The organism is Streptomyces sp. NBC_00250, from assembly GCF_036192275.1.
Taxonomy (GTDB): Bacteria; Actinomycetota; Actinomycetes; order Streptomycetales; family Streptomycetaceae; genus Streptomyces.
This window is the reverse complement of the sequence record NZ_CP108088.1, coordinates 859,088-974,430: the sequence shown is the minus strand read 5'-3', so window position 1 is coordinate 974,430 and position 115,343 is coordinate 859,088. Positions and strand designations below refer to the sequence as shown.

103 protein-coding genes and 12 pseudogenes (2 of these 115 running past the window's edge) are annotated in these 115,343 nt (G+C 70.1%); 46 read left to right on the top strand and 69 right to left on the bottom strand.

The features are described 5' to 3' along the window. Positions 1–15, top strand: partial view of an IS701 family transposase gene (locus tag OG259_RS04215; protein ID WP_328940944.1) — the 3' portion only. 1,242 nt of this gene lie to the left of the window's left edge; the window shows 15 of its 1,257 coding nt (coding positions 1,243–1,257); the start codon falls outside the window, past its left edge; the stop codon is at positions 13–15. Between the two features lie 24 nt (positions 16–39). Here OG259_RS04215 and OG259_RS04210 read toward each other — a convergent pair whose 3' ends face one another. Then, positions 40–1,086, bottom strand: a complete 1,047-nt coding sequence (locus tag OG259_RS04210) for a phosphotransferase (protein WP_328940943.1) — start codon at positions 1,084–1,086, stop codon at positions 40–42. 81 nt (positions 1,087–1,167) lie between these two features. Next, positions 1,168–1,611, bottom strand: coding sequence for a PPOX class F420-dependent oxidoreductase (locus OG259_RS04205; RefSeq protein WP_328940942.1), 444 nt, complete (start codon positions 1,609–1,611; stop codon positions 1,168–1,170). Between the two features lie 486 nt (positions 1,612–2,097). On the opposite strand from OG259_RS04205, the gene OG259_RS04200 reads away from it, so the two are divergent. The 3 genes from OG259_RS04200 to OG259_RS04190 are packed head-to-tail and all read left to right on the top strand — an operon-like array spanning position 2,098 to position 5,055. Then, positions 2,098–2,733, top strand: a complete 636-nt coding sequence (locus OG259_RS04200) for a hypothetical protein (protein WP_328940941.1) — start codon at positions 2,098–2,100, stop codon at positions 2,731–2,733. Positions 2,734–2,735: 2 nt separating this feature from the next. Further along, positions 2,736–3,857, top strand: a complete 1,122-nt coding sequence (locus OG259_RS04195; protein WP_328940940.1) for an MAB_1171c family putative transporter — start codon at positions 2,736–2,738, stop codon at positions 3,855–3,857. Positions 3,858–3,876: 19 nt separating this feature from the next. Continuing rightward, positions 3,877–5,055, top strand: a complete 1,179-nt coding sequence (locus OG259_RS04190) for an amidohydrolase family protein (protein WP_328940939.1) — start codon at positions 3,877–3,879, stop codon at positions 5,053–5,055. A gap of 44 nt (positions 5,056–5,099) precedes the next feature. Here OG259_RS04190 and OG259_RS04185 read toward each other — a convergent pair whose 3' ends face one another. Then, positions 5,100–5,987, bottom strand: a complete 888-nt coding sequence (locus OG259_RS04185) for a helix-turn-helix transcriptional regulator (RefSeq protein WP_328940938.1) — start codon at positions 5,985–5,987, stop codon at positions 5,100–5,102. 330 nt (positions 5,988–6,317) lie between these two features. Between OG259_RS04185 and OG259_RS04180 the strand changes: the two genes are divergently transcribed. The 9 genes from OG259_RS04180 (at position 6,318) to OG259_RS04140 (ending at position 13,339) form a co-directional block, all read left to right on the top strand. After that, on the top strand, positions 6,318–6,644 hold the full coding sequence (locus OG259_RS04180) for a transcriptional regulator (protein WP_328940937.1): 327 nt from the start codon (positions 6,318–6,320) through the stop codon (positions 6,642–6,644). A 1-nt stretch (position 6,645) separates the two neighbouring features. Further along, on the top strand, positions 6,646–7,665 hold the full coding sequence (locus OG259_RS04175) for a hypothetical protein (protein ID WP_328940936.1): 1,020 nt from the start codon (positions 6,646–6,648) through the stop codon (positions 7,663–7,665). Then, positions 7,665–8,369, top strand: coding sequence for an ATP-binding protein (locus tag OG259_RS04170; protein WP_328940935.1), 705 nt, complete (start codon positions 7,665–7,667; stop codon positions 8,367–8,369). Before OG259_RS04175 ends, OG259_RS04170 begins: the two co-directional genes overlap by 1 nt. A gap of 117 nt (positions 8,370–8,486) precedes the next feature. Beyond that, positions 8,487–9,053, top strand: a complete 567-nt coding sequence (locus tag OG259_RS04165; protein WP_328940934.1) for a WhiB family transcriptional regulator — start codon at positions 8,487–8,489, stop codon at positions 9,051–9,053. Beyond that, the gene (locus tag OG259_RS04160) at positions 9,050–10,084 is read left to right on the top strand and encodes a DUF2637 domain-containing protein (protein WP_328940933.1); all 1,035 of its coding nucleotides are present in this window, start codon (positions 9,050–9,052) and stop codon (positions 10,082–10,084) included. Before OG259_RS04165 ends, OG259_RS04160 begins: the two co-directional genes overlap by 4 nt. Positions 10,085–10,185: 101 nt before the next feature. Further along, on the top strand, positions 10,186–10,410 hold the full coding sequence (locus OG259_RS04155) for a hypothetical protein (RefSeq protein WP_328940932.1): 225 nt from the start codon (positions 10,186–10,188) through the stop codon (positions 10,408–10,410). Continuing rightward, entirely contained in the window at positions 10,407–11,072 is a 666-nt protein-coding gene (locus OG259_RS04150) for a plasmid mobilization protein (RefSeq protein WP_328940931.1), read from the top strand. The genes OG259_RS04155 and OG259_RS04150 overlap by 4 nt, the downstream gene beginning before the upstream one ends. Next, positions 11,072–12,829 (top strand): relaxase/mobilization nuclease domain-containing protein, encoded by a 1,758-nt coding sequence (locus tag OG259_RS04145; RefSeq protein ID WP_328940930.1) that lies wholly within the window; start codon positions 11,072–11,074, stop codon positions 12,827–12,829. The genes OG259_RS04150 and OG259_RS04145 overlap by 1 nt, the downstream gene beginning before the upstream one ends. Before the next feature lie 108 nt (positions 12,830–12,937). Then, on the top strand, positions 12,938–13,339 hold the full coding sequence (locus OG259_RS04140; protein WP_328940929.1) for a hypothetical protein: 402 nt from the start codon (positions 12,938–12,940) through the stop codon (positions 13,337–13,339). Between the two features lie 501 nt (positions 13,340–13,840). Here the strand turns inward: OG259_RS04140 and OG259_RS04135 are convergent. From OG259_RS04135 to OG259_RS04115, 5 genes are all read right to left on the bottom strand, one after another. Continuing rightward, positions 13,841–18,019 (bottom strand): caspase family protein, encoded by a 4,179-nt coding sequence (locus OG259_RS04135; protein ID WP_328940928.1) that lies wholly within the window; start codon positions 18,017–18,019, stop codon positions 13,841–13,843. After that, entirely contained in the window at positions 18,016–18,939 is a 924-nt protein-coding gene (locus OG259_RS04130; RefSeq protein WP_266971844.1) for a hypothetical protein, read from the bottom strand. Before OG259_RS04130 ends, OG259_RS04135 begins: the two co-directional genes overlap by 4 nt. Positions 18,940–19,567: 628 nt before the next feature. Continuing rightward, positions 19,568–19,780 carry a hypothetical protein gene (locus OG259_RS04125; protein WP_266971845.1) on the bottom strand — a complete coding sequence of 71 codons (213 nt, stop codon included), beginning with the start codon at positions 19,778–19,780 and terminating at the stop codon, positions 19,568–19,570. 41 nt (positions 19,781–19,821) lie between these two features. Continuing rightward, on the bottom strand, positions 19,822–20,082 hold the full coding sequence (locus OG259_RS04120; RefSeq protein WP_266971846.1) for a hypothetical protein: 261 nt from the start codon (positions 20,080–20,082) through the stop codon (positions 19,822–19,824). Between the two features lie 356 nt (positions 20,083–20,438). After that, positions 20,439–20,786: a DUF317 domain-containing protein gene (locus OG259_RS04115; protein WP_328940927.1), complete on the bottom strand. Its 348-nt coding sequence runs from the start codon at positions 20,784–20,786 to the stop codon at positions 20,439–20,441. Between the two features lie 224 nt (positions 20,787–21,010). On the opposite strand from OG259_RS04115, the gene OG259_RS04110 reads away from it, so the two are divergent. Further along, the gene (locus tag OG259_RS04110; RefSeq protein ID WP_328940926.1) at positions 21,011–21,277 is read left to right on the top strand and encodes a hypothetical protein; all 267 of its coding nucleotides are present in this window, start codon (positions 21,011–21,013) and stop codon (positions 21,275–21,277) included. A gap of 4 nt (positions 21,278–21,281) precedes the next feature. On the opposite strand, the gene OG259_RS04105 is transcribed toward OG259_RS04110, so the two are convergent. The 25 genes and pseudogenes from OG259_RS04105 to OG259_RS03985 all read right to left on the bottom strand — a co-directional run bounded on the left by OG259_RS04105 (position 21,282) and on the right by OG259_RS03985 (position 44,347). Beyond that, positions 21,282–21,767 carry a hypothetical protein gene (locus OG259_RS04105; protein WP_328940925.1) on the bottom strand — a complete coding sequence of 162 codons (486 nt, stop codon included), beginning with the start codon at positions 21,765–21,767 and terminating at the stop codon, positions 21,282–21,284. A 59-nt stretch (positions 21,768–21,826) separates the two neighbouring features. Beyond that, on the bottom strand, positions 21,827–22,765 hold the full coding sequence (locus tag OG259_RS04100) for a DUF317 domain-containing protein (protein WP_328940924.1): 939 nt from the start codon (positions 22,763–22,765) through the stop codon (positions 21,827–21,829). A 96-nt stretch (positions 22,766–22,861) separates the two neighbouring features. Next, positions 22,862–23,713 (bottom strand): winged helix-turn-helix transcriptional regulator, encoded by an 852-nt coding sequence (locus OG259_RS04095; protein WP_328940923.1) that lies wholly within the window; start codon positions 23,711–23,713, stop codon positions 22,862–22,864. Beyond that, positions 23,710–24,375: a hypothetical protein gene (locus tag OG259_RS04090; RefSeq protein WP_328940922.1), complete on the bottom strand. Its 666-nt coding sequence runs from the start codon at positions 24,373–24,375 to the stop codon at positions 23,710–23,712. Before OG259_RS04090 ends, OG259_RS04095 begins: the two co-directional genes overlap by 4 nt. Then, on the bottom strand, positions 24,372–24,848 hold the full coding sequence (locus tag OG259_RS04085; protein ID WP_328940921.1) for a hypothetical protein: 477 nt from the start codon (positions 24,846–24,848) through the stop codon (positions 24,372–24,374). Before OG259_RS04085 ends, OG259_RS04090 begins: the two co-directional genes overlap by 4 nt. Further along, complete coding sequence (locus OG259_RS04080) at positions 24,845–25,621, bottom strand: glycosyl hydrolase (protein ID WP_328940920.1); 777 nt, start codon at positions 25,619–25,621, stop codon at positions 24,845–24,847. The genes OG259_RS04085 and OG259_RS04080 overlap by 4 nt, the downstream gene beginning before the upstream one ends. Continuing rightward, positions 25,618–26,223: a DUF4913 domain-containing protein gene (locus tag OG259_RS04075; protein WP_328940919.1), complete on the bottom strand. Its 606-nt coding sequence runs from the start codon at positions 26,221–26,223 to the stop codon at positions 25,618–25,620. The genes OG259_RS04080 and OG259_RS04075 overlap by 4 nt, the downstream gene beginning before the upstream one ends. Before the next feature lie 93 nt (positions 26,224–26,316). Next, the gene (locus tag OG259_RS04070) at positions 26,317–26,625 is read right to left on the bottom strand and encodes a hypothetical protein (RefSeq protein WP_328940918.1); all 309 of its coding nucleotides are present in this window, start codon (positions 26,623–26,625) and stop codon (positions 26,317–26,319) included. A gap of 475 nt (positions 26,626–27,100) precedes the next feature. After that, positions 27,101–27,274 (bottom strand): annotated as a pseudogene (locus OG259_RS41720) (DNA cytosine methyltransferase); the annotation flags it as partial. Position 27,275: 1 nt separating this feature from the next. Further along, positions 27,276–27,866: a hypothetical protein gene (locus OG259_RS04060; protein WP_328940916.1), complete on the bottom strand. Its 591-nt coding sequence runs from the start codon at positions 27,864–27,866 to the stop codon at positions 27,276–27,278. Positions 27,867–27,907: 41 nt separating this feature from the next. Next, complete coding sequence (locus OG259_RS04055) at positions 27,908–29,080, bottom strand: DnaB-like helicase N-terminal domain-containing protein (protein WP_328940915.1); 1,173 nt, start codon at positions 29,078–29,080, stop codon at positions 27,908–27,910. Beyond that, the gene (locus tag OG259_RS04050; RefSeq protein WP_328940914.1) at positions 29,077–29,307 is read right to left on the bottom strand and encodes a hypothetical protein; all 231 of its coding nucleotides are present in this window, start codon (positions 29,305–29,307) and stop codon (positions 29,077–29,079) included. The genes OG259_RS04055 and OG259_RS04050 overlap by 4 nt, the downstream gene beginning before the upstream one ends. Continuing rightward, a complete protein-coding gene (locus OG259_RS04045) occupies positions 29,304–31,091 on the bottom strand; it encodes a type IV secretory system conjugative DNA transfer family protein (protein WP_328940913.1) in 1,788 nt (595 codons plus the stop codon). Before OG259_RS04045 ends, OG259_RS04050 begins: the two co-directional genes overlap by 4 nt. A 95-nt stretch (positions 31,092–31,186) precedes the next feature. Next, entirely contained in the window at positions 31,187–32,257 is a 1,071-nt protein-coding gene (locus OG259_RS04040) for a hypothetical protein (protein WP_328940912.1), read from the bottom strand. Positions 32,258–32,452: 195 nt separating this feature from the next. Beyond that, the gene (locus OG259_RS04035) at positions 32,453–33,730 is read right to left on the bottom strand and encodes a hypothetical protein (RefSeq protein WP_328940911.1); all 1,278 of its coding nucleotides are present in this window, start codon (positions 33,728–33,730) and stop codon (positions 32,453–32,455) included. Between the two features lie 180 nt (positions 33,731–33,910). Further along, entirely contained in the window at positions 33,911–34,408 is a 498-nt protein-coding gene (locus OG259_RS04030) for a hypothetical protein (RefSeq protein WP_328940910.1), read from the bottom strand. A 26-nt stretch (positions 34,409–34,434) separates the two neighbouring features. Continuing rightward, positions 34,435–35,208, bottom strand: a complete 774-nt coding sequence (locus tag OG259_RS04025) for a hypothetical protein (RefSeq protein WP_328940909.1) — start codon at positions 35,206–35,208, stop codon at positions 34,435–34,437. Between the two features lie 1,114 nt (positions 35,209–36,322). Beyond that, positions 36,323–36,961, bottom strand: a complete 639-nt coding sequence (locus tag OG259_RS04020; protein WP_328946986.1) for a hypothetical protein — start codon at positions 36,959–36,961, stop codon at positions 36,323–36,325. A gap of 80 nt (positions 36,962–37,041) precedes the next feature. Beyond that, positions 37,042–38,547, bottom strand: coding sequence for an ATP-binding protein (locus tag OG259_RS04015; protein ID WP_328940908.1), 1,506 nt, complete (start codon positions 38,545–38,547; stop codon positions 37,042–37,044). A 24-nt stretch (positions 38,548–38,571) separates the two neighbouring features. Then, positions 38,572–39,024 (bottom strand): DUF6238 family protein, encoded by a 453-nt coding sequence (locus OG259_RS04010; RefSeq protein ID WP_328940907.1) that lies wholly within the window; start codon positions 39,022–39,024, stop codon positions 38,572–38,574. A 32-nt stretch (positions 39,025–39,056) separates the two neighbouring features. Beyond that, the gene (locus OG259_RS04005; RefSeq protein WP_328940906.1) at positions 39,057–40,526 is read right to left on the bottom strand and encodes an SCO6880 family protein; all 1,470 of its coding nucleotides are present in this window, start codon (positions 40,524–40,526) and stop codon (positions 39,057–39,059) included. 136 nt (positions 40,527–40,662) lie between these two features. Beyond that, the gene (locus OG259_RS04000) at positions 40,663–42,093 is read right to left on the bottom strand and encodes an SCO6881 family protein (protein WP_328940905.1); all 1,431 of its coding nucleotides are present in this window, start codon (positions 42,091–42,093) and stop codon (positions 40,663–40,665) included. Positions 42,094–42,120: 27 nt separating this feature from the next. After that, a complete protein-coding gene (locus tag OG259_RS03995) occupies positions 42,121–42,810 on the bottom strand; it encodes a hypothetical protein (RefSeq protein ID WP_328940904.1) in 690 nt (229 codons plus the stop codon). Next, complete coding sequence (locus OG259_RS03990; protein WP_328940903.1) at positions 42,810–43,118, bottom strand: DUF6112 family protein; 309 nt, start codon at positions 43,116–43,118, stop codon at positions 42,810–42,812. The genes OG259_RS03995 and OG259_RS03990 overlap by 1 nt, the downstream gene beginning before the upstream one ends. An 86-nt stretch (positions 43,119–43,204) precedes the next feature. Further along, entirely contained in the window at positions 43,205–44,347 is a 1,143-nt protein-coding gene (locus OG259_RS03985) for a C40 family peptidase (protein ID WP_328940902.1), read from the bottom strand. A 566-nt stretch (positions 44,348–44,913) separates the two neighbouring features. Here OG259_RS03985 and OG259_RS03980 point away from each other — a divergent pair. Further along, on the top strand, positions 44,914–45,660 hold the full coding sequence (locus OG259_RS03980; RefSeq protein ID WP_328940901.1) for a DNA-methyltransferase: 747 nt from the start codon (positions 44,914–44,916) through the stop codon (positions 45,658–45,660). A 96-nt stretch (positions 45,661–45,756) separates the two neighbouring features. On the opposite strand, the gene OG259_RS03975 is transcribed toward OG259_RS03980, so the two are convergent. From OG259_RS03975 to OG259_RS03955, 5 genes and pseudogenes are all read right to left on the bottom strand, one after another. Beyond that, a complete protein-coding gene (locus OG259_RS03975; RefSeq protein WP_328940900.1) occupies positions 45,757–46,689 on the bottom strand; it encodes a DUF5655 domain-containing protein in 933 nt (310 codons plus the stop codon). A gap of 142 nt (positions 46,690–46,831) precedes the next feature. After that, positions 46,832–47,017, bottom strand: a pseudogene (locus OG259_RS03970) (ISAzo13-like element transposase-related protein); the annotation flags it as partial. Between the two features lie 80 nt (positions 47,018–47,097). Then, on the bottom strand, positions 47,098–47,724 hold the full coding sequence (locus OG259_RS03965; protein WP_328940899.1) for a hypothetical protein: 627 nt from the start codon (positions 47,722–47,724) through the stop codon (positions 47,098–47,100). Next, entirely contained in the window at positions 47,721–48,704 is a 984-nt protein-coding gene (locus OG259_RS03960; protein ID WP_328940898.1) for a hypothetical protein, read from the bottom strand. The genes OG259_RS03965 and OG259_RS03960 overlap by 4 nt, the downstream gene beginning before the upstream one ends. Positions 48,705–48,750: 46 nt before the next feature. Continuing rightward, a complete protein-coding gene (locus tag OG259_RS03955) occupies positions 48,751–49,845 on the bottom strand; it encodes a nucleoid-associated protein (protein ID WP_328940897.1) in 1,095 nt (364 codons plus the stop codon). An 850-nt stretch (positions 49,846–50,695) separates the two neighbouring features. On the opposite strand from OG259_RS03955, the gene OG259_RS03950 reads away from it, so the two are divergent. After that, entirely contained in the window at positions 50,696–50,887 is a 192-nt protein-coding gene (locus OG259_RS03950; RefSeq protein ID WP_328940896.1) for a helix-turn-helix domain-containing protein, read from the top strand. Between the two features lie 60 nt (positions 50,888–50,947). Here OG259_RS03950 and OG259_RS03945 read toward each other — a convergent pair whose 3' ends face one another. Next, positions 50,948–52,102 (bottom strand): tyrosine-type recombinase/integrase, encoded by a 1,155-nt coding sequence (locus tag OG259_RS03945; protein ID WP_328940895.1) that lies wholly within the window; start codon positions 52,100–52,102, stop codon positions 50,948–50,950. Between the two features lie 92 nt (positions 52,103–52,194). Between OG259_RS03945 and OG259_RS41715 the strand changes: the two are divergent. The 8 genes and pseudogenes from OG259_RS41715 to OG259_RS03910 all read left to right on the top strand — a co-directional run. Continuing rightward, positions 52,195–52,360, top strand: a pseudogene (locus tag OG259_RS41715) (pirin family protein); the annotation flags it as partial. A 780-nt stretch (positions 52,361–53,140) separates the two neighbouring features. Further along, entirely contained in the window at positions 53,141–54,394 is a 1,254-nt protein-coding gene (locus OG259_RS03940) for an IS256 family transposase (RefSeq protein WP_128978161.1), read from the top strand. Positions 54,395–54,528: 134 nt separating this feature from the next. Then, positions 54,529–55,554 (top strand): hypothetical protein, encoded by a 1,026-nt coding sequence (locus OG259_RS03935; protein ID WP_055646586.1) that lies wholly within the window; start codon positions 54,529–54,531, stop codon positions 55,552–55,554. A gap of 630 nt (positions 55,555–56,184) precedes the next feature. After that, positions 56,185–57,765 carry a sigma-70 family RNA polymerase sigma factor gene (locus tag OG259_RS03930; RefSeq protein ID WP_328940894.1) on the top strand — a complete coding sequence of 527 codons (1,581 nt, stop codon included), beginning with the start codon at positions 56,185–56,187 and terminating at the stop codon, positions 57,763–57,765. Positions 57,766–58,170: 405 nt separating this feature from the next. After that, positions 58,171–60,540, top strand: a complete 2,370-nt coding sequence (locus tag OG259_RS03925; protein ID WP_328940893.1) for a non-reducing end alpha-L-arabinofuranosidase family hydrolase — start codon at positions 58,171–58,173, stop codon at positions 60,538–60,540. A gap of 39 nt (positions 60,541–60,579) precedes the next feature. Then, complete coding sequence (locus OG259_RS03920; protein ID WP_328940892.1) at positions 60,580–63,204, top strand: RICIN domain-containing protein; 2,625 nt, start codon at positions 60,580–60,582, stop codon at positions 63,202–63,204. Positions 63,205–63,618: 414 nt separating this feature from the next. Next, the gene (locus OG259_RS03915; protein ID WP_328940891.1) at positions 63,619–65,406 is read left to right on the top strand and encodes an ABC transporter ATP-binding protein; all 1,788 of its coding nucleotides are present in this window, start codon (positions 63,619–63,621) and stop codon (positions 65,404–65,406) included. 180 nt (positions 65,407–65,586) lie between these two features. Continuing rightward, complete coding sequence (locus tag OG259_RS03910) at positions 65,587–66,156, top strand: TerD family protein (RefSeq protein ID WP_141297583.1); 570 nt, start codon at positions 65,587–65,589, stop codon at positions 66,154–66,156. Between the two features lie 301 nt (positions 66,157–66,457). Here OG259_RS03910 and OG259_RS03905 read toward each other — a convergent pair whose 3' ends face one another. Continuing rightward, a complete protein-coding gene (locus OG259_RS03905) occupies positions 66,458–67,714 on the bottom strand; it encodes a DUF418 domain-containing protein (RefSeq protein ID WP_328940890.1) in 1,257 nt (418 codons plus the stop codon). 181 nt (positions 67,715–67,895) lie between these two features. On the opposite strand from OG259_RS03905, the pseudogene OG259_RS03900 reads away from it, so the two are divergent. After that, positions 67,896–68,511 (top strand): annotated as a pseudogene (locus OG259_RS03900) (phosphatidylglycerol lysyltransferase domain-containing protein); the annotation flags it as partial. 57 nt (positions 68,512–68,568) lie between these two features. Next, a pseudogene (locus OG259_RS03895) lies at positions 68,569–69,510 on the top strand (alpha/beta hydrolase); the annotation flags it as partial. 22 nt (positions 69,511–69,532) lie between these two features. Here OG259_RS03895 and OG259_RS41710 read toward each other — a convergent pair. Beyond that, positions 69,533–69,673 carry a hypothetical protein gene (locus tag OG259_RS41710; protein WP_443051911.1) on the bottom strand — a complete coding sequence of 47 codons (141 nt, stop codon included), beginning with the start codon at positions 69,671–69,673 and terminating at the stop codon, positions 69,533–69,535. 600 nt (positions 69,674–70,273) lie between these two features. On the opposite strand from OG259_RS41710, the gene OG259_RS03885 reads away from it, so the two are divergent. Continuing rightward, complete coding sequence (locus OG259_RS03885; protein ID WP_141297581.1) at positions 70,274–70,954, top strand: response regulator; 681 nt, start codon at positions 70,274–70,276, stop codon at positions 70,952–70,954. After that, positions 70,951–72,072 (top strand): sensor histidine kinase, encoded by a 1,122-nt coding sequence (locus OG259_RS03880; protein WP_328940889.1) that lies wholly within the window; start codon positions 70,951–70,953, stop codon positions 72,070–72,072. Before OG259_RS03885 ends, OG259_RS03880 begins: the two co-directional genes overlap by 4 nt. Before the next feature lie 359 nt (positions 72,073–72,431). Here the strand turns inward: OG259_RS03880 and OG259_RS03875 are convergent, their stop codons facing one another. The 4 genes from OG259_RS03875 to OG259_RS03860 form a co-directional block, all read right to left on the bottom strand. After that, the gene (locus OG259_RS03875) at positions 72,432–73,880 is read right to left on the bottom strand and encodes a cellulose binding domain-containing protein (RefSeq protein ID WP_328940888.1); all 1,449 of its coding nucleotides are present in this window, start codon (positions 73,878–73,880) and stop codon (positions 72,432–72,434) included. A gap of 272 nt (positions 73,881–74,152) precedes the next feature. Further along, positions 74,153–75,052 carry an alpha/beta hydrolase gene (locus tag OG259_RS03870; RefSeq protein ID WP_328940887.1) on the bottom strand — a complete coding sequence of 300 codons (900 nt, stop codon included), beginning with the start codon at positions 75,050–75,052 and terminating at the stop codon, positions 74,153–74,155. 47 nt (positions 75,053–75,099) lie between these two features. Next, positions 75,100–76,443, bottom strand: coding sequence for an MFS transporter (locus OG259_RS03865; RefSeq protein WP_328940886.1), 1,344 nt, complete (start codon positions 76,441–76,443; stop codon positions 75,100–75,102). 170 nt (positions 76,444–76,613) lie between these two features. Continuing rightward, a complete protein-coding gene (locus OG259_RS03860) occupies positions 76,614–77,828 on the bottom strand; it encodes a M20 metallopeptidase family protein (RefSeq protein WP_328940885.1) in 1,215 nt (404 codons plus the stop codon). A 101-nt stretch (positions 77,829–77,929) separates the two neighbouring features. Between OG259_RS03860 and OG259_RS03855 the strand changes: the two genes are divergently transcribed. Continuing rightward, positions 77,930–78,970, top strand: a complete 1,041-nt coding sequence (locus tag OG259_RS03855) for an Lrp/AsnC family transcriptional regulator (RefSeq protein ID WP_328940884.1) — start codon at positions 77,930–77,932, stop codon at positions 78,968–78,970. A gap of 48 nt (positions 78,971–79,018) precedes the next feature. Here the strand turns inward: OG259_RS03855 and OG259_RS03850 are convergent, their stop codons facing one another. The 3 genes from OG259_RS03850 to OG259_RS03840 all read right to left on the bottom strand — a co-directional run bounded on the left by OG259_RS03850 (position 79,019) and on the right by OG259_RS03840 (position 83,839). Next, entirely contained in the window at positions 79,019–80,365 is a 1,347-nt protein-coding gene (locus OG259_RS03850) for an MFS transporter (protein WP_328940883.1), read from the bottom strand. Between the two features lie 115 nt (positions 80,366–80,480). After that, complete coding sequence (locus OG259_RS03845; RefSeq protein ID WP_328940882.1) at positions 80,481–82,247, bottom strand: sulfatase; 1,767 nt, start codon at positions 82,245–82,247, stop codon at positions 80,481–80,483. After that, complete coding sequence (locus OG259_RS03840; protein WP_328940881.1) at positions 82,244–83,839, bottom strand: sulfatase family protein; 1,596 nt, start codon at positions 83,837–83,839, stop codon at positions 82,244–82,246. Before OG259_RS03840 ends, OG259_RS03845 begins: the two co-directional genes overlap by 4 nt. 284 nt (positions 83,840–84,123) lie before the next feature. Between OG259_RS03840 and OG259_RS03835 the strand changes: the two genes are divergently transcribed. Next, positions 84,124–85,134, top strand: a complete 1,011-nt coding sequence (locus OG259_RS03835) for a formylglycine-generating enzyme family protein (protein ID WP_328940880.1) — start codon at positions 84,124–84,126, stop codon at positions 85,132–85,134. 61 nt (positions 85,135–85,195) lie between these two features. Further along, positions 85,196–85,819, top strand: a complete 624-nt coding sequence (locus OG259_RS03830) for a PadR family transcriptional regulator (protein WP_328940879.1) — start codon at positions 85,196–85,198, stop codon at positions 85,817–85,819. On the opposite strand, the gene OG259_RS03825 is transcribed toward OG259_RS03830, so the two are convergent. The 4 genes from OG259_RS03825 to OG259_RS03810 all read right to left on the bottom strand — a co-directional run bounded on the left by OG259_RS03825 (position 85,820) and on the right by OG259_RS03810 (position 88,055). After that, a complete protein-coding gene (locus OG259_RS03825) occupies positions 85,820–85,942 on the bottom strand; it encodes a hypothetical protein (RefSeq protein WP_328940878.1) in 123 nt (40 codons plus the stop codon). Between the two features lie 8 nt (positions 85,943–85,950). After that, on the bottom strand, positions 85,951–86,955 hold the full coding sequence (locus OG259_RS03820; RefSeq protein ID WP_328940877.1) for an NADP-dependent oxidoreductase: 1,005 nt from the start codon (positions 86,953–86,955) through the stop codon (positions 85,951–85,953). 122 nt (positions 86,956–87,077) lie between these two features. Further along, the gene (locus OG259_RS03815; RefSeq protein WP_328940876.1) at positions 87,078–87,332 is read right to left on the bottom strand and encodes a hypothetical protein; all 255 of its coding nucleotides are present in this window, start codon (positions 87,330–87,332) and stop codon (positions 87,078–87,080) included. A gap of 36 nt (positions 87,333–87,368) precedes the next feature. Continuing rightward, positions 87,369–88,055, bottom strand: a complete 687-nt coding sequence (locus OG259_RS03810; RefSeq protein ID WP_328940875.1) for an SDR family oxidoreductase — start codon at positions 88,053–88,055, stop codon at positions 87,369–87,371. 112 nt (positions 88,056–88,167) lie between these two features. Here OG259_RS03810 and OG259_RS03805 point away from each other — a divergent pair, with 112 nt between their 5' ends. From OG259_RS03805 to OG259_RS03790, 4 genes are all read left to right on the top strand, one after another. Then, positions 88,168–88,731: a TetR/AcrR family transcriptional regulator gene (locus tag OG259_RS03805; protein ID WP_328940874.1), complete on the top strand. Its 564-nt coding sequence runs from the start codon at positions 88,168–88,170 to the stop codon at positions 88,729–88,731. A gap of 204 nt (positions 88,732–88,935) precedes the next feature. After that, positions 88,936–89,292 (top strand): PRC-barrel domain-containing protein, encoded by a 357-nt coding sequence (locus OG259_RS03800; protein ID WP_328940873.1) that lies wholly within the window; start codon positions 88,936–88,938, stop codon positions 89,290–89,292. 31 nt (positions 89,293–89,323) lie between these two features. Next, complete coding sequence (locus OG259_RS03795) at positions 89,324–89,491, top strand: hypothetical protein (RefSeq protein ID WP_328940872.1); 168 nt, start codon at positions 89,324–89,326, stop codon at positions 89,489–89,491. Positions 89,492–89,788: 297 nt separating this feature from the next. Further along, positions 89,789–90,721, top strand: a complete 933-nt coding sequence (locus tag OG259_RS03790; RefSeq protein WP_328940871.1) for a DUF1206 domain-containing protein — start codon at positions 89,789–89,791, stop codon at positions 90,719–90,721. 452 nt (positions 90,722–91,173) lie between these two features. On the opposite strand, the gene OG259_RS03785 is transcribed toward OG259_RS03790, so the two are convergent. The 4 genes from OG259_RS03785 to OG259_RS03770 form a co-directional block, all read right to left on the bottom strand. Continuing rightward, positions 91,174–92,004: an SGNH/GDSL hydrolase family protein gene (locus tag OG259_RS03785; RefSeq protein ID WP_328940870.1), complete on the bottom strand. Its 831-nt coding sequence runs from the start codon at positions 92,002–92,004 to the stop codon at positions 91,174–91,176. Positions 92,005–92,041: 37 nt separating this feature from the next. Continuing rightward, positions 92,042–92,518: an SUMF1/EgtB/PvdO family nonheme iron enzyme gene (locus tag OG259_RS41705; protein ID WP_443051910.1), complete on the bottom strand. Its 477-nt coding sequence runs from the start codon at positions 92,516–92,518 to the stop codon at positions 92,042–92,044. Further along, positions 92,515–93,855 carry an MFS transporter gene (locus tag OG259_RS03775; RefSeq protein ID WP_328940869.1) on the bottom strand — a complete coding sequence of 447 codons (1,341 nt, stop codon included), beginning with the start codon at positions 93,853–93,855 and terminating at the stop codon, positions 92,515–92,517. The genes OG259_RS41705 and OG259_RS03775 overlap by 4 nt, the downstream gene beginning before the upstream one ends. 737 nt (positions 93,856–94,592) lie before the next feature. Then, positions 94,593–95,267, bottom strand: coding sequence for a PadR family transcriptional regulator (locus OG259_RS03770; protein ID WP_328940868.1), 675 nt, complete (start codon positions 95,265–95,267; stop codon positions 94,593–94,595). Between the two features lie 170 nt (positions 95,268–95,437). Between OG259_RS03770 and OG259_RS41700 the strand changes: the two genes are divergently transcribed. Both OG259_RS41700 and OG259_RS03765 read left to right on the top strand, forming a co-directional pair. Then, positions 95,438–95,536, top strand: coding sequence for a putative leader peptide (locus OG259_RS41700; RefSeq protein WP_398436726.1), 99 nt, complete (start codon positions 95,438–95,440; stop codon positions 95,534–95,536). A gap of 85 nt (positions 95,537–95,621) precedes the next feature. After that, a pseudogene (locus tag OG259_RS03765) lies at positions 95,622–96,821 on the top strand (sulfatase-like hydrolase/transferase). A 3-nt stretch (positions 96,822–96,824) separates the two neighbouring features. Here the strand turns inward: OG259_RS03765 and OG259_RS03760 are convergent. Next, a pseudogene (locus OG259_RS03760) lies at positions 96,825–96,988 on the bottom strand (IS481 family transposase); the annotation flags it as partial. A gap of 279 nt (positions 96,989–97,267) precedes the next feature. Here OG259_RS03760 and OG259_RS03755 point away from each other — a divergent pair. Continuing rightward, entirely contained in the window at positions 97,268–98,695 is a 1,428-nt protein-coding gene (locus tag OG259_RS03755; RefSeq protein WP_328940867.1) for a hypothetical protein, read from the top strand. A 367-nt stretch (positions 98,696–99,062) separates the two neighbouring features. Here the strand turns inward: OG259_RS03755 and OG259_RS03750 are convergent. The 5 genes and pseudogenes from OG259_RS03750 to OG259_RS03730 form a co-directional block, all read right to left on the bottom strand. After that, positions 99,063–99,297: pseudogene (locus OG259_RS03750) on the bottom strand (glycosyl transferase); the annotation flags it as partial. A 639-nt stretch (positions 99,298–99,936) separates the two neighbouring features. Beyond that, positions 99,937–100,423, bottom strand: a pseudogene (locus OG259_RS03745) (alpha/beta hydrolase); the annotation flags it as partial. Next, positions 100,414–100,624, bottom strand: a pseudogene (locus OG259_RS03740) (transposase); the annotation flags it as partial. The pseudogenes OG259_RS03745 and OG259_RS03740, both read right to left, overlap by 10 nt. Before the next feature lie 141 nt (positions 100,625–100,765). After that, entirely contained in the window at positions 100,766–101,095 is a 330-nt protein-coding gene (locus OG259_RS03735) for a hypothetical protein (protein WP_328940866.1), read from the bottom strand. Between the two features lie 41 nt (positions 101,096–101,136). Beyond that, positions 101,137–101,658: a hypothetical protein gene (locus OG259_RS03730; protein WP_328940865.1), complete on the bottom strand. Its 522-nt coding sequence runs from the start codon at positions 101,656–101,658 to the stop codon at positions 101,137–101,139. A gap of 806 nt (positions 101,659–102,464) precedes the next feature. On the opposite strand from OG259_RS03730, the gene OG259_RS03725 reads away from it, so the two are divergent. Together OG259_RS03725 and OG259_RS03720 are read left to right on the top strand one after the other, a co-directional pair. Then, on the top strand, positions 102,465–103,241 hold the full coding sequence (locus OG259_RS03725; protein ID WP_328940864.1) for a glycine-rich domain-containing protein: 777 nt from the start codon (positions 102,465–102,467) through the stop codon (positions 103,239–103,241). Between the two features lie 267 nt (positions 103,242–103,508). After that, complete coding sequence (locus tag OG259_RS03720; protein ID WP_328940863.1) at positions 103,509–103,769, top strand: hypothetical protein; 261 nt, start codon at positions 103,509–103,511, stop codon at positions 103,767–103,769. 710 nt (positions 103,770–104,479) lie between these two features. Here the strand turns inward: OG259_RS03720 and OG259_RS03715 are convergent. After that, positions 104,480–104,932 carry an EF-hand domain-containing protein gene (locus tag OG259_RS03715; RefSeq protein WP_328940862.1) on the bottom strand — a complete coding sequence of 151 codons (453 nt, stop codon included), beginning with the start codon at positions 104,930–104,932 and terminating at the stop codon, positions 104,480–104,482. A 155-nt stretch (positions 104,933–105,087) separates the two neighbouring features. Between OG259_RS03715 and OG259_RS03710 the strand changes: the two are divergent. Next, positions 105,088–105,590, top strand: a pseudogene (locus tag OG259_RS03710) (MFS transporter); the annotation flags it as partial. On the opposite strand, the pseudogene OG259_RS03705 reads toward OG259_RS03710, so the two are convergent. After that, positions 105,559–105,717: pseudogene (locus tag OG259_RS03705) on the bottom strand (transposase); the annotation flags it as partial. The pseudogenes OG259_RS03710 and OG259_RS03705 overlap by 32 nt on opposite strands. Positions 105,718–105,805: 88 nt before the next feature. Here OG259_RS03705 and OG259_RS03700 point away from each other — a divergent pair. Continuing rightward, positions 105,806–106,609 (top strand): tyrosine-type recombinase/integrase, encoded by an 804-nt coding sequence (locus tag OG259_RS03700; RefSeq protein ID WP_328940861.1) that lies wholly within the window; start codon positions 105,806–105,808, stop codon positions 106,607–106,609. 408 nt (positions 106,610–107,017) lie between these two features. Continuing rightward, on the top strand, positions 107,018–108,607 hold the full coding sequence (locus tag OG259_RS03695; RefSeq protein WP_328940860.1) for a hypothetical protein: 1,590 nt from the start codon (positions 107,018–107,020) through the stop codon (positions 108,605–108,607). A 60-nt stretch (positions 108,608–108,667) separates the two neighbouring features. On the opposite strand, the gene OG259_RS03690 is transcribed toward OG259_RS03695, so the two are convergent. After that, on the bottom strand, positions 108,668–109,468 hold the full coding sequence (locus OG259_RS03690; protein WP_328940859.1) for a VOC family protein: 801 nt from the start codon (positions 109,466–109,468) through the stop codon (positions 108,668–108,670). A 118-nt stretch (positions 109,469–109,586) separates the two neighbouring features. On the opposite strand from OG259_RS03690, the gene OG259_RS03685 reads away from it, so the two are divergent. Beyond that, positions 109,587–110,255: a formylglycine-generating enzyme family protein gene (locus OG259_RS03685; RefSeq protein ID WP_328940858.1), complete on the top strand. Its 669-nt coding sequence runs from the start codon at positions 109,587–109,589 to the stop codon at positions 110,253–110,255. Positions 110,256–110,268: 13 nt separating this feature from the next. On the opposite strand, the gene OG259_RS03680 is transcribed toward OG259_RS03685, so the two are convergent. The 3 genes from OG259_RS03680 to OG259_RS03670 form a co-directional block, all read right to left on the bottom strand. Continuing rightward, positions 110,269–110,769 carry a nucleotide triphosphate diphosphatase NUDT15 gene (locus OG259_RS03680; RefSeq protein ID WP_328940857.1) on the bottom strand — a complete coding sequence of 167 codons (501 nt, stop codon included), beginning with the start codon at positions 110,767–110,769 and terminating at the stop codon, positions 110,269–110,271. A gap of 300 nt (positions 110,770–111,069) precedes the next feature. Beyond that, entirely contained in the window at positions 111,070–112,011 is a 942-nt protein-coding gene (locus OG259_RS03675; RefSeq protein WP_328940856.1) for a universal stress protein, read from the bottom strand. Positions 112,012–112,179: 168 nt separating this feature from the next. After that, positions 112,180–112,581 carry a DUF5997 family protein gene (locus OG259_RS03670; protein ID WP_328940855.1) on the bottom strand — a complete coding sequence of 134 codons (402 nt, stop codon included), beginning with the start codon at positions 112,579–112,581 and terminating at the stop codon, positions 112,180–112,182. Between the two features lie 64 nt (positions 112,582–112,645). On the opposite strand from OG259_RS03670, the gene OG259_RS03665 reads away from it, so the two are divergent. After that, positions 112,646–113,464 carry a LysR family substrate-binding domain-containing protein gene (locus OG259_RS03665; protein WP_328940854.1) on the top strand — a complete coding sequence of 273 codons (819 nt, stop codon included), beginning with the start codon at positions 112,646–112,648 and terminating at the stop codon, positions 113,462–113,464. A gap of 117 nt (positions 113,465–113,581) precedes the next feature. After that, positions 113,582–114,160, top strand: a complete 579-nt coding sequence (locus tag OG259_RS03660) for a Type-2Aa cytolytic delta-endotoxin (RefSeq protein WP_328940853.1) — start codon at positions 113,582–113,584, stop codon at positions 114,158–114,160. Positions 114,161–114,259: 99 nt separating this feature from the next. Here OG259_RS03660 and OG259_RS03655 read toward each other — a convergent pair whose 3' ends face one another. Next, a protein-coding gene (locus tag OG259_RS03655) for an FAD-dependent oxidoreductase (RefSeq protein WP_328940852.1) crosses the window boundary here: on the bottom strand, positions 114,260–115,343 show its 3' portion. 575 nt of this gene lie beyond the right edge of the window; only the last 1,084 of its 1,659 coding nucleotides appear in the window; the start codon falls outside the window, past its right edge — the gene reads right to left on this strand; it ends in the stop codon at positions 114,260–114,262.

Genomic DNA, 115,343 nt, shown 5'->3' with positions numbered 1-115,343 from the left:
GCCGCCCAGCCATGAAGATCACGATCTACGGCTGGAGTACTAGGAAGCCCCGACGAACGCGCGCTCCACCTCGTCGAGCCGCTCCGTCCACCAGTGAAGGAGCGCCTCGTCGGCGATGAACAACTCGTCGCAGGAGTGGTCCTGCCGGTCGTAGTGGAATTCGAGCTGCCAGAAGTCCGTCATCCGCTTCCACCACAGCCGGCGGGCGGCATCGAGCAGCTCGGCCGGCTCCAGCGGGACCACCGACCGATAGCCGCTTACGAAGGCCACCACCCGCTCCAGGTCGAAGACGCCCTCCACCCCGAACTGCACCTGCGCCGTACGGACGACTTCCTCCGCGTACGGGCGGACGCCCAGCCGGTCCCAGTCGAGCACCGCGGCCAGCTCGCCACCGGACCACAGGAGGTTCCGGTACTGGAAATCGCCATGCGTCCAGCCGTGCGGCCCCGCAGGGACGTTACCCTCGGGGCGCAGAGGCGCGTACTTGGTGAGCAGCACCCGACGCGTCGCGAGGGCATCGAGCGCGACCATGTCGAAGGATTCGCCCGCACCGCGGTTCCGCGCAGCGGAAGCGAGTCGGTCGGCCTTCTCTGCAGCCTCTTCGAGCGTGACGACCTCGGCGGTCACGGTGTCTGGGACAGCGGGCAGGACTTCCGTGCCGGCGGCGGCCCCGAGCGCCAGGTGGAGCTTGGCCAGCTCTGCGCCAAGCCGCCTCACCTGAGCACGGGGGAGGCCCACGCCACGAACGTGCGCTCCCGGAGCCCAGGGGAACAAGCAGTACCCGCTTCCGCCCACCTCGACGACGACGCTGCCCGAGGGGGTCTCCAAAGGGGCAACCACGGGAACGCCGGCCTCAGCAAGGGTGGGCAGTACAGCAAGGTTGCGTCGCAACCGGTCGAGCGGCACGTCCGTGACCCGCTTGAGCGCGAAGGCTCCCGCGAGGGTGTCCAGCCGCCAGTTCACGTTCATCAGGCCCTCGGCCAGATGGCGCCACTCCGTGACCTCACCGAGGCCGAAGTCCTTGATCAGTTCGGCAAGATCGTCGGTGGAGACCCGGAGCCTGCTCTCCACATGTGCGTCGGTCACCCGGGCGACGATACGTGAGCCGAGCGCTCGGGCGCACAAGGATCACCGGCATGGAGCCAGGGCTGCGCAGCCTTGCCGAACTTAGCCCGCGGTACGTGCCCCAGCCGGGGTTTGGGGCAGCTTGGCCTGTCCCATGGCCCGATCGATTCTGATCTCGATCACGACACGTTCGGGATCGAAGGTCGGAGTGCGTCCATATCGGTCCGCGTAGCGCGTAACGGCATCGCCCACGACGTCCGGGTGGATGCGGATCTCGGCAACCCCCTCCAGCGTCGCCCAGCGACCCCCATCGACTTGACACACGGCCACCCGAGCTTCGCCGGTGGGTGAGGAGAGCACGTTCGCGACCTTCTTGCTTGATTTGCGGGTGATAACCCGCGCCACCCCAAGCTCGGCATCCAAGGTCACTCCGACGGGAACCACGTGCGGTCGCCCGTCGGTGCGGAGAGTGGTCAGTGTGCAGAGGTGGCGCTCGGCCCAGAACGCCAGGGAATCGGCGTCTATCGCCACGGTCTCGGTACGCATGGGAGGAAGCATAACGGGCTGAGCGGTCTGTTCTTGGTCGAGCGAGAGCGGTCGCAAGGGTGTCGAGCGGACTCACAGTCCAGCGTTATTTGTTCGATTTAAGGCATTTGCCCGATGCTTTGCCGGGGTCGAGGTATCGAATTCATAACGGGGACAACCGCCTGGTAGGTATGAATTTCGAGAGGTTCCGCGAGGGCGGAAGGCCCGGGGATTACCGGCCGAAAGAAATATTCGATCTTGCCCCGAGCGAAGATCGTCTGCTCCGATCGATGGCTCTCGGCCGCGACGCCCACCAGGGGTGGCTGCACTCTTCACGTAATGTCCGTGTGGCGTTTTCGATGCCCGCATCCAGACTGCGAATTTGCTCACGCGATCTTCGTCGGTGGTGCTGTGCTCGGGGGGCGGAGTGCGCCGGCGGCATCAACGCCAGGGCGTGGCTGTCGCCCAGCTCGGGGGTCACCAACCAGCCCGTCAGAAGGGGAAGACATGTTCTCGGGCAAGGGTGCGCGCACGGCGCCCGTACCTCACATCTCGCAGCGGGACGGCGGGGAACGCCGCCAATGGCGCCGTACCGCGTCTCGAACGGTGGAGTCGGACCTGCAGCGTCGGCTTCGGCGCGAACTGCAGGCGTTGGGGGTCCGTCCGCCGTTGGATGTCGAGGCCCTGTGCCTGGCGCTGGCCGAGAAGCGCCGCCGCCCCATCGTGCTCAAGCCCGCACGACTGGAGAAACCCGGCCCGTCCGGTCTTTGGGTTGACACGCCCGGCATGGACGTCATCCTCTACCAGCAGGAAACGACCAGATTCCACCAGGACCTGATCATCCTGCACGAGGTGGGGCACATCATCGTTGCTGATGATGAAGCCGCCGGCGTTGATGGCGCGCTTGAGGACCCGGATGACTATGTGGAGGGCTGGGCAACGCTGATTCCGGTGCTCGACCGGAAGTTGATCCAGCGGGTGTCCCGCCGTTGCTCGTACGACTCCGAGGAGGAGTGCTCCGTAGAGCTCGCCGCCACCATCATCATGGAATGGGCCTCGAAGCTGAGAGACGTTCCCCTCTCTGAGGACCCTGCGGTCAGCCGCATCGAGAAGGCCCTCGGTGACCGGACGGGTTGGTTGTAGGCATGACCGAGATCATTCTGTTCGGCCTTGTTGCCGCGGTGGCCTGGAAGCTCTACCAACTTTCCAAGGCCCCTGACGACTTGCCACTGCGGTCGGTGACGCTGTGCCTGGTGTGCGCAGCGCTCTCATACCCCGTCGCCATGCCCGGCGGCGCCTCTGGTGTGGACACGGTCGCGGGCCACGGAGCGGCGAAGCTCATTCAGAACTTGCTGCTGCTGGCGACCGTGTACCACCTGCTCTGCTTCTACCTTTACTCCGCCGAGGGCGGCGCTGGACGGCGGCGCGCGCGTCTTGAGGCGGTCCTCGCGTTTACGGTCGGCGTGGCCATCTCGGTCGCTGCCCTCACCGTGCCGTCCTCCGTATTCGAGGGTTCCTTCAGCACTGCGGATATGACCGTGCCGCAGATCGCCTTCTTCTATGGCGGCGCAGGCATCTACCTGATGTATGCCCTGACCGTCACAGCTCGCTGGACGTATCGGTTCGCGCGGTTGTCTCGGAGGCCACACGCCACAGGTCTGTGGATGGCCGCTCTCGGTCTGGCGACCATGGCCGGCGCCTGCGGTGTCCGGGCCGTCTTCGTCGCCGTCCGATGGAGCGGAGGGACGGTGACACACGCGTTGATGTCGACGGTGGCTCTGCTGCTCGTGGTGTCGATCCTGCTTTTCGTCGCGGGCATCACCTACCCGGGCGTCCGGACTCGTATCGCATCGATCCGGCTCTGGGCCCGGCACCGCCGTGACTACCGACGGCTGGAGCCGCTGTGGCAGCTACTGACCGAGGCGTACCCGTCGAACGTGCTCGGTGCCGCCTCGCCGGCCATGGGGGACCGGTGGCGGGCGCGCAGAGTTCATCGTCGCTATCACCGGCGAATCGTGGAGTGTCGGGATGGTCTCCTCGACATCAGCCCCTACCTTTCTGTCGGGGGCGATGAGAGCGATGGGGCCGCTCTGAGCCGGGACCCTGCTGAGCTGGCGGCTCGGCTCCGCCAGGCGGCGGCGCGGATCGGAGACGGTGCGACCGTTCCACGCCAGGCCGTGCCGCTGGCCATGGCCCTCGGAACCGACCGGGAGGCGGATGTTCAGCAGCTGGTCGCCGTATCCGACGCCCTGCGCCGTGCCGCGTGACCGAAGGAGACGAGACGAGATGCTGATCGTTGCGAAGCGGGTCCTCGTGGGATCCGGGCGTTACTTGGAAGACGGAGCCGTTCTCATCGAGGGCGACATCATCCGTGCGGTCGGGCCCGAGGAAACGGTCATCGCAGAGGCGAGGCCCGACATCGAACGCGTCGCCTTCGGCGGGACCCTGATGCCAGGGCTGATCGATGCCCACGTGCACCTTGCCTTCGACGGCGGGGCCGACCCCGCTGCCACGCTCGCCCAGTCGAGCGACGAGACCCTCCTGGCCGACATGCGGAGCCGGGCGGAGATGCTCCTCCGAAGCGGGGTGACAACAGCTCGTGACCTCGGAGATCGGAATGGCCTCGCGCTCCGGCTGGCCTCCGAGATCGAGGAGGGAACGACTGTCGGGCCTCGCATCGTCTCCGCCGGCACGCCGCTGACACCACCCGGCGGCCACTGTCACTTCCTGGGTGGAGAGGTCGCCGGCGAGGACGACATCCGCGCGCTGGTTCGGAAGAACGCATCCGCAGGAGCGGGCGTGATCAAGGCCATGGTTACGGGCGGGGGTCTGACCAAGGACGGCCCCAAGAGTTGGGAGTCGCAGTTCTCGCCCGCCGAACTCGCCGTTCTGGTGGAGGAAGCCCATGCGGCCGGCTTGCCCGTGGCGGCGCATGCCCACGGGACACCGGGTATCACGGCCGCTGTCGCGGCAGGTGTGGACACGATCGAGCACTGCACATGGATGACGGGCGACGGGCTCGACTTCCGGGACGACGTCGTCGCCCGGATCGTGGAGCAGGAGATCGCGGTCTGTCCCGCGGTCAGCCCGCACTGGCAGATGCTGCCCCGGTTCTTCGGTGAGGAGAAGGCCCGCGCGATGTTCGACCTCGTCCGCAGGATGGCGGACGCCGGGGTGACGCTTGTGGCCGGAACGGACGCAGGAGTGCAACGAGCATCGTTCGACGGCCTCGCGCAGGCGCTGTCGTTCTACGCCCACTTGGGACTGTCCAACGGCAGGATCCTCGACATGGCCACGTCGGTTGCTGCTGACGCGCTCGGCCTCGGCAGCACGACCGGAAGGATCGCGGTCGGCTACAAGGCCGACGTTGTGTTGGTCGACGGGGATCCGCTCGCGAACCTGAACGACCTCTCGACCATCAGGGCAGTGATGTCGGCCGGGCACGCGCTGGAAATTCGGTCGTAGCCGAACGGCGGTGGCGGGGGCCCGGCAAATGACGCCGGTCCCCGCTACTCCCGCTCGCTGGCCTTTTGCTGCATCTCGTCGACGAGTTCACTGACGAGCGCCAACAGGTTCGGCGGGAGGCCCTGTGCGCCGGCGCCGCGGGCACGCACCCGCCCCACCTTGCCTTCCCGGTGAGCGGCGAGGAGCTGGAGGCCCTCGTACACCTGCGCAGCCACCTCGTCGTCGGGCTGGAAGTACAGGGGGGTGACTCCCAGGAGGCCGGCGAGCCCCTCCAGGACGAGCGGCGTGGTCGTCTCCGATACCCCAGTCCGGAGATCACGGACTTCCTCGGCGCTGATGACGCTTCCGCCCGCGTGCGCATTGATCGACGCCGCGATCTCTGCGTCCCCAGGGGCCCCATCGGGGCCAGGGAAGGACTTCTCCAGAAGAAAGGTGATCTTCTCCGCTAGCGTCCGCGGCAGCCTCTCACTCTCCGTGGCATCGGTGGTCTTGCCATCCACCTGTTCGCCGCTGGCTTTCGCCATCGACCGATCCTGCGCTCGCTTCACCTCGTCCACGGTGACGTGATACGCCTCCGCCAAGTAGGGGAGGTACCTGTCCTTGAGGCGCCGCACCCCCTGCTCTGCACCTGCCACAGGGCCGTCGCTCTTGGTTCCGATGATCGCTGCCGTCTCGTACCGGTAGAGGCCGGCGTCGCACCGTAGGTCGGTGAGGTCGGGCAACCCGTCGCGAGGAAACAGGACATCAAGCGGCCGGTTGAGAACCTGGGCGAGGGCGGCCAGTTTCTCCAAATCCGGCACGGATGATCCGAGCTCCCACCCGGCCACTGTCGAATCTGCAGTCCCAAGGGCGTTTGCCACATCAGACTGCGAGATCTCGGCGGCTCTGCGCACCGAGCGCACGAGAGCCCTATCGAAGTGGCGAGCTGGCATCAGACCTCGTTTTTCGGGTGAACCGAAGAAGTTTCGGTCCGTTGACCTTTCATGTGAATCAAGATAGCTTCAGGCTACCGAAAAACGCCGGGATCCGCACCCCTGCCCTCGATGCATAGGTGCGCGCCTGTGCAGAAGCAGAGGAGGGAGGTGGCGATGCAACCGAACGGTCCGTGACGCGACGCGGAGACGAAAAAACCGGCGCCCGGGAGCTACCAACTCCCAAGCGCCGGGCCGGCACCCCGAGGGGTGCCCATACACATCACGCGGGCGGCGGGGCTTTTGCACGAGAACCACCGCACCGCGCTCCTACGAAAAAGGGAGTATCGCATGCTCGCCATGCCGAGCGGAACCTTGGCCTGCCCGGACACCGACCGTCAGCACCGCCTCGCGGCCCAGCTCTCCGACATGATCCCGGGCGCGGCCACCATTCGGGTCGGCCTCGACGACCCGAAGCAGGTGTGGCCCCACCTGCACGCCATCGTCAAGGACGAGGCCGGGAAGGCCGTGGCGTCGAGCCGCACGATCGTCCGGGTCGCGGCCCGCTGGATCCTGCGGGTCTGGCCGGAGGCGGACTGGAAGCAACCGCACACCTTTCACCTTGCCGACGCCACCCTCGCCTGCGGCGACCCGATCCCCGCCGGTCTGGACCGCTGACATGGCGCGGATACGAACCATCAAGCCGGAAGCATTCGTCTCCGAGTCGCTCGCCGAGGTGAGCGTCGAGGCCGAGCGGACCTTCTTCGGGCTCCTCACGCAATCCGACGACCACGGCCGCCACCGCGACAATGCCGCGATCATCGCCGGGCTCCTCTGGCCGCTCCGCGCCGAGCACACGTCGGTCCACGTCGAGGACGATCTCCACCAGCTCGCGACCGCCGGCCTGGTCTGCCGGTACACCGGCTGTGACGGCCGCCGCTACCTCCACATCGTGACCTGGTCCGAGCACCAGAAGATCGACAAGCCGAGCCAGTCGCGCCTGCCCTCTTGCCCGCAGCACCAGGCTGCCGCCCGGTGCGCTCCCTGCAAGGGCACCTGCACCAAGCGGGCCGAGGAGTCGGCCTCTGCTCTCCGCGGGCTCGCGGAGACTTCGCCGAACGCTCCCCGATCCCTCGATCCGGCCGCGCTATCCACCGCGACCGTTCGCGAGCACACGGACGAGACCTCCGCTGCCCGACAGGACACCTTCGACCACATCGCTGGCGCCCATCACCACGCGGGGGTGAAAAGCGCAGGTCAGGGCGCATCCGCCGACGATTCTCCGAACCTTCCCCGAAACCTCGGAGAGGGCTCGGCGCCTGGATCTAGGATCTTGGATCCTGGATCTCTTGTCCCTACGGGGCGCACGGCGCCCGCAGACGGCGTCTCGGCCAACCAGCTCGTCGGCGAGTACGTCGCCGCCTGCGACGAGCGCCCGCCCAATGACGTGATCGGGCACCTCGGCCGGATCGCCAAGAAGCTCCTGGGCGAGGGCATCGCCCCGGAGCACATCCGGGCCGGGCTGCAGAACTTCGCGGCCAACCCCAAGCACCCGAGCGTGCTGTTCAGCATGGTCAACGAGGCCATGAACGCACGCCCCGGCGGTTTGGCGCGGCCGGGATCGCGGCCTAACGTGCCCGCCCATCAGGCCTGGACGACCCCGGCCAACGCCGCTGTCGCCTACTCCGAGGAGCTGTGATGCGCACCCGTCACCGCGAACCACAGACCCTCGGCGAGGGCACCCTGGACCGGATGGCCCAGATCCTGGCTGCCCGCAACATCGACCCCACGACTGTCTCCGCACCGTGCGAGGAGCCCGAGCCCTTCTCCCCGCTGGACGCCCTGTCGGCCGGGATGCCCCCGCGCTACCGGGCTGCCGTCGCTGACCACCCCCAGGTCCTGACCTGGGTCCGGGCCGTCACCGAGGCCGCCGTCGCCCCCAATCAGGGAGCCAGGCGACAGGTCACCACCGGCCCCAGCCTGCTGATGGCCGGCGTCGTCGGCGCGGGCAAGACGCACCAGGCGTTCGGCGCGGTCCGGCGGTTGGTGCAGACCGGAGTCGGCGTGCGCTGGCGAGCGACGACCGCCGCCGACCTGTACGCCGATCTGCGGCCCCGGCCCGGAGTCGACAGCGAGCGAGAGCTGGCGGCCGTAAGCCGCTGCCCGCTGCTGATCATCGACGACCTCGGCGCGGCCAAGGCATCCGAGTGGGTCGAGGAAGTGACGTACCGGCTGATCAACCGCCGGTACAACTACGAGCTTCCGACCCTGATCACCACCAACATGGCGATCAGAGACCTCCGGGCCCACCTCGGCGACCGCGTCGCCTCTCGGCTCGCACAGATGACCACCCGGGTCGAGTTCGAGCAGGTCGACCGCAGACGCCGCGGTCTCGCGGCCTGACCCGCCCCAGGCCACCACGCCGGGCCGCGTCCTCTCCGCGCCGCCCCGAGCACTTCCCGACCCAGCGCACCTCTCCGCCGACGCCCCTGCGCGCGGAGAGCGATCGGAGCAACCCGCATGACCAGCACGACAATCCGCCCTGCCCGCCACCGGTCGCTCGGCGACCACACATGGCAGGACCAAGCCGTCTGCCAGACCACCGAATACAACCCGGTGGACCCCGAGATCTTCTTCCCGGCCCCAGACGAGACCGACAAGATCACCGTCGCGAAGGCGCTGTGCGGCCAGTGCCCGGTCCGCCGCGCCTGCCTGGACGCCGCCCTGGAAGCCGGCGACACCGACGGCATCCGAGGTGGACTGACCGAAGAGGAGCGCGAACCGCTGCACGGGAGGATCGGCCACCGCCTCGACTACAGCCGCGTCAACGACACCATCGCCGGACGCGACGTCCACCTCACCAAGGCCGAACGCCGCGCGGTCATCCGCGCCGCCTACCGCCACGGAGTGACCGAGCAGCGCCTGGCCTGGCTCCTGAAGATCACCGAGGAGCACGCCCAAAAGCTCTACCGCGAGACCCGCCGCGCCCTGCGCAACCGAGATCTGAACCAGTCCGCGAAGACCACCGCGCCACCTGAGGCCGGCGTCGAGCACCTGGGCCGCGACGACTTCGGTACGGCGGCGTGACCGCCACGACCGCGCCGAAGGCGGCGCACATATCCGGTTGGGACCGAGTCGCCGTCATCGCCCTCGGCGGAGCGGGATGCGCCCTGTCGTACGACGCGCTCCAGCAGATGGCCGTCGCTATCCACATCCGAGGCTTCCTCACCTACCTCTTTCCCCTGGTGATCGACGGGTTCATCGCCTACGGCATTCGAGCCCTCCTCGTCCTCCGCGAATCACCCCTGCGCGCCCGGCTGTATGTCTGGACCCTCTTCGGCACGGCCACTGCCGCCAGCATCTGGGCCAACGCCCTCCACGCGGTACGGCTCAACGAAGAAGCGGTCGCCGGTACCGGGCTCCGGCTCGGCGACACGGTGGTCGCAGTGCTGTCCACCATCGCCCCGCTCGCCCTGGCCGGCGCCGTCCACCTCTACATCCTCATCGCCCGCAAGCCGGTCGAGGACGGTAACCACGAGGACCTCGGCCAGACCGGTGACCTCGGTCAGGGTGACCTGCCCGACGGCATCGAGGTCACCCGGGCCGACCGGGTCGGTCAGCGACCGCAGTCCGGTCAGGTCGAGGCCGGGCAGCCGGTCACTGACCTGACCGGCCGGCCGCCGCTGTCCCTGGAGAAGCGGACGCCCGCGCCTCGGTCACTGACCGGGGCCAGTGACCCGGCGGACGGCCGTAACCCGGTCACTGGCCGTCCGGGCAACACCGCCTCGGCCGCTGGCCACTTCGGTCAGCCGGACGAGGTCGCTGACCTGACGGGACAGCCGGATACGGCGCCGCTGGTCACCGGCCTCCAGGTCACTCCGCTGCCAGTCACTGACCGGAAGGACCGAACACCAGGTGCCCGGCGGTCCGACCCGGACACCGAGGAGCTTCTGAAGATCGCCCGGTCAGCGGTCAGGGCCGAGGACAAGCTGACCCGCAAGGTGGTCGCCCAGGCGATCCGCGGTCAGCAGATCCCGCTCTCCAGCGACACCCTGACCGCCCTGATGGCCCAGCTTCGCCAGCAGCACGGGCAGCCGGTCACCTCCATCCGGAACTGACCGGACACCACGGAGCGGGTGACCGAGCCGGTCATCTCAGCCGGTCACCCGCTCCAGACACCCGCCCCGCACCCCTCCAGAGCAGAAGCGGAGAACACCCGTTGCGCACCCACCCGGCCACTCCCGTCGAAGTCGACTCCTGGCTGACCGTCCTTCACCAGCGCGGCCACCTCCATCGCGCCCAGTCCGGCCCCGACACCACCTGGATCGTGCAACGAGAGCAGCACGATCGCCCCTGGACCCTGCACCACCCGGTCCTGGCCATGGACTGGATCGAGGAACTCGTCCGAGAAATCCAGCAGCAGAATCCCGAGACGAGCCGGTGACCACCAACGACCCGGCGGTGACCACGGCCGGAGAGCAGCGGAACCCCACGACGGCTCCTGGCGGAGCAAGCTATCGCGTACGACGGTCCTACGGCCCGTCGCACGCACTTGCCCCCGCCTCAGAGGGCGGGGGAAGCCTGGCTGGTTCCCTAACGAGGGCGCTCGGGAACCAGCCAGGTGACCGGCACCAGGGGGCGCCGGTCACCGGGGGAGAAGCCGACCGCGACGACCACCGCGAGCAGCCGAGCCCGAGCACGCCCGTCTTCCCCGACCGCAAGCCGCGCCGCCGCAGCCGCAATCCGAGCGAGCGCACTCGCAAGACGACGACCCGCCTCTCCGACTCCGAGGAAGCCGAGATCGTCGCCGCTGCCACGCAGCGCGGCGTCACCGTCGCCCGATTCCTTGCCGCCGCTGGGTTGGCCGCCGCCCGCGGTTCGACCGCCCTGCACACCAACGAACAACTCGACGCTGCCATCGACGAACTCGCCGCCCTGCGTACCGCCCTGGCCCGGATTGGCAACAACATCAACCAGATCGCCTACATCCATAACGCCGGCGGACAGCCCCGCCCCGGCGAACTCGATCACGCGCTTAACGTTCTGACCCGGGCCCTCGGCCGCCTCGACGACGCGGCGAACGACCTGGTGACCAGGAGGCTGTGATGGTGCCCGACATCGGACGCGGCTCGCGCACTCACGGACTCCTCGTCTACCTCTACGGCCCCGGCCGGCGCGAGGAGCACACCGACGCACACCTCGTCGGCTCCTGGGACGGCTTCGCCCCCGACCCCGGACGCGACACCGACGCGCACGTCACCCTCGCCCGCCTCACCGCCGCCCTCGACCTCAGGGTCAAGCAGGCCGGCGACCGCGCGCCCGCCAAGCACGTGTGGCACTGCTCGGTCCGCACCGCCCCCGGCGACCGGCGGCTCTCCGACGAGGAGTGGAACGCCATCGCCCAGCGCATCGTCCACGTCACCGGCATCGCCCCAGACGGTGATCCTGACGGGTGCCGGTGGATCGCCGTCCGCCACGCAGAAGACCACATCCACATCGTTGCCACACTGGTCCGCGGTGACCTGCGCAATCCCCGCCTCAACTACGACTTCAACAAGGCCCAGGCCGAATGCCGCCGCGTCGAGAAGGAGATGGGCCTGCGCCGCCTTAACGCCGGCGACGGCACCGCAGCGAAGAACCCCACCAGCGCCGAGAAGTTCAAGGCCGAACGCACAGGCCGCCCCGAGACCTCCCGCGAGACGGTCCGCGAAGCCGTCCGCCAGGCCCTCGCTGGAGCGGCCGACGAGAAGGAGTTCTTCACCCGGCTGCGTGAGGCGGGCCTGCGCGTGAGGATGCGCCACGCCCCGTCCGGCGACGCGCTCGGCTACAACGTGGCCCTGCCCGGCGACCGCAACCGCCACGGCGACCCGGTCTGGTACCCCGGCTCCAAGCTGGCCCCGGATCTTTCCCTTCCGAAGATCCGCCTCCGGCTGGCCGACGGTACCGCCGAGCGGGCAACGGCTTCGGCCGCCGACGGCCGGGCGGACTGGTCCCGGCCCGCCCGAGCGCGACGCAGGGCCACCGACAGTGCCGACCGTGCAGCTGTCCTCCTCGACGGCGACGACGATGAAGCCGCCGACCAACTCGCCGGTGTCGGCGAACTCCTGGACGCGGTCGCCCAGACATCCCCAGTCGCCACCCGCGCCGAGCTGGCTGCCGCCGCCCGAGCCTTCGAGCGGGCGACCCGCAGCCACGTCCGAGCAGAGCGCGCCGACATCCGGGCGCTCCGCTCGGCCGCCCGGGGCATCGTCCAGGCCGGCGGCGCGCTCGGCCGTGGAGAGGATGGCGGCACCACCGCCATGCTCGTCTCCACCCTGGTCCTGGTCACCCTCGCCGCCGCCCGCTGGCACTCCGCTCGCGGTCACGCCCAGCAGGCCCACGCCTCCCGACAGGCCGCCGAGCACCTGCGCACCGCCTACCGACAGGCCGCCGCCACACCGATGCGCGTGCTGCACGACCAAGGCCGTGCCCTCCCCGAAGCCCAACGCCGGACACACGAGGCCACCCTCCGCGCGGCCCTGCCGGAGCAGGGCGTACGAGCAGACGGCACGCCGACGAAGACCGATGCCCTGGTCGCCACCCTCGTCCAGGCCGAGCAGGCAGGCCACGACCCAGAGGTCCTCCTGCAGCAGGCCCTCGACATGCGCGAACTCGACACCGCCGCGGATGTGAACGACGTCCTGGTCTGGCGCCTGCGCCGCCTCGCCCAGCTCCCCGCCTACCCAGGCGAAGCTCCGCGCCGCCCGCAGGCCGGCACCCGCCCGACCAGGACCTCGGCCAACCGCACCAGCGGACGGAACGCGCCCACAGCGGCGCCGCGCCCTACCGTCTCTGACCCGCGCAGCCGCCCACCGCGCCGCTGATCAGCGCGTCCGGAAGGTCAGCCCCCGACCGACCGGACTCCTCGAAATGCCTGGACAGCCAGTTCTACCGGCTGTTACGGATGAAAACAGGAAGCCCTCGATCGGGAGATGACGCTCGTGCTCAGAACCACCGACCGCACCACGGAGCCGACACCCGCGCTGCCCGGCCTTCCCACCAACACCGACCCCCTGCTGCAACTCCAGCACGAGACACAGTCGGCCGACGGCCCCGGCGCGACACGCTGCGTCAACCACCCACACGAACTCGCCCTCGGCGGCATCCCCGTGATGTGCTCGGCCTGCCGGGCCCGACGAGACTGGCTGCTCATCAACCACGGCCGCAACGTCTGGATCCGCTGCCGGTGCAGCAACCAGTGGATCGAGCCCGAGATCAGGCGCGCCGACTTCGACGCCCTGGTCGCCAGCCCGCACGGCACGACATACCCCACCGTTGAGGAGGGGCTCACTGCGCTCGGGTTCGATGGTGTCCTCGCCGGCACTTACCTGTAGTAGGCGAGAGAGCCACGAGAGTGAAGGGTTGCCTACATTGTGGCAGTCACCCGATTTTGTTTCACGAGAGCGGGTCCTGAACATTTCACTGCTCCAGAACGATCGCTTCACACCTAGTGCGGGCCTACCGAGATGTGGGCTGACGTCACGCGCACCACTCGTCCCTGCTGGTCTCCGCCGCGGTTCTCCTTGCGTATGCCACCGACCTGATGTTCGTCGGGATGGTCCTGCGCCCAGCGGCAGACCTGACACAGGCCGATTTGGGCAGGTTGTTTGTCTGGGCAGTTACGTTCCGCACGTTTTCGATCCACCAACCGCTACCCCTGCTTGTGGTTGCTCCTGTGCCAGCGCAGCCTGACCACCGCCTATGGCCGCTGCCGCGGACACGGTGATGTCCTGTCGGAGGACGGGAATTGGTGACGTCGTATACGCAGGACGGATGCTTCGCTTCTGGTGGGCCGAGGGAGGATGGGCACACTGATGCATAGGAGCGCCGGAGTCTCAGCGTTCCAGGACGATCACTTCGAACCCGGCGCCGACGACGAGTTCACCGCCGGGGGCGAAAGCCACGGCATCGAGACGTCCGGGCACTTGTACCTCATGCACGAGTGCGCCGTTGCCCAGATCCCAGACTCCGAGGCCGGACCTGCCTGCGGAAACCGCCACGGGCACGCCGTCCAGATAGCCGAAGTCCACATCGGACACCCAGCCGTCACCGAGCTGATAACGCGGTCGCTGAGTGCGTAGATCCCACACCTGGACCCCACTGCGGGCAGTGGCCGCCAGGATCAGCGGACCGCCTCCATCGGTTCCACAGGCCAACGCGTTGACCTGCTCGGTCAAGCCCTTCAAGTCACCGGTATATGTCCAGGCGCTGAGGTCCCACACTCCTACACACCTCTCGCCATGTCCGAACGGTTCATGATCCGCGATGACGACCGTGGGGCGCCCGTCCACAACGACCCAAGCGGCGGCTGGATGATGGGAACCCACTTTCATAGCCGCACTGATCTGCAGGTTCTCCAGGTTCAGGACGCCCGTCGGGGCTCTGTGCAGCTCATTCCGTGCAAGCAAGGCGACGGGAGCGCCATCGAGATGCCCACAAGTCAGCAACTGTAGATCGGAGTGGCTTGCCGCAACCTTCCCAGCCTCCGTACCCTCCACGAGATTCCACACCCTTACAGTGCCGTCCTCGCCGCTGGTCACCGCGATCGGGGTGCCGCGTACTGTCGTACAGGCGATTCGCGTCACGCTATCGGTATGCCCCTCGAGGCAATGCAATGCCTTCCCGGAAGCCAGGTCCCAGATCAGTGCCGTGTGGTCAGAGCTCGCCGACACTGCGATGGCGGCGCCGTCCAACACGGTGCACGCGATGCCCGACACGCTACTGGAATGGCCTGGAAGTTCGACCTGTCCGGGTTGTTCCTCCAAACGCCACAAGCGGATGGATCCGTTGCTACTCGAGCTGACGGCGGCCGGTCGCCCCTCAATGTGGGTGATCACGACGGATTCCACCCAGTCCATATGACCGTTCAACCGGGCGAGCAATCGGCCGGCGGAGCGTTCCCTCAGCTCCATCGAGCCGTCTCCATAGCCGACGACCATGACGGCACGGTCGTCGAACTCCGTGAATGCCAGAGCCGTGATCCATCCCGACCCAACAAGGCAGGAAAAGACAACGGTGTCCGTCGCCGGGTCACGGAACTGAAGTTCCCCAGTGTGGAGGCCAAGGGACACGAGCTCGTGATTGCCTTGTGCGACGCTCGCCACTGCATCGCATTCCTGAGAATCATGGACGAGACCCCACTCCCCGGTCTCAAGGTTCCACGATCGCAACCCTCCTGAGGCCGAGCCGATCACAGCGGTGGCACTCCCGTTCGTCGCCAGGCAAACGACGGGAAGGCGATGGCTGGCTGCCCGAGACCGCCCCGGCAGGGTCAGCCTGACCGTTCCGGACATCAGCTCCCGGGCCCAGGCAGAACCATCGGGGGCGCAGCCTACGATGAGCACCTCGCCGTGCACCTCGATGCAAGCCAACCCGGCCACGGCGTTCGCCACACGGTGTTCCTCGATACTGCTGGCCCTCTCCTCCTCGCTCTGGACCTCGAACCTCCGCAGTTCAGTGGTGCGTGCGAGGTCCCACACTCGCACTGTTCCATCGTTCGATGCGGTCACGGCGAGCACCACACCATCTACCTCAACGCAGTCCATCGCCGATACGGTGTCGGTGTGCCCCTCCAAAGTGGCCACGCAGTTCTGCTGGGCCGGATCCCAGATCTGCACTGACCCCCCGTGCCGCGCGGTCAGCACAACCGGCGTTCCGTTCACTGTCGTTGCGGCCAACGCATCGTCGGAATCCGAGCTCAGCTCCGCCAGGAAGAGACTGCTCGTCTGGGATCCGGTCGCCCACCGAGGCGCCCATTCCAGCCTCCGGCCCAAACGGGTTCGATGTACCTCCAGCCGGTGTCGCGCCGCGTCCACCGCCATCACCTGAGCTCGTTCACGTACAGGCAGCTTCTGGTACAAATGCGCCGACGTCCGGTACATCGTGCGGACGCGCTGCGCCTGCGCGTCCCGCACGTCGGCCATCGCAGCCAGCAGCCCGTCCGGCTCGGCGTGAACCAGGAACCACGGGTCCTCCATCAGGTGTTCGAGGTCCCACGATGCCGCTGCGTGACCCGCCAGATGGGCGTGGACGTAGGGATGCGCGCGCTCCCAGTCCGGGCCGTCGCCGTCGGCCCTCGTCGGCACGGATGCGATCAGCGCGGCCGTCATCCGGCGATGGTCCTCCCGGCTCCGGCGGGGGTCGCGCAGGTGCTCGGCCAGCGCCTCGTGGTACAGCCGGAAGACCGACCGGTCCTCGTCTACCTGCACCTCTACCACGTACGCACCCGCTTGCCGCCACAGCCAGTCAATGTCGTCGTTCGTGCAGCGCTCGCCCGACAGGGCCGTCGCCAGCGGGGCCCACAGCGAGTCCCACGGGAGGCCGGCGCCCTCCGCGTACGCCAGTGGCCGCAGCAGTCGGCGGACGCGTCCCTCGTCCTCGCCGTACCGGGCCAGATAGGCGTCGAAGGCCTGACCGACCTCGGAGGGGAGTTCCTCCTCCCAGCCGGTCTGGGACGGATCGGGGGTCAGGTCTTCGTGCAGCAGAGCCCGTACGGTCATCCGTGCGACGAGGAAGGACCGGCCCGCGCGCCGGGCCACTGCGGCTGCCACGGCCTCCTGGTCAGTCGTGGTCAGCTCGCCAGGCATTCCAGCCAACGTGCGGCGGGCGTACTGTTCGATGTCGTCGCGGCCGGTGTACGCGTCGGTGTCCAGGTCGATGATCTCGACGGCGCGGCCCAGATCGGGAATCATTGTCCGCCGGGTGCCGATCAGCAGGCGCACGTTGTGCAGCACGGACATGGGACGCAGGAGTTCGCGGGCGATGCGCTGCGGTTCACGCCCGCCGACGCCCGTGCCCGCCTCCTCCAGCGCGTCGATTAGTACCGTCCGCCGGGGGCCCTCGTACTCCGCGAGTCTGGCGAGTAACTGCGGTGGGCTGTCCGCGTCCACGTCCAGTGCGGCCGCCAGCCGGGTGGTGAGCTTTTCCAGGGTGGTGCCGTGGGCGTGGACGGAGACCGTCACGACGTCCGGCGGCGGCAGCAGGTGCGCGGGTTCCTCCGGATGGTCGGGGCGGGTCAGGGCCAGCAGCCGACCGAGAACGGCTGACTTACCGGAACCCGGAGCCCCGGTGACTACGCGCGCCCGGGCGTCGTGAACGGGGTCGCGCAGCCAGCCGGCCAGGGTAGCCAGGGCCTGTCGGCGACCGGTGAACCAGTCGCCCGGCTCGCTCGCGTATTCCACCCCTCGGCCTCTGGGACCGAAGTGCGCAGTCCATTCCCGCTGCGACTCCACATCCATCGTCTCGCCGGGTAGACCAGGACGGTACTTCGGATTGGGGAGGAAGGGCGGAACGGCCCGTCCAGCTACGACGTGGTAGCTAGCGCACTGTTCGGGCCGGTGTTCACGGAGATGCACGTTGACCTGGTCGGTCACCGTGGGGATGTCCAGGTACCGCTGTCGCATGCCGGCTGTGCCTGAGCACACGGCGGTCTCCAGGCCGTTCACGAAAGCGTGGTCGTAGGCGAGTTCGCGAGAGCGGGCGGAGGACACCAGCCACAGTCCGTCGGCGCCCGGGGGCCTGTAGTCCACCAGCTGGCTGGTGACGGTCGTGATGTCGGTCGCACCGAGTTCGGCGTAGCAGGTGTCGAGCAACAGTAGGACGTGCCCGACCTCAGTATCGGCCAGCAGGTCCGCGAGCTCGCGTGAAGCGAGGGTGGTGCTCACGCGGTCGCTGCGGCTGTTGCGGCAGGTGAGTCGGTGATGGCGCTCGCCCCGGAGGCCATGCCCAGCGTAGTACACGACGAGCACGTCGTCCTTGCCGCGCTCGTCGGCCTTTAGCCAGTCCTCCAGATTGGCCCGCACCAGTTGGGCATCGGGCGCGCCAGCGATCTCTGGGAGGATCTCGGTGTAGCCGAGGGAGCCGAAGAGATCTTTGATTCGTTTCAGGTCCTCGGGCACGCCGGGGAGGGCTTCGAGATGCGGGTCGGCGGTGAACGTATCCGCGCCAAAGGCGAAGAGGTATCGGTTCAGCCCGTCGGCAGGCAGTCCACCATCCGACACGTTTTGCGATGTCACTTGGTCAGCCCCGCGGCGATCGCTGTCCCGGTTTCCACCGCCGTGAGGTAGGCGCGCATGCTGTGCATCTGGGCGCCGTTGTCGACGGGAACGTCCACGACCCCTGGCCCGAAGCAGGGTGCGAGCTCGCGAACGAGGGCGACCACGTCCCCATTGTCGGCCAGGTTGGTCCACTGCTCGACGGAGGCTGGCCACACCCCCGTGCCACCCGGCTTCGGGGCGGGAACCAAGCGGTCGAAGACCAGTCTGGCGAGGCCCAGCGGAGAGCCCAGGGTCACCAGGGTCAGCGGCGGCCGCTCCGGCGGGAGCGCACACAGCACCTCGTACGCGACCACCGAGCCCAGCGAGTGACCCACGACCACCCGGGTCTCCGGCGTGATCAGCTCCGCCGCCCGAGCCTGTACGGCTGCGCGCAGGTCGGGTTCGGTGAAGTAGCGACGCACCTGCTTGAGGTCCGAGATGAGCAGCCGGTCGGAGATGGCACCGAAGAACTGGGTCCGGGTGAGGGCGTTCAGGGCGCGGCGGATCCGGTCCACGGCCAAGGGCCGGGAGGCGAGATGACCGACCGCCCCGCGCGGGGCGGCCCCCGTGTACGTACGGCCCTGGCCAGTGGGACCCGGCCCGGGGATATGGGGGTCGAGCCGGGCGGCCTCCTGCCACCAGGCCTCCAGCAACTCGGTCTCGAACCCGGGCTCCACGTCCTCAGCCCGGTAGTACGGCTCGCCACGTGTGCCGGCCTTGCGGTACAGGTCCCCGTACCCGGAGCAGACGACGTCGCCGTTCGCCAACCGTCCGAGGGCGGGATCGCGGCGCAGCGCGAGCTCGACTCCACCGCGTAGGGCGGGCTCCACCTCTGTAAGCAAAGTCTCGGCAGTGTCCAGCTGCCGCCCCACCCCGTGCACCACGACGACTCGGCTCATGGCCGTCCCCTCAGACTTCTCCCCGTGTTTGTGCCGCGAGCATAATCGGAAGCGGCTCCTCTGGAGGGGCTTTGTAGGCGGCGGCCTTTGAGTACTTTCAGAGAGGCTGTTTGCCGACCATGATGCCTTCCGGCTCATCAGGGATGAGTGTGTTGAACCTGTGGCTGGACGTACGGCAAGGCCGCCTCTACCTGGTCGGCGAGAGGCGGCCTTCTGCGGTGCTCGGTCAGACCTCGACGAGGCGGTTCGAGAGGTCGAGGGCGTCGGTCGCGAACGCGAGGGCGGCACACAGGCCGGTCACTTCGTGGAGGGTCGGGCGGATCAGGCGCGGCCAGTCGTCCGGGGCAGCGGGCCAGGAGGCGAGGTGTACCTCGGTGATGGCCAGGCCCAGGTAGGCGGTGACGTTCCAGCCGGAGCGAGAGGCGGGCTCCCAGTAGAGGCGAATGCGGCCGAGGGGCAGCTTCGGGGTTCTGGCGGCGAGCCACGTGACATCGAGCGGGCCGTCGTGCCGGGCGGAGACGCGCTGGACCAGCGCGCCGTGTACGCCGTCCGGTATGGGACGTACGGCGAGGCTGTGCAGCGGGAGGGTGCGGGACGAGATGGAGGCCTCCGGAAAGCAGGGAAGGGGTCAGGACCAGGTGAGGGCATCGCGTACCGACGTGGGGAGGTAGTCCTCCTGGCCGTCGTCGGGGATGAACGCCTTGCCGTCCCGGACGACGACCTCGGCGCCCAGGTAGTGGGTGAAGGGGAAGTCGGGGTTGACGGCGAGGCGGATCGGCAGGGCGGGGTCGAGGTCCTGGAGCTGACGGAGCAGGTGGCCGACGGTCAGGTACTGGGGCAAGGAAGCCTCCGAAGGCGGTACGGGCGGGCAGGGACGGGGAGTCAGGGAGCGTTGAGACGGAGCAGGTCCCGGAGGACCTCCGGCCCCTGGGCGTGGCGGGCGAGGTGCCGTTTGCGGCACTCGTTGACGTAGCCCTTGCCGCGTTGCTTAATCTCCCAGCTGCCGCATGAACAGACGGCCTGGGTGTAGGAGCGCCCCGGGCAGTCGGCGTGGAGCGGCTTGCCGGAGCTGGTGTGCTTGTGGTCCGCCGGGCAGAGGGTGCCCTCGGCGTGGTGGTTGGTGAGCGGGGCGTGGAAAGGCACGGTGAGTTCCTCGTGTTGGGGAGGAGCCCTTGGACAGCCGGACAGTGGACGTCAGGGCGCTCGGCCAGTCGAAGAAGCCGCACTGCCACTGGCGTCCTTCGGCTCGGCGCGCCGCACGGCGGCGAAGGGGCCTGGCATGGAGGCCGTACTGACCGGATAGGTAGTAGCAGGTGCAGCGACGGGCGAAGGCGCACTTCCAGCGGTACCCGGGACGAGTGGCCAGGAGCATGTGTGCGATGGGAGCCTCCTGCTGGGCCAGTGAGCGGGGACGGGGCCGGTCGGGCTGGAGGGGGAGGCGGCCCCGGGAACATGTGCCGGTGAGCGGGCCGGGCCTGTGGTGCAGTCCGCTCACCGATTCAGCAGGGCGAGTGGGCGACGAGGGCAGCGACGAACCCGGCCACGGCCTCGGCGGGAGTGTCGATACCGAACTCCTGGACCCACGCGTCGCCTTCGGGGGGCTGTACCTGGACCCGCCAGACGATGTCGCGCGTCCAGGCTGCGGGGTTCTCGGGAAGCCAGCCGACGTAGACGCGGCCGTCCGGGCTCGTCGCGTGGACGTTGCACTCCGGGGTGTCGACGACCGTCCAGTCGAGGGCGTGGAGGAGTTCGAGGACCGGGGTGGCGCAGTGGTCCGAGGAGAGCCAGCGGCGGCCTTCCACGGAAGGGTGTGCGACAGCGGGCAGGAGGGTGGCGGAGGCGTTCACGGTTGGACGATCCATTCGTTGACCTGCGGTTTTTCCCGACACCCGTACGTTGACATGGGGCGTGCCGAAGTCCGTAGTCGTTTCCGGGGGTGACCCGTCTGCCGTGGGCGAACTGGTTACGACCAGGCGCCCAGGACGCTGGCGGCGCGGGAATGGAACGGCGGCCGGGGTTGTCGTAACCGAGTTACGGCGGCGAGCCGTACGGGACCGAAGGGGGAGCAGGGATGACGGAGCCGAGCAGGCACGGGGCCGGAGCCGGGCTGGAGCGCAAGATCCGAGCCGCCGGACGGCCGTGGACCGTCGGTGACATCGCGATGGTCGCCGACGGCCAGTGGGGCGTCGGCGCGCAGCCCGACAGGTGGCCGGACGAGGACACGGTTGTGGAGCACCGGGTCGCGGAAGGCCGGCGCGTCGAGCTGACGGTGGAGGAGCTGGCCCGCGCGGTGGGCGCCCGCACCGAGGACGCCCACCGCGACGAGGACCTCGCCTGACCGGTCAGCGGTGCGGCCCCGGGGCGGGCCTCGGCCCGGCGACGGCGGCGGGAACGGGCTGGTCGGGCACCTGGCCCGGGGCACGCGGAGCGAGCCCCGAGCGGGCGACAGCGGCCCGGGACAGGCTCGCCGCCGGGCCCCGGTCCGCCGTCGAGGAGGCTTCACGCGCCTCGACCACGCGCCGGATCGCCTGCACGTGAGCACCGCTCTCCGCGAGCGCGACTCGAAGGTCGGCGGCCGAGCTGACGATCCGTTCCAGCTCGTAGTACGCCGGCACGTACCCGGGCCGAGTCAGGGCGTGCAGCCTTTCCCGGTGGACGGCCGCCGCGTTGTCGGTGATGGCCAGGGCCGTACGGATGTGCATGGCTGAGCGCAGGAGCGGGTCGTCGCAGGGGCGACGGACCGCGAGGACCTCCAGTACTTCGATGGGCCGGGCCCAGGCTTTCTCGATCATGGAGGTGGCCTGGTCGAGCGCGGTGGTGTCGGGCATGAGGGAATTCCTGGTGTCCGGAGGGGCGGAGAGGGCGTCCGGGTAGGTCCGGGCGGGAGTCAGCGGCTGTGCCGGCGCGCCGACGAAGCGACCGGCGCCCGGGCTGCGGCAGCGGGCGTGTGGGTGGACGACCGCATCCGGGCCGAGGACGTGGTGCGGCTCTGGGCCGCCATCACGCGGAGGTCGGCGGCTGTCCGCGGAGCGCGCGCGGCACGGCGGACGGCCTCGGTGACAGCGGTACGCCGTACGTCGAGCGGGGTAGGAGCGCGAGAGCCCTGAGGAGCGGCGACCAGGCCGACCGGGGTCAGCGTGACCAGGTGCTCCACCTCGCGGTGGACCATGTGCCGCTCGCGGACGACCGGAGCCGAACTCGCCATGGCGGCGGCCGTCGCGGCGATATGGTGGGCCGGGGTGCGCGCAGTGAACACAGCCTCCGCCCGCGTGTCCCAGCCCCGTGGGCCGGCCCATAGCGTGACGGCCTCGTCGTCCCAGCGGGGATGGCGGGTTCGGATCCGGGCGCCCGCTTGTCCGTCGGGAGCCCTGACGTTGACGGTGCCGTGCATGGCCGGTTCGCGACGCCAGCCGGCGTCGAGGAGCGGTTGGAGGGAATCGGTCCAGTAGACCGACGGGTCCCCCAGGAAGCGCCCGTTGTTCTCGTACGGGTCGGATGCGGCGTAGTCCTGGGCCAGGGCGGTGGTGAGGCCGGCGACGATCTCGGCCGGGGTGACGTGGTTGAAGGTCGCCGTCCAGCGGGGCGGGGCGACGGCCTCCTCGGAGGCGGTGATCTTCCACAGCTCGAAGTCATCGCCGAACCACCCGATGCGGATCCGCTGGTCGGGCGAGGTGACGAGGAGCTGGCAGGGGCCGTCGTCGAGGTAGTGGTGCGGCCAGTGAGCCACGGGGGCGAAGCCGGCGTCACCGGCCCCGTTGGAGCCGGCGAGGTACATGGGGCTGACCAGTACCTCTTCGTAGCGGGACGGGTCGGGAAGGGCGGACATGGTCGAAGCTCCGGGCGTGGGTGGGAGGAGAGCGGGTCTGCGTGCACGGATGCCGCTGCGGTGACGGGGAGTGGCTGGCTCTCGGTGCCATCTGCATCACCGGGACCGTCCCGGGGCCGACTGGACGGTCACGGAGGCAGACACCCGTGGTTGTGGCTGGGGAGCGTGGTTGAACAGGGAGGTCGGCGCGGCGGCACTCCGGCGCAGGGCCGCTGCGGTCCGGGCGCCGTCCGCCCCCAATGGGACGCCGGAGTGAGTTCGCTGGGCTGTTGCGATTGGGGCGGGCGGAGCCGGGGTCCACCGCGTGACCAAGGGGGCGCTCCAGTGCTCGACGGTCGCGTAGACGGGGCCCAGCGCCTGGCCGGCTTCGGTCAGCACGTAGGGGTCGCCGTGGCGCGTTCCCGTGCGGGTGACCAGGCCGTCGGCCTGGAGCCGGAGAAGACGATGCTGGGTGAAGGCGTAGTCCAGGCCGGCCTGTTCGGCGATGTGGACGAACCGCATCGGGCCGCCCGCGTCGAGGACCTGAACCATGGCGGTGGTGTGCCGCAGCCGTAGGCGCTGCACGGCGTCCTCGACGCGCTCGGCTTCGGCTGTCGCGCCGGACGACAGGTAGGTCCGAGACCAGTCGGCCATGGTGCGGTGCACGGGCGTCAGGGACTCACCGAGGGTACTGAGCTGGTAAGGAGCCCCGCGGCGAGTGTCGGCTCGGATGACCAGTCCGGCTGTGTGCATGGTGGCCAGGCGCTTACCGACCAGCTGCTCGCTGACGAAGGGAAGCCTGGCGGCGACATCCCGCACCCGCAGAGGACGGCCTTCCTGGACCATGGTCATCACCGTCCAGGTGGTCCACTTCGGTCCCATCAGGGCGAGTGCGTTCTCGATGCTCTGGGCGTCGAACGAGCCGATGGGAAAGACGGCAGGCCGCTTGGACGTATCGCGCGAGTTCATGCGGCGTCCTCCATCCGGGCGAGCAGCGAGCGGACCAGGGTGGGAAGGCCTCCTGGTTTGCCACCAGCCCAGATGCGGTCGGTCTCGTCGAGGACGTACGCGGCGTCTTCCAGCAGGCCGTTGGAGATCTCCATGCAGGCGTCGGTGATCCGGGACGCCGCGAGCAGCGACTGGGAGAGCACGCCGACGTAGTCACCGGGCGGGAGGCCGGCGGCCTCGGCGGCGGTGCGGATCGCCGTCAATTCCAGCGCGCTGAAGGCGAAGTCGAACCCGGCTTCTTCCTCGGCGTCCTCGGACGCGGCGAAGGCCAGTTCCCCGGGATCCGTGGGGATGCCTACGCGCGTGCAGATCTGGTCGACGGCGGTGGTCAGCTCGGCGAGGGACTCGGTGAGCCAGCCCAGTGCGGAGGCGTAGGAGGCCAGGGTGAACAGGCCAGCTGGGGTGGCGGGACGCAGTTCGGCGGCCATGAACTCTTCGAGGTGTTCGTTCAGTTCGCCCACCACCTGCGGGCCGGCGGACAGTGCGCCCAGGACGGGGTGCAGGTATGAGCGGCTGGCGGGCGTCGGGTACTCGGCGGTGAGGATCCCGGAGACGCTCTGCGCGGCCTCGGCGAGGAGGCCGGCCAGGTCGGTACGGGACATGGGGGCGCGGTCGGCGGTCATCGCTGGGGGACCTTTCGAGAGGTGGCGGCCGTGGAGGGGGCCACTGTGGAAGGAACTGCTGGTGAGGCCGGCGGGCGGCCGGCGGTGAGGGATGAGCGGGACCGGGCGGCCTGGACGCGGGCCTCGGCGGCGGAGGCAGCCGCGGTGTTCTGCGGCGGGGCGGTGCGCAGGTGGGCTGTGCGGTAGACCGCGTAGTCCTTCCGGCTTCCGGCGGCGACGAGGTAGATCTCGCGCTTGTGGTTCGAGGTCGGCGGGGCGGGGCGGAACTGGATGACCAGCCGGTAGGACACGGACGGGTCGACGTAGACCTTGTGGTAGCCGGCGAGGCGGCCCTTCAACGGCAGGCAGTCGTCGCTTCCGTGGACCAGGTTCTGCAGCTCCAGCAGCGCCAGGTCGCGGATGCTGTCCGGGAGTTCACGCAGGTCCGCGATGGCGTCGGGGTGTGCGGCGAAGGCGAAGCGGGCGCGGCTCACATCAGCCGCCCTTGGAACGGCCGTCGGCCCGGTTCGGCCGGCGGTGTACGGGGAGCGTCGAGGCCGGCCTTCGATGTCGCGGGAGTGCCGGCCGACCGGGAGAGGGCGGCGCGGGCTCGAAGGACGGCGCCGTCGGCATAGCGGTATTCCGGTGGTTCGGGCAGCGGGCCGTCGCGGTCGTCCAGCCAGGAGCGGGCGGGGGCCACGTCGGCGAACGCGCCCTCGCGCATCGTGTACGTGTCGGCGCCCGTCTCCCACTCCTCGTGGAAGACCCGGATCGGCGCTTCGGCGGCGCGGGAGTCGCGGGTCAGCGTCCACGTCTCGCTCGGGGCGAAGTCCGAGGTGTGGGTGTCGAGGACCACGTATCGGGTGCCCGATTCCCGGATCTTCCGTTCGACCTGGACCGTGAGGTCGTCGGCGGGTTTCACGAGGTCGCCGTAGAGCTTGGCGATCTTTTCGGGCGGGCAGCCGCGCTCGACCAGCCACGCCTGAGCGAAGGGCACCGTGGCGTGGTAGCTCGTCTCCACGGTGTACGTGAACCAGCTGAGATCCCGCGCGACCGCGATCGCCGTGATCTCCGGCTCGCCGATAGCTCCCCACGTAACGGATTGGTCGTGGGCGACGACGAAGCCGTGGGAGCCGTCGGGCGTGATGTGGTGCCGGGACAGCGCCCTCAGGTCACCGGACCAGAACCGCTCCACCGCCTCCGCGGACGCGTCATCGGCGGGGGCGAGTTCGTCGAGATCGAAATCGAAGTCGAAACCGTCGTTCACGCTGCTATCTCCCCCTGCTCGGGAGCGGGAGTAGACAGGACCCGGTGGTTGGGGCGGGCCGGGCTCGTGGTGCACGCGGCGAACGGACCGTCTGGGGCACGCAGGTGCACCAGGGTCTGGTCCAGGTGGTCGCGGTGCCAGGTCGAGGGACCGGCCAGGCCAGCCTCGGTGTCGGTGAGCTGCTGCCACGCGAGCCAGAGGGCGTGCAGCCGGGCGACGGCCTCCGGGTGCTCGTACCACTGCGCGCACCACGGACGCGTCGTGCTGATCTCCCGGCCGTACACCGGCAGCAGGAGATGGTTCACCCAGTCGCCGAGGGCGGCGAGTTCGACGGCGTACTCCTCACCGCCCAAGGCGACGATGAACACCGAGGCGGGACCCTCGGTCTTCTCGGGGTCGGCCGCCTCGGCTTCCGCAGCGCCGTCCGTCTGCCCGTCGACAGCGGGTACGGGATCGGGCTCGGAGCCGAGGCGGTCGAGGATGACGCCGTGGCGCCTGACCTCCGCGATGGTCTTGGCGAGGGTGCTGGCGAGGTCGTCGAGGTTTTCATCGGAGACCCGGAACGGCTCAGGGCCGGGGGTGGTCGGGCTGTTGTCGGACATGGGGGCGTGCTCCATCTGTGAGACGGCGACATGCCCGAGAGGATGCGGGGAAACAGCGTTTTGGTCGGGCCGGGAAAACCCGGTAGGCAGCCGCTACCTGTCCGCGCAGCGTGGACAGCGCGGGAACGGGGGATCCAGCAGCTGCAGAGCCCGTGCAGCCTGTTGGGGGACGACGCCGTTGCCGAGAGCGGTGAGCTGCGCCGGGCGTCCGAGGCCGGGGGTGGCGGTGACCCAGCCGGCGTCGAGGCCCTGCATCCATTCGACGAAGTCGGCGCGCAGCCGACCGGCCGTGTCGGTGGGCGCCGGCGCGGGGCGGGTGAGCATCTCCCATCGGGTGATGGCGGCGGCGTACGGTCCCCACCGTCCGCCGTCTCCCCGGCTTCCGGCGACGGCGCCGTCCACAGCGGCAGGATCACCGCTGACAGGGGAGGGCGCCGCCCCTTGCCGGGGCGGCGGTCCGGGGTGCCCGTTTCGCTGGCCCGGGGGGTGGGCATCAGCGACGCCGCCGCACTGGGCAGGGTCATGTCCCCATTGCCGTGCCGCTGGTTGGGTGAGCCGAGGGTTGGCCAGGGAGCCGAGTACGGCACCGAGTGCCCGCAAAGGAGGCTGACCTGCGGTGTCTCCCAGACACCACGGGCAGGGTTCCACGTCGCCAGGGGAACCGGCGGGGGAGGTGAGGAGGCCGCGAACATTCTCGATCACTACCAAGCAGGGGCGGAGGGCCTCGACCGCACGGGCGACGTGCAGCCACAGTCCCGAACGGGTGTGGGAGTGGAGTCCGGCCCGGCGGCCGGCGACCGAGACGTCTTTGACAGGGGAAGCCGGCCGTCAGGACGCATACCCGAGGGACGGCGGACCAGTCGACGGTCGTGATGTCGCCCAGGTTGGGGACGCCGGGCCAGTGGCGGGACAGGATGCGCGAGGCGTTCGGATCGACCTCCGCGTGCCAGGCCAGGGTGCCACCGAGAGCGGCCTGCACCCCGAGGTCGAGGCCGCCGTACCCGGAGCAGAGCGACCCGATCAGCGGAGGGTGGGAGAGGACGGAGGACATGTCACCGGCCCCGCATGGTCCGGGCTGCGGGAGCCGACGCCGACGCCGACGCCGACGGCGCGGGGGCAGCCGGTGCGGCCCCGTACCCGGGAGTTGTGGTCCGGGTGAGAGCGGCCCGGAGCCGGGAGGACGGCGGCGAGACCGTGGTCGAGGCGGCGTGCAGGGAGTCGGCCGCCTCCCGCAGGGCCGTGTCCGCCGTTTCGAGCCGGTCGCCGATCACCAGCCCCGCAGCCTCCCGGGCGTCCCGGGCGTCGGGCTGCTCGTGCAGGTGCTCGGTCTGCTCCAGGAAGGCGAGCTGCTGGGCCACTTCTCCGAGAGCGGTTGCAGCCTCACCGGCGTCCCGTACGGCGGCGGAGAAACCGGAGACGGCCGGGGTGGTGCGGGAGCTGGCCTCCTTGTTGACGCTACGGAAGAGGACCTCGTCACCCAGCTCGGTGATCAGCTTGCCGAGTTCGGAGATCTGCTGGGCGACAACGATGCTTCCGGGGAGACGGTGGAGGTCGCCGGGGACCGGGAGCTTGCCGCGCTGGGCGTCGAAGGCAGAGGCCATAGCGCGTATGGCCAGGGCGTCGGAAAGGGAGTTCGTGGTCACGGTGGATCCCGTCTATGAGGAGCGGAGCAGTGCAAAGGAAGTCAGCTGTGGGTGCGCGAGGGCGGGCGCGCGGCGGTTGGAGCGGGCGCGAGGGATAGCCGGTCCGCAGGAGAAGGAGCGGCACGCGGGGCGCTGCGGGTGAGGGCCGCGTGCACCCGCGCCGCCGGCGGCCCGCTCGGGGAAGGCGCGGAGGACGGTGCCCGGGAGGGCGGCCGACCGTGTGCGGTCTCCCAGCGGGCACGGACCTCGTCGAGCGGGCCGAGCGCGTGCAGGGCGTGGTTGATCAGCCGCCCCGGGGCCAGGGCCTCGCCCTCGGCCAGGGCACGGACGGCGCGAGCGGAGGTGGTGGCGGTCCGCGTGATCGAGGAACGCATCACCTGCTTGCCGAGCCACTCGGCGTCGCCGGCGCCCACGCCGTCGCAGATGACGGCGAACCGGTCCTTCGACAGCGTGCCGTCGGCGAGCAGGCCGCGCCGCTGGGCTTCCCACAGCAGAGTGAGCCGGTCGATGGGCTCGCCCCGGTGGTGCAGCGCACCGAGGCACCGGTAGAGCTGCCCGCGGGCCGGGTCGGCGAAGTCCCCCGGCCTCAGCCAGCCGACCACCTCGCCCATGGCCCCCGGCCGTTCGACGAGGACGGCCAGAAGGAACGCCTCGTCCTCGGCCGCCTGATTGGCCTGAGCCGGCGGAAGGGCGGACGGGATGGTGTCCGGCGGCGTCACGGGTGCGACCGGTCGCGGTTCGGTGCCCCACCGTCGTGCGAGATCGGTGAGCACCCCCGTCAGGACGTCCGCGTGGTGCAGCGTCCCTTCGACCTCGCCTCGCTGCGTGCCCGTGCGAGCCTCCTGGTGAAGCCGGATCGCGTGCCGGGTGACGGTGCGGTGGATCGCGCCCTCCAGCACCATGCGGCCGTACACCGGGGCGTGCGCGGGGCGCGGACAGGCCGAGATCAGGAGATGGGCGTACGAGGCGGTCAGCCCCCGTACGTGGAGGCCGGCCTCGGCGACCGCGTCAGTCACCCACGACAACGGCACCGACTTCTCGCCCTCCACCGCGGGATGGTTGTCACTCCGGAGCTTGCGCAGCGCGCCGAACAGGGCCTGGTGGACCGGCCGGTAGAAGTGATCCGGCGCGAGCCACTCCAGATGCGAGAGCTGGCCCGGGTCGAGCAGCACCGCGCCCAGGACTGCCTGCTCGGCGTCCAGCAGCGGGTTCATCGTCGGCCTTCCGCACCGGAGGTGGACGGCTCATCCGGCCGGGCACGCAGATCGGCGACCGCACGGTCGGCGGCGGTCAGCGCCTCGGCGAAGCCGTCCAGCACGGTGGTCAACGCGGGATCGGCGACGGGAACCGCCCCGGCGTCGCCGACCAGCCACCACCAGCCGTCGCGCAGGACGGCCGGCGACTGTCCGAGCCGCGCGGAGGGCGGCGTGGGCGCGCTCACGCCGACAGCCTGAAGTCGTCGTGGCCGACGGCCTTCGTCAGGGCCCGTTCGGTGATCGCCTTCGTGGCGCGGGCGGAGGCCGGTCCGATCACCCTGGCGGAGGGCTCCTTGTACCAGGGCCGGATGGAGAGCATGGCGATCCGCAGACCGGTGGCCAGCAGCAGCACCTTGCCCTTGGGCAGGGCGCGGATCGCGTCCGGGGGCAGGATCCGCTCGGTGCGCATGCTCACCGAGGTGGACTTGCCGCCCTCGCTCGTCGATACCGATACGGTCTGGACGTCGTGGTCACCGACCTGCCTGCTGAGGCGGTCGGCGAAGTCGGCGTCGTCGATGCCCGATCCGACGATCTTGACGGTGGCGGCGGACCACAGGGCGTCCATCCCGGCCTCGCCCCAGCACCGCTGGCCCTGCCGGTAGCTCTGCAGGATCGTCATCGGGATGACGCCCCGGCTGCCGAGGTGCGAGTACAGGTCCGGGAGGTCCGAGATCCGGCAGACGTTCGCGGCCTCGTCGAGGACGCACAGGGCGGGCGGGTCGAGCCGTCCGCCGGAGCGCTCGGCGACGATCACAGCCGCGCGCATCACCGCGTCGGCCGCCGCCGCGATGATCGCCGACGCACTGCCACCACCGTCCTTGCTCAGCAGATACAGCGTGTCGCGAGAGGTGGCGAAGGAGAGGGGCTTGAACTCGGGGAGGTCCTCGCTCGGGGTGACCCAGGCGGCGACCTCCGGGTCGAGCAGGCAACTCGCGTACTGCCTCGCCGTCTCGTAGATGCCGTCGCGGGTCTCGGTCGCACCGGAGACGGTCCCCTGGAGCTGGGCGGCGACCGCATCGTGGCCGGCGTCGGTGAGCAGGTCGACCGGAGTCCGGTCAGCCGGGGAGGCGAGCCAGGCCAGCACGTCGGTGATCGGCCGCCGGTGACTGGCGGCGGCCAGGAACAGGGAGCCGAGCGTATTGGACGCGGCGGTGGACCAGAAATCGGAACCGCTCGACTCGTCCACGCTCGCCGCGACGAAGTGCCCGGCCAGCCGCTTCGCCCCGGCCAGGTCGCGGGCGTCGGCCAGGATGTCCCACCACATCTCGCGCGGATGGTGGGCGATCTGCTGCGGGTCCAGGGTCCAGACGGTGCCGACCTCGGCTCGGGCGTCCACCGTGGCGGTGAACGCGTCATTCGCGGCCTTGTTGCTGGTGAGCAGGACCGGGCCGGGAGCCGCGAGGATCGCGGGGATCGCCAGGCCGGAGGTCTTCCCGCTGCGCGGGGCCATGATCGCGACGATCACGTCCTCCCAGGAAGCGCGGACATCGGCCCGACCCGGGTCGAGGGTGCCGAGCAGGATGCCGCGGTCGGCGGGGGCGACCTCTTTACGCTCCCGGCCGCCGAGGGACAGCCGCAGGCTCTTGGCCTTGGCGGTGATCTTCTTGTCCAGCAGCGGCGCCAGGTCGCTCTTGCGGGCGAGACCGGTCTTGGCCCCGGCGCGCCGGCGCAGCCACAGCACCAGGCCCGTGGTGAGCAGGGTCAGGGTGAGCAGGCCGGGGACGATGCGGACGCCAACCAGCAGCGCGGTGGTACTCAGGGCCGGCCACAGCACCTCGGGATGCAGCAGGGCGGCGGTGGCACGGAACGGGGCCCACGGGCCGCTTCCGACGAGGGAGTTGGTGAGGTTGCCGGTCAGCCAGGCGAGGGAGCCGAAGGCTATGGCGGCGCCGAGGGCGCCGAACAGGAGATAGAGGAGCGCGTCGGAGCCGGTGGTGGTCGACGGCGCACTGGTGCGCGGGGAGGGCACGGGCGGTTCCTTGGGGTGCGAGCGGGCGGGGGCGGGGTGCGCTCGGCTCTCGTGCGGCTCATGGGCCTACTTCTTCGGGATCGAACGGAATCGTTTCAGCGGGAACGCGGGGCGGGACGTCCTGCGGACGGAACCGGCGAGGGGGCAGGAGGGGCGTTGGTGCCGGTGCCCGCCTTGGCCGCGATGGGTGAGGTCTGACGGGCAGCGGCCTGACGCCGGGCATCGGTGTCGGAAGTCTCGCCGACGGAGCCGACGGCCAGGGATGGGTCGATCGCGACCCGATACCCCAGGTCGGCCAGCTGGCCCGCGGCAGCGGAGGCGGCTAGTTGCCGGTCCGGGCCGGCGACGTGCGACTCGAGGCTGAAAGAGGCGGGATCGCTCGGGTCGGCCGGGGCGGTGAACCCACAGGAGCGCAGGATCCGCTGGGCTGACCCGGGCAGGCCGGTCCGGCAGTCGGCCCAGACCAGGCCGTTGGCCCAGGGATAGATCTCGACGTCGGTGCCGTAGGTGTCGGCCAAGTTGCCCATCGGGGATCCTTCCGTAGAACGGGGCGAGGCAGGAGAAGCCGTGGGAGAGGACGTCGGCGACGAGGACGTGCTCGCGGAGAGCTGGCGGTCCGCCTCCTTCGGGCCTTGGATGCCGGGAGACGCGGGGTCCGCGCCGGCGCTGAGGACGTCGTCGAGCAGTTCGCGCGTCCGGAGGACATTGATCATGTTGTGGTGCCGGGGGTCGGTGCGTTCGGCCGGGCAGGCAGCGATTCCGTCCTCGGCGGCCTCCAGTTGCTCCCGGACGTCTTCGAGCAGGCAGTGGGCGGCGGCCAGCCTTGTCCAGGTCTCCATGGCGGGGTTGTGGTGCGGGTCGTCGAACGTGAGGCGGACGCGGACCCAGTCGGCTGCAGCGGCGACGAGTTCTGTCAGCTGAGGCAGAGCACCGACGAGCGCGCCGTTGACCTCCTCGATGATCCCGGCCACCTCGTCGGGAGCGGCGTCCTCGGTGAGCCGGGCGATCATCCCCGGGACGGAGTACGGATCGTCGGCAGCCGACGGGAGGCGACGGACGTGGAGGGGCGGATCGTCGATGGGCCTCCTGCCGCGGTGGGCGAGCCGGATGTTGTGCTGCATCGCGGCGCCGATGGCCTCGCCGATGCTGGAGTAGTACTCGGGCACGGGTCCTCCTGGTTCGTGGTGCTGACGGGTCAGGACGGGTGGGAGCACGTGCTCCCACCCGAGGAGGCGAGACCGGTCTGGTGCCCGAGGGCAGCGGCGGCGGGGTCACGGCGCGACCGGCAGGGTCAGGCCGTCGGCGAGGACCGAGAGCCGTTCGCGGGCGGCGGCGGGACTGCCGGCGGTGACGACCCCCGATCACCGCCGAGGACCGGAGGCGTGCGGCGGACGGGCAGACGGGCGGGATTCCACGACATCGTTGCCGAAGGCCGAGGTGACGATCTCGGCCTTGGCCGCCGCGGGCGAGACGGCCAGGGCCGCGCTCCGGGAGGCGGACGGGTTCGAGGAGCGGGTCGGCGCTTCGGCCTCGGACCGGGAAGGGCCGCCGACACGACGCAGCTCGTCCTCCGAGTCGACGAGTTCCGACTGCGCCGAGCAGACGAAGTCCGCCGCGAAGCCGAACCGGTCGGCCAGCCGGTACGCCTCGTCGTCGAGGTCGTTGATGTGCTCGCCGGCGACCTCCAGCGCTTCCCGGACGCGCTCCAAGGCCCCGTGCTCGGGGTGGAGGAGCTGGTCGACCGCTCGCCGAAGGCCCTCTCCGTTCGCGGCCGACCTGATCTCATCAGTGATCTGGAGAAGCGCGGCGCCGGCGGCGTAGGACTCAAGCGGATTCGCCGGGGTGCTCATCCGAGCCACGTCCAGGGAGGGCGCGAGAGCGACGTCGTAGCGGGCGGCACGGAGCATCTCGGCGGCGTGGCTGGCGATGGCGACCTGGTCGGCGACCGGCGTGGTGGTGGGTAGCCGGTGGCGCCGACCGTGCCAGTCCTGTATCTGCTGGAAGCCAGCGTGCTTGAGGATCACGGCGGAGAGGTCGTCGTTGGCGCCCTTGGCCACGACGCTGCCGCTGAACTCGGAGGAGATGGTGATCGGAGGAGCGGGCACAGAGGTCTCCTGGGCACGGGAAGTCGGAGGGGAGGCGGTGGTCAGGTGCCCCAGCTCGGCTGCGATCCGGCGGTATTCGGCCTGGAGGCGGAAGGCGTCGCGGTAGCCGTGGTGCAGGCCGCCGTCCTCGCGGGCGAGGGTGGCCACGACGTGCATTTGCCGGAGCTGGTTGCGCAGGGCGATCCACCGGCAGGCGTCCGGATCACCGTCCGGGGCGATGCCGGTGGCGGACACCAGCCGTCGGGCGACGTCGGCCCACTGCGCGTCGGTGAGGTCCGGCAGACGGGGGTCTGACCGCACCGAGCAGACCCACGTGGGTCGAGCGGGCGCACGGGCCCCGAGGCGCTCGACGGGAGCGTCGAGCGCCTGGGCCAAGTACGACAGAGAGCCCGGCTCGGTGAGCAGTTCGATCGGCGCCCCATGGCCGTCACCCGCGACCAGCCGGGGGTTGACGTGGTCACCACGTTCACCCGGCCCGTACAGGTAGGCGAGCAGGCCGGCGGTGTTGCTGGCGCGCTGCAGGTGGGCAATCACGGCGGCTACCTCGGAAGGGAATGACGTAGCGACGGCCCGGGAGGTCGGACCGACAGGGAGAGGACCCGCAGGATTCGGGATTTGGCCCCGCCGGAGATCACTGATAGACGCCGCGCTCACCGGCACTGGCCTGCGGGGAGAGCAGAACCGGGTGCCCCGCCGCAGCGGGGCACCGGACGGCTAGAAGTAGGGGTTCACGTTGGGCCGGTCGGCGGCGGTGGCGTCCTGGAGTAGCTCGGGGAGGTCGTCCGGTTCGGAGGAGCGCTGGTCGATCCACCAGCCGGCGCGGGTGATCGTACGAGCGGACTCCTCGATCCCCTCCCACTCCGCCTCGCTGGTGTCCCCTTCGACGACCAGGGCGGTATAGGCGGCGGACAGGGCCTGGTGGCGGCAGCGCGCACCCCAGGGGATGGCACGCTCGGTTCCCTCCAGCAGAGGCATCCGGTACTGCTGCGACCAGGCGTCGGACGCGGCCTGCTCCTCAGCCCGCTTGGTCTTCAACCAGGCTGCCTTGTCCTGCTCGTTGACCTCCTTGGAGGCGCGCCAGCAGGTGGTGCACTCCTGAGTGGCGAGCCACTCGGCGAAGCCCGCGCGACGGTCGGCCGGTCGGTCGGACAGGTCGCGGTCAGTGTGGTGGCCGCAGGAGTGGTTGATCGGCCAGATGGTCTTCACTGCCATGGGGGAGCTTCCTTACGGGGGTTGGGTTAGCGGTCGCGGGAGAACGCGATGCGCGGGTCGACCGGCCGGGCTGCCGCGACAGAGGTGGCGGGAGCGGCCACCGGCCGCTTGCCCTGGAAGCCGGCGAGGGCCGGGCTGATGGCAAGCGCGGCGGCGCTAAGCGGCGAGCGACGGACGCCGACGTCCTGAGTGCGGTCGCGGGACGGGACCTGCCCGGTCGCGGGATGGCGGCGGGTCGCTACGTCCTGCGCGAGGTGAGGGTGTACGGCGACCTGGACACCGGAACGGTGCAGGGCCAGCGTCGCGTCGGCGACCTTCCCCAGGGCCTCGTCGCGTCCGGTGGTGGCGGACAGCGTGTAGATGTCGAGGCGGGGGTCGTGTCGCCAGCCGTGGTCGAGCAGGGCGAGTCCGGTGATTCCGGAGGCCCGGTCGTCGATGGCCGCGATGATGCCGAGCCGTGGATGCTCGGCGAACGCGACATCGGGCTCGCCGAGCGGGGTTCGGCCCGGGACGGGGCGAGGCCCGGGTGCGAGGGAGGGGTTGAACACGGCGTCCGTGTCGACTCGGAAGTCGGCGTTGCGCAGCAGCTCGACGGCCCGGGTGGCGCGGCCCTGCCCGTCACGCTGCTGGTCGGTCAGGGCGTACAGGGTCGGCTCGCCCGGGACGGGGCGGAAGTCGAGCCGCTCCAGCATCCAGGTGCTGGCGGCGAGGTTCTTGGGGTTCGCGGCGACGATGCCGTAGTCGGGGTGGCGCCCGATGGCGACGTCGGGAAGCAGGTCTTCGGCGGAGTTGGGCAACACGGCTGATCCATCCGGTGCGGTGAGGGGGGAGAGCGAGGGCCGGATCGGGTCTGCTGATGGGAGGCATACGGCGAACTCCGAGGCGGAAAGAGGTCAGCGACCAGGTGCGGTGGAGGGACGCGCGGGCGGCAGCGCGGCACGCTGGAGTGCTTCCGCCGCCAGGCGTGTGCGGACCGAGCGCGATCCGGCCGACGGGGAGGGTGCGAGAGCAGCGCTCACCCGAGGTGGAACGGAGGTCGGCAGCGCGGTTGGGGCTACTGGGTTTTGGACCGGGTCGGGCTGGGTGGTGAGGACGTCGCCGAGCCGTGCTTCGTGCGGCCGGGCAGGGGGAGTGCCGGGGCCTGAGCAGGGCCGAATCGCACAAGACGTTGAAGCCATCGGCCTGTAGTGCAGTGAAGGCCCGGGTCACCGCCCGCCGCTGTTCGGCTGGCTCGGTCATGGCCGCGGGCAGCCGGTGATAGCGCTCCCCGTCGAACGAGATCGCGGAGATGAAGCCCGCCCGGCGGAGTGCCTCGTCGGCGGCGCGATCCCGGGTGGAGCGGTGCTGCCCGGGACGGGGCGGCACGCCGAGCTGGTCCAGGCGCGCGTCGACGGCGGCGAGCAGGCTTGAGACGTTGCTGCCGTGCTGGGCATCAGGACCGTCGGGCTCGGAGTCGTAGATCACCTCGTACACCGCGGGCCCGGCCTCCCGGTGGCGGATCGCCGTCCAGCTCTCGGGGAACTCGGGGTTCTCGGAAGGCGGTTCCTGCGGTGGCGAGATGATCACCGAGCTGCCGTCGGGGAGGGGGACGTCGACGACGTAGTCGCTCAGGCCGTACTCGACGGTGACCTCCAGGCCCCGCTGGCGGAGGGGACCGGTGAGGTAGCCGTACCCGTGATCCTGTTTCGGACCCTTGGGGACAGCCGGCGAGGAGGAACTGCTCCACGCGGTGATCTGCGGTCCCTCCTGCTGGATGGTGATCAGGAGATTGTCCTGGTGCATGGGTTTTCTCCACGGTGAGACGCCCCAGCCGCCGGCGGCGCACCGCAGTGGGTACGGGCCGGACCGCGTCGGGCGGGCGGTGGTCCACGAGGATCTGGCGATCGGCCGGTTTGGCCCGGCCGGGATTGGGTGCTACGAGCGGGAGCGGCCCGGGACCGGTGCGTTGGGTGCCGGCGGCGCCGGGGGAGAGGCAGGCAGGGCTCCGCGAAGACCGGAGGCCGAGCGGGCGAGAGCCACGCGCGCCCGCTCTGCGTGCGCGGACTGCTCGGCGTCCGCCCGGCGGACCAGGTAGTCGGCGGCCCGGACGAGGGCCGGGCCGCGGATGGCCAGCTCGTCGGCGTAGTGCCAGCCGTCGGCGTTCCGTTCCTCCTGCGCCTGGCTCTCGTAGAGCTTCCGCGAGCCGGGCAGCGAGGCGTCCATGAGGTCCATGATCTGGTCCCACTCGCGCTGGAGCTTTGCCGCGTGTTCCAGGGTGCGGTCGATGCCGCGCAGCGAGCGGAGGTCTTCGCTGATGGGCCCCTCGACGTAGTCGGCGACTTGGGCGGTCGCGCGGACGCCGGCCAGGACCTCGGGGCCGTGGTCGAGGAAGACCTCGACGTGCTGCCATGCCTCGGCGTCGCGCTTCACCTTGCCGTTCTCGTACCCGTGTTCGTCGACGGGCCAGCCGTCGGTGTCGCAGAAGGAGTCCGAGACCGTGTCCCAGGCGTCGGACGCCTGCCGTATCCCGGCGACGGCGGAGGCCAACGCCGGGATGTGCCTCCGCCACGCCAGGTCCTCGGTGGCCGCAGGCTGGTTCTCGGCCGGGGCGGGAGAACTGGGGGAAACGGACTTGATCGTTCCTCCGGACATGTCTAGGCCGCCATCCGGGCGTCGGTGTCGAACAGTTCGCGTTCGGCCGGGTGGAGGATGTGTTGCGTGATGAAGGACCGGCCCGCGACCTTCCACAGGCCCCGGCCCTTGGTCAGGGCGGACACCGCCTGGGTCTCGACGCCGGTCAGGCCGAGCAGGGACGCGGCGGCGTCGAGCTGGTCGGGCTCCTGCCGATAGATGATGCGCGTGGAGCAGTCGGCCAGGAGGCCCTCGGCCAGGACCCGGCCACGCGAGCCGGCGTCGCCCGCCGAGAGCAGGTCGCTGAGCCGGTGGATGACCATCAAGTTCGCGATGCCGAGACCACGGGAGAGCTTCCACTGGGACTGCATCCGCTCCAGCAGGCCGACGTGTCGCATCACCCGCCACGCCTCGTCGTAGATAACCCAGCGCCGGCCGCCGGCGGGGTCGGCGAGGGCCGACTCCATCCACGAGCTTGCGCACGTCATGGCCAACACCAACGCGGTGTCGTCGCCGGCGCCGCCGAGGCGGGAGAGATCGATGGACAGCATCGGCGCGGTCGGATCGAACGCGACAGTGCTCGGGGCGTCGAACATGCCGCTCAAGTCACCGTGCACCAGGCGGCGCAGGGCGTGCGCGACGTCCTGGGCGGCCGTCCCCAGATGCCCGGACTGGTTACCGAGGGCCTGGTCGAGGCGTTCGGGCGAGCCAAGGGCGTACGCGATCTCGCCGAGCAGCGGCACCGTGCCGCGGGCGACGGCCTCGGCGACGACTAGGTTGAGGGCGAGGTCCAGCGCGGTGTGCTCCATCGGCAGCAGATCGCGCTTCAGGACGGTGCGCGCCAGGCTGGCCAGGAGCAGCAGGCGGCGCTTTCGGACCTCGCTCGCCCAGTCGTCCTCGCTGACGGAGGCGGGCCGGACCGGGGCGTCCAGCGGGTTCAGCCGTCCCGGGAGACCAGGGCCCAGCGCGATGCTGTAGCCGCCGAGGGCCTGCGCGACGCCGGTCCATTCGCCCTTCGGGTCGCAGGGGATGTAGATCCGGTAGCCGTGGGCGATGGACCGGGTGGCGATGGACTTCGCGAGCGCGGACTTGCCCATGCCGATGATTCCGGCGAGGACGGCGTTGGGGTTGGTGAAGCCCTCGATCCGGCCGCTGCTGTACAGCGAGAACGGGTCGAAGCAGAAGGCGGCTTCGGCGTGGACGTCGCGGCCGATGAAGACGCCCTCCGCCCCCAGGCCGCCCTCGGCCACGAAGGGGTAGGCCCCCGAAGCGGTGGCGGTGGTCATCCGGTGGGCGGGCAGGCGGAGCTTGCCGCCCCGGGCCGAGGCCGGTCCGGGCCGCCCGGCCGGCGGGTAGGTCGGCCGCAGTTCCGGATCGGCGGTCTCCTGCGCACGGTGCCTCGGGGGCGCTTCGGCGCGGCGGGCCTGCCGGTGGGCGTCGGCGAAACCGGCTCGGGCGGCCTTCCGTTGGGTGCGTGATGCCTTGTGGGGCACGAACAGGTGGGAGGCGCTGGCGCGGGTACGGGGCATGAACGTTTCTCCAAGTGGGGTGGGTCAGTGGCGGATGAGGCCGGTGAACGGGGTGTGCAGGTCGGCCGGGGTCGTACGGCGGCGGACCAGGCGCGCGGTGCGCTGATGGCGCTGGCAGATGGTCAGCTCAGGCGCGCCCTCGGGCAGGTGGGCCCGGCACGCCTCGCTCTCGGGCACCTCGCCGGAGTCCGGACGGGGAGCTGAGTGGTAGGCGGCGTGGAGGTGGTCGGCGGCCTGCCAGATCCGGGTGCGGGCGGCACGCAGGTGATCGCCCTCCGTCGGCAAGAGCTGTCCGACGCGTCCGGCGTGGGCGTCGAACAGCTCGTACAGCGAGACGAGATGGGAGTGCAGGGCGTCCAGCTCGGCGCGGGAGGTGACGAGCGGGCCGCCGGGGAGGTTGAGCGCGCGGTGGAAGTCGAGCGCGGCGGTGGCGAAGGGCACGAAGTCCTGCGCGGTCGTGCTGGGAGTGCGGGACACGGGAGTGCTCTTTCGACAGGGGGCGTCGGGGGTTACGCGGCGAGGGCGAGCGGCAGGGCGGCAGTGAACGCCTCGGCCTGCTGCCAGGTCAGGGGCCGGAGGTCGAGCTGGGCGCCGACGGCGGCGGTCTCCACGACCGCGCACGCGGTGCGCAGCTCCTCCTCGGAGTCGGCCGACACGGTCAGCAGACCGGTCAGGGCGACGTCCGCGTGGCCGGCGATGAGCTGCCGCTCGCGCGCCTTGATGTCCTGGTACTCGATCGAGTCCGCCTCGGAGTCGACCTGGCCGCGCCGGGCCCGCTCGGCGGCATCGGCGATGACCGACGCCTTCTTGCGCTGGACGTCGCGCAGGGCGGCGTCCAGTCCCTTCGGCTCGTAGGAGAGCGACAGTGTGCGCCGTACCCCGCCGGTGAACAGGAGCTGGTGCAGGAAACCGGCGCTTGTTTCGGTCCGGGGCCAGTTCTCCACCCAGTACGTGGCGTGGACGGCCGAGTCGGTCGCGATGTGGTCCGCCTTCTCCACGACCACCACCGGACCGGCAGCGGCGGCGTCGGCCTCGGGGCGTCCGGTGGCCGACCATCGGTCCAGCGCCGCGAGCGCCTTGGGGTCGTAGGCGGTGCGTACGACGGCCGCGATCTCGCGGGCGGTGAGCCAGCCGGTCGGGTTGAGCCCGGCGGTCCGCGCGGCCTGGTCGAAGGTGGAGGTCAGCTGTGCAAGGACGCTGAAGGCCCCGGTCAGGCCGCCGCCGGCCTGGTTGATCAGTCGGCGTGCCGCCTTGGTGTCCAGCGACAGCGCGACGTACGCCTCGTGCGGGGCGGCGGCGGGGCCGGCGCTCTGGATCAGCTCGTTGTGGATCGCGCCGGCCACCGGGGTGTCGGGACGGCCGTGCTCTTCCCAGTAGCGGCGCAGGCTGTCGCCGGAGTCCGGGACGGTGCGCTCGATCACCTGGATGCGGGCGATCTGCCCGGTCCGGGCGAGCGCGGCCAGCGCGCGTCCCCAGCCGCTGACGTTGGCGTGCTGGGTGCCTGGGTCGAGCAGGGCGTAGGCGCGGGACGAGACCTTGACCACGGCGGTCAGCGTGCCGTTGTGCGGGTCGTGGACCGCGCCGTACCGGCCGTCGGGCGCGGTGGTCACGCGCAGGCTGGCGGCGGTGCCGGGCAGGTGGAGCAGACCCTCGCGGGTCGGCCGGCGCGAGGGGCGGGTGAGCCAGACGAGCTGGCCGCGCATCCGGCGCAGGGCGTACCGGACGACGATCGGGGCCCAGTCCGCCAGGGCACGGCCCCGGTGGCGGACGAAGACGAACAGGGCGACGACGGCCCACAGGGGGGCGAGCGCGAGAGCGCCGACCACGCCGTGGGCGAGGATCACGGCGAGCAGGAGAAGGCCGGTGAGTCCGGCGACGAGGAGCTGCGGGGCGGTCAGGCCGAGCAGGACGCCGCGCCTGCTGCGGTGGGGGAACTTCACGGTGGCCGAGGGGTCTTCGGCCTGGTGCTTACAGGACATGGGGGTTCCAGACGGCTCGAGCGATCGAGGGACGGGGCGTGCGGCGCTCTTCTGGAGGACATGACGGAACTCCTTTGACGGTCGGGCTGGGAGGGGGCGGGCTGCGGAGGGACAGCCCGCCCCCGGTGGTGACGGGTCAGGAACCCGAGGGCGGCTGAGTGGGGTACACCCAGTTCGTCGGCGTCGGGGAACCGACGGCCGGCGGAGTCGAGGCCGGAGGGGGTGTGGCCGGCGGCGCGGCCCGGGCGGCGAACCACGGGGATCCGGCGGCGGCGAACGGCACGGAGACCATGGTGCCGCCTGGAGCCGACGCGCCGGTGAGAACACCGGAAGGGGCCGCCGGGGCCGGGATCTCGTCGGCGGAAGGGGCTGCTTCGCTTCCGCCGGGACGGGTGATGAGCGGCGGGATGCCGGGGCGCTGGATCAGGGCGCGGCCCTTGTCGCCGGGGGCATTCGGGTCCTCGCCGTACCGGAAGCGGGTCTGCGGCTTGGGCGGGCCGGCGTCGATGCCTTCCTTGCTGAGGTTGCCGCCGGCGGGGTTGATGCCGGAGGCGACGCCGTCGGCTCCCGTGCCGGGAACCTGGCTCGGTCCCTGGGGCGCGGGGGTTCCGGTGCCGACCCGCATCGCCATGCTGGCGGCGGTCTTCGCTGCTCCGGCGGCGATGGCCATGCCCGCGACGCCGGTGCGGTGCAGGTCGTCGTGTCCGCTGCCGTCGCTCGCCCAGTGGATGAACTTGTACGTGGCGTAGGGGCACAGGAGGACCAGGACCATGACGACGATGCCGGCCATCGCGTCGGACAGGGCCGACAGCCCGTCATCGACATCGGTCTTGCCCATGGCGGAGACGCCGATCAGGAAGACGATGGTCATCAGGAGTTTCGAGACGACCAGGGTGGCGGTGGCCTCGATCCAGCCGCGCCGCCAGCGCTTGGCGACCTCCCAGCCGCCACCGGCGCCGGCGAACACGGCGAGCGAGACCATGATCAGGACGCCGACCTTCCGGGCGACCATGACACCCCAGTACAGGAAGGAGCCGATCGCGCAGCCCAGGGCGACCAAGGCGGGAACGCCCCAGCCCAGGCCGTACATCGCCCCCAACTCATTGATCTTCACGACGCGGCGGATCGCGTCGTCGACCGATGTGTTGGCGGCTTGGAACAGGCCGTCGGACAGGGCGTCGACCACGGTGATGGCGACGGTGGTGAAGGCGATGGCGCAGAAGCTGAACAGGACGCCGGTCATGGTGCCGATCGCGGCCTGGGCCAGGGCCCGCTCGTCGCGCCGCCAGGCCGCGAGCATGAGCTGGATGCAGAACGTGCCGACGGTCAGGGCGAGCCCGATGGGCAGCAGAAGCTGGTAGTTGTCCCGGAACCAGCCGGCGTTGAGGTCGATGGCGGTCGTCTGGTTGACGGCCTTGGTGGCGAGGTCCGCCGCGCTGGCCGCCAGTTCTCCTGCCGACTTCGCGATCCACGCGCCGATGCCGTCGGTGACGGCCCCGGCCGGGTTGGTGGCGAAGTCGACGGCGGTGCACACCTTGTCCATCATGGGAAGGCCGCAGACGTCCATGGCGGTACCTCCTTTCGTGAGCGGGGGTCAGGGCGCGACGGACGGCATGACGCCGGCCAGGGCGCAGGGCTGGTGGGGGCGGCACTGGACCGCGAGGGTGGTGGAGCGGCTCTCCGCGCCCCCGGCGGGCAAGCCCTTCCAGGCGATCGTCTGCTTGCCCGAGACCGTGACGGCGTAGATGTACGCCTGGGTGATCGCGCCCGGGTCCTCCTGAAGGGCTCGGGTGAAGGCGTCCGGGAAGTGCCCCTCGTTCACCGTGGCGGTGGCGAACTGGCCGTTGGCGGCCATCTCCTTCCACAGCACCGGCGAGGGGATCCCCCGGTCGACCGAGGCCGCGTCGGCGTACTTGGCCTCCGGGGTCAGCCACGCGTGAAGAGCGCGCCGCAGTTCGGCCTGCGGGTACGCGCGGGTGTCGTACGACCACAACGCCGCTGCGGCTGCCTTCCCGAAGGCGATCGGGTCGGTGGTCCTCGGCGGAACCGGCAGGGAGCGGGGACGGGTGGTCACCGTGGGCGGCCCGGACGGCGAGACCGCCGAGGAGGAAGACGGGGGCGAACTCGGACGCGCCGCCGCGGGCTTGGCGGGGGTCCTGCCGTCGCGGGTGAGGTACGCGGCCAGGCCGGCGAGGGCGACGAGCACCGCCAGGACGACGGTGCCGAGCAACGCCCGGCGGCGCACGCGAGATGCGCCGCCGGGGTTGGAGGAGTGGGAAGACATCAGCGGACCTGCGTCCCCAGCGTGCTGAAGAACGCCACCACACCATTTGCCGCGCCGAGCAGAAGGGCCGCGCCGGCGCTCACCAGCACGCCCTTCTTGCCGTTGGCCTCGGCCTGATGGCCGCCGGAGTGGTGGCCCCAGGCCCACACGCCCGCGCTGACGGCGAGCGCGCCGACCACGGCGACGAGACCGAAGAGGTTGATGGAGCCCATCACCTGCTTGAGCACGTTCAGGCCCGGCAGCCCACCCTCGTTCGGCTTGATCCCGGGATCGTAGGCGAGCTGTATGACCTGTTCGGCGAGGTACACGGGGAACTCCAGTTCTAATGAAGGCACGCCGAAGCCCATGGGGGTGGAGCGGCGGTGCGGGAAAGGGGGAGGGAGAGAAGCGCCGGTCAGACGACTCGGCGGACCGCGAGAATCCCGGGTTTCCAGGCGGCGACGGTCGTGATGCGGACGACGTCGCCGGTGCGCGGGGCGTGCACGACCAGGCCCTGGCCGATGGCCATGCCGACGTGCTCGGGAACGGCGGCCGTTCCCTCGGTGAAGATGAGGTCACCCGGCCGAATTGCGGCGGCCGAGACCGGCTTGCCTTCCTTGACCTGTGTGTGCGTCGTCCGCGTCAGGGTGACCCCGGCGGCCCTGTACGCCTGCTGCATCAGGGAGGAGCAGTCGCACCGGGCCATCGCCGTGTCGCCGTGGGAGTCGGTGCAGGTCCCGCCCCACTGGTACGGAGTGCCGAGCTGGCCGAGCGCCCACCGGATCGCCGTCTGGACTTCTCGCGGAGCGGTGGCGGGGATGCTGTACTCCTTGGGCAGCGCGCCGGCCGGGATGGTGCCGAAGTCGGTCCCGTCCCCTTCGTCGCTACAGCCGCCCGCAGTGCCGGGCGAAGGACCGCCGGCACCGTCCGGCGCCGGATCCGGTGACATGCCACCGCCACTGGCCTTCGGCAGCAGAGGCTCGATGGCCTTCTGCAGAGCGGTGGCCAGTGGCTCCCACTTGGCGTACGCCTCCGGGAAGCCCGACCGCTGCACCGCCTGGGCGGCCTGGGTGATCGACAGGGACTCCCAGCCCGAGACCTTCTTGAGCCCTTCGTAGAACTTGGTGCTGGCGTGCACCGGGTCGAGGATCTCGTTCGCCGTGCCCCAGCCCTGCGACGGCCGCTGCTGGAACAACCCCAAGCTGTCGCGGTCGCCCCAGGTCAGGTTGCGCAGGCCGCTCTCCTGCAGGGCGGTCGCCAGGGCCACGATCTGCCCCCGGGCCGGGATGTTCATCGCGACGCCGGTGGCCTGGATCGTCTTGGCGAAGGGGATCTGCTCGGCCGGATTGTCCAGACCGGGCACGGAGACCGACGTCTTGCCGACGCCTTCCAGGATGGCCTTCACCTGGTCGGCGACCGCCGCGGTGTCCACGGACTGCGCGCCGTCGGTCGGGCAGGAGGCCGAAGCGGTGCCGGCGCCGAAGGCGAGGACCGGCACGACCAGCAGCATCGAGCCGGCCGTGAACAGGCCGACGACGCCCTTGGTGGTCTTCTTCATCACCGCCGCCGTTCACCGGGGCGGCGGGTCCGGCCGGGTGACGCCGTCGGGTCGGGGCGCGGGGGTATCAGGGCATGCTGCATCGCAGCGGCTCCTCGGTGTTCGTAGGAGGCGCGGTGCCGGCTTCTCGTGCAAAGCCGCCGGCACCGCGCCGGTGTGCACCCGTCTCTCGGGCGGGCCCGGGGTCAGGGGAGTTGGTGGCTCCCGGACGCCGGTCTCAGGTCATGCGCGGCAGCCGGCCGCGCTCGTAATCTCTGGCAGAACACCAGGGGCTCCTGACGGCAGGGGACACGAGGGGAACACGCTTATCCCCGTGCGCTACGGCACGGATAAGCACAGGTCAGCAAGGTGGAGCGAGGCTTCTTCCCGGCGACACGGCGAGACAGTAGACCGCGATTCCGGCCGTGCCAAACGACCCCCGACCCCGGCCCCGAGCCACCGCCGCTTTGTTAGGTCCGGCCGGAATCCATGGCTAACCTCCGGCTCAACCCCGCCAGAGCCGAGCGTTGTTGCGCGCTGTCCGGCACGGGCCCACGGCCCTCCACACCCCGAAGAAAGGCCCTCCCATGAGCTACACGCTGCACCGAGGCGACGCCCTGACCGTCCTGAAGTCGCTCCCGGACGAGAGCGTCAACGCCGTGATCACCGATCCCCCGTACAACTCCGGCGGACGTACGAGCTCTGAGCGCACCGGACGCACCGCGCGGGCCAAGTACGTCACCAGCAACTCGGCGCACGGCCTCGCCGACTTCCCTGGCGAGAACCGCGACCAGCGCTCCTACCGCTCCTGGCTGACCGAACTGCTCACCGAGGCGTACCGGGCCTCCACCGAGCACGCGGTGGTCATGGTCTTCTCCGACTGGCGCCAGGAACCGACCACGACCGACGCCCTGCAGATGGCCGGATGGACCTGGAGCGGCACCATCCCGTGGATCAAGCCCGCCAGCCGGCCCCGCAAGGGCGGACCGAAGCAGGACTCCGAGTTCATCGTCTGGGGCGTCAAGGGATCCCTCGACAACACCCGAGACCTCTACCTGCCCGGCCACTACATCGCCTCCCAGCCCCGCAAGGGCCGGGTCCACATCACCCAGAAGCCCGTCGGGATCATGCGGCAGCTCGTCCAGGTCTGCCCCGAAGGCGGCACCGTCCTCGACCTCTTCACCGGCAGCGGCTCCACGGGCGTCGCCGCCCTCCGCGAAGGCCGGAAGTTCGTCGGCGTCGAACTCTCCCCGCACTACGCCGACATCGCCGAACGGCGCCTGCGCGCCGAGCTGGAACAGGACGACTTCACCCTGGCGGGACCGGAGGACTGATCATGAGAACGGAAACCCTGGGGCCGGCGGGCCGCAGAGGCCAAAGGGCGGTTGGAACATCGAGAAACCGATGCTCCAGCCGCCCTTCCGCTTGTCTCAGGCTGCCTCGAACGCCCGCTGGATCAACGGCGCCGCCTTCTCCAGGTCCGCCGCCGAGGCGAGACGCACCTCCAGGTCCCCCGTCCCGAGGTGCCCGACGCCGCGCATGTCGCGGGTGAAGCCCTCCTCCAGCACGACCGTGTCCGGGTCGAGTCTGAGATAGACCAGGATCACCTGGTGCTTCGGACGGAAGAGCACCGACGCCACGTTCACCAGCCGCCGGTAGGCGATGTAGTGCCGGAGCACCGCCACCTCGATCTCGCCCCACGCCGTCAGCGCCTCGTCCACCTCCGCGAACAGGCCCCGCAGGCACTCCGGGACAAGGCCGCCACCTGTCGGCGAAGGACCTGCCGGGTCCGTCGGCGAGTCCTCAACCACCGCGTTCCGCTCGCGCCGCCGCCGGGACACCGTGCTTGGCACACCGGGCGAGGAGTCCACCAGCAGCAGGCTCAGCAGACCGCCCTCGAAGACCCGGTAACGCACCAGGTCGATCCGCTCGGGCACCCTCTGGACGGCCACCCGGTCGTGGTGCGAGAAGCCGGCCGCGATGCAGACCATCCGCGGACGCCGCCAGTCGACGGACTCGGCCGCCTCCGCGCCGAGCACCTTCCTGACGAGCGCCTCGAACTCGTGGTGCGCCGATTCAAGCCACGCCATGTACGAGACGGCCTGCGACAGCACCCCGCTGTCGGAACCCTTCTTGAACTCGATCACCACCGGGCTGCCGTTCTCGTCCAGCCCGAGGGTGTCGATCCGCCCCCGGTGCCACGGACCGGTCGCGTACTCCGACGCCACGAACTGGATACCGAGCATCTGCTCCAGACCGGCCTCGACCCGCCGCTGCAGCTCCACCTCCAGTGCCACCGTCGAGCCGGACAGCTCGACGTCCCGCCCGTCCGGGTTCTGCCGGAACAACATCAACTCGGCCATTAACGTCTCCCCTGTGATCTCTGCACGAAGACAATTGGGGGGAGGGCGCGGAGTATTCCCCCTAAGGGATTGCCGGGAATCAACACCTTGGTTTGATCTTGGTCGGGTGCTGGAGCGAACGCCGCGTGAGGCGAGACCCATCGCCCTGGAAGCGATGGCGGATGGCGGGCAGGGCGGCGACCTCGTCGTCGCTGATGCGGATGCTGGCGGGGTACTCACCGTTGTCGAGTTTGGTCTGGACGGTGAGGCCAGTGCGGCTGGTGGAAGCGGCGATGGTCTGGAGCATGACTTCGTAGCTGGTCAGAGGTCTGCCTCGCCAGTTCATGGTTCGTAACAGCGGTGCCGACCGGGTCGAGGCCATAGCTGGGCTGCGATCAGCGTCAAGACGGCGCTCACTCTCTGGCTGCCTCAGGGAAGTGTCGTGCCAGCTTGAGGCTGCGAGGGCACGGCCGAGCCGGTGGTGAGGGCGGCCTGCTGGGCGAGTTTGCGGTAGCCAGTCTCGGTGAGCGAGCGCCAGGCGCGGTGGAATCCGAAGGCGGTCACCGCGCCGAGCAGCGTGGCGGCGCAGAGCACGAGCGGGCGATGGGCGAAGGAGTAGCGCAGCATGGTCAGGTCAGCAGTGAGGGTCAGGGCCATCGAGTTGAGAAACCACCCGCGGCAGATGCGCATGCGTGAGCGGGTGTAGTCGGCCCGTGCGGCCTGGGCCGGGTGGTCGACCAGGCGTAGGCGCGCTTGGGCATACGCGTTCTGAGAAGGGAAGTGCTGGGTGCGAAGGAGCCGACGCTGGGGGGTGAGGATCGCGTCAGCGACTCGGTCGATGAGGATGCCCAGGGCGTAGGCGGCGGCGAGGGCCGCGCCTGCGACCAGGGATGAGTCCACTGCCGGGGCGAGTTTGCTCGCGGTGACGGGACCGACGAGCGCGATGAGGAGGAGAACCGCTGCGGTGAGCGTGCCGATACCCACCACGAGGACCTCAACGAACATCGCGGTGGCGGCCGCAAGGGCTGGGGGTTCTGGCTGTGTGGGGTTGCTCATAGTCCGTTTCCCCAGATCTGCGCCATATCGGCAAGCATGGATTCCGGTAGGTGGCTTCTGTCCCAGGCGCTTTTGAGGCTGAAGCGCGCACGGTGCAGCCGCTCGAAGATGATCAGACTCTCCGGTTGGCTGGCCAGCAGAAAGCGACCGTGCTGCAAGAAGTGGACGCTGGTGGGGCCGTAATCGGTGTAGGCCCGGTCGAGACGCTCACGGAAGTTTTCGGTGAACTCGATGAGTTGTTCGCCGTAGGCGGCGCCGTCGGTGATGGTCCGGGACAGGACGTCGACGACGTCCCGGGAGAGGTCTCGGCTGTAGGGCTGGTTGGTGAACGTCCGGTAGAGCTGTTCGGCCACGCTGAGGAGACGGTTGGCTTGGACAAGATCGGGATGTTGCGCCATCGCTTCCACCCCCCGTTCGACTTCGAGGTCGTACAGCTCGACCAGTGCGATCAGACGGTACAGCGAGCGTCTGACATCGGCCGGGGGTTCGACGCCGGGCTTGTAGAGGAGCTCGTGGGACATGCTCGACCACAAGTCGACTGCCTTTGTGCGCAGTTGTATCTCGCACTCGTATGGCACGCCGTCCGGGTCTTTCGCTCCGCCGACCATGAGTGTCTGGACGTGCAGGCGCGGGTAGCGCAGGCGGTCCACGTATTCGGGAGCGTCCCGCTCGTCCTGCACCTCGACGATGTCGAGGGACTCCTTGATGATGCTCAGAGCCGGGGTGAGTAGGCCTCTGTGGGGCACGACGACGCGCAGACCGGCTTTGTCGGTGATCTGCTTCCAGGGATCGGTGTACAGCTTGCGGTAGATCTTGGTCCTGAAGCTGCCGACCTCCTTGACGCGAGAGGTCACGCTGCAGGAGATCCCTTCGCGGTCGATGCGGCTGCGGAGATGGATCTCCGTGGCCTCGGCCGCTTCTCTGATGCGCGGCAGCTCGCGCTGGTACCGCTGGAAAGCCTCGTCAGCGGTCAGGGGCATGTGGGACGCACCAGGAGGTCGGAGGGGAGGCCGCTGTTGCCGGGCATCACGTCTGCGCCATCGGGAGCGTGCGCGCGGTGCTGCCGGTTCGAGTCGGGGTAGCGAGGACGCTTTCGAGGCCGGGGATCGGCTCTGTTTGGGGCGGCAGCTCAACGGGCTGGTCAGGCAGTTTGGGAGGTCGGCCTGCCGCCGCGCCGCTACTGGTCTTCACGAGGGTGTCCGTGACAGTGACCGTGGTCCGGCCATTCCCGAGGTCCTTCACGGCCACGGTGCCGTCCTGGATGGCTTCCAGCGGTGCGACGAGGAAGGCTCCACTGGTCAGATCGACTCGCACCTTCTGCAGCCGGTTGCCGATGAGGTCGGTGTTCTTGTCGAAGGCGCGGACGGGAACGTCGTACGTCTGCATGAACTCGGCGAAGTCGTCCCGATGGGCTTCTTGGAGATGGGTTTCGATGAATGTCGCGGGGTCCAGAGTGTCAGCGGAACTCTGAAGCTCGACCATGATGGCCATCACGTAGTCCACGCGCACGTCGGCATCGGCATGCGCGAAGCGGGTATTGACCCACTCCATGGCTGCGTCGTGGAAGCGTCGGGTGAGCTCCCGGGGGTCTTTCTGATGCCGGCAACCCAGGAACCGCTCAAGGAAGAACTGGGCCACGTCCTTGCCTGATTTCTGGGGGTCGGCGGCCCAACCCTGAAGTCTCTGCCCAGCCATCCCCTCTTCGGAGAAGAGGGCAACCTTGTACACCTTGGACTTCTCGGTGAACAGCAGGTTGGCGAGATACTGCATGTCGAAGGTGCGCAGGCCGTCGGTGAAGATCGCGTTCGCCTGCATGCCGGTCTCATGTTCGAGCTTGACCATCAGCAGTGCCGGCTGGTTGTCGAGACGGGCGGCGGCAACCAGGAGGAGACCCGCCGAACTGGACCCGTTCTGGCTGTCACGCAGCGCGTGGGCCAGCTCTCCGGAGACCTCCACCAGATCCTGCTCGCCGCTCAGGAACGCCCGGACGGCGTCGGGCAGGCCGGACTTGAGTTCCGGATCCTCCACGACCTCGCGCGCCAGACGCCCGAGGACGTCACGGAGCTTTCCCTGTAGAGCTGTGCGCCCCCCTTCGTCGAGCTTGCAAGCCGTCTCGCTCAACTGGAGCGGTGGGGGCTCCTGCCCCCGGGGGCGCTGAGGTACCACATGAACGATGGCCCGTTCCAGGACAAGGTCACCGAAGTTGGTCCGCACATCCCACCCCAAGCATTCTCACCCGTATCCCAAGGCCGGGCGCCCACTGTCTCCAGCTCCACACAGCGGTCCGGAAAGTCTGTCGATCTTTCCGGCGCACGCCTGTGCGGTTCCATCGCGGTCATTCCGCACACTTCATGACAGGGCTTGTCGGCAGCCCTGTCTGTGTCACATGCCAGAAAACCGTGTCGCTCATCGTAGCGGGGCACGCTGGTGATCCGGATCGTGTGCTGATGATGGCTGAAGTCATGCGGTGTACGGCGTGTTCCTGTAGTAGGCGAGAGTATGTCCGGTGCGGGGCGCGCGGCAGGAACGTTGAGGGCGGCGGCGTTGCGCCGAAGTTGACGGTGGGCCCGATGGGGTCGGTCGTGCGCACTGAGTGAATATGTCACGTTGAGTGATCGAGGAGGAGGTAGTCGTGAAGGCCGAATCGGTCGCGTGTCTTCTTCGAGGGCCTCGCGCAGGTCCGGCGACCAAGAGGCAAGGGCCTCGAGCGTCTTGTCGGCCTACCGCTGAACGGTGGCCGTGGAGATGATGAAGCCGGCCGCCAGGCGGGCAGCATCTCGTTCATGCGCAGGTGCGCCAGCGCAAGTAAGGCCTGCTGGAAATACTCCAGCTTCCTGCATCGCGAGCGGTGGATTTCACCCCACAGAGCCAGGGAGAAGGCGGCTAGCTAGCATGGTTTTTCGGTTCAGTCAAACGATTCTCCACGTGTGATTCTCTCCGGCAGATGCCGACTTCCGGAGAGAGGGATCCAGTGACCCAGCAGTTCATGAGTGCCAAGGAGACCGCAGAGTATCTGAACATGTCGGTGCCGTGGGTGTATCGCGAAGCCGCTCGCGCGGGCCTCGTTCCGTACAGGTTCGGGTGCGGCCGGAACGCCAAGCTTCAGTTCAAGGTGGCTGAGGTTCAAGCGTGGGTGAAACAGCAGCGGCTGTCGGGCGGTTGAGATCGCGCGATCGGATGTGCGTAAGGCCCTCTCCTTGTCCAAGGAGAGGGCCTCACGCGTTCAGGCGGCGAGGCCGAGGTCGAGGACCTGGGCGGCGCGGCCGATCGAGCCGGGCATGAGGTGGCGGTAGATCTTGAAGGTGATGTCGAGGCTGCGGTGGCCCATCCATTCCGCGACGTCGGTGATGGGGATGTTGTGGGTGAGGCAGTTGGAGGCGAAGAAGTGGCGGAAGCCGTAGACGACCATGCCTTCGGGGATTTCGGCGAGGCCGTCTTTCTTGATGCGCTTCCACTGATTTCCGATGTAGTGGTTGGACAACGGGGTGGCCATGTCTCGCGGGCTTCGGAGCAGGTAGCCGTCGACGGTGCCGAACGTGTCCGCGTACCACTCGATGGAGTGCTTGACCCGGGCCGGGAGCGGGACGTCGCGGTAGTCGCCGGCCTTGCGGTGTTTGAGGGGTGCGTATGCCTTAGTGGTCTGGTTGACCTGCTCGGTGATCCGGTACACGTCGTCGGCCACGATGTTGTTGACGTTGACGGCCAGCGCTTCCCCGTTGCGCATACCGCAGCCGCTCATCAGGTCGACGATGAGACGGAACACGTCGTCGCCGGCGGTGCGTATGCCTTGGAGCTGGGAGGGAGAGGGGATGACGGCGCGCTTGGGGTCGTACTGCGGGGGCTTGACGCCGTCGAGCGGGTTGTCGTCGTAAAGGCCGAGCCGGTGGGCGTCCAGCAGGATCGCCTTGAGTTTGTCGAAGGCGTTGGACTGTGTGGCCAGGCCGACGCCGTTGCGTTCCATGGTCTGGATGAAGGACTCGACGACCTTGTGGTCGAAGGTGCCCATCCGGCGGCTCTGGAAAGCGGGGTAGAGGTGGTGGACGAGCAGTGAGTCGAGGTGTCGCAGGGAGCTGGGGCTGAGGTCGCGCTGGCCGGCCTTCCACTCGGTGACGTACTGCTTGAACTGCATCGGGCTGTACTTCTGGATGCGCTCGGCCTTGTGCTGGTTCTGCGGGTTGTTCTTCCGGGCCTGGTACACCTCGGCAAGGCGGGCCTTCGCCTTCTCCTGAGTGGAGAACCCGGATTCCTCGGCCTGCCTCCCGGCCGCGTTGCGGTAGCGAATCTTGTATTCGTGCGGACACCTCGGCCATCGACTCTCGGGGTGCTCGCACTCCTTGAAGAGGCTTCCCATGCCGCGGACGAGGTTGATGGTGGCCATGTTTGTTGACTCCCGGGCGTCTTGCTGACCTTTTGCTGACCCCGGATGGTCGATCAAGCCCCTGAGCTGGGAAGAAACGGCAAATCCATGCTATGTGGTGGAACTTCGTGGGCCGCACGGACGAGGAGATCCGCCAGGCGCGCGAGGGCTGGATGTCGGGCGACCGCTTCGGTGAGGTGAAGGGGGCTACGACGGCGACCGGCTCGATGCCCCGGAGGGCCACCGACCCAGCTAAAGGCGCGGGGCAGGGCGCGGTGACCTGGGGTTCTTCTCTGTCGAGTCGATGCAGTGTCGGGGCTTCTTGGCCCCTGCCTGTGGCTCTCGTCGTGGCTGGGGGAGGGGCGTATCGAGGCCCCTCCGCGTCGCGCGATCGTCGGGCGCTTCCCGGGGGTGCGCTCGTGTGCGAGCAGGTCTGGTCAGCTGATTGCTGACCTCACTGACGAGGTGTCAGGTGTCTCAGTGCGGCGCAGGGGTGACGGCAGGCCGTCTCGGCATCCTGGCCGGCGGCGCTCGTGGGCTGGCGGGACGTGACGGTCCAGCTGTTTCTGCCGGCTTGCTCCGCTCGACGTGAGAAGTTGCTCCAGCCTTGGCCGAGCAGGATGAGGACGTGTCCAGGGCATGCTCGGGTCCTGGCGGATTCAACGTGGTGGCGCTGCTCCGCCGGGTGGAGCCCTCAGCCGTGTGGTCGGAGGCATCCTGAAGTGGCTGGGGCCCTGGCTGCCGCGCCGTTGGCTGCCCCTGCCCCATCCGCTTCTCGGTAGTGACGTTCCGTGACGGCCGGCCCGGGACCTCCACGGGCGAGTAGTCGTCAGGTCAGGAAATGGTCAGGGGCGGCCCGTGTCAGCGCGAGGTGTAGCATCCCCGTCACCAACGGCATCCCCTACAAGGAACCGTCCGGGCCTGCGCTCGCTGAGCAATGCTCAGGACTTGTGGATCAGCTCCTTTGGAGGACGCGCGAAGGGCGTACCTTCCCGAGCGAGTGATCGTCAAGTCACCGAGTAGGCCCGCGCTACGAACGCGGGTCGGGAAGGCACGCCCGTGCTCAGAGTGGTCAACGAAGAAGGCACCACCGAGGCCGGTTCCCTGATCGACGAGATCGTCCGCGAGGGTGCTCGGCGGATGCTGGCCGCCGCCCTGGAGGCGGAGGTGGACCAGTACATAGCCGAGCTCGCCGGGCAGCGTGACGAGGCAGGTCGCCGACTGGTGGTCCGCAACGGCCGGCACCGGCCGCGGACCGTGACCACGGCTGCTGGGCCGGTCGAGGTGGCCGCCCCACGGGTGAACGACAAGCGGGTCGACGAGACGACGGGTGAACGGCAGCGGTTCTCCTCGAAGATCCTGGCGCCGTGGTGCAGGAAGTCCCCGAAGATCAGCGAGGTGCTGCCGCTGCTCTATCTCCACGGCCTGTCGTCGGGCGACTTCGTGCCCGCGATGGAACAGTTCCTGGGCTCCTCGGCCGGGCTGTCGCCGGCCACGGTGACCCGGCTGACGCAGCAGTGGACCGTCGACCACGCCGAGTTCCAGCGCCGTGACCTGGCTGGATCCGACTACGTCTATGTCTGGGCCGACGGCGTCCATCCCAAGATCCGCTTGTCCCAGACGCACTCCTGCCTCCTGGTCCTGATGGGCGTCCGCGTCGACGGCACCAAGGAACTTATCGCGATCACCGAGGGTCTGCGTGAGTCCACCGAGTCCTGGGAGGACCTGCTGCGCGACTGTCGGCGGCGCGGGATGCGCGACCCGATGCTCGTGGTCGGCGACGGTGCTATGGGCCTGTGGAGGGCGCTGTCGGAGGTGTTTCCGCAGGCCAGGCATCAGAGGTGTTGGGTTCACAAAACAAGGAACGTCTCGAACGCGCTGCCGAAGTCCGCGCAGCCCGGCGCGAAGAGGGCTCTGCAGGAGATCTACAACGCCGAGGACCGTGCGCACGCGGAGAAGGCGGTCTCCGCGTTCGAGAAGGCGTACGGAGCGAAGTTCCCCAAGGCTGTCAAGAAGATCACCGGCGAGGTCGACGAGCTGCTGGCGTTCTACGACTTCCCCGCCGAGCACTGGGTCCATCTCAGGACAACGAATCCGATCGAGTCGACCTTCTCCACTGTGAAGCTTCGGACCAAGGTCACCCGCGGCGCCGGCAGCCCGGCCGCGGCCCTCGCGATGGTCTTCAAACTCGTTGAGTCCGCCCAGGCCCGCTGGCGAGCGGTCACCGCACCGCACCTCGTCGCCCTCGTTCGAGCCGGCGCCCGCTTCGAGAACGGCCTCCTCGTCGAACGAGATGAGACCCTCGCAGCGTGATCCACCTCAACTGAGGGCCACCGACGAAATGTGCTGACCTGCGGTGATGGCTTCGGCCACGTATGTGGGATCCCGAGCTCGTCGTGGGGCGGCCACGAGGGCCGTTGTCAGAGGTCATTGGCAAGATTGCGGCCATGAATGTCACTCCTGTCACTCCGCCACGGCCGATCGACGTTGTCGCGGTCTTTCCCCAACTGGCTCCGCTGGCCCGCACGGCGACCCGCCTGCACCCCCGCCCCGGGGCGCCGACGTGGCACGACAGCTCGATCGGCGGGCCGCTGCTGTGGCCCGCCGAGGAGCCGTGGCCGCACTGCGAGGAACCGCATGTGGTGGACGGCATCAACCCAGCCCGGTCCCCGGCGGATCTGCGGCTGGAACGACGGATCTTCGCCGCCTCCCACGGCCGGGAAATGACTCCGGAGGAGCGGGAGACTCTGGCGCGGATCCGGCCCCCTCAAACGTATCCGGTGAAGGTGGCGGTCCAGCCGTACGAGGGCCCCATAGCGATGCTGCCCGTCGCGCAGCTGTACGTACGGGATGTGCCCGATCTGAGCCCGCCGGAGGGCAAGGACCTGCTGCAGGTTCTGTGGTGCCCTTTCGATCATCCGATCATGCCCAGGACCCTGCTCTTCTGGCGTTCGGCAGCCGCCGTCACCGACGTCCTCGACACGCCCCCCGAGCCGCCCGCAGTGCAGTTCGACGGCTATCTACCGGATCCGTGCGTACTCGAACCGGAGCAGATCACCGAGTACCCCGACCATCTGGAGCTGAGCGAAGAACTGCGGAAGCAGATCGAGCAGTGGAGTGTGCCGCAGGCAGCAGAGGAAGACCTGACCCCGGACACGTACTACGACCTTGTGCTGTCCAACGCGCCCGGCTGGAAGGTGGGCGGCTGGGCTGGCTGGAGCTCTACCGACCCCAGCCCGCAGCACTGCTCCGAGTGCGGCACCGGCATGGAGATTCTGATGACCGTCGCCACGTTCGAGGAAGGGGACGACGACGCGAACAGCTGGTCACCGCACCCCCACCCAGGCGCTGGACCGTACCCCGGCCACCGCGGCTACAACGCGACCGGCGTCCAGATAGGTAGCGGCTACCGGCAGCACCTGTTCGTCTGCCCAGCCGAGCCCGAGCATCCGCACATCGAGTTGATGACGTAGCCCGTCCGCAGTGTGCAGCCGGGGCATCACGGTGCGGGCATGCCGTGACGCCGGGTGGCCACGAGGCGCAGGGTCCCGAACAACCGACGGAGTTCGTTGACCTGCAGGAACGTGACCTTTGACGCGTGGAGTTCCCGCGCAGGTGGGCCAGCATGCCCTTCCACGAAGGTCGGTAGGGCACGAACGTAAGCACATCCTGACGGTGCCCGACCGGCCCCTGCCTGCGTTTCGTCACTCGGTAAGGCCCACTTCTTCGGTGCCTCACTGATCCACAAGTCTTGACAATTACTCGCGCTCGTCGCCTGCCACTCCTCCACTGCGCCATGTGGCAGCGGCATGTCCAGTGCGGCACTGACGACGGCCTTGAAGGCGAGCAGCATCGCCTGGTGCCGAGTCGGACACTGGTTCTCTGGAGCGTGGAGCCCCAGCGAGCGATCTTCCGAGAACATCGGCTTGAATGGGCCGTCAGCGAGTTGGCCGAGTGCGACCGGACACACTCCCCGGGCACCGGGCCTTCCATGTCGGCACGGGCCAGACCGTCCGCCCGAGGCGCAGGCTTTGGCCGTATGCCTCTGCCGAGGCTAGGGTGTGCCGCCGTACTCGGCGGATCACTCCCTGAAGAAGGTGGGAATGGGGCTCATTGATGCAGACCACGTGGGGCTGGTCGTCGCGGCGCAGGCCGGTGACGATCGGGCGCGCGAGGAGCTGATCGCCGCATACCTGCCGTTGGTCTACAACATCGTCGGGCGAGCGCTGAGCGGGCATGCGGACGTCGACGACGTCGTCCAGGAAACCCTGCTGCGCGTGGTGCGCGACCTGCCTGACCTGCGCGCTCCGGAGAGCTTCCGGTCCTGGCTGGTGTCGATCACGCTCCGCCAGATCAATACACACTGGCACCGGCAACACGTGTCCGCCGACCGGACCACGGTCATCGACGAGGCACGCCAGATACCGGACGCCGGCGCCGAGCCTGTGGACACGGCGATCCTGCGGCTGCATGTCTCGGACGAGCGCCGTCGCGTCGTCGAAGCCGGCCGGTGGCTCGACCCGGACCACCGGGTGCTGCTGTCGCTGTGGTGGCAGGAGTGCGCCGGCCTGCTCAGCCGGGAGGACATGGCCGCCGCGACGGGGCTCACGGTCGCGCACGTCGGAGTGCGCCTCCAACGCATGCGGGAGCAGCTGGAACTGTGCCGGACGATCGTCGCCGCGCTGGAGGCCGACCCGCGCTGTCCGCAGCTGGACGGGACAGTCGTCGGCTGGGACGGTCACCATGCGTCGGTGTGGCGTAAGCGGATCGCGCGGCACACACGTGACTGCACTGTCTGCCGGGCGACGTCGGCAGAACGGGTTCCGGCCGAACTGCTGCCCCTCGGCCTCACGACGCTGGCCGTCCCGGCCGCACTGATCGCCGCGCTGGCCGCCAAGGGCCTGCTGTCGGGTACGGCAGCGAGCGCCGCCGGGCTGGCCGCGGCCCCCGTCGCCGTCGGCACGGCGACGGGGGGAGGCGGTCTGCACGGCGCTCTGATCGGCAAACTCCAGACGGTGACCGCTCATCCGCTGGTGAGCCTCGCGACCGGCGCGGTGCTCATCGCCGGGACCGCCACCTATGCGACCTGGCCCGAACCGGCGCCTCGAGTGCCCGGCGCGACTGCCGCTCCCACGGTCGGCACTCCCACGCCCGTTCCCTCGCGCACCACCACCTCGGCGGGACCGTCCCCGACGAGTCCGTCCCCGGTGAGCCCGCCCTCGGTCGGCCCGTCCGCCGTCGCGGGCGCCGTTCCGCTGGGCGCACAGTCGTTGGAGTCCGCGGACAGTCCCGGCCTGTTCGTCACGTACACGGGCGACTTCGCGGCGCTCGGCGGCGTCGCCGCGTCCAGCAGCGCGCAGGCCCGTCAGCGGGTCACCTTCACGGTCGTCGGGGGCCTGGCCGACATGCGGTGCGTCACCTTCCGCGCCGCCGACGGCCGGTATCTTCGCCACCACTACCTGCGGCTGCGGCTGAGCACCGACGACGGCAGCGCACTGTTCCGTGAAGACGCCACCTTCTGTCCCCGTCCCGGGGCGGTCGCCGGGTCCGTGACCCTGCACGCGCACAACTATCCGGGATCGGTCATCCGCCACCGCGACGGCGGCATCTGGCTCGACGGCTCCGACGGCACGCGGGCCTTCGCCGGCCAGGCTTCCTTCATCGTGCGCAGCCCCGGGGCCTGAGCACCGCTCCTCGGGCGATCCCGACCGAGTCGCACATTCACAGCTGGTGCTCCCCCGGCCGGATCCTCCATGGTTCCTGCCCCACGCCGTGACCGGCGTTCACTGCGGATCGGTGCGGCGCCCCTCTTCCACGGGCGCGACCAGGGCACGGCGTCCGGCATAACGCTTTCTGCCTGCGAGATGCATCACTGGGCAATCCTGCGGGCGGCGCGACTTTTCTGTTACGAGACCGCGAGTTCGGAAGCCTCCACTTCAGGGGTGTCCTTCCCGCCGCCTGTCATGACGTGCCGGCGCGGCTGGGTCCTGACGTCCCCCACTGACGTATCCCCTGAAGAAGGTTCTTCCCATGACGCAACACACCCACGAACTCCGGGCGACCGGTACGCAGGGCACCCGAGGAGAATCATGAAGGGCCTGCACCGGCTCCGCCGGCGACGCCGGACATGGGCGATTGGACTGTCGGCCACGGCGCTGGTGGCCAGCGTCGTGACGCTCCTCCCCAGCTCCGCCGGAGCCGCGGGCCTGGGCACCCAGGCTGCCCCCTCGGGCAGGTACTTCGGTACGGCTGTGGCCGCCGGCAGGCTCGGCGACTCCGCGTACACCGCGATCGCGGACCGGGAGTTCAACATGATCACCCCGGAGAACGAGATGAAGTGGGACGCCATCGAACCGTCCCGCGGCCGTTTCGACTTCGGCCCCGCAGACCGGATCGTCGATCGTGCCCTGGCCCGCGGCCAGCGGCTGCGCGGCCACACCACGGTCTGGCACTCGCAGCTCCCCTCCTGGGTCGGCTCCATCCGCGACGCGAGCACTCTGCGCGGTGTGATGAACCATCACATCACCACCCAGATGGCCCACTACAAGGGCAAGATCTACGCCTGGGACGTGGTCAATGAGGCGTTCGCCGACGGCGGCAGCGGCCGGCTCCGCGACTCGGTCTTCCAGCAGGTGCTGGGCAACGGCTTCATCGAGGAAGCGTTCCGCACTGCCCGTGCGGCCGATTCCTCGGCCAAGCTCTGCTACAACGACTACAACATCGAGAACTGGTCGGACGCCAAGACCCAGGGCGTCTACCGCATGGTCAAGGACTTCAAGTCCCGCGGCGTGCCCATCGACTGCGTCGGGTTCCAGAGCCACTTCGGGGCGGGTGGGCCGCCGGCGAGCTTCAAGACCACCTTGGCCGGCTTCGCCGCCCTGGGCGTCGACGTCCAGATCACCGAGCTGGACATCGCCCAGGCATCACCCACCCAGTACGCGAACACGGTCAACACCTGCCTGTCCGTGCCCCGATGCACCGGCATCACGGTGTGGGGCGTCCGTGACACCGACTCCTGGCGCAGCGGCGAAAGCCCGCTGCTGTTCGACAGCGGCGGCAAGCCCAAGCCCGCGTACACCGCCGTCATGAACGCTCTCCACTCCGGCTCCGGTACCACTCCGGGCAAGCCGACCGACGGTACCGGGGAGATCAAGGGCGTTGCCTCCGGCCGCTGTGTCGACATCCCCGGCTCCACCACCGCCAACGGCACTCGGGCGCAACTGTGGGACTGCGGTGGACAGGCGGGCCAGCGCTGGACCTACACCGCCGCCAAGCAGCTGAAGGTGCACGGCGAAAAGTGCCTGGACGCCAAGGGCAAGGGCACCACCAACGGCACCTCGGTGATCGTCTGGGACTGCAACGGCGGCGCCAACCAGCAGTGGAGCGTCAACACCGACGGCTCGATCACCGGCGTCCAGTCCGGGCTGTGCCTCGACGCCGTCGGCGCCGCCACCGCGAACGGCACCACGATCCAGCTGTACGCCTGCGCGTCCGTCAACAACCAGAAGTGGACCTGGACCGCCCCGTCCGGGACGGGCAGCGGCACGTGTGATCTCCCGACGACGTACAAGTGGCGTTCGACGGGTGCCCTCGCCCAGCCGTCGAACGGATGGGCCGCGGTGAAGGACTTCACCCACGTGATGCACGACGGCAAGCACCTCGTCTACGCGTCGAGCGCGTCGGGTACCGCGTACGGCTCGATGGCGTTCCGCCCCTTCACGAACTGGTCCGACATGGCATCGGCCGGCCAGACCAGGATGAGCCAGAACGCGGTCGCGCCCACCCTGTTCTACTTCGCACCCAAGAAGATCTGGGTGCTCGCGTACCAGTGGGGTGCCTCGCCCTTCAGCTACCGCACGTCGAGCGACCCCACCAACCCCAACGGCTGGTCCGCGCCGCAGCCACTGTTCACCGGCAGCATCTCCCGCACCGAATCCGGCACCGGCCCGATCGACCAGACCCTGATCGGCGACGACCGGAACATGTACCTGTTCTTCGCCGGTGACAACGGCAAGATCTACCGGGCGAGCATGCCGATCGGGAACTTCCCGGGCAACTTCGGCTCGTCGTACACGACGGTCATGAGCGACACGGCGAAGAACCTCTTCGAAGCGCCGCAGGTCTACAAGGTCCAGGGCCAGAACCAGTACCTCATGATCGTCGAGGCCCGGGGTGCGAACGAGCGGCGCTACTTCCGCTCGTTCACCGCCTCCAGCCTGAGCGGTTCGTGGACCCCGCAGGCCGCCGGCGAAAGCAACCCCTTCGCGGGCAAGGCCAACAGCGGTGCCACCTGGACCGACGACATCAGCCACGGCGACCTGATCCGCACCAACCCCGACCAGACCATGACCATCGACCCCTGCAACCTGCAGCTCCTGTACCAGGGCAAGTCCCCCACCGCGGCCGGACCCTACGACCAGCTGCCCTACCGGCCGGGTGTCCTCACCCTGCAGCGCTGACCTGCCCGATCCACGGTTGCACAAGGAGAAACACCCCCCATGAACAACCCCACGAACGGCGGGCGCCGCGGGCGTCACCGCCGTCGCAGGACCGTCACCGCTCTGCTGCTCGGAGTGCCCGCCACCGTCGTGCCGTACCTCCTGTTCGTGCAGGACGACTCGCAGGCCGCGACGGTCGACGGCAATGCCTACTACAAGCTGGTCTCCGTGCGCAGCGGCAAGGTGCTGGACGTCAACGCCTTCTCCACCGCCGACGGCACCCGCATCCAGCAGTGGACCGACCAGAACACCGCCAACCAGCAGTGGAGACTGCGCCCCGCCGGGGACGGCTACTACGAGCTGGTGAACCGCAACAGCGGCAAAGTGCTCGGCATAGCGGGCGATTCGACCGCGCAGGCGGCTGCCGCCGAGCAGCAGACCGACAGCTCCTCCGCCTCCCAGGAGTGGCGGATCGACGAGGTGAGCGGTTCCGACGCCGTCACCTTCACCTCCCGCAGGAGCGGCCAGGTCCTGGACGTCTCCGGAGGCTCCCCGGCCGACGGCGCGGCGGTCATCCAGTACGGCGGCCATGGCAGCACCAACCAGCAGTGGAAGCTGGTGAAGACGTCCGAGGCCCCGGTCAACGGGACCGGACCGTACGCGTGGAAGAACGCCCAGGTGGTCGGCGGCGGTTACGTCACCGGGCTGGTGTTCAACCCCCGGGAGAAGGGTCTGCTGTACGCGCGTACCGACATGGGCGGCGCCTACCGCTGGGACAGTGCGGCCGAGCAGTGGATCCCGCTGACCGACTGGCTCGGCGAGAAGGACTGGAACCTGCTGGGCATCGACTCGGTGGCCACCGACCCCGTCGACCCCGACCGGCTCTACCTCGCGGCCGGCACCTACACCAACGAGTGGGCAGGCGAGGGCGCGATCCTGCGCTCCACCGACCGGGGCCGCACCTTCCAGCGCACCGCTCTGCCGTTCAAGCTGGGCGGCAACGAGGACGGCCGCGGGGCGGGCGAACGGCTGGTGATCGACCCCTCGGACAACCGCACCCTGCTGCTTGGCACCCGTAAGAACGGCCTGTGGCGCAGCACGGACAGCGGTGTGACATGGCGGCAGGTGTCCTCGTTCCCCGTCAAGGACGGGGCGAGCAGCGGCGCGGGCGTCTCCTTCGTGACGTACGGCCCGGCCGGCAGCAACACGGTCTACGTCGGCGTCGCGGACAAGTCCACCTCCCTGTACCGCTCCACCGACGGCGGCACCACCTGGCAGGCCGTCCCCGGCCAGCCCACGGGCCAGTTGCCGCAGCACGGCGTGCTCTCCGGTGACGGCTCGCTGTACCTGACGTACACCAACGCCCTCGGACCCAACGGTGTGACGGCGGGCTCGGTCTGGAAGTACGCACCGGCCGGTGGGACTTGGAAGGACATCACCCCGTCCCGCGGCTCGTACGGGTTCTCCGGCCTGGCCGTCGACCCGCGCCAGCCGTCCACGGTGATGGTCACCACCCTCGACCGCTGGTGGCCCGAGGACGAGATCTACCGCACCACCGACGGCGGCACGACCTGGAAGGCGCTGGCGGACAAGTCGGTACGGAACGCCTCCGCCGCTCCCTACGTCGGCACCCCCACCGGGCACTGGATGACCGCCCTGGCCATCGACCCCTTCGACTCCGGGCACGTGATGTACGGCACCGGCAACGGCATCTGGCGCAGCAAGGACGCCAACGCCACTGACAGCGGCGGCACCAGCCACTGGACCGCGGGTGCGCGCGGCCTTGAGGAGACCGCGCTGATGGACGCGATCGCCCCGCCCGGCGGTGCCGCTGTCGTCACCGCCATGGGCGACCAGGGCGGCTTCCGCCACGACGACCTGAACAAGGTCCCGGCCGGGCGGCTGGACAACCCGATGATGACCAACAGCACGGACATCGACTTCGCCCAGTCCACGCCCTCGATGATGGTCCGCGTCGGCCACGGCGGCGCGCAGGACGGCGCCTACTCCACCGACGGAGGCATCAGCTGGAACGGCTTCAGGGCCGAGCCGGTGGCCGGTGCCCAGGACGGCCGCGTCGCGCTCGCGGCCGACGGCTCGACCATCGTCTGGAGCCAGGCCGGCCAGGTCCCGTACCGGTCGACCGACAAGGGTGCGAGCTGGTCGAAGGTCGCCGGACTGGGCACCTACGCCGTCGTCGTCGCCGACCGCTCCTCGGCCAGGACGTTCTACTCGCTGTCCGGCGGCACGTTGCACGCCAGCACCGACGGCGGGGCGACCTTCACCGCCCGGGCGACCGGCCTGCCCGCCGGCCCGCTCACTGCCGTCCCCGGCGTCGCCGGGGACCTGTGGATCGCCGGCGGCGGCCAGGGGCTGCTGCACTCCACCGACGGCGGCCGCACCTTCACCGCGCTCACCACGGCGAAGTCCGCCTCCGCCCTCGGCTTCGGCAAGGCCGCACCCGGCGCCTCCTACCAGGCCCTCTACCTGATCGGCACCGTCAAGGACGTCACCGGCGTCTTCCGCTCCACGGACAAGGGCGCCACCTGGCTCCGCGTCAACGATGACGCCCACCAGTGGGGCGCCATTGGAGGCGTCGGCGTCATCACCGGCGACCCGGACACCTACGGCCGCGTGTATGTCGGTACCAACGGACGCGGACTCCAGTACGGCGACCCGTCCTGACCCCGACACCGGAGCAGACGCGCGTCCGACGCACGAGCTGACGCGCTGTCAATAACGGAAAGCCGCTCTCCTGACCGGTGCCACATTTCGGTCGGAGGGCGGTTTTCTGCTGTCTCCTCAGTGCTTGCGTGCGGCCTCTGCTGCGTAAGGCCCCGGCGCCCGTCCAGTCGTCCTCGCCACCTCCTTCACCGGTTTGGTCGCTCTGGTCACATGGGGTGCAGGCGGCTCCAGCCACTTGGCGGGGGTGTACCCGACGATCGCCGGATGGTCGACGGAGCGCCCGGGCTTCCAGGCTGGTGGCATGACACACCGCACGCACGAGAAGGAGCCCGACCCCGCCCGTCGGCCCTCGTGCGGGCCGATGCCGCACATCGCTGGCGAGGTACGCGGCTGACTACGGAGGAAAGGAACCCTGTGAACACCGCATCCGCCCCCGAGGCGACGGGTGCCGAGTCCCTGCGCGTCCGCGAGACGCTCAAGGCGCTGTACGGGTACGTTCGCCCGCACCAGTGGGCCGTCGTACTCGGTCTGCTGCTGGCGCTGGTGGGCGCCGCCGGCGGGCTGCTGCAGCCGCTGGCCACGAAGGCGCTCGTCGACCGGCTCTCGTCCGGTGGCACGCTCGCCACCATCCTGCTGGCGCTGACCGTGCTGGTGCTGCTGAGCACGGTGGCCGAGGCGTTTGGCGCCTATGTGTTGGAGCGGACGGCGGAGTCCGTGGTCCTGGCCGCTCGCCGCGGCCTGATCGGCCGGCTGCTGCGGCTGCGGCTGACGGCGGTGGACCGGATGCAGCCAGGCGATCTGATGTCCCGGGTCACTTCCGACACCACGCTGCTGCGGGCCGTCAGCACCCAGGCGGTGGTCAACGCCGCGACCGGGGCGCTGACGCTGATCGCGGCGGTCGTGGTGATGGCGTTCCTGGACGCCGTCCTGCTCGGCGTCACCTTCGTCGTGGTCGCGGTCGTCGGGGCGGGCGCCGCCCTGGTGATGCCGAAGAACGGGCAGGCTGCCGAGCGCTCCCAGGCCGCCGTCGGGGAGATGTCCACCAGCCTGGAGCGGGTCTTCGGCGCGTTCCGCACGGTGAAGGCGTCCGGCGCCGAGGAGCGGGAGACCGCCCGCGTCGAGGCGTCGGCCCGGCGAGCGTGGCGTCACGGCGTACGCGGCGCGAAGTGGGAGGCCGTGCTGGGAACGGCGGACAACCTCGCCGTCGAGTCGGCGTTCCTCGCGGTGCTCGCGGTGGGCGGGGCGCGGGTGGCGTCCGGGGACATCCCCGTCTCTACGCTGATCGCCTTCCTGCTGTACCTGTTCTACCTGATGGAGCCGGTGTACAAGCTGGTCGAGGCCGCCTCCGCATATCAGGAGGGCGCGGCCGCGATCTCCCGGATCAAGGAAGTGGACCGTCTGGCTGCGGAGCCGCCGGCCACGTACAAGCCGGTGCGGACCGAGGTGCGTCCGGCGTCGATCCGCTTCGAGGACGTGTCTTTCCGCTACGCGCCCGGGCTGCCGTACATCCACCAGCAGGTGGACTTCGCGGTGCCGGGCGCCGGGATGACGGCCTTCGTCGGGCCTTCGGGTGCGGGTAAGCCGACGGTCTTCTCGCTCATCGAGCGGTTCTACGAGACGACCGGCGGGCGCATCCTGGTCGACGGTACGGACATCCGGCAGTGGCCGCTGTCCGAACTGCGGTCCGTCATCGGGTACGTGGAGCAGGACGCGCCGGTCCTGGCCGGCACGCTGCGGGAGAACCTGGTCTTCAGCGCGCCCGGCTCGACGGACGGCGACATCCGCGCCGTCCTCGCCAGGACCAGGCTCGACACGCTCGTCGAGCGTCTCCCGCACGGCCTGGACACCCTGGTCGGACATCGCGGCTCGAAGATTTCCGGCGGTGAGCGCCAGCGCGTCGCGATCGCCCGCGCGCTGCTGCGCAGGCCCCGGCTGCTGCTCCTGGACGAGGCGACCTCACAGCTCGACGCGGTCAACGAGCTGGCGCTGCGGGACGTCATCGCCGAGACGGCACGCGAGACCACCGTCCTGGTGGTGGCGCACCGCTTGTCCACGGTGACGGACGCGGACCGCATCGTCGTCATGGACGCCGGCACGGTCCGTGCGATCGGCACCCATAGGGAACTGGTGGATAGGGACGAGCTGTACGCACAGCTGGCAGCGACCCAGCTCCTGGTCCCGGCCGAGCGTCCCGCCGTGTGAGTGGAGTGCTCCGCAGGGCTGCCCCCGCCATGCGGCGGGGCAGCCCTGCTGGGTGGCGGAGTGGCGCCGGACAGCCGTCGGGTACCGGCGCACCGGACGGCGCGTGAGGCTGAGGATGGCGCCCCGTCACCAGGCGGTTCGCTCCTGCACGCTCTGTCCGCCACCTCACCTGGAGTCCCCATGCCCATACCCATGGCCAAGGACCAGCGGGTCCCGCTGAACAGGGCGGACGGTTGCCCCCTCAACCTGATGCGGATGGGTATCGGCTGGCAGTCCGCTCCGTGCTCCGGTTCGCCCGGGCTTTTCCGGCTCGGCCGCCTGGGCACCTTCGCCCTGCTGTACGGCCGCGGCCGGTTCCTCGACGCTCTGTTCGCCGAGAACCCCACCCACCCGGACGCGTCCATCGAGCACATCGCCGGCCCGGTGGCGGAGAACATCGCGGGCGAGGGGGACAACGAGTCGTTCGTCGCCCGTCTGTCCCGGCTGCCCCCCTACGCGGACCGCGTCGTGTTCGCCGTCAGTTCCTTCGACGGCAGCACCTTCGAGACTGTGCAGAGCGCGCACTGCCGGATTGTCGACGAGAGCCTGGGCCACGAGCTGGCCCGGTACGTCCTTCCCGCCCATGGGCCCCACACGGCGCTGATCATGGCGGAGGTGACCCGAGCCGGCGGCGCCTGGACGATGACGGCCCTCGGTGAGCCGGTGGCGTGCACCACCTTCGCTGACCTCCTCCAGGCAGCCGAGGCGTGACCCGGTCGGCCCACGTGCTCAGCGGACCTTCTCCGGCGACAACACGTACGAAGCAAGAGGGGCCGGGCCCTGCCGCGCAAGAAGCACGCTCCGCAGGGCCTCTGAGCCCGGCCGGAGCGCCGCCGTATCCGACCCTAAGATCCACCTTCCGTGGACGGCGGCGTCGAGCGCTCCTGTGCGAGCCGCTCAGGTCCTGTTTCAGCCGTTCGGCGGGGTGCCGGACCGGACGGTCGATGTGAGCGGGCCGCGAGGGCCGTCGGAGCCGGGACGGGCCATGAAAGACCGCCCGCCCCGGCCGGCGTCATCGCACGTACTTCGCAGGCTTCGTGGAGGTGTTGAGCAGCGCCTCCAGCGGTCCGCGGCGGAAGGAGCGGGACCAGACCGCGGCGAACACGATCGCCCCGAGGATGAACGTGAGCACGGGGATCCAGGACGTCTGGGTACTTTCGCCGGCCGATACGCCGAGCATGGACTGGGCGAGGAAGTGGCCGACGTACGCCGTCAGGGACATGGTGCCCACGGCGATGACCGGCTTCGCCAGGCTGCGCAGTCGCGGCAGGCGGTCCATGAGCACCGTCGCACCGACGATCACGAGGATGGCGACGCCGACGCTGCCGATGATGTCGAAGGTGGTGCCGCTGTGCGGCCCGGCGGACAGCAGTTCCGAGGCCGCCCGCCGGGGGGCCTCGAAGGATCCGCCGCCGAAGGACGACGCCTTCTCGAACCCGGCGGACGACTTCCCGTCCTCCGCCATGCTGCGCAGAGCGTCCTTGCCCGCCAGGAGCAGGGACAGGCCGTACGCGCCGACGGTCAGGGCGGCGCCGAGCGCGGCCAGGCGACGCTGGACGGAGACAGCCGACAGGTCGAGGCGGGCCAGCGCCATGCCGGCGACCACGAACGACATCCAGGTGATCGTCGGGTAGAAGCCGGTGAGCAGCAGGTCGAGGACGCCGACCTCGCTGATCTTCTTGAGCGGGTCGTGGGCGTCGATGGTCTGCTGGACGGACTCGCTGAGCCGCGAGTTCAGGACGAACGCCAGCTGGGGTGTGACGAGCGCGAGCCCGGCCGCGGTGATCGCCAGTGCCTTGGCGGACAGCCGCAGCAAGGGCAGGGCGAGGAGGAAGTAGACACCGTAGAAGCCGAGGATGATCACTCCCCCGTACTCCATCGCCAGCACGCTGCCCAGGGCCAGCAGGACCACGGCGCGGATCGCGATCCGGACCTTCGCCTGCCGGCCCGCCAGGCCGGTCTTCGGCTCACGGCGGCCGGCGATCAGCATCAGCGAGTACCCGGCGAGGGTGGCGAACAGGACCGACGAGTGGCCGTCGGCCAGATACCGGACCCAGGTGCCGACGCCGTGCGTGGACGACAGGACCGGGCCGATGTGGACGATGTACATGCCGAACACCGCCAGCGCGCGGGCCAGGTCCACGCCGACCAGGCGTCCCATCGAGGGGCCGCCCGAGGGTTTCCCGGCGGAGTCGGGCGAAGCTGCGGGCGCGGGAGACGGGTTCTCCCGCGGAGCTGACGTCGCCTGCGGCGGCTGTATCTGTGTCATACGAGGAATCTCCCGGTGCTACAGGGGAGCGGACCATCCGGCAGGCTTCGGTGGCGCCCCCGCCGACCGGCCGGGACCACCCCCGCCGACCGGCGGGCCAGGGCGGACGGATCAGAGGTGCGGTCGATGGAGGGCAGGAGGTCCTGGAAGGTGGCCCCGGAGGCCGGCTCGCCGATGGCGCGGCAAGGCGGCCGTGACCTACCGCGTGGTCAACGGCGTCTCCCTGGCCTCCGGCGACCCCGTCGGAGACCCCGAGGCATGACCGGGCGCCATCGACACCTGGCTCGCCGAAGCACGGGCGCCCGCCTGGGTCCCGGCCGTGATGGGGGCGTCCGAGGAAGCGGGAGTGATCTACGGACGACACGGTCTGAACGCCCTCGAACGGGGCGACGAAGCCGTCGTGGAGGTCGCGGACTTCACCTTGGGGGGACGCGCGATGCGCGGGGTCCGGCAGGCGCACAACCGGGTCCTGCGCGCCGGCTACAGCGTGTGGACTGGCCCGGGTCTCGATGAACTTCGCGATGTTCCGGTCGGTCTTCGCGCGCGGAGACCGCCTGGGCGCCGGACCCGTCCTGCGGCTGTGGCGCACGACCCTGGGGCTCTTCTCCCGCTGGTGGCAGATCGAATCGCTGTACCGGGCGAACGCCAAGTACCGACCGGTCCGGGAACCCCGTTTCGTCCTCTTCCAGAAGAGCAGCGAACTGCCGCGGATCGCGCTGGCCGCCGGCCGGGCGGAGGGCTCCGTCACGACGCCGGGCCTGCCCACCCTCTTCCGACGGCGATCGCGCGCCGCCTGACCCGCCACACAGCAGCCCGCCCGACCTCTTCCCCACACAGCCGTGTTCCCTCGCGTCCGAAGGGCCCGGCGCGGATGGCGTACCGCCCTCGCCCGCACCTGGCTGCTGCTCATGACACAGGTCATGATCTTCGCCTTGGTCGGCCTCACGGCGAACAAGTCCTTTCTGCTCTACGCGTCCTGGGCCGACCTCGTCGGCCAGGAGCAGACGCAGGGCGTCGTCGTGGACCACTCCGCCGGCCCTGCCGGCACCTCACGGCTCACCGTGGTGGAGAAGCAGACGGTGCCGGTCCCCGGCAGCAGACGGCCTTCGGCCGGCGGCCAGATACAGAAGATCGTCGTACGAGGCGGCGCCTCCGGCATCAGCGGCCCCGCGTACGTCTACCTCCCGCCGGAGTACTTCCGGCCGGGCCACGCGAAGAAGTCGTTTCCCGCGTCGGTCGTGCTCACCGGCTACCCCGGCAACGCCAAGTCCCTCATCAAGGTCCTGAAGTATCCGACGACGGCCCACCGCCCGGCGGCACAGGGAAAGACGCAGCCGATGGTCCTGATGCGTGCCCGACCGTCGCACCCCCTCGCGACACCGAGTGCGTGGACGTACCCGGAGTCCGCAGGCCGAGACGTTCCTCGCCCGCGACCTGCCGGAGGCGGTCTCAGGCGCCTATCGGGTCGGTGAACACGCACGCGACTGGGGCGTGATCGGAAACTCGACCGGCGGCTACTGCGCGCTGAAACTGGGCCTCCACCACCCGGACCGGTTCGCGGCGAGTGCGGGACTGTCCCCGTACTACAAGGCCGCCGAAGACGTGACCACCCGGGTGACCTCTTCCACGGCGACCAGAACCTGAGGAACCGCGCCGATGTGTTCTCGACTTTGGACCACATCCCCGCCCGCGTCTCGTCCGTCATCCTCGACAGCGGCGGCCACAACTTCACCACCTGGCAACGGGAGGTCGCACCCACACTGGAGTGGATCAGCGGCGGGCTCGACGCGAGGTGAGACCGCGCGGGACCGACCGGTTCTACTTGATGAGGGCGTTGGCCACGACGACCACGAGTCCGAGCAGCGCGTCCACCATGCCGATCCGCAGGGCGGAAGCCCAGGTGCGGCTGGCGGCGCGGGCCGCGAGCAGGCCCCAGGCGAACAGCAGGACCACGTTCACGGCGAAGACACACGTATTCGATGCCCGCCGAGGGCCACCATCCCCACGCCGCGCCGAGCAGCAGGAGCAGCGTCGGTACCGTCGCCGTCACCAGCGGCCCCTCGGAGTCCGTCCGTGCCCTGCGCCGCCTTGCCGCGCGGCCCCATGTGCTGTTCGGGGGGTGTACGGGGCGGTGCTGGCGAGCTCCATGGTGGCCGCCCTGTCGGAGCAGGGGGAGACGGCGGCGGCCGACCGGTTCACCAGCGTGACGCAGGCATGAGCCGGGCATGGCGGGACGGTCCTCGAACGATACGGACATCGGCTGCGGCCCTCGGACTCGGCACGGGGCCACGCACCGATCCCAGGGTACGAGCACGACGGGCGCCATCCGCCGAGCCTCGACCGCCGGCCTGCCGACCGGCCGGAGCGCACCCCCCGAACGGCTGGAGTCGACCCGCCGGGCGTCCACTGTCCGTGGGTGATCACGTCTCCGCGTACCCTGCCCGGCGTACGGTCGACGTCAGGCGAACACCGTACGAGCGCGCGGAGCACCGGGGTGGATGGGTCGCCGAGCAGCGGGACACAGCAACAGCGCAGACGAGAGTGTGAGGCAGGACGCCGGTGATCCGGGTAGTGGTGGTGGACGACGAGGCCCTGGTGCGGTCCGGTTTCCAGATGATTCTGAACGCGTCCGACGGCATCGAGGTCGTGGCGACAGCGGAAGGGGCGCAGGCGGCCGACGTGGTCCGGCGCGAGTTGCCGGACGTCGTGCTCCTCGACATCCGCATGCCGGACGTGGACGGTCTGACCGTGCTGCGGCAGATCCAGACGCTGCCCGGACCGCCGCACGTGGCCATGCTGACCACCTTCGACACCGACGAGTACATCCTCACCGCACTGCGCTCGGGAGCCTCCGGCTTCCTCCTCAAGGACACCGAGCCCGAACAGCTCGCCCAGCTGGTCCGCACCCTGGCCGCGGGCGGCGTCGTCATGTCGCCGAAGGCATCACGTGCGCTGCTCCGCAGCCACCCGGGGGCCGGAGCACCCCAGGACGCGGACGTCGCACGCGTCGGCCTCCTCAGCGACCGGGAACGCGACGTCCTCGTCCTGGTCGCCGAAGGACTCTCCAACGCCGACATCGGCACCCGCATCCACCTGAGCGCGGGCACCGTCAAGGACCACGTCAGCTCGATCCTGACCAAGCTGCGGGTCACCAGCCGTGTCCAGGCGGCCCTGCTCGCCGAGCGCGCGGGACTGCTCACCCACAACGACGACAACACGGCGCGGGACAACGGACGATGAACACGGGCCGGGCATGGTGGCGGCGTGTACCGCCCTGGGCCGTCGACACGGGGCTCGTGATGCTGGCCGCGCTCGACGCCTGGATCAACCTCCTGGGCGAGGGCACCCCTGTGATGTGGGCCTGCGCCGCCGTGGGCTCCGCCGGCCTGTTCCTCCGCAGGCGCTTCCCGCTGACCGTCTTCCTGCTGACCCTGCCCATGACCCTGTTCATGGACGTCGCGGTCGCCCCGATCGCCGCCCTGTACACACTGGCCGCGTCCACCCGCAACCGCCCGCTGCTCGCCGGCTGCGCGCTGCTGAACGCCGTTGCGGGCACGCTCGCCTGGCCGCTGTCCGACGAATTCGACGGGGACCGGACCTGGACACTCGTGCAGTTCGTCTACGCCCTGGCCACGGCCTTCGCCCCCGTCCTGTTCGGCCAACTCGTGCAGGCCAGGCACGACGTGGCCGGCCGGCTCGTCGAGGTCAAGGAGGCCCGGGAACACGAACGCGCCCTCTACGCCCAGACCGTCCTCGCCCGTGAACGGGCCCAGCTGGCCCGCGAGATGCACGATGTCGTCTCCCACCAGGTCAGCCTCATCGCCGTCCAGGCCGGAGCCCTGCAGATGGCCGCCAAGGACCCCGACGCCCGCGAGGCCGCGCGCACCATCCGCACCCTGAGCGCGAACACCCTCGACGAACTCCGCCACATGGTCACCCTGCTCCGCGCCTCCGGCGGCAAGGCGACCGAACTCGCCCCCCAGCCCACCCTCGCCGACCTCCAGCAGCTCATCGCCAACAGCGGCATCGAGACCACCCTGACCGGAGAGCTTCCTCCCGGCATCAGCACCACCGCCCAGCGCACCGTCTACCGCACGGTCCAGGAAGCCCTCACCAATGTGCGCAAGCACGCCCCCGGAGCCCGCGCCGAGGTACGCCTCTGGCACGACGTGCACCACTTCGGCGTCACCGTCACCAACACCGCCCCCGCCCGCCCGACCGTCGCCCTGCCCAGCGCCCGCCACGGCCTCATCGGTCTGAAGGAACGCGCCGAACTGCTCGACGGCACCCTCACCGCCGAGCCCACCCCAGAAGGCGGATACGAGATCGAACTACGAGCTCCCGCCCTGTCCGATTGAAGACAATTCGTCCGACGCAGCCGGTGCTAGTTCTCGCCACGCGCCTCAAGCCCGGTCGCCATGCTCCACCTGCGCTTGGCCGTGAACGGCGAGCCCACCGCGAAGGCCCCCTTCCCGGTCGGCATTCCGTTGCCTCGGCCCGGTGGACCGGCCGTTCGGCGGCCGCTACCCGTGGTGAGGCACGGAGTGGCCGCCGGAGGGCCGGAACGTGGTCCTCGCCCGGTGCCGCGCCCATGTGCCGTCCGGGGTCGAAGTCGCGGAGGGAGACGTCCTCGCTGCCCACGGCGGGGGCCGACGACGACGTCGGTGCCGGCGCTGCGGGTGGTCGCACCGCCACCACCCGGCGCCGGCCGGTTCGTTCAGGAGCTGGGTACGGAGTCCTTGAAGGCGGTCCCGGACGTGCGGAAGTCGGCGACCTTCGCCGCCACTTGGGCCGGGGTGAGGACCTCGTCCTTCACGTGGAGCATGTAGTCGACCCTCTCCTCGTAGGCGCGGGTGGTCGTGGAGGTCTGTCCGGCGAGGTCGATCAGCCACTGGTTGAAGTGGATCGACATGGGTCGCTCGGGCAGATAGCGCGCGTCGTGCCGGGCGAACTCCTTGCCGTCGATGTAGTAGACGAGTGCCGTGTCGTCGATGGTCAGGACGAGGTCGTGCCAGCCGGCCTGGCTCGTGCGGGCCTCGGTGTGCTGGTTGACCGCCTCCCAGGGGTCGGGGCGGAAGGTCTCCCAGGAGGTGGTGTAGAGGACGTTCGCCGTCTCGCCCCAGCCGCCGTTGGGGAGGTACTCGAAGTCGTACTCGGCGTAGTCGTCCGCCATCGGTGCGGTGAGGTCGTTGATGGTGAAGAAGCTCTGGACCAGGTGGTCGCCGTCCGGGCCGCTGGTCGGGGTGTCCGCGAAGCGCACCCGGGCGGCGTAGGTCCCGTTCTTGAACTTCCTTGCGGCGGTGTGCACTTCGGTCTGCCGGGTCGATGCGCCGGTGCCGGCGGTCGACGTGCGCAGCGTCATGAAGGAGTTCGCGCCTTCTTTGGCGAAGGTCACGTTCTCGGGCGCCCAGGTCGCGTCGCCGACGCCGGGGCCGCCTCCGCCGGAGCGGATGGTCCAGCCGTGTGCGGTGATCGCAGGGTCGGTGTGGCCGGTGTAGTCGAAGTCGTCGAAGAGGACCCTCTGTTCGGCCGGGGGAGTGGTCGGGGCCGTGGGGGAGGGATCAGTGGGTGTCGGGGTCGGCGTCGGGGTCGACTCGTTGCCGCCCGGGGTGGTGCCCCAGACCTGGACTCCGCCGATGGTGGCGGTGACCTTGGTCCAGTTCCCGTACGTGGTCTGCGCGGGTCCGAACGAGTAGTCGTCGGACTGGTCGAGCGGCTGCCAGTCGGATCGGTGGAAGCGCAGCTGTACGTCTCCGGTGTCGGCGCCCGGTGCCAGGGAGCCGGCTCCTGCGGTGAACCCGACCTCCAGGTACCGGTCCGCCGTGGCGGTGGGGTTGGCCGGCGTGCCGAACGTGCCGTTCAGGTGTGTGCAGCCCTTGACGGCCCAGTCGCAGGCGTAGCTGTACGAGGCGCCGGGGTCGGCCTTGAAGTAGTAGCGCAGCTTGACCTGGCTCAACGGGACGCTTGTCGTCCCGGTGTTGACCACGGTGAACCAGGGCGCCGCCTGGTCGCTGCCCGTGCCGCCGTGCCGGTACCGGACGGCGATGCTCTCGTCCGCGGCGGCGGCCGGGAGGGCGGTCAGCGCGGTGGCGCCGAGACCGATCACGGTGGCGGCGGCGAGCGCGGTGCGCATGCCGGGCTTCCGGCGGTGCGTTCCGTTGCGCATGGGGTTCCTCTCGGGGGAGGTGATGGGGGAGGGCAGCATGGTGCCGCGGGCGAAGTCCGATGCTTCAACACCCGTGGGGGGAAAGGCTGATCATGCGCCGAGGAGAAGTTGGCATAGACCAATGGTGGCGTCAACCCCCGGTCCGACGACCGGAAGACGGGGCCCAGGGACAGCGATGGACGACGACGTGCTCGATCATCCGGCGGAGCTGCGGAACCCCGAGGGAGGCCCCGAGCATGCCGGTGTGTCAGGACGGCCGTTGACGGCGTGCGTCAGCCCCGCAGGGCGGTGCAGATGGTGGCGCGTGCTGCTCTGCCTTCGGGGATCGGCAGGAGGGGGTAGACGTGCAGCATCTCCGGCGCTTCGTGGTAGACCAGCTCGAGGCCGGCGGTCGTGGCGCGGGCGGCCAGTCGCCGGGCGTCGGCGTTGACGATGTCGCGGGTTCCGCTGAACAGCGTGATCGGGTTCAACCCGGTGAGGTCGGCGAGGAGAGGGCTGACATGAGGGTGGTCGGCGGGGAGTGCGCCGCGGTAGAGGTCGCCGGCGTAGCGTGCGCCGGGGACGGCGAGCCAGGGGTCGCGGTCTTCGAGCAGGGCGATGCGCGGGTCGGTCAGGCTGATGTCCAGCCACGGGGAGATGAGGACGGTGCGGGCGGGTGAGGGCAGTCCTCGGTCCCGCAGGTGGACGGCGACGGCGAGGGCCATCCCGCCGCCGGCGGAGTCTCCGATGAGAGTGACGGCCGTGGTGCCCGCGTCGTCGAGGAGTTGGGCGGCCAGGTCGGTGACGGCCGGTACCACTTCGGCCGCGGTCGCCAGGGGAGCGAGGGGGTAGATCGGCACGGTGACCCGGGTGCCGGTCTCGGCGGCCACGTGGGCGATCAGCTTCCAGTGCTGGGGTGCTATCTCGTTGATGTACGCGCCGCCGTGCAGATAGATCGCCCGCCGTCCGGGGCTGAGAGCGCCGCGAGGGGTGACCTCGTAGACGGGCCATCCGGCCACCCGGCGTACGGTGAGGTCAACCGAGCGCTCCAGTCCGGCCGGTGGGGCGTATCCGGTCGGCCGCAGGGAACGGGTGAGGACCTGGTCCCGGACGGCCTCCGCCGAGCTGAACACCTTCTTGGCCCCACGGAGCCGCACCACGGTCGGCATCGCTCTGCTGATCAGGCTCGCCACAGTACGGCTCCGTTCCCACAGTCCGTGTTCTTCGGCGTTCCTCGGTGTCACGTCAGGTCGGTGTTCTTCGTCTCCGGCATCCGGTGCACCACGGCCAGGGCGAGGAGCAGCAGGACCACTGTGTAGCCGAGGAAGAGGTCGCCCTGCCCGTTGCTGGTCAGCCATGTCTGAAGATACGGGGCGCTGCCGCCGCAGGCGGCCACGGCGATCGCGTAGGGGAAGCCCACGCCCGTCGTGCGCAGTCGGGTCGGGAACATCTCCGCGAACACCGCGGGGGTGATCGCCGCGCCGGCGGACATGAAGAGCATGGCCGTGGTCATCGACACGGCCAGCTGCCAGGCCTGGTCCTGGATGAACCAGTTCAGGGGGAAGGCTAGGACGGCTCCGCCGATGTAGGAGCCGTACAGGATGGGCTTGCGGCCCACGCGGTCGGACAGGGCACCGAACAGCGGCAGTGCCACGAGGAAGACCAGGTTGGCGAGGACTCCCGCCCACAGCGCGGAGGAGGCCTCGATGCCCTTGAGGGAGATGGCCTGGGCCGGGGCGGAGACGGCCCAGGTGTAGTAGACGACCGTGCCGCCCAGGGTGAGGCCGATCACGCGCAGGCATGCCGCCCGGTTCTCCCAGAAGCCGCGCCACACGGAGGTGCGCGGCTCGTGGCGGTCCGGGGTGTCGGCCTGCTTCTCGAACGCGTCGGTCTCCTCAAGGCGGAGCCGCATGATCAGCGCGTACAGGCCGAGAAGTCCACCGATGACGAAGGGCACGCGCCAGCCCCACGCGTGGAGCTGGTCCTCGCTGAGGAAGGAGGAGAGGACCGCTGCGAGCACGGTGGCGACCATGATGCCGCAGGTGCCGGAGATGTAGATCAGGCTCGACCAGAGCCCTCGCCGTTCGCGGGGGGCCATCTCCGCCACGTACGTCTGGGCCGCGGGAAGCTCCCCGCCGTGGGCCAGGCCCTGGACGAGCCGCGCGAAGACCAGTAGGGCGGAGGCGCCCACGCCGATCGTGGCGTAGGTCGGTGCGAGGCCGATCAGCAGGCTTCCGGCGGCGGCCAGCGCGATGGAGCCGACCATCGCCGCACGCCGCCCCTTGCGGTCGCTGAGCCGGCCGAAGACAAGGCCGCCCAGGGGTCGCATGAGGAAGCCCACGGCGAAGATCGCCAGGGTGCTCAGCAGGGCCGAGGTCGGATCGGCGGAGGGGAAGAACTGCGAGGCGAAGAACGGGGTGAAGATGGCGTAGACGTTCCAGTCGTACCACTCCAGGGCGTTGCCCACGCCGGTGCCGATGACGGTGCGCAGCCGGGACGGGGAGGGGGCGCTCTTGGTCCTGGCGCTCGTGGCCGAGACGTCGGGTGCGTCGGATCTGATGGCCGGGGATGCGTGGTCGGACACGGCTTTCTCCTGGGGTACGGGACGCAGCCTGGATCAGCTGCGTCCGGCGGGGCTGCGGGCGGGGATGTACTGCCGGCGGTGCGGCGGGCCTGCCAGAGGGGCGGTGCTGCGCTGCGCCCGAGGGCACGGGGCGCACGGCGACGCGGTACGTGGGGCTGGGGGCGGAGGGGTCAGCAGACGGGGGCGGCCTTCGCCCGTGCCAGGCGCCGCAGGGCGAGTTCGGCGTAGAGCGCGGCTCCGTCACCCAGTACGCGGTCGTCGAAGACGGCCAGCGGCGAGTGGTTGTACGGGGCTTGCTGGAGGTCCCGGTCCGGCGGGCAGGCGCCCAGGACCACGAACGCGCCGGGGACCTCGTCGAGCACCCGTGAGAAGTCCTCCGAGCCGGTGGCCGGGCGGGGCGCCCACGCGAAGCGTTCCTCTCCGTGCACCTCCGCCACCACGTCGGCGACGAACTCGGCCTCGGCCGGGTCGTTGACGGTGAGGGGGTACTGCTCGACGAAGTTCACCTCGACGTCGAGGCCGTGGGCGGCCGCGATGCCCCGGCACAGCTGAACGGTGCCGTCCTTGATCCGGCCGTGCGACGAGGCGGAGAACGACCGTACGGTCGCCGTGAACCGGGCCTCGTCGGGGATGACGTTGGAGGTAGTGCCCGCGTGGAAGGCGCCCACGGTCAGCACCACGGGGTCGAACGGGTCGAACCTGCGGCTGATGAAGGTCTGCAGCGCGGTGACCATCTCGCACGCCGCGGGTACGGGGTCGTTGGCCAGGTGCGGCATCGAGCCGTGGCCTCCCGCGCCGCGTACGGTCACGCGAAGGCTGTCGGAGGAGGCGAGGACCGGGCCCCGGCGGGTCGCGAACATCCCGTTGGGGTGGCCCGCCGACGTCACGTGCAGGGCGTAGGCGGCAACCGGCCGCTCACCGGAGGCGTCCAGGACCCCTTCGGCGAGCATGTGGCCGGCCCCGTCCTGGCCCTCCTCGCCGGGCTGGAACATGAAGACCACGTCGCCGGCGAGCTCGTCCCGGCGCGTGGAGAGGAGCTGTGCCGCGCCGGTGAGCATGGACGTGTGCAGGTCGTGACCACAGGCGTGCATGACCCCCTCCGTGCGGGAGGCGTACGCGAGACCGGCGCGCTCGGCGACGGGCAGCGCGTCCATGTCGGCGCGCAGCAGCACCGTGGGACCGGGGCGGGAGCCCCGCAGGACCGCGGTGACGGAGGTCAGCCGGTTGCCCGTGGTGATGACCTCCAGTGGCAGCCCGTCCAGGGCGGCCAGGACCTTGTCCTGCGTACGCGGCAACTCCAGGCCCAGCTCGGGCTCGGCATGCAGCGCCCGCCGCAGGCGAACCAGATCACCTTGCACACTCCGTGCGTCCTCGCACACCGACACCCTCGTCCCCTTTCACTGACGTTCACCTTGCTGTCGCTCGGTTGCCAGTGATGATGGATACTCGGCACTCATGGCCCTCGAAAACGCAGGATCTTTCTTCCATGTCTGATCGTTTGCAGGAATCTGCACACCTGGACGAGCTCGACCTCAGCCTGGTCAACACCCTGCAGATCGACCCCCGAGCCCCCTGGTCGCGCATCGGACGGGCACTCGACCTCGACCCCGTCACCGTGGCCCGGCGCTGGTCCCGGCTGACCGAGACGGGCGTCGCGTGGATCACGGCACAGCCCGGGCGCGCTCAGATCTCCCAGGGCTGCCTGGCCTTCGTCGAAGTGGACTGTCAGGCCGGCCGTGCCCTCGAAGTCGCCAACACCCTCGCGCAGTGGCCGCACGTCCTGACCGTGGAGCACACCAGCGGCGGCCGGGACCTGCTGCTCACCGTGTCGACGCCCACGCTTCCCGCGCTCTCCGGATACCTGCTCGAACGCCTCGGAGCACTCCCGGGAATCAGCGCCACCCGCACCCAGCTCGGCACGCATGTCTTCACGCACGCCACCGACTGGCGCTTGCGTGCCCTCGACCCCCGTCAGCGGGCGCACATCACCGCCGAGCGGCCGACCCGGTCGCCGTCGACGCCTCAGACCCTCACCACGAGGGACCGGCTCCTCGTCGTGCGCCTCGGGGTCGACGGACGTACGTCGCTCACGGACCTCGCGGAGGAGCTGGGCGTCGGGATCACCACCGTGCGCAAGCGTCTCGGCCTCCTCGTCGCCAACGAGGACCTGGAGCTGCGCTGCGAAGTAGCTCAACCCCTGTGCGGCTGGCCGATCTCCACCTCGATCTGGGCCCAGGCCGAGATCGAGGACCGCGACGCCCTGAACAGACTCCTGGCCGCCGTCCCCGAGATCCGGGCGTGCATCGGCCTCGCCGGGGGCACCGCGAACCTCCTCATCAGCGTCTGGCTCCGCTCCCTCCCCGACATCCGCGGCCTCGAAGCCCGCCTCACCAGCGCACTGCCCCAGTTGAATGTGCTCGACCAAGCCGTCTCGCTGCGCTTCGTCAAGCGCATGGGCCGCATCCTCGACCCGGCCGGCCGCAGCGTGAGCACCGTCCCCATGGACATCTGGTCCGATCCTTCCTGAAGCGTCGGATCGGGCGTGTACTCGGCAGTCGAGGCCGGCCAGGTTGAACTATCCGGCCAGAGCCGCCCGTCGCCGGCTCTCGAGGGCCTGCTGGACGCGGGCTACGTCGGCGGCATAGGTGCGGTAGAGCAGGGTGAGGAAGGCACCGTTGGCGGCCATGAGGCCGACGAGGACCCACAGGAACACCGAGCGCAGTCCGAAGGCGTCGCCGAGGAAGCCGGCTCCGAGGCTGAACGCGGCGATGGCGACGGCCTCGAAGAGGCTGAGGTAGATGGCGAAGGCCGCGCCGCGGAGCTCGGGAAGGGTCACGGCCATGATCATGGGCCGGTTGACCACCGGGTTGACGCCCTGGGTGAGGCCCATGAGGGCGAAGAAGACGGCGAACAGACCGATTCCGCCCCAGTCGATCTGGGTGCCGAAGTAGGCGATGACCGCGAAGGCGAACTGGGCGGTCTGGAGGATGGCCACGGGCCCGTTGCGCAGGTTGCGGCGGACGGTCCAGTCGGTGAGGAAGCCGCCGAGCAGGGTGCCGGCGAAGAAGCCGATGCCCATGGGGAAGAGGATGACGGAGGCGACCTGCGTGCTGAATCCGTAGACGTCCACCAGGAAGATCACGCCGAACGCTGCGGCGAGGAGATGTCCGGACAGGAGTCGGGAGACGAGCAGGATCACCAGGCTTCGGATCCGGAAGAGTGCGGTCACCTGCTTCATGGTGACCTTGGCGTGGGCCTCGCGGGTCTGTCGGTCGAGGCAGGCGAGCTGGTGCTCGGACGCACCTCTGCCCGGGTCGCGCATCCAGATCAACAGGGCGACGCCGAAGAGGACGTTGAGGGCGCCGATGCTCCACAGGCCCCAGCGCCAGCCGTCGTCGAAACCGGCGAGCTGTCCCTTGAGGGTGGCGAAGAGGGAGGCGGCGAGGTTGATGGCGCCGTACAGCATGCCGACGGCGCGGCCCCGGGACTCGCTGTCGAAGAGGTCACCCAGGATTTCCGTGCTGAGGGGCTGGGAGGCGGCGTACCCGGCGGCGAGGATGGTCATCAGGATGAGGAGCTGGGCGAAGTTCTGGGCGAAGCCGGCGGCTATGCCCCACACTCCCCAGAATCCGGTGGCCAGGACGAGGACGCCCTTGCGGGACCAGCGCTGGGCGACCCACACCCAGAACGGTCCGGCGAACACGCCGACGATCCGGCCCGCGGCGGTCAGGACGCCCAGCGCGCCGAGCGAGACGCCGAGCGCCTGCCGGATCACCGGGAAGAGCCCGCTGATCAGACTCGCCTCGGTGTTCTCGACGAGCATGGTGCCGCCGAGAAGGGACAGCTGGCGCCAGCGGCCCTTGACGGGGCCCGCCTTTCTCTCCTTCGTCGTGTCGACGGGTGCCTCGGTAAGATCGGGCAAGACGCCACCTCTTCTTCGTCTCGTTCTTCGCAGGATGGGCGGGGGAGGAAAGGCAGGCCGATGACGGGGTAGCCGCCCCGTCACCGGCGTTCATCCGTGTTCTGACGACCGGGCCTCAGAGTTTCGCGAGCTCCTCGGCGACCAGGCGAAGCCGGTCGGGCGGGATCATTCCGCCCGACATCGCGGCGATGTCGATGAGCGGGGTCGGCCCCAGGAACTGCAGGAGTTCCGAGTCGGCGATCCCGGGCAGATGCCGCTTGAGCACCTCCAGAGCCACCGGATCGCCGATCAGCGTCGCGACCGGCGTCCGCAGGGACAACCGCCCTTCCGGATAGTCCTCGGCACGCGGCAACGGCACCGCGGCCCGCTGGGCCTGATCGCGCTGGGTCCGTACGAGGAGGTGCGCACCGGTCACAGGACCCTCGGCGGGCAGGCCGAGACGTTCGTACTGACTGGGCGGCGCCTCCGTATCCCGCATCAGCTCCACCAGCAGCGTCGCGAGCCGCAGCTCCACCTCGTCGTCGACGAGCGGCTCCAGCTGCTCGGGGTCGTTCTCCAGGTCGAAGAGCAGGCTGCCGTGGTGGTACGGATTGACGAAGGTTCGGCCCGGCACTCGCAGGGTGCGGACGCCCTTGGTGAAGCCGAACGGCTCGGCCAGCTCCACGTCGGCGAGTTCGGCGGGGGTGAAGCGGCCGCGCATGTGCGTCGGCATCAACGTGTGCTCTTGCAGGGGGGTGTTGCCTGGGGAGGCGGGGGCGCGCATGTACACATACCGTCCGTCCGTGACGTTCACATGACCGCCGTGGATGCCGAAGAGGCCGGCCTCGCGCACGGGGGCGTCGGCGGCGCAGACGGGCAGCGGTGCGCCCTGCATGTCGGCCGGGCGCTCGACGCCGAAGTACTCCAGGAGCGTGGGGGCGAGGTCGATGGTCTGCACCAGGGTGTCGCGCCGCTCGCCCGCGCCGCCGGCGCGCGGGTCCCAGACGAACAGCGGCAGATGGACCAGCTCGTTGTACCAGGGCTGGACCGACTTGCCCCACCAGCCCTTCTCGCCGAGCAGCAGACCGTGGTCGGTGTTGACGATCAGGAGCGTGTCGTCCCACAGGCCGTACTCGTCCATGGCATCGAGGACCCGGCCGAGCGAGTGGTCGCACATGGAGAGCAGGGCGGCGTACTCGTAACCGGCATGGGCGACCTGTTCGTCCGTCTCCACCACCTGCTTGTAGTCGGGCCAGTCGAAGTGCGGCCCGTCGTACGCGTGCGGATAGAGGTCCTTGTACCGCTGGTGGGAGAAGAACGGCTCGTGCGGGTCGAAGGTCTCGATCTGGACGAACCACCGGTCCGCGTCCTTGTTCGTCCGGAGGAACTCCAGGCCGGCGTCGAAGGTGAGGGTCTGCGGATGCCGGTCCTCGGTCGCCATGTGAGGGCGGTTCACCCAGTCCTGCCGGTACACGGCCGAGCGCATCCGCTTCAGGTCCTCGGGCATCTCCGGATCGGCCACCTGCCCCTTCCACGGGTCGCCCTCCTGCCCGCGGAAGAACTCCCAGGAGTTGTACCGGCCGTGGTAGGTGGCGCCACCGTCCTCCCAGTAGTGCGGGTGGTCGCTGGCCAGATGGGTGTACACGCCGTTCTGCTTGAGCAGTTCGGGCATCGAGTCGTCGAACGGCTCCAGGGGCCCCCAGCTTCGGTGAAGGAAGTTGTAGCGCCCCGTGTGCAGTTCGCGGCGGGCCGGCATGCACGGCATCGACCCCGCGTACGCCTTGTCGAAGGTCACCGTGCGCTCGGCGAGCCGCGCGAAGTTCGGGGCGTGCGTCCAGTCTCCGCCGTACGGCGGCAGCATGCGCCGGTTGAGACTGTCGAACATCACCATGATCGCCCTCATCGGACGGACTTCCCTTCTGTCGCCTTCTTGGTGGCGCGTTCCTGGAAGATCTCCTTCCACCGCCCGAAGAGCTCCGCGGAACGCGGCGGTGCCGGTGCGTGCCAGGGGACCGGCACCGAGGCACGGGGTACGGCCAGACGCTGTTCCAGGTCCTCGGCCAGGTGGGACCGGCCGGTGTCGCGCAGATGCCGGGCGTACCGGGTGGGATCGGCGTAGTAGACAGGCCCGGCCTGGAGATTGCTCAGCATCGGGTCGGGCAGACAGCCGGGGCGGCCGGCGTGCTCGTGCCACCACTCGGCCAGGTGGGAGCGCATCGTCCCGGCGAGAGCGGGCTCCTCGTCCAGGAGGTCGTGGGTCAGGTACGGGTCGTCGGTGACGTCGTACAACTGCTCCCAGGCCGTCTTGAAGCAGCCGGGGTGGTAGGTGCGGATGTAGAGGTGGTCGCGGGTGCGGACGGCACGCTGGTAGGTGTGCGCGCCGTGGCCGAGGACCAGGTACGGCCGGGAGTCGGTCTCCTCGCCGCGTACCGCGTCCGCGAAGGAGCTGCCCTGCCAGCCCTCGGGTACGTCGAGGCCGAGCAGGTCGCACAGGGTGGGTGCCAGGTCGATGTTGTACAGCAGGGAGTCGTTGCGGCGGGCGTCTTCCGGAAGGGTGTCGGTGACCCCGGGCCAGTACACGACGAGGGGGATCCGCTGGACGGACTCCGTGGCCAGCCCGTGTTCCGCGTACATGCCGTGCTCGCCGAACGCCTCGCCGTGGTCGGCGCTGACGACGATCGCCGTCTCGTCCGCGATGCCCAGCTCCTCCAGAGTGGCCAGGAGCCGTCCGAAGTGGTGGTCCCAGTAGGCGATGGCGCCGTCGAAGCCGTTGATCAGATGCTCGAAGTCGGCGCGGGAACGGATCGCGTCGGGCATGTTGTGCGGCACGGGCGAGGTGCCGCCGCCGCTGGAGAGCGAGTAGTGCAGGTCAAGGGCGCTGCGCGGGCCGTAGATCTCGGCGTGCTCCCGGATCGTCTGCTCGTCCGGCCAGGACTGCACAGGGGCGGAGGCCGCCATGCGTTCGGTCCACTCGGCGGGCTGGGTGTAGTCGGTGTGCGGATCCCAGTAGGTGAGGTGGAGGTACCAGTCGTCGTCCTCGGCGTGCCTGCGGATCCAGTCGAGGGCGACGCGGTTGACGTCGGCGGCGTCCTCGTCGCCCCAGTTGCCGGTGGCGCGGACGGACTCGCGGAAGTTGCCGTGGAACCAGTACGCGCGGTGGCGCTCGGCGAAGACGGAGACGGCCGCGGTGTAGTAGCCGTCGAGCTGGAGGCGTTGGCCGAGGAGCGGCCGGTCGGGTTCGGGGCCGTGGCCGGAGTCGAGCCGGAACTGGGCGTCGGCACCGTAGTGGCCGATCACGCCGTTCGTGATCCCGAACTGTCCGCTGGTCAGAGCGGTCCGGGACGGCAGGCAGGGCGAGTCGGAGCAGTAGTAGCGGTCGAAGACGACCGACTTGTCGGCGAGCTCCTGGAGGTGGGGCGTGGTGGGCCGGTGGTAGCCGTACGGGGTGGTGTGGTCGGCCCGCAGGGTGTCGACGTCCACATAGATGATGCGCAAGGGGAACTCCGGGGGGAAGGCGGGAGCCGCATGCGGCCGGCATCCGATAAGCGCTCGAGGACATATGTGCGCCAGCAGCTATGCCCCTCAGGTTTCAGGGCTGTTGCCGAAGGTGTCAAGATGTCGCACCGCAGTTCTCGCACTTGAAATATTCCCGCATCACTTCGCTGCTTGCGTTCTCTGGCGGAGAGGTCGCCAACCTCTCAGGCTTGCCGGGCCATGAGTTCTGGCGTACATATGAAGGCGTCCCGGAGCCGCAGCCGGGGAGCGAGGAGAAGTCGGCCATGGACAGCTGTTGCACCCCGGGCCGCACGGCCGTGCACACGCACACGACACTCCTGCCGGTGCCGTCCGTACCCACCCCGCCCGCCGCTCGGCCGGAGAGCCGGTCGAAAGGGGCGGAGGGGGCGGAGTTCGTGGCCCTTCCCGGTGGGGAGTTCTTGATGGGCGACTGCTTCGGCGAGGGATACCCGTCGGACGGGGAGCAGCCCGTGCACCGGGTGGAGCTGGCCCCCTTCGCCATCGCCGCCACCGCGGTCACCAACGCCCAGTTCGCCGCCTTCGCCGCCGCGACCGGCCACCGCACGGACGCCGAGCGCTACGGCTCGTCCGCCGTCTTCCACCTCGCCCTGCGCGCCCGGGTCCGGGACGTCCTGGGGCGCGCTCCCCGTACCCCGTGGTGGCTCGACGTCGCCGGCGCCGACTGGGCCCACCCCGCCGGACCGCTCTCCCACTGGGAGGAGATCCCTGACCATCCCGTCGTGCACGTGTCCTGGGACGACGCCGTCGCCTACTGCCGCTGGGCCGGTGGCCGCCTGCCCAGCGAGGCCGAATGGGAGTACGCGGCCAGGGGCGGACACCGCGGCCGCCGCTACCCCTGGGGCGACACGCTCACCCCTGACGGCGAGGACCGGTGCAACATCTGGCACGGCACCTTCCCCACCCACAACACCCTGAGCGACGGCCACCTCACCACAGCGCCCGTACGTTCCTACCCGCCCAACGAACACGGCCTGTACGAGACGGCCGGCAACGTCTGGGAGTGGTGCGCCGACTGGTTCTCCCCGGCCTACTACCGTCGCTCGCCCCGGCACAACCCGCTCGGCCCGCGCACCGGTTCCGCGCGTGTCACCCGGGGCGGCTCCTACCTCTGCCACGACAGCTACTGCAACCGCTACCGGCTCGCCGCCCGCTCCGCCAACACCCCCGAGTCCTCCGCCGGCAACTGCGGCTTCCGGATCGCCCGCGACCTCACCGAGGACAAGCGGCCCGCCCCGGCGGATGCACTACGGTGAGCCGCCCCCCAACCGGCCCCTGAAGCAATCCGTACCGACCCCGCTCTGTTGAGGACCCGCCATGCGTCTGGAACACGTCATTCTCGGCCTGCTGGCCCTGCGCCCGCTCTCGGGCTACGACATGCGCAAGTGGATGGACGGCCCGGGCAAGTACATCGGCTACGGCGTGCAACTGCCCCAGATCTACCGGGTCCTGCCCCGCCTCGTAGCCAACGGCTGGGCGGAGTTCGCGGTCGACCCCCGCGACGGCAAACCCGACGCCAAGGTCTACCGGCTCACCGACGCAGGCCGCGACGAACTCCTGGCGTGGGCCCGCGCACCGTACGAACCGTCTCCACGCCCCATGGACCCCGACTTCAAACTCCGGTTCCTCTTCGCCGGACAGCTCGGCCCCGAGCTCACCGTCGAAATCCTCCGCACCGAACTCGACTACCGACTCGCCCGACTCCGCGAAACCGGATGGATGGACTTCACCACCATCCCATTGGACCCGGTCCCCGAGATCGACCTCGCGTGGGCACGCGCCATCCAGCTCTCGGCCCACGAATTCGGCTACAGCAGCACCGCCGCTTACATCGCGTGGCTTCAGCTCACCCTCGCCAAGGCGGAGGTCGCGGCAGGCCAGGCCCCGAGCAGAGCCCCCTACCGCGGTCGCGCAGCCATTGGCGAGCAGGGCGGCTCCTGATCAGCACATGAGGCGTGGGTCCCAGTCGTCCAGGACCGCGGCCAGGCGGTGGGGGAGGATCAGCGGTACGCCGACCTGCGGGCCGAGCTGCCGGTAGACGAAGTCGACGCCGCGCACGGACACGGAACGGGTCAGGCCATCGTGACGACGACCTTGCCGGCCTTGGCGCGGCCCTTCTCGACGTGCTCCATGGCTTCCCGGGTCTGATCGAATGGGAAGACTCGGTCGACGACGGGACGGATCTTTCCTGCTTCGATGAGCGCCGTGAGTTTGCGCAGCTGGTCGCCGCCGGCCTTCATGAACAGGAACGAATACGTCACGTGGCGGCGCTTGGCGCGGCGCCGGGTCTTGAAGCTCAGCGCGCGCATCGCCAGCCGGAGGATCGCGTTGGCGTCCAGCTCGCGGGCGAAGGCGGCGTCGGGAGGGCCTGCGACGCTGATGACCTTCCCGCCGGGCTTGAGTACCCGCAGGGACTTCTCGAGCGTCTCGCCGCCGAGGCTGTCCAGGACGACGTCGTAGTCGTGGAGGACCGTCTCGAAGTCCTGCTTCTTGTAGTCGACGACGATGTCCGCGCCGAGGTCCTTCACCAGGTCGACCTTGGCCGTGCTCGCGGTGGCGGCCACGTGCGCGCCCAGCGCCTTCGCCAGCTGGACGGCGATGGTGCCCAGGCCGCCGGAGCCCGCGTGGATCAGGACCTTCTGGCCTGGCTGCACGTGCGCCCGTTCGACCAGGGCCTGCCAGGAGGTGAGGGCGACCAGGGGGAGTGACGCGGCTTCCTCCATGGTGAGGGTGGCCGGTTTGATCGCCACGTCGTCCTGGTGGACGGCGATGAGTTCGGCGAACGTGCCGATGCGGTCCTGGTCGGGCCGGGCGTAGACCTCGTCGCCCACCGCGAACCGTGTGACGGCCGATCCGACCTGGACCACCGTCCCGGCGAGGTCGTTGCCCAGGATGAGCGGGAGACGGTACGGCAGGATCGCCTTGAGGTCCCCGTCGCGGATCTTGAGGTCCAGCGGGTTGACGCTCGCCGCGTGGATCCGGACCAGGACGTCGTCGGCGCCCACCTGCGGGTCGGGCATATCGGCGGCGCGCACACCGGCCTTGTCGTCGTACCGCTCGATCATGAAGGTCTTCATCGTCGTCTCCGTTGCCCGTCCGCATGGGGCGGGATCCCTGTCTCTCCTGGGCTTCTCCCAGTACGAGACATTTTGTGGCACTTGCTTCAGCCCTTCGGGGCCCGTCGCCGATGCGGGAGGTGTCAGCTCACCGGCGCGGCCGGGGCGATGACGCGGCTGGTGTCGCCTCCCTGGATGCCGCTCAGGGATCCGGTGATCGCCTCGTGAGGAACTCCGAGGGGCACCGCGCTGACCTCCGACAGCCGGGCGAACTGCTGCGGCGTCAGGTGGACGTCGAGCGCGCCCAGGTAGTGGTCGAGCTGGGTGAGATCGCGGCCCGATGATCGGGCTGTCCGGTCCGGCGTCCGAAGGTCGTGTAACGCATCAGGTGTCCTCACAGAGGGGGCTGGCAGGGGAAGGGGGCGGGACGTGTCTCACGCCGCATTCGGTGAAGAGGCCAGGCTCTGCCTGACGTACCGGGTGGTCTCATCGGCGAGGATCTCGGGCAGTCCCGTCTCGATGCCGTGCAGGGCCTGTGCGGCGACATCGGCGGGGTCGGCTTTCTGATCGGCGGGAACGCCTGCTGCCATGTCGGTGTCCATGTATCCGACGTGCAGCGCCGAGACGGTGATGCCGCGGGGTGCCAGTTCCTCCCGGGTCGCGTCGGTCAGGGCCCATGCCGCGGCCTTGGCCGCGGCGTAGGACCCGAGGTCGGCCGGGTGCAGCCAGGACAGGACGGACAGGACGTTGAGCACGGCGCCGCCGCCGTTGCCCTCGATGACGGGGGCGAAGGCCCGCGTTACGGCGAGCGGACCGAAGAAGTTCGTCTCCATCTCCAGGCGTACCGCGTCCAGGCCTCCCGCGATCAGCGGCGTGGCGGTGGAGATGCCCGCGTTGTTCACCAGCAGCGTCGCGTCGGACGCGGTGCGGGCCGCGGCCCGGATCGACTCCTCGTCCGTCACGTCCAGCCGCAGCGGGATGACGCCGGGCAGGTCCACCGTCTCGGGGCGGCGGGCCGCCGCGTACACCGTCGCTCCGCGCTCCACGAGCTGGGCGGCCAGCTGTCGCCCGAGCCCCCGGTTGGCGCCGGTGACCACCGCGACCGCGTCCTTCAGTTCCATGCCTACTCCCAACGTTGCGGGCATCGAGCGACCCGCGCTAATTAGATTACGGTTGCAATCTAACTCTCGGTCTATGATAGATGTCAAACGACATCCAATTGGGAGGTGGCTGATGGGCCGTGTATCGCAGGCGCAAGCGGAGGAGAACCGTCGGCGGGTCGTGGAAACCGCCTCCCGGCTGTTCCGGGAGCAGGGCACCCACGTCAGCGTCGCCGACCTCATGAAGGCGTCCGGCCTGACCCACGGCGGCTTCTACAAGCAGTTCGCCTCCAAGGAGGCACTCATCGACGAAGCCACTGCCCATGCGTTCGACGAACTCACCCGGCTCCGCAACGACGGACTCGAGCAGCATGCAGGGCAGCGTGACGCCGCCCAGCAGGAGCTGATCGACACCTACCTCTCCATCAAGCACCGCGATAGTGCAGCGGACGGGTGTCCCGCCGCCGCACTCGCCGGCGACATGGCGCGCGAACCCGGAGATCGCGAGGCCCGCCGCGTCTACACCGAGGGAGTGAGTGACTTCGCCGAGTGGCTCGCCACCGAGGGCGGCCAGGACGGCATCACGCGACTGTGCACGATGGTCGGCGCACTCGTCCTGGCCCGGGCCACCAAGGGCTCCCCGCTCTCCGAGGAGATCCTCACCACCGCGCGCACGGCATTGACGGAAACCAACTGATCAGGGACACGGTGCCGGGCGGTACGCCGCAGAAACGTACCGGCCCGCCAGGAGCAACAGCTGTCCACACGGCCGCCGCCTGGCGGCCCGAGGAACGGCATCGGAGGCCGGAAGCGGCTGCGCTGGTGTCGGAGGCGGGGAGGAGTCAGGCTGGGAGGGGTGAGCAGGCCACATCGGGCATGTAAACGGCCGAAGGGGCTCAGGATGATCGGGATGGCGGATATCCGTGAGTGGCGTACCCACGACGTGCTCGACGCCGGAGGGCACAGGATCGGAGTGCTGGAGGCCGTCTACGTGGACACCAGCACCGACGAGCCGGCCATGGTCACGGTCCAGATCGGCCTGCCCACCCGCCACCGTCTGGTCTTCGTCCCGCTGGACGGGGCGATCGTCGGGCCGGGCTATGTGAAGGTCGCCCACGACAAGGCGCTGGTGAAGGACTGCCCTTCGATCGGCATGGACGATGTGCTGCCCTTCGAGGACGAGGAAGCCGTCTTCCAGCACTACGGCCTGCCCTACCAGCCGGGGCCGAACGGCGAGCGGCAGTTGGCCCGCCGCTGAGCTGCCCCGCCCGACCGAGGAGGTGTCCGTCGTGACTCTCTTTCTGGCCGTGCTCGTCGTCGCGATGGTCTTGGGCATCATCGGCGCCACCGCCGAAGGGCTGCTCTACCTGCTGATCATCGGCATCGTCCTGCTCGCCGCGGACGTCGTCTACTTCGGCCTGCGCCTGCGACACTCCTCACGCCGCCCCCTTCGCTGAGGTGCGCGGTGATGGGGGTGCCGTTGCGCTGGTGACACCCGCTCTTCCTCACATCCCAGGAGTGATCATGATCCCTGTTTCCAGGGTAGGTCCGGCCCTCGGGTGGTGACTTCCGGGACGGGACAGCCCTACCGTGGAGAGAACAGACGGAGAAATCGCGCCCTGGGACCGAAGACCCGCGGTGACCGGACCAGGGCCGGTACGAAACAGGCGTGGGCGGAGGTCAAGGACGCCGTCGAACACTGACCACCGCGTCCGCCCCGCCCTACGGGTGCGCTGTTCGGTTCGATCCGGCACGTGGAGGTGCCAGATAGGGCCATCAGGAAGGGCGACAGTGTCGCTCAGCCCAAGTCCCGGGGTCTGTGCCTGGCTGACAGCCGTGCCGTGGAGGTCGCGTCCAGGGTCGGGCTCTGTGCCCGGGGAGTGATCTACGTGCTGGTGGGGATTCTGGCCGTGCGGATCGGCCTCGGCAGCGACAGCGGCCAGGAGGCCGACCGGTCCGGCGCGGTGGGGACCCTCGGCGAGCAGCCGTTCGGCCGGATGCTGCTGTGGGCGCTGGTGGTGGGGCTGGCGGCGATGGCGCTGTGGCGGCTGTCGGAGGCCGTGTTCGGGCAGACGGGGGAAGGCGGGGACAAATGGACGCGTCGCCTGGGTTCTCTGGGGTTGGCGGTGTTCTACACGGTGATCTGTATCGGTGTGGTGCAGACGGCGCTGGCCGGTGGATCCTCCGGGGGCCGCCCTGGCGACGAGACGTCGAAGGAGTACACCGCGAGGGTGCTGAACTGGCCGGGTGGGCGAGTGATCGTCGGGGTGTTCGGGGCTGTTCTGGTCATCGTGGGCGTGGTGATCCTGGTGCGCGGCCTGATGCGGAAGTTCGAGAAGAATCTCCGGACGGACGAGATGAGCTCGGCGACGCGGCGGGTCGTCGCGGTGCTGGGAACCGTCGGCGGAGTGGCGTGCGGCGCGCTCGCGGCGGTGGCCGGCCTGTTCGTCCTGCTGGCCGCGGTGCGGTTCGACCCCAGCGAGGCCAAGGGCCTGGACGAGACGTTGCGTTCGTTCGCCGAAACCCCCGCCGGGCCCGTACTCCTGATCGCCGCCGCGGTGGGCCTCGTACTGTTCGGCCTCTACTCGTTCTGCGAAGCCCGCTGGCGCAAAGCCGCTGAACACGGGGATCCGGCAGAACAGCCGACCGGGGCTTCAACCTCGGGGCCACGCCCCAGCGCGTCCTAGAAAGGCGAACCTGTCCACCGCCCCGGGCCATTGGTCTCCGTTCGGGGCGGTTGCGGCGCGCGATCCGCCGTGCGCGGGACAGGGAGTGCAGGCGTACTCGGAGTCCGTACGCGGTCCCGCCTTCGGCGCCCGGCGGTTCCGGTATCCCAGCCCGTGCGGGCCTGGACGGGGAGATCGAGCAGGCCGCGGAGCGTGCCACTGACCCGGCGGAGCGTCAGCGGCCGAAGGACAAGCCCGCCGGATCGAGGAGCAGGGCACGAGGGAGAGCGAGCGGGGCCGCGGGGACGCCGCCCCCATGTGACTGGCCTGCACCGGTACCGGCCGGTGTCTGCCCACGCGAACCTCTCCGCGTGAGGGAGAAACCGGCCGGTGTTGTGTGCAGCGTGGAGTGGTGACGAGCGGCTCAGTGGGCCGGGCGGCGGCTCGCCACGGAGCGCACACCGAGGCTCGGATCAGGCGGCGGCCTGGAGGGCGGGCAGGTAGGCCCCCGACTGGCCGGCCGCGTTGGGGTGGAAGGACTGTCCGATGGGCCAGTTGAGGGCATGGAGCCAGGGGGCGGCGTCGCACAGCTGGTGGCCCGTGAAGCGGTCGGCGACGTCTTCGTGGACGAAGCCGCTGTGCTGGGCGACCTCGTCGCGGATCACGTTGTTGAGGGCGTCGGCTCCCTTGTTGAGCGCGGTGCGCTTGGTGGCGCTGATGCCGGGGCAGGCGGGGACGGTGAGGTCGTAGAACCTGGGGTAGCCGAGGATGACGACGCGGGCCTGTGGGGCGCGGGCGCGGACGGCGTCGTACACGGTGTCGAGCTTGCCGGGGAGCTCGGTGCGCGCGGTGGTCTCGGCGGTGGCGACGGCGTCCAGGCAGGCGCTGTCGCTGCCGAACAGGCAGGTCGCCATGACCGTGCCGAGCCCGATGTCGTTGCCACCGATGGTCATGCTGACCAGCGTGGTGGTGCTGTCCAGCGGACTCAGCTGGTTGGCCAGGACGTCGGTGGTCTTCGCGGCGCCGCACGCCTGGAAGGCGAAGGTGTCGGGGGTGGTGAGCCGGGCGTAGAGGTAGGGGTAGGAGTTGACGCTCTGGTTGCAGTCGTTGAGGTAGGTGGTGGAGGAACCGCCGCCGGCGGAGTAGGAGTCACCGAGGGCCACGTAATGGATGCCTGCGGTGGGGGCGGCGAGGGCGGAACCGGTGGTGGTGAGGCAGAGGGCCGCCGTCGTCAGCGCGGCGAGGACGGTGGCGAGGGCACGGACGCGGGGTCTGGGCATGCCGAAGATACGGCTCTTGCGCATGACGGTCTCCGGGTGGGTGGGTGCGGGTGAGATGTGTTCAGGCGCTGCGGGCGCAGCGGAATCCGGCGTGGCCCCTGGTGCTGTCGGGGGTGATCGCGGTGCGGGCGGCGCCCCGGCGCAGGGCCGCGGGCAGGAATCCGGCGAACACGTAGGACCAGCCCAAGCGTTCGGCCTCGGTGACGTGCCCTGTGTCGTCGACGAACCGCGCGAAGGCGTCGTTGGTGACGGCGCAGACGTCGATCAGGAACGGCTTCAGCCGCATCGACCTCACCGGCCCCTCGCCGTCGGAGGGAAAGTCTTCCGTGTCGTCCGTGCCGGTGAGAAACGTGCCGCCGGGCAGCAGCACCATGCCGTCAGCCGGGGGGTCGTGGCGGGGCCGCGGTGAGGAGAGCAGCGGCAGAAGGGCGCCGGAACCGCCGCAGAACCGTACCGGCGCACAGCAGGCGGCGAGCGCATCGGGGGCGTGTCCCGCAGTCTCGTCGCCCGGTTTTCGCGCGGGGGAGTCCGGCTTCATGACAGGGCCTGTTCGCGTCGCCGGTCGAGCTTGTGCTGCATGCGGGCGGTGTCGCGGGCGTAGGCGCGGTGCAGCAGGGTCAGGAACGCCCCGTTGACCAGCATCAGGACGACCAGGACCCACAGGAAGACGGAGCGAAGGCCGATCGCGTCGCCGAGGAAGCCGGCGCCGAGGCCGAACACGGCCCAGGCGATCGCCTCGAAGACGGAGATGTAGAGGGTGAAGGCCGCGGGACGCAGCTCGGGTGGGACCACAGCCATGATCATCGGCCGGTTGATGCCCGGGTTGACGCCCTGCGCCGCACCCATGAGGCCGAAGGACAGCGCGTACAGGCCGAAGCCGCCGTACTGGAACTGTGTGCCGAGGAACGCGAATGCGGCGAAGAGGATCTGGGCCGCCTGGAGCACGGCGGGCAGGCCGTGACGCGGGCTGAGCCGGGCGGCCCAGTCGGCGGCGACACCACCGAGGATCGTTCCGGCGAAGTACCCGATGCCGATGGGCATCAGGACGACCGACGCGGTCTGGGTGGTGAAGCCGTACACCTCGACGAGGAAGACCACGGCGAACGAGAAGACGAGCATGTGACCGGAGAGCAGCCTGGAGACCAGCAGGACCACGAAGGTGGGGATCTTCAGAAGAGAGGCGACCTGGTGTCGGTTCACCAGGCCGGAGGCCTCCCGGGCCGTCCGGTCGAGGTCGGCGAGCTGCGCCTCGGAGGCGCCCGGGCCCGGGTCGCGCAGGTATCGCCAGAGCACGAGGCCGAAGAGGATGCTGAACGCGCCGATCGCCCACAGGCCCCAGCGCCAGCCGTCCTCGACGCCCGCCAGCTGGCCCTTGAGCGCGGCGAAGGCGGAGGACGCGAGCGCGGTCGCCCCGAACAGCATCCCGACGGCGCGGCCCCGGGACGTGCTGTCGTACAGGTCACCGACGAAGGTGGTGATGATCGGGTGCGCCCCGGCGTATCCCGCGGCGAGCAGCGTCGAGAACAGCAGGAGCTGGGTGAAGTTCTGGGCGAAGCCCGCTGCCACGCCCCAGACGCCCCACAGACCCGCGCAGATGACGAGCACCGTCTTGCGGGACCAGCGGTGGGCGGCCCAGACCCACAGCGGTGCGGTGATCACGCCGACCAGCTTGCCCGCGGCGGTCAGGATGCCGAGGGCGCCGAGCGAGAGGCCGAGGGCCTGTCGGATCACGGGGAACAGGCCGCCGATCATGCCGGCCTCGGTGTTGTCGACGAGCATGGCTCCGCCCAGGAGCGACAACTGACGCCGGCGGCCGGGAACATGGGCGGCCGGGGTCTGTCCGGTCCTGCCGGGATCGTGGATAAGCTCGGGCATGACGCCTCGCTTCCTCTACGTGTGTGGTCTCTTCGCTGGAGATGCACGGGGAAAGGGGTGTGTCGGCTGGTGACGAGGCGGCCACCCCGTCACCAGCCACCTCTTGGGCCACGCTCCGGTCCAGCTCGGGCAGCGGGTCCTGGAACCGGTAGACCTTCGCGTCCGGCCGTCCCTCCCGAGGGTTGACCTCGAACTCCACCCAGCCGTCGTCCGCCATCCGGCCGAGCAGCCGGTAGATCTGGCTGTGGTGGGCCCGCGACCGCAGGCCCTTCCGTCTCCACCCATCGCCCCAGGTCGAAACCGCTCCAGGGGCGCCCGGCGAGCAACGCGGGCAGCACGCACTCGAACTTCACCATCTTCGGTCCACCCCCCTATGTGCACTGTCATCTATGTGATGAGTGTTCTAGGGCCTGCGGACCGATGGGTCAATGGATTCGGCTCGTGCTTATCAAGGCCGTATCAAGCCGTTCATGATGGACGTGACCGATTCGGAGGACGTGCGGGTCTCTTGTAGGGGGCCCATGAGGACGCCGTACAGGGCCGCGAGGTCCGAGGTGGGGTCGCCGGGGTCGACGCGGTCCCCGGCCCCGGGGTCGACAACAAGCGCAGGGATCGCCTATGTCCGCCTGGACTGAGAACAGCCGCAGCAGGTGGGGCGGTAGTCGTCGCACCCCTCCCGTGCTGCCGTCACGATGCCTGGATCAATGGCCCGGCATTTGTGCCGTTGGATCCGTGCCTCAAGGCCGGCCCGGTGAGTGGCCGGGTTCGGGGTCGTTGCCGCCCTCGGGCTTCGGGCCGGTGCCAGGGCTGGTCATGGCGGGGCCTCGGTACGGGGTGGGGCTGGGCGGGAGTCCGGCTTCGGCTTCCAGGCTGGCCAGGGTGAGCTGGAGCCAGGCGATGTAGGCGGCCGTGGAGGCGTAGCCGTGTTGGTGGGCGGCGAGGTGGAGTTTGCGGACCCAGGTGGTGTCGATGTCGGGGATGGGGTCGAGGCCGAGGGCGGTGAAGTCCATCCAGCCGGGCTCCCCGAAGTGGGCCAGCCTGTAGTCGAGTTCGGTGCGCAGGACGGCGATCGCGTGCTCGGGACCGAGTTGGCCGGCGAAGAGGAATCGCAGCTGGAAGTCGGGGTCGGCCGGGCGCGGTGAGGGCTCGTACGGTGAGCGTGCCCAGTCGAGGAGAGCGTCGCGGCCGGCTTGGGTCAGCCGGTAGACCTTGGCGTCCGGGCGGCCTTCGCGCGGGTCGAGGTCGAACTCCGCCCAGCCGTTGTCCACCAGGCGCGGAAGGGTGCGGTAGATCTGCGGCAGCTGCACGTCGTAGCTCAGGTACTTGCCCTTGCCCTCCATCCATTTGCGGATGTCGTAGCCGGAGGCGGGGCGCAGGGCCAGCAGGCCGAGGATCACGTGCTCAAGGCGCATCGGCTGCTTCCTCCGGAGAGTCGTGGGCGTGGATGTCGGGGTGCTCCATGCTACCCGGCCGGGCTTGACGCGCTGCGCCCGCTGGCTATGGAACTCGGTACCTATCGGCGGGCCCGAGGTGATGACCTGACCTGAGCCGCGTTCCGACGGGAGACGAGAGGGGCGGAAGAATGCAGTCGTCGTTCGCCGGCCCGCGGACTCCCCTGGCGGAGCGCCGCCATGTCGATCTGCAGCGGGTCGCCAGCGCGCTGTGTCGACCCGTTTCCTGAACACCCATCTTCCAACTCCCTCATCTTTCGACTCCGGGCCTGCGCCGTGTTCGTGCCGGGCCCTGTTCAGGAGCGCACCGTGTCCATGCCCGATCAGAAGCTGTCCCGCCGTGCCTTCGGTGGAGCTCTCGGAGCCGGGGCGGCGGCCGCCGTCGGCTTGCCCGCCACCGCCGCGCACGCGGAGGCAGCCGACTCCCCGGCTGCCGCGCAGGAGCAGCCGTTCCGCGCCGTGCGAGGCCGCCGGTCCAAGCGGCCGAACGTCCTGTTCATCATGGCCGACGACTTGGGCTGGGGATCTTTCCTCCTACGGCTCACCCGGCATCAGGACCCCCAACCTCGACCGTCTCGCCGCCCAGGGCGTGCGGTTCACCGACGCCTACGCCGGGTCGTCGACCTGCTCCCCGACCCGGCTCAGCCTCTACACCGGCCGCTACCCCGGGCGGATCAGTGCAGGACTGGACGAGACGATCGTCTAGGACGCCACCGCAGGTCTGGAGCCGACCCACCCCACCCCACCCCACCCTCGCCTCGCTGCTGCGCGACAGCGGCTACGCGACCGCGTTGATCGGCAAGTGGCACTACGGTTTCCTGCCCGACCACTCGCCGACGAGGTCGGGCTGGGACGAGTTCTTCGGGAACTTCGCCGGGGCGCTGGAGTACTACTCCAAGCTCACCAGCAACGGGCAGTACGACCTCTACGAGGGTGAAGTTCCCTACAAGGACCTGCGGTACTACACGAGGATCCTCACCGAACGCGCGAGCCAGTACATCGAGCGCCGGCACGAGAAGCCGTGGCTGCTCAACCTCAACTTCACCACCCCGCACTGGCCTTGGACCGCCGACGGTGACACGGAGGAGGCCGCCCGGCTGGAGAAGGCCGTCAGGTCGGGCAACACCAGCGCCGCCCGTCTCGCCCTCGTGCACCTGGACGGCGGTTCCCTGGACAAGTACCGGCAGATGGTCGAGGGCCTGGACCGCTCGGTCGGCGAGGTCCTCAAGTCGCTGCGGCGCTCCGGGCAGGAGCGCGACACGATCGTCGTCTTCGCCAGCGACAACGGCGGCGAACGCTACTCCCACAACTGGCCGTTCAACGGTGCCAAGTCCTCTCTCCAGGAGGGCGGCATAGAACGCCCTCGTCAACGGCCGTGACCAGCTCTTCGACCTCAGCCGGGACCCCAGCGAGTGGGCCGACCACGCCGCCTGGCAGCCCGCACTGCTCGCCGAACTCAAGGCCGCCTGGGAGGAGACCAACGCCGGCCTGCATCCCTATCCCACGCCGGCCTAGGTTGTATTGACCCGCAGCGTTGTCGACGCGGCTGATGGGTGGGTGTCCGTCGTGTGCGTAGGGCAGCGTCGGTGGTTGTAGGTGTGGAGGAAGCCTGCCAGGGCTTCGGTCCGCTCGTTGCTCGAGGTGTAGGGCCGCAGGTCGGCCCACTCGTCGAGGAGGGCCCGTACCCCTCGGGAGCGCGGTCGGGAGGTAGCTGAGTTGCCTTCCGTACCGTGAGACGGGGGTTGTGCGGCGGGATGCCAGGGCCGGATCATGGGGGCATGACCCGTCACGCACACCTGAGCCGTCGGCTTGATGTCGACCTGGCCCGTGCGTGTTCGGCGATCTGTCGCCGCGCTTGTTGAGCGCGGTGCCTCCTGCCCGGGTGTTTCCGGGCCGTTTCTCGTCCTGCCGGGCGGAGTGCACCTCTGTGTCCACACTCCTCTGACGGGACCCCCATGCGCATGCGCACTCGCGCTGCCGTGCTCTCTACGGCTGCCCTCCTGCTGACCGCCCTCACCCCGGCGCATGCCGCCGACTCGTACAGCCCCCTGCCGCCCGCCAACCCGTTCGCGGGCCCGGTCGGCACGGCCACCATGCACGGGGACACCGGATCCTCCGACGCCACCCCGCTGCCGGGGCCGGGTGCAGGCAGCATCCGGTCGAACCGGACGGCGTTGCAGTCCGCCTGCCCGACCGTGCTGGTCGGGGCGGACGGCTATCCGGTCGCGCTCTGCACGGAGATCTTCGGGTTGGCCCCGACGGTCCACCTGCTAGACCCGGCGACCAGTGAGTCGGTGGCCGAACTGACGCTGGCCAAGGGGTCATTGCTCGGGGGTGTGTACGCCTACCTGGACAACCGGGACCAGCTGGTCGCGGTGGACGGCAACCGGGACCTGCTGCGGATCGGGCACCGTCGCACCGCCTCCGGCGGCTGGGAGCTGTACGTCGACTCCCGGCTGTCGCTGGCCGGGGCGGTGCCAGAGGGGGACGCCGTCACCGGGCTGTCGCCGGACTGGCAGGGCCGGGTCTGGTTCGCCACCGGCGCGGGGGTGGTCGGCACCGCCGACGACCGCAACGGCGTGGTCCGGACCTTCGCACTGCCGGCCGGTGAGCGGGTGTCCAACTCGATCTCCACCGCGCCGGACGGGACGGCGGTGGCCACCACGCACGCCACCTACCTGCTGACCGCGGCGGCGGACGGCACGCCGCAGGTGAGCTGGCGTCAGGCGTACGACCGGGGCCCGGCGCGCAAGCCGGGCCAGCTGAGCTGGGGGACCGGCTCCACCCCGACCTTCTTCGGGCCGACCAACGGCACCGACTACGTGACCGTGGTCGACAACGCCGCGCCGACGGTGAACCTGCTGGTCTACCGCACCGACACGGGTCAGCACGTCTGCTCGGTGCCGGTGCTCAAGGCGGGGGGCAGCGGCAGCGAGAACTCCCCCGTGGCAGTGGGCAATTCGATCTTCGTGGCGAGCACCTACGGCTACCCGTACCCGAAGCTGCCGGACGACGCCGGGCCGAGCGTGCCCGCCTCCGACAACTACCGGGGCGGGCTGAGCCGGGTGGACGTCCGGGCCGACGGTTCGGGCTGCGACCTGAAGTGGGACAACAAGACCAGGTCGGCCGCGGTGCCGAGGCTGTCCACCGCGGACGGGCTGCTCCGTACGGTGCTGCGCAACCCGGTGATTCCCGGCACCAGCAGCACCTCGGTGCTCGACCCGTACTCGTACGCCGAGATCGACCCGGCCACCGGGCGGACGGTGCGGACGGCCTACCTCGGGGCGGGGTTCATCTTCGACACGCTACAGATGGTGGGCAGCATCGCGCCGGGCCGGGTGGTGCTGCAGGGCACCACCACGGGCGTGCTGCGGATCACCGCTGAGTAGGGCGTGTCCCCTTGGTGCATCGAGGTCCGGCTTCTGGCTGCCTTCGGGGATCGGCAGGAGGGGCTGACGTGTGGGTGGTCGGTGGGGAGTGCGCCGCGGTAGAGGTCGCCGGCGTAGCGTGCGCCGGGGACGGCGAGCCAGGGGTCGTGGTCTTCGAGCAGGGCGATGCGCGGGTCGGTCAGGCTGATGTCCAGCCACGGGGAGATGAGGATGGTGCGGCAAGGTCGGTGACGGCCGGCACCACCTTGGCCGCGGGTCGCCAGCGGGGCAGGGGTGCTTCAAGGTCCCGGTGATCACACGAGTCCGCAGACCAGAGTGGTCTGGAGGGTCCGGGTCGGCCCGTCACGTACGCGGCGAGTGCATCGTGCGCGTGCGGCTGCATCGCTCTCGGGAACAGGGCGAGGGCCCGGGCGGGCGGGCCGGAGAACGTGTCGCTTCCGCAGATGCGCCGTGTCGTAGAGGTACAGGTCGGCCGGATCGTCGTCGTGGGCGGCGCGCGGTTGTGGGAGGGCCTGGACGGCCCCGTCGAGGAAGAGGCTCGACGGGGCTATGGGATCGGCAGGCCAGCCGTTGTCCGCGCGCGAGGCTGGGGCAGGACATGGCTGACGATGGGACGCCGACCATCACCTCGGCGTCGTCGCCCAGGGCGGTGATCCGGCCCGCGCGGACGGCGAGCGCAGCGGCGGCGGTGCACAGCACCAGCCACAGCGCCCGCTTGGGTCTGGCGACGCTCGCCATCAGCAGGGCGAAGAGGGCGAAGCAGAGGTTCAGCACGCCCAGTACCCGGGCGCCGCCCGGCGGCTGGGTGGCCAGGACCAGCGAGCTGGCAAGCCACATCCCGGAGAAGCAGGCCATCAGGGTCGCTGCCAGGACATCCCGGGCACCGAACGCGTGGAAGCCCACAAGGAGTTGGAGGAAGAATGCGGGCAGGATCGTGAGGGCGACGGCGTGCTCGGCGCCGTCCTCGAACAGGCCGAGTTGGAGGCAGTCGACGATGGTCGAGGCGATCGCCACGGTGTAGAAGCCCAGTGGCATCGGCGAGGCGATGGGCCTCAGGGTGATGCGTGTCATGCCACGCAGGTCGGGCTCGTGGTGGCGGCCTCCGTCGGGCCGGGTCGGGTGCTCGGGCCCCTCGGGGGTGGTGTCGCCGGTGGCCATGGGGTCCCCTCGGGCTGGGGACGGGCGCGTGTCGGCGGCCGGGACCCGCCCCGCGGCAGGTCCCCGCCCGCCGGCCGCCACGGTCAGTGGGCGGCGAGGGCCGTGCGCAGGGTGGCGATGGCCACCTCCGCGCCCTGGGTGCCGCGCAGCGCGTTGAGCAGGACGAAGTCGTGGATGACGCCCTGAACGCGGATGGCGGTCACCTCGACCCGGCCTGCCGCAGCTTGGCGGCGTACGCCTCGCCCTCGTCGCGCAGCACGTCGGCCTCGGCGGTGATCACCAGCGCCGGGGGAAGGCCGCTGAGCTGCTCGAGGGAGGCCCGCAGGGGGAGGCGGTGATCTCGGCGCGCTGGCTCTCGTCGGTGGTGTACTGGTCCGAGAACCACTGCATGCCGTCGCGCCGCAGGAAGTAGCCTTCGGCGAACTGGCGGTAGGAATCGGTGTCGAAGCGGGCGTCGGTGACCGGGTAGAAGAGCACCTGGTGGGCGAGGGTCAGGCCGCCGCGTTCCTTGGCGAGCAGGGTCAGCACGGCGCTCATGTTGCCGCCCACGGAGTCGCCGGCGACCGCGACGCCTCGTCCGCCCACACCCGATCGGGGCGGACGCGTGGCCGGCCCGGGCCCGATGCGGGGCACGCGGACCTTCTCCAGCACCGGTTCGAATTGCGGCGAGTCGCCGCGCTGCCCGGCCGTGATCACGATCGCCATGGGTTTCTGGCCCTGCTCAACGGCCAGGTGCAGCTTGGTGGTGAACCCGCCGCGTGAGCGACCCAGTCCGTGATCATCGGGCTCGGTGAACACCGCCCGGCGGTTCCTTCTGCCTCGCCCAGTGAGAGGCCATCCGTGCCCCCTCCGAGGCAGCCGGGCACGGATGGCGGCACCTACCGGAGATAGGCGCGGCAGGAGACCTGCGTGCTATCGCCTCCGCCAGATATCGAACACCTGCTGCACGTCCGCCTCGATGACGTCTTGCAGCTCGGCATCGCCGGTCGGTGTCTCCAGCCCCAGCGCGTCCGCGGTACTGCGGTAGTGCGGTGCGAACGCTGAGTCGCCCGCCGTCAGCAGCGATGACAGCAGCGCGAAGCGGCGAAGAAGAACGGCGTCACCCGGCAGGACAAGCCCCGGCGCCGGACCCGGATCGTGCCGCGCGACGGCCGCGACCCGCTCGGCCTGGGCAGGGCGATCAGCTTGATGACGACCGAGCGCGGCCTGGTCGCCCCGGCCGCCGGCGGCACGAGGCGGCAAGGGTCATCGGGCATCCGAGACCGCGATCGGCCCGACGACTCCTATCCGGCCGGCTGCAATGCCCAGTAGTGCGGTTCGATGGGGGCGTGCCTCACCACGATCCGACCGTTCACGCCGGGATCGTCCACGATCTTTCCGAACGAGGGGGAGAAGTCGCCGGGTGTGTGCTCGATGTCGGCCCACACCACGCTGCCGGGCCCGTCGGAGCCGTAGGAGACGGTCCACTCGGCGTACCTGTCACCGCAGCTGGTGACCGACACGCCGTGGTACGACGTCACCTTCAGGCAGGTGCGCGGGTCCGAGCCCGACGGGGAGACTTCCATGTTCCCGTCGGGGCGTCGCAGCACCTGCCAGTTCGCCGAGGTGGACGCGGTCTCCGCGCAGTCGCCCAGCGACACCACGCCGACACTCGCGTGAGACTTGGGCCAGACCAGACACTTGCCGTCCGTGAGAGCCGCGAACCGGTAGACCCCGTCGACGAGCGGGGCGGCGTGGGCGGGTTGCGCGAGTGCCGCGGTGGCCGCGAGCGCGGCGGCCGTGACGGCGATGACGCGTGAACGCATGACGTGAGACTCCTCGAACAGCCGTGGTCGATCCGATCACACGGCACAGACGCGGTGGAGAGCAGCCGCCGCCGGAGACGGCGGCGGACTGATCTTGGAACACCGGTTCCGCCGGCAGCGGCTTGCGACGGCCGCTGTCACTCGTCTGGCCGAGCCGTGTCATCCGATGGCATGGCGGTTCGGGATGCGGTCTCGCCGCCGAGAACTTCGTGATCACCATCAGGGGGCTGGACGCTGCCCTGTGTGCGTCAGGCCGTCAGGCCCGCCACGTTCAGGGTGTAGGCCATCAGGGGATCGCAGAAGCGGGGTTCAAGGCGTGGTCGTCCAGGGGAGCCATCACCTTCATCGTCTCCTCCGCCGCGCCGATGAACAGCGCCGGGGCGCCGTACGGTGGTGCCCCCTGCGGCCGCGCGCGGTGTTGTGGGCGACATGAGGCTGGCGGACCGGGCGGTGCCCGGCGTCGAAGGGCCAGCCGACCAGGTAGCGGAGGCGGCAACGGTTGTCTCCACCGCCGTGGACAGGGTCGGTGGACAGGAAGCATCCGGTCGTGGGGTTGTGGAAGCGGGCGCCCATGGGGACGAGGCCGGTGAGGGCTTTGAAGTGTCGTCTGGCGCCGAGCCAGCCCGGCTCGGCCCGCCCTCGACCAGACCAACCTGCTGACCTTCGACCTTGACCGAACACATAGGGGTACCCCCGCTGGGAGCTCGTACGGGTGAACCGGTCCTTCAACGCCGTCCGGCCGAGCCCTGAAGCCCTACGGTGTGGCCTCGACTGACAGGACGGATACGCAAGGAGACCTACTGCATATGGTCACCATCCCCGGCGCGCGTCGCCGGTCCTGCCCTCGTTCCATCTGCCGTACGCGAGCGGGGGTCGTGGGTCTCATGGTGATGGCCGGGGCACTGCAGTCCCTGGCCACCGCCGCTCCCGCCCACGCCCTTGAGACGCGGACCTACAGCACGCCGGGAAGCTACACCGTCACGGTGCCGAGCGACGTGACCTATATCGCGGTGAGCCTGACTGGTGGGGGCGGCGGGGGCGGCGGCGTTGGATCCGGCCCCGCGTTCGGGGACGGCACGGCCCAGCCAGGCGGCGGTGGCGGAGGCGGGGGAGCGAATTCCTCCTGTTTCCTGCCCGTCAAGCCCGGCGACAGGATCACCATCACCGTCGCCGCGGGCGGCTCCGGCGGGCCGGCCAGTGGCCTGGACCGAGACGGCGCATCCAGTGGGAACTCGGCCGTCACGGTCAACGACACAGCCGGCGGCGCCGGTGCGCAGGGCGGTGCCGGCGGGCACCACAGCGCGAACGCCTTTCCCGGCACCGGAGGCGCGGGAGGCGATCGCGGAATGAGCTGGTGCGTCGGCAGCTTCGCCAACCTTTACACGGGCCAGGCAGGCGCCGCAGCGAACGCTGATACCCGAGCGGGAGGCACCGGCGGTGCACCCGGGGCCGTTCCGCCCAACAGTTGCGGAGCCGGTGCGGGCAGCGGCGGATCGGGCGGATCGGGCTCCGTAAACGGTCTTGCCCACCAGCACACCGAAAGCCTCCCCGGCGCGAACGGTTGTGTCGTCCTGACCTACTGACACGTCCCGTTGCCCGTCTCGTTGGCATCGAGCCGGTGACCATCGCCGCCGCGTGGGCCGTAGGCCAGGCCCGAGGCCCTGTTGATCTGGTCCTGGATCAGCTTCTTGACCGCCAGCCCTGCTGGTACGCACTCGTGCTGCGCGCCTGGCCGTAGGTGTAGGTACTCCGTCCGGCCCGCGCGGAGTGGGCCGGACGGCCGGTGCCGACCGCCGCTGCCGCCCTGCGCCAGGCCGGATGAACGCTTTTGGCCCAGTGACATCAACCCGGTGCCCGACACGGACGCCGGCGAACGCAACGACCCACCCGCCAACAACCTGCGGGGACACCCCGAGTTCCCGCAGAAGAACCTTCAGAGAACCTGGCCCCACGATCTTCACGGCACGAAGGTGCGCTGGATCGCGCCGAAGCTGATCGCGGCGGCCCACGGGCAGGTGCCCGACACGGCGGGTGCGTACCCTGCACGTCCTGCCGCCCGCCCCGGGGAAGGCCAGCCCCGTCACGGCGGCCGCCGACCCGGCCTCGCCTGAGTCCGCACCCGCCGTGTCGACGCCGCGCCCTGCTCCGTGGGCCGGCTACCACCGCGCGCTCGAGGCGCACCGCCAGGCCACGTCGCCGTCCCGTGTGGACCCGGCCACCGCCCGGGCGGTGGAGCGGCAGATCGCCGCGCTGCACACTGACCCGCCGTGCCTTCCCCGAGCCTGACGTACCGGACGATGTGCCGGCCCCGATTGAGCAGGCCCGTGCCCAGCGCCGCCGTTCGGCCGCGGCCGCCGAGGCTGCCGCGCTGCGCCGGGCCCGCGCGGAGAAGGACCGGTCACCAGCCTCGCCCGGTTGAACCTGCCAGCAGGGCCAGCTAGCGCTGGGGGGCCGGAGGCCGGCAGATCTTGCAGAGTTTGTACTGGGCGCCGCCGGGAGGCCCCGTGTGGTTGTCAATCCACTGGGCTGCTTCGTCGGCTCCTCCGCGTAGGTCAGTGTTCGTGACGCCGCTGACCTGTGATGATGCGTCGCAGACATGTTCGTGACGCTGACTGTGCAGGTTCCGACCTGGCGACGTCAGCTCGCCATCGAGTGCAGCACGGTTGCTGGTATCTAGTGTCCGGCGGTGATCTTCGCAGCGGCGAGGGCACCTGCCAACGCGGAACGGATCGTCAGACCGCTTCGGTCGCCGCAGGACAAAGCAGCGCCCCCGCCGACCACAGCAGGGGCGCCGGCTCGGCCAGGTGCGCGGGTTCGGCCGTTATGCAGAGGCCAGGGGGTAGCCGGTGACGATCGCGGCGACGTACGAGTCGTAGCTGACCCGTCCCTCGCTGTCCACGGTGACCTCCTTCATGAGCTCCTCAACCTCCGGTGAGGTCAGTGAGTCGCCCCAGTTCAGAAGGAGTTGGCGGAGCTCAGCCTCCGTGATGAATCCGGTGTCGTCGGTGTCGAGGGCCTTGAACGCGTCCAGCATCCGCTTGCTCTGCTCCGTCGGCGTCGCCAGATCCACTCGAACGATGCTGCGGAAGGTGTTGGTGTCGATCCGTGCGTCGGTGCCACCGGTGGCTTCGCGCAGGGTCACGTCGACATCAGCCGCCTTCCACCCGCCCTGGTCCACGAGAAGAGCGCGAACGTCTTTCTGGCTGACACCGGTGCCGTCCGTGTTGAGTTCGTCGAACCGGTCCCGCAGCATCTTGCCCTGGTCCTGTGCCATGTGTGGCCGCCTTCCCGTGTTGTCGTGGCACGCCTGTGACCATACCGACACCCAGGGTGACAGACCGTTGGTCTCCGTGATCGCACAACGCAGAGAGCCAGGTGGTGAGCGGTGAGGATCGCCCTGCCCTGGGGGCAGCAAACTTTCCGTGGCGCACCACCAGCCAGGCCGCGTGGGCCCTGGGCCTCGGAGGCGCCGGCCAGAGCCTCGGCCGCACCCTCTCCACGACCCTCGCCCGCCACACGGGCACCACCACCCGCACCGTCGTCCTCATCGTCCTCGGCGCCCTGACCACCGTCGCCTTCGCCATCGTCCCCGGGCCCTTCGGGCTGCTGATCGCGGTGTCCGTCGTCGAGGGCGTCGTCCGCGGCAACCTCACCATCCTCCAGGCCGCAGCCATCACCGACCGCTGGGGGACCACCCACTACGGACGCTTCTCCGGCATCCTCAGCGCACCCGCCATGACCGCCTCCGCCCTCGCCCCTTCGCCGCCGCCTTCCTCGCCCCACCCCTCGGCGGCACACCCCAGCTCTTCGGCGTGCTCACCGGGATCGGAGCGGCTGCCGCGCTCGTCGCCCTCGGCACCTCGGCTCGCTCCCGCGCGCTAGGCAGCGTCGTCAAAGGGGTCATGCCCACATGCGCAGTGCTGCGAGGGTGACGGCTGCCTTGTCGTACCTGGTGGCGAGGCCGCGCCATTGCTTGAAGCGGTTGAAGCAGCGCTCGACGACGTTGCGTTGCTTGTACAGCTCCTTGGAGGATGCTGAGGCGTGGCTGCGCCGGGCCCGCACCGACAGTGAACGGGGCGAGTTTGCCGACCCTCGCGATGGTTCCATCACTCTCGCCGACTACGTCACCCACCACTGGAGAAAGGGCGTGCGGGGCGCGCCGGGCACCGTCAGGCGTGTCGATCAAGCTGTGCGTCTTCACGTCCTTCCCCACCTTGGCGAGGTCGCGCTGAGGGACGTCTCCGCGACCGTGCTTCGGGGGTACGTCGCGACCCTCGAAGAGGAATGCGCTCCCCGTTCCGCCCGGAAAGTTCTCATGCTGCTTTCGAACATCTTCGAGACAGCGATCGACGACAAGCGGCTTGCTCGCAATCCCATGCGTGCCAAGTCGGTGCGCTGGCCAAAGGTGCCAGCAGAAGAGCGCGAGGCATGGCCGCTGGAGACCGCCCTGCGGGTCCGGGACATCATCAACCCGCGTTACCGGATCGCAGTCGTTGTCGCCCTGGGGTGCGGGCTTCGTCAAGGCGAAGCCTTTGGGCTCTCACCCCACGATGAGTACCCGGCTGTCGAAGTCGAGCTGCCCTGGGGTGGTCCGGAGCCCGAGCGGGAGAAGCGGGCCTTCCCTCTCCTTCTGGCCACTCCACACGGTAATGCCCTCCGGTCCAACGACTTCAACGACCATGCCTGGAAGCCCGCCCTTGCGAAGGCGGGCGTCATCCCCATGCGGGAGCCCGGGCAACGCTGGAAGGCGTCCCGCAAGGACGGCTTCCGCGTACTCCGCCACACCTACGCCTCGATCATCCTCGAGGCCGGGGAATCCGTCGTCACCCTCGCCCGATGGCTGGGCCACTCCAGCCCGACCATCACCCTTGACCACTATGCTCACTTCATGCCCGAGGTCGGTGGAAAGGGGGCGCGCTGTGGTCGACGCACTGCTCGGCGTGGTGCCTGAACGAACCCCAGAAGTCCTCACCCTCACCTGAGAGAACGGGTGGCACGGCAGACACTGTGCGACCCGTTCTCGTTGTACGGGCTGCGTGACATCGAGCAGCCGCATGCCAGCCCGGCCAGCACTCTGAGTGACGGCCGCAGTAGCAGTTCGGCTTCTGTCTGGCCGTGCAGGGGAGCGGAGTCGCAGGCCGGGCAGTCAGCCGTTCGCTGCACAGGGTCGCGCATTCTCCCCAGATTCTCCCCAGGGCTCCGGGGCGCCGCATTTCGACGAGTTCTCCAGCCTCAGACCTTGATCGTTTCAGCATCCTGAACTGCCCGTGAAACGCAGAGCGGTGCCATGTACATCTCACGCACTCGGGCCTAGCGTCGGCCGCCGGCGCGACTGACGCACGGACCCCGAGGAGCCGCCTTGACCACGCATCACCCGCCCCGAAGGCGAGGCCGCGCGCTCGCGCTCATAGCGCTCGCCGTCACCGTCCTGGTGGGCGCCGCCCCCGTCGCCCAGGCCGAGGAGATCCCCCTCGGCCTCGGACACCGCCTCGTGGAGCACTACGAGGGCGCCCCCGCCACCGCACAGCCCGTGCCCGGCGAGGGCACCGCCCAGCATCCGTACCTGGCCCCCAACGGGCGCAGCGGCATGCACGCCGACGGTGCGGGCAGCGGCACCCACCCCTACCCCGGGCCGCTCGGTCGCGCACCGCGCGTCGACAGCGAGAAGATCGCTCCCGTCGGCGGGGAGTGCGCCACCGTCACCTTCGACTCCGGCGGCCGGCTCGTCACCGTGTGCGGCACCTTCAACGGCTTCCTGCTGAAGCTGCTCGACCCGCGCACCCTGGACACCCTCGCCGAGTACAAGCTGCCGCAGCGGTCCTCGACCGTCGAGGCCATCACCCGCCTCGACTTCGAGAAGATCTTCAAGGACACCTCCGGCGGCGCCTACTTCTACCTCGACGACCAGGACCGGGTCGTCCTCGCCGACTCCCGGCAGCACATCCAGCGCATCGCGCACCGTCAGAAGGCCGACGGTGCCTGGGAGTTCGTCGTCCAGAACGACTGGGACCTCACCTCCCTCGTTCCCCACGACTGCGTCACCTGGACGAACCTCTTCCCCAGCGGAGTCTGCGACCCCGTCACCTCCGTCATGCCGGACTGGGACGGCCGCATCTGGTGGGTCACCCGCCTCGGCCGCGTGGGCACCGTCGACCCCGCCACGGGCGCGTTGCGCGCGATCCGGCTCGAAGGGGAGGAGATCCAGAACTCCTTCTCCGTCGCGGAGGACGGAGTCTCCCTCGTCACCGACCACGCCCTGTACGGCTTCGAGTCCGACGCGGACGGCGTCCCGCGCGTGCGCTGGCGCGAGACGTACGACCGGGGGACCGGCACCAAGCCCGGTTCGGTGAACCAGGGTTCGGGCACCACCCCCGACCTCTTCGGCACCCGCGACGAGTACGTGGCCATCACCGACAACGCCGACGACCGCATGAACGTACTCGTCTACCGCAGGGGCGCCGACGTCCCCGCGTCCGAGCGCCTCGTCTGCAAGGTGCCGGTCTTCGGCTCGGGAGCGTCGACCACCGACAACTCCCTGATCAGCTGGGGCAACAGCCTCGTCGTCGAGAACAACTACGGCTACGAGAACCCGAGTACGCTCACCCTCGGCCGGAGCGTCGTCGGCGGCGCGACCCGGATCGACGTCCGCGCCGACGGCAGCGGCTGCGACACCGTGTGGGAGAGCGACGTCCGTTCCCCCTCGACCGTCCCGAAGCTGTCCACCGCCAACGGGCTGCTCTACTTCTACGAGAAGCGCCCCAACGCCTGGGGCATCGACGCCTGGTACCTCACGGCCGTCGACTTCCGCACCGGCAAGCGGGCCTTCAGCCGCTTCACCGGCACCGGCCTCGCGTACGACAACAACTGGGCCCCGATCACCCTCGGCCCCGACGGCACCGCGTACGTCGGCGTCTTCAACGGCATCGTCGCCGTCCGCGACACCGCCTGAGCCGCCCGGACGCACGGAACCGCCCCGGGACGCGCGTCCCGGGGCGGTCTCCCGTACCGCTCACTCCATCTCGGGCATCGCGCCGACGGTGGTCTTCATGTCGATCACGGCGAAGGCGGCCCCCTGCGGGTCCACGATCGCCGCGAAACGGCCGAACGGGCTGTCCATCGGCCCGAACACCTTCCGCCCGTTGAGACGTTCGGCCGCCTCGACGGCCTTGTCGCAGTTGTCGACGGCGAAGTACAGCTGGATGTACGACGGGATCTCCGGCGGGAAGTCCTCCGCCGTCATCACCATCCGTCCGAGCACCGGCTGGTCACCACCGAGGTCGAAGACCCGGTAGTCCATGTGCTCGTCCTTCATCTTCTTCGAGTTGTAGCCGAAGACGTCGGTGTAGAACTTGTCGGCCTTCTCCGGCTCCCGGGTGAAGACCTCGGCCCAGGCGAACGAGCCGCTCTCGCCCTCCAGCTCGAAGCCCTCGTGCTGACCCCCCTGCCAGATGCCGAACGTGGCACCCGACGGATCCTGCGCGATGCACATCGACCCGAAGTCGCCGACTTGCATCGGCTCCATCAAGACGGTCCCGCCCGCGCTCCGGATCTTCTCCGCCGTGGCGGCGACGTCGGGCGAGGCGAAGTACAGACACCAGGCCGACTGCGGTTCGCCGTCCTGCCCCGGCATCGGTGGCACGACGGCCGCCACCGCCTTGCCGCCCTTGTACGCCTGCGTGTAGTTGCCGAATTCCGAGGAGGACTCGCCGAAGGTCCAGCCGAGCACGTCGCCGTAGAACGTCTTGGCGCCCTCGACGTCGGTGAACATCGCGTCGGTCCAGACCGGCGTGCCTTCAGGTCGTGCGGCCATGACGGTGACTCCCACTTCCGATTCGATGACGTGTTCCTGTGAGCCACGCTAGCCACGCTCGCCGTGGCCCGCTCGGTGACACGTCGCGACCGCTCGGGGATGCTGCGATCATCCGGTCATGGGGACACAGGGGGACAACGCGATGATCGAGGTACCCGCGGGGCGGGTCACGCTGTCGGACCGGCGCACCGAGCGCAGCTGGACGGTCGACGTCGGCCCGTACGGCCTGAGCGCCGTCCCGGTCACACAGGAGCTGTACGAGCGGGTCACGGGCGAGCGGCCGAGCACCGCACGGGGCGACCGGCTGCCCGTGGAAGGGGTGTCCTGGCAGGACGCGGTCCGCTTCTGCAACGCCCTCTCCCTCCGCGAGGGGCTGAGCCCGGCGTACCGCGACGCGCAGGACGCGCCGGAGTGGGACAGGACCGCCGACGGATACCGCCTGCCCACCGAGGCCGAATGGGAACACGCCTGCCGCTCCGGCACCACGGAGGCGCGCTACGGCCCGCTCGACGAGATCGCCTGGCACCGCGGCAACTCCGGCGAGCGCCTCCACGAAGCCGGCGAACGCCGCCCCAATGCCTGGGGCCTCCACGACATGCTGGGCAACGTCTGGGAGTGGTGCTGGGACCTGTACGACTCGGAGGTCTACGGCAGCTACCGGGTGCTGCGCGGCGGCGGCTGGTTCGACGAGCACTGGAGCTGCCGCGCCTCGGTCCGCCGTCGCAGCCACCCCACCCTGCGCATCGACGACGTGGGCTTCCGCCTCGCCCGCACCCTCCCGGGCTGAGCGACCCGGAGGGTCAGCCCGGCAGCCGACCCAGGGTGTAGCGGTGGAAGGGGCCGTCGGGCAGGGGCAGCTCCGGCCGCCACATCCGCAGCACCTGGGCGGAGGGCAGGAACAGCGCCTCCGGCAGACGGTCGGGCTCCGTCCACTCCCAGCGCTCGATCTTGTCCGGCTCGGCCACGGCGGGCACGCCCCGGAAGCCCCGTACCGCCGTGGCGGCGGTCATCCGGGTCATCAGGGCGGAGGCGACCGAGTCCAGGATCAGCCCGATGACCTCCACGTCGGCGGCGTCCGCGACGAGCGTCGTCTCCTCGGCCAGCTCACGGACCGCCGCTTCCTCCACGGACTCACCGGGCTCGACCTTCCCGCCCGGCAGCTCCCACACCCCGGAGCGATGCAGCCCGAGGAGCACCCGGCCGGCCTCGTCGGTCACCACGACCCCCGCGCCGAGAGAGGCCTGGGCGGGCGGCGGCTGGACATTGCGCTGGGCGGCGGCGGCCCCTTCGGCGGCGGTCATGACTCCCCTTCTACCAGCAGCCTTCCCCGCGCCACAAAGCCCCGCGTAACAAATGCCCATACCCCCTTGAATCGGGCGTGAAAAGGAGGAAACTCGTCTTTACACCGGACAACCGGAGAGAGCCGCACCCGCCGACGGAGACGTCCGAAGGCCCGCGTGACCCTTGCATCGGCTCTGGCCAGGCCCCCGGCGGGGCCGGTCGGGCACGGAGCCGTCGGCGACGGCCGATGACCGCGCGAACCGACCCGGACCGCCGGGGACTGTCATGCCCGGGGCCGGCTCGTCCGCCCGGGTCTTCCGTCAGTCCCGGGGTACGGGCGGGATCACGGCGACCGGGCAGTGCGCGTGGTGCAGCACCGCATGGGCGACCGAACCGATGAGCAGCGAGCCGAAGCGGTGCCGGTGGTGACGGCCCACGACCAGCAGCCCGGCATCCCGCGAGCCCTCCACCAGCAGGCCCGCCGCGTCCGCGGGCACCACCGTCGGGACGAGCTCGACCCCCGGCCAGCGCGCGACGAACGGCCGCAGCCGTTCCTCCTGCTCCCGCTCCGCCTCCTGTACGAACTCCTCCGCGGTGTCCGCGAGAGGCATCGGCGGAGGGACTTGCAGCGCCGGGGCCGGGGCGACGACGAGGCTGCTCGGCTGGGGAGGCAGCCGGAACGCCGTCACGGCCTCCAGCGGCACGCCCCGGTGGTGCGCCGCCTCGAACGCGAAGGTCACCACCTCGTCCGGAGTCTCCTCCGGGTGCAGGCCGAGCAGCACCCGGCCGGCCTCCGCCCCGCCCTCCAGAGCCGCCGCGCGTGCCTCGTGCGGGACGACGACGAGCGGACAGGGCGAGGTCGCGGCGAGAGTCCGGCTGGTCGAGCCGAGCAGCAGACTGGCGAAGCCGCCGCGCCCGCGGGAACCGGTCACCAGGAGCCGTGCGCCCCGGGCCGCCGCCGGCAGGGCGTCGGTCACCGACCCGTCGAGGGACTCGTACCGCGTGGGAATCCGGTGTCCGCGCTCCTCGACCACCGTCCGCACGGCCGTCACGACCGAGTCGGGAATCTCCGGCGACGGCCCCAGAGAGGCGATACGGGCGGCGCCGAGCTGGAGGGCGTCGGAGCGAACGTGGGCCACGACCAGCGGCGCTCCCAGGTGCTCGGCGGCGCTCACGGCCCACTCCAGGGCCCGGAGACTGTGCTCGGACCCGTCCACGCCGACGACGACCGGCGGCTCGGACGCGGTGTTCGTATCACTCATGAGGGAATGACTCCCGCGCCCGGGCGCGCGCCACACCGGTCAGGACCCGTCACGACCGGCCCCGTGGGCAAGCGACCCGGGAAGCGACACGGCACAGGATCGACGGCGAAACGACACCGGACCGGTCCGATGGCGAAACCATCAGGACCGGTCCGGCGGTGAAAGCGATCAGGCGCCCTGGTCGCGGCGCGCGGCACGCTCCGCGTCGCGCTCCTTGATGCGGACGGTCTCCTTGCGGACCTCCGCCTGGGTGGCGCGCTCCTTCTGCAGCCACTCCGGCAGCTCCTGCCGGAGCGCCTCGATCTGCTCGGTGGTGAGCGGGTCGGTGATGCCACCGCGCGCGAGACCGGCGATGGAGATACCGAGCCGCTGCGCGACCACCGGGCGGGGGTGCGGACCGTTCTTCCGGAGCTCCTGGAGCCACTCGGGCGGGTTGGCCTGGAGATCGTTCAGCTCGGTGCGCGAGACGACACCCTCCTGGAACTCTGCGGGGGTGGCCTCGAGGTACACACCCAGCTTCTTCGCCGCGGTGGCGGGCTTCATCGTCTGGGTGCTCTGGTGCGACGTCATGAGGTCAAGGGTATCGAGCGTGCGGGCGAGTTCCGACCACGGCAGCTACCGGTAACCTGGCGGGGTGACAGGCTCGGACGCTTCCCCCTCGCTTACCTCCCCTCCGTTCCGGCTCGCGTACGTCCCCGGAGTGACACCCTCGAAGTGGGTGCGGGTCTGGAACGAGCGCCTGCCCGACGTGCCCCTGACGCTGCTCGCCGTGACGCCCGCCGAGGCCTTCGGCGCGCTCCGGGAGGGCGCGGCCGACGCGGGCCTGGTGCGGCTGCCCGTCGACAAGGACGACCTGAGCGCCATCCCGCTCTACACGGAGACGACCGTCGTCGTCATCCCCAAGGACCACCTGCTCGCGGCGGCCGAGGAGGTGTCGGCCGAGGACCTCGCCGAGGAACTCGTCCTGCACCCGCTCGACGACACCCTCGGCTGGGAGCGGCTGCCGGGCCGCGCGGCGAACGAGCGCCCCGAGACGACGGCCGACGCGATCGAGCTGGTCGCGGCGGGCGTCGGCGTGCTCGCCGTGCCGCAGTCCCTCGCGCGGCTGCACCACCGCAAGGACCTCACCTACCGGACGCTGACGGACGTCCCGCAGTCGCGGGTGGCCCTGTCGTGGCCGGCCGCCGACGAGGCCCCCGACCTGGTGGAGGAGTTCATCGGGATCGTGCGCGGCCGCACGGTGAACAGCACCCGGGGCCGGCGCGCCGAGGCCCAGAAGGGCCAGAAGCAGGCGAAGGACCAGAAGCGCGGCCAGAAGCCGGCGAAGCCGGGCGGGTCCGGGAAGCCGGGTGCCGGTTCGCGTACGACGGGCAAGCCCACGGCCCGCAAGTCCGGCGGCGCCGGTGGCTCCGGCCGGGGTCGCACGGGCGGAAAGCCCCGCAAGAGGTCCTGAGCCGCCCCGAGCGGTCGTGAGCCGTTCCCCGTCCGTACGGCGGACGCCGCTCCCCCGGACGGACGGCCGCTCGGCATACTGACCCCTCCTGATCATCGAGATCACACAGGAGGAGCTTTGGCCGCCAGTTTCAGGACCGTCGTCGAGGTGGGAGCGGACCACCTCGCGCAGGCCCGGTCCATCGACCGGAGGTTCCAGGAGGCGATCGCCCCGGCGACCGTCAACTTCGACTTCGAGGCGATACGGGAGGCCGCCGCGGCCGTTCCGGACAGCACCGTGGTGAAGATGGTGCGGGGCTGGGGGCTCCAGGAGTACGCCCCCGTCCTGGTCATGGTCCTCTCCCTCAAGGAGGCCGTCCGGCAGGCGCTTCCGCCGGAGTGCGCGGAGGCCGGATTCTGGGCCACCGTCGAGCGGGAGCTCGTCCAGGCCTTCACCGGTCTCGCCGCGCAGGAGGGGCAGCCCGGTCTCTCCTTCTACGAGGAGTCGGGGGAGCGGACCCGTTTCTACCGGGACCTGTTCTTCGCCCTCCAGGACGAGGAGACCGGGGAGCACATGTACGCCCTGGCCTTCTGCATCGACGTGACCGTCGAGCTGCCGAAGGCGGAGGCCGTCGCCCTGGAGCTGACGGACGTCGTGCCGTTCGCGGTGCGGCTCAACGCGATCGTGGTCCGCCAGGCCCTGGGCCTCGCGGCCTGACGTCCCACGTCGCCGTGCCCGCCGGCCCGCCGTCCCGGGCCGGACCCCCGTCTCCCCGATTCCGTTCGGTCCCTTCAGTCCTTCAAGTCCTTCAGTCCTTCAGGCTTTGAGGCGCCAGCGGCCGCCCCGCGCCGCCGCGACGAGCTCAGGCACCGTGGCGAGCTTGACCCGGGGACGCCCCGCCTCCTGCCCCCTGGCCCGCTCGGTCCGGTCGATGGCCGCGAGACCGCGCGCGTCGACGAGATGCCGGCTGCGGCTCCGCGCCAGTCGGCGGAAGTCCTGCGCCGTGCCCGTCGGCGTCGGCAGGGCCCCGGAGACCGCGTCCGCGAGCAGCGTCCCGACCGTCTCCTCCGCACAGGCCCGGTTGGCCCCGATGCCCCCGGACGGTCCGCGCTTGATCCAGCCGACGACATAGCCCCCGGGCAGCCCGGCCACCCGCCCGGCCTCGTGCGGCACCGTGCCCGTCGCCTCGTCGAAGGGCAGACCCGGCAGCGGGACGCCCCGGTAGCCGATCGCCCGGACGAGGAGTCCCGCCTCGATCTCCGTACCGCACGGCGATCCGTCCTCGGTCACCCGGACCGCGCGGACGGAGCCGGTGCCGACGGCCTCGACCGGGGCCGAGTGGAACCGCAGCACGATCCGGCGCCGGTCCGGTGCGGGAGCCCGCGTCCAGTCCACCGTCTCCCGTGCCACGTCCCGGAGCAGCGCGGCCTTCTCCCCGTCCGCCGCCGCGTCCACGGCGGCGCCGGTGCGTGGGTCCCGGTCGTCGACGACCAGGTCGACGCCGGGCAGGTGCTTGAGGGCGAGGAGTTCGGATGTCGTGTACGCCGCGTCCTCGGGGCCCCGGCGGCCGAGCAGCACCACCTCGCGGACCCGGGTGCCGCGCAGGGCGGCGAGGGCGTGGTCGGCGATGTCCGTTCCGGCGAGGGCGTCGGGGTCCGTGACGAGGACGCGGGCGACGTCGAGGGCGACGTTGCCGTTGCCGACCACGACGACCCGCTCGGCGGAGAGCGGGACGGCGTCCGCGTCGGTCTCGGGATGCGCGTTGTACCAGGACACGACGGAGGTCGCCGAGACGCTGCCGGGCAACTCCTCGCCGGGGATGCCCAGTCGGCGGTCGGAGGGCGCGCCCACCGCGTAGACCACCGCGTCGTGGTGCGCGGCGAGCTCCTCGACGGTGACG

Bases quoted from the DNA above. Each gene is read 5' to 3' on its own strand.
- OG259_RS04205 (WP_328940942.1), bottom strand. From the start codon at position 1,611: ATGCGTACCGAGACCGTGGCGATAGACGCCGATTCCCTGGCGTTCTGG.
- OG259_RS04200 (WP_328940941.1), top strand. From the start codon at position 2,098: ATGTTCTCGGGCAAGGGTGCGCGCACGGCGCCCGTACCTCACATCTCG.
- OG259_RS04195 (WP_328940940.1), top strand. From the start codon at position 2,736: ATGACCGAGATCATTCTGTTCGGCCTTGTTGCCGCGGTGGCCTGGAAG.
- OG259_RS04190 (WP_328940939.1), top strand. From the start codon at position 3,877: ATGCTGATCGTTGCGAAGCGGGTCCTCGTGGGATCCGGGCGTTACTTG.
- OG259_RS04185 (WP_328940938.1), bottom strand. From the start codon at position 5,987: ATGCCAGCTCGCCACTTCGATAGGGCTCTCGTGCGCTCGGTGCGCAGA.
- OG259_RS04180 (WP_328940937.1), top strand. From the start codon at position 6,318: ATGCTCGCCATGCCGAGCGGAACCTTGGCCTGCCCGGACACCGACCGT.
- OG259_RS04175 (WP_328940936.1), top strand. From the start codon at position 6,646: ATGGCGCGGATACGAACCATCAAGCCGGAAGCATTCGTCTCCGAGTCG.
- OG259_RS04170 (WP_328940935.1), top strand. From the start codon at position 7,665: ATGCGCACCCGTCACCGCGAACCACAGACCCTCGGCGAGGGCACCCTG.
- OG259_RS04165 (WP_328940934.1), top strand. From the start codon at position 8,487: ATGACCAGCACGACAATCCGCCCTGCCCGCCACCGGTCGCTCGGCGAC.
- OG259_RS04145 (WP_328940930.1), top strand. From the start codon at position 11,072: ATGGTGCCCGACATCGGACGCGGCTCGCGCACTCACGGACTCCTCGTC.
- OG259_RS04140 (WP_328940929.1), top strand. From the start codon at position 12,938: ATGACGCTCGTGCTCAGAACCACCGACCGCACCACGGAGCCGACACCC.
- OG259_RS04130 (WP_266971844.1), bottom strand. From the start codon at position 18,939: ATGAGCCGAGTCGTCGTGGTGCACGGGGTGGGGCGGCAGCTGGACACT.
- OG259_RS04110 (WP_328940926.1), top strand. From the start codon at position 21,011: ATGACGGAGCCGAGCAGGCACGGGGCCGGAGCCGGGCTGGAGCGCAAG.
- OG259_RS04105 (WP_328940925.1), bottom strand. From the start codon at position 21,767: ATGCCCGACACCACCGCGCTCGACCAGGCCACCTCCATGATCGAGAAA.
- OG259_RS04100 (WP_328940924.1), bottom strand. From the start codon at position 22,765: ATGTCCGCCCTTCCCGACCCGTCCCGCTACGAAGAGGTACTGGTCAGC.
- OG259_RS04095 (WP_328940923.1), bottom strand. From the start codon at position 23,713: ATGAACTCGCGCGATACGTCCAAGCGGCCTGCCGTCTTTCCCATCGGC.
- OG259_RS04090 (WP_328940922.1), bottom strand. From the start codon at position 24,375: ATGACCGCCGACCGCGCCCCCATGTCCCGTACCGACCTGGCCGGCCTC.
- OG259_RS04075 (WP_328940919.1), bottom strand. From the start codon at position 26,223: ATGTCCGACAACAGCCCGACCACCCCCGGCCCTGAGCCGTTCCGGGTC.
- OG259_RS04055 (WP_328940915.1), bottom strand. From the start codon at position 29,080: ATGAACCCGCTGCTGGACGCCGAGCAGGCAGTCCTGGGCGCGGTGCTG.
- OG259_RS04030 (WP_328940910.1), bottom strand. From the start codon at position 34,408: ATGGCAGTGAAGACCATCTGGCCGATCAACCACTCCTGCGGCCACCAC.
- OG259_RS04015 (WP_328940908.1), bottom strand. From the start codon at position 38,547: ATGCCCCGTACCCGCGCCAGCGCCTCCCACCTGTTCGTGCCCCACAAG.
- OG259_RS04005 (WP_328940906.1), bottom strand. From the start codon at position 40,526: ATGTCCTGTAAGCACCAGGCCGAAGACCCCTCGGCCACCGTGAAGTTC.
- OG259_RS04000 (WP_328940905.1), bottom strand. From the start codon at position 42,093: ATGGACGTCTGCGGCCTTCCCATGATGGACAAGGTGTGCACCGCCGTC.
- OG259_RS03995 (WP_328940904.1), bottom strand. From the start codon at position 42,810: ATGTCTTCCCACTCCTCCAACCCCGGCGGCGCATCTCGCGTGCGCCGC.
- OG259_RS03985 (WP_328940902.1), bottom strand. From the start codon at position 44,347: ATGAAGAAGACCACCAAGGGCGTCGTCGGCCTGTTCACGGCCGGCTCG.
- OG259_RS03980 (WP_328940901.1), top strand. From the start codon at position 44,914: ATGAGCTACACGCTGCACCGAGGCGACGCCCTGACCGTCCTGAAGTCG.
- OG259_RS03975 (WP_328940900.1), bottom strand. From the start codon at position 46,689: ATGGCCGAGTTGATGTTGTTCCGGCAGAACCCGGACGGGCGGGACGTC.
- OG259_RS03965 (WP_328940899.1), bottom strand. From the start codon at position 47,724: ATGAGCAACCCCACACAGCCAGAACCCCCAGCCCTTGCGGCCGCCACC.
- OG259_RS03960 (WP_328940898.1), bottom strand. From the start codon at position 48,704: ATGCCCCTGACCGCTGACGAGGCTTTCCAGCGGTACCAGCGCGAGCTG.
- OG259_RS03945 (WP_328940895.1), bottom strand. From the start codon at position 52,102: ATGGCCACCATCAACCTCGTCCGCGGCATGGGAAGCCTCTTCAAGGAG.
- OG259_RS03935 (WP_055646586.1), top strand. From the start codon at position 54,529: ATGAATGTCACTCCTGTCACTCCGCCACGGCCGATCGACGTTGTCGCG.
- OG259_RS03930 (WP_328940894.1), top strand. From the start codon at position 56,185: ATGGGGCTCATTGATGCAGACCACGTGGGGCTGGTCGTCGCGGCGCAG.
- OG259_RS03925 (WP_328940893.1), top strand. From the start codon at position 58,171: ATGAAGGGCCTGCACCGGCTCCGCCGGCGACGCCGGACATGGGCGATT.
- OG259_RS03920 (WP_328940892.1), top strand. From the start codon at position 60,580: ATGAACAACCCCACGAACGGCGGGCGCCGCGGGCGTCACCGCCGTCGC.
- OG259_RS03910 (WP_141297583.1), top strand. From the start codon at position 65,587: ATGCCCATACCCATGGCCAAGGACCAGCGGGTCCCGCTGAACAGGGCG.
- OG259_RS03905 (WP_328940890.1), bottom strand. From the start codon at position 67,714: ATGACACAGATACAGCCGCCGCAGGCGACGTCAGCTCCGCGGGAGAAC.
- OG259_RS03880 (WP_328940889.1), top strand. From the start codon at position 70,951: ATGAACACGGGCCGGGCATGGTGGCGGCGTGTACCGCCCTGGGCCGTC.
- OG259_RS03875 (WP_328940888.1), bottom strand. From the start codon at position 73,880: ATGCGCAACGGAACGCACCGCCGGAAGCCCGGCATGCGCACCGCGCTC.
- OG259_RS03855 (WP_328940884.1), top strand. From the start codon at position 77,930: ATGTCTGATCGTTTGCAGGAATCTGCACACCTGGACGAGCTCGACCTC.
- OG259_RS03845 (WP_328940882.1), bottom strand. From the start codon at position 82,247: ATGAGGGCGATCATGGTGATGTTCGACAGTCTCAACCGGCGCATGCTG.
- OG259_RS03835 (WP_328940880.1), top strand. From the start codon at position 84,124: ATGGACAGCTGTTGCACCCCGGGCCGCACGGCCGTGCACACGCACACG.
- OG259_RS03830 (WP_328940879.1), top strand. From the start codon at position 85,196: ATGCGTCTGGAACACGTCATTCTCGGCCTGCTGGCCCTGCGCCCGCTC.
- OG259_RS03820 (WP_328940877.1), bottom strand. From the start codon at position 86,955: ATGAAGACCTTCATGATCGAGCGGTACGACGACAAGGCCGGTGTGCGC.
- OG259_RS03810 (WP_328940875.1), bottom strand. From the start codon at position 88,055: ATGGAACTGAAGGACGCGGTCGCGGTGGTCACCGGCGCCAACCGGGGG.
- OG259_RS03805 (WP_328940874.1), top strand. From the start codon at position 88,168: ATGGGCCGTGTATCGCAGGCGCAAGCGGAGGAGAACCGTCGGCGGGTC.
- OG259_RS03800 (WP_328940873.1), top strand. From the start codon at position 88,936: ATGATCGGGATGGCGGATATCCGTGAGTGGCGTACCCACGACGTGCTC.
- OG259_RS03785 (WP_328940870.1), bottom strand. From the start codon at position 92,004: ATGCGCAAGAGCCGTATCTTCGGCATGCCCAGACCCCGCGTCCGTGCC.
- OG259_RS41705 (WP_443051910.1), bottom strand. From the start codon at position 92,518: ATGAAGCCGGACTCCCCCGCGCGAAAACCGGGCGACGAGACTGCGGGA.
- OG259_RS03775 (WP_328940869.1), bottom strand. From the start codon at position 93,855: ATGCCCGAGCTTATCCACGATCCCGGCAGGACCGGACAGACCCCGGCC.
- OG259_RS03770 (WP_328940868.1), bottom strand. From the start codon at position 95,267: ATGCGCCTTGAGCACGTGATCCTCGGCCTGCTGGCCCTGCGCCCCGCC.
- OG259_RS41700 (WP_398436726.1), top strand. From the start codon at position 95,438: ATGCAGTCGTCGTTCGCCGGCCCGCGGACTCCCCTGGCGGAGCGCCGC.
- OG259_RS03755 (WP_328940867.1), top strand. From the start codon at position 97,268: ATGCGCACTCGCGCTGCCGTGCTCTCTACGGCTGCCCTCCTGCTGACC.
- OG259_RS03730 (WP_328940865.1), bottom strand. From the start codon at position 101,658: ATGCGTTCACGCGTCATCGCCGTCACGGCCGCCGCGCTCGCGGCCACC.
- OG259_RS03725 (WP_328940864.1), top strand. From the start codon at position 102,465: ATGGTCACCATCCCCGGCGCGCGTCGCCGGTCCTGCCCTCGTTCCATC.
- OG259_RS03715 (WP_328940862.1), bottom strand. From the start codon at position 104,932: ATGGCACAGGACCAGGGCAAGATGCTGCGGGACCGGTTCGACGAACTC.
- OG259_RS03690 (WP_328940859.1), bottom strand. From the start codon at position 109,468: ATGGCCGCACGACCTGAAGGCACGCCGGTCTGGACCGACGCGATGTTC.
- OG259_RS03685 (WP_328940858.1), top strand. From the start codon at position 109,587: ATGGGGACACAGGGGGACAACGCGATGATCGAGGTACCCGCGGGGCGG.
- OG259_RS03680 (WP_328940857.1), bottom strand. From the start codon at position 110,769: ATGACCGCCGCCGAAGGGGCCGCCGCCGCCCAGCGCAATGTCCAGCCG.
- OG259_RS03675 (WP_328940856.1), bottom strand. From the start codon at position 112,011: ATGAGTGATACGAACACCGCGTCCGAGCCGCCGGTCGTCGTCGGCGTG.
- OG259_RS03670 (WP_328940855.1), bottom strand. From the start codon at position 112,581: ATGACGTCGCACCAGAGCACCCAGACGATGAAGCCCGCCACCGCGGCG.